Source organism: Wolbachia endosymbiont (group B) of Melanostoma mellinum, from assembly GCF_947251465.1.
Taxonomy (GTDB): Bacteria; Pseudomonadota; Alphaproteobacteria; order Rickettsiales; family Anaplasmataceae; genus Wolbachia.
Window position 1 is genome coordinate 403,700 of record NZ_OX366366.1, and the last position, 115,343, is coordinate 519,042.

The 115,343-nt window shown below is 33.8% G+C and carries 88 protein-coding genes and 8 pseudogenes (2 of these 96 running past the window's edge); 51 read left to right on the top strand and 45 right to left on the bottom strand.

Annotated features, from left to right (window positions below; translation table 11 throughout):
- The 8 genes and pseudogenes from OPR42_RS01755 to mgtE all read right to left on the bottom strand — a co-directional run.
- A protein-coding gene (locus tag OPR42_RS01755; RefSeq protein WP_265041633.1) for an ankyrin repeat domain-containing protein crosses the window boundary here: on the bottom strand, positions 1-164 show its beginning. Its footprint begins 778 nt before the window's first position; only the first 164 of its 942 coding nucleotides appear in the window; it begins with the start codon at positions 162-164; the stop codon falls past the left edge of the window.
- Positions 165-640: 476 nt separating this feature from the next.
- Positions 641-1,723 carry an ankyrin repeat domain-containing protein gene (locus tag OPR42_RS01760; RefSeq protein WP_406848674.1) on the bottom strand — a complete coding sequence of 361 codons (1,083 nt, stop codon included), beginning with the start codon at positions 1,721-1,723 and terminating at the stop codon, positions 641-643.
- A pseudogene (locus OPR42_RS08795) lies at positions 1,724-1,789 on the bottom strand (hypothetical protein); the annotation flags it as partial.
- Between the two features lie 9 nt (positions 1,790-1,798).
- Positions 1,799-3,151, bottom strand: coding sequence for an IS66 family transposase (gene tnpC / locus OPR42_RS01765; RefSeq protein WP_265042338.1), 1,353 nt, complete (start codon positions 3,149-3,151; stop codon positions 1,799-1,801).
- Positions 3,152-3,217: 66 nt separating this feature from the next.
- Complete coding sequence (locus OPR42_RS01770) at positions 3,218-3,739, bottom strand: ankyrin repeat domain-containing protein (protein WP_265041634.1); 522 nt, start codon at positions 3,737-3,739, stop codon at positions 3,218-3,220.
- A 297-nt stretch (positions 3,740-4,036) separates the two neighbouring features.
- Positions 4,037-6,040 (bottom strand): ankyrin repeat domain-containing protein, encoded by a 2,004-nt coding sequence (locus tag OPR42_RS01775; protein ID WP_265041635.1) that lies wholly within the window; start codon positions 6,038-6,040, stop codon positions 4,037-4,039.
- 11 nt (positions 6,041-6,051) lie between these two features.
- Positions 6,052-7,230 (bottom strand): hypothetical protein, encoded by a 1,179-nt coding sequence (locus OPR42_RS01780; protein ID WP_265041637.1) that lies wholly within the window; start codon positions 7,228-7,230, stop codon positions 6,052-6,054.
- Between the two features lie 488 nt (positions 7,231-7,718).
- Positions 7,719-9,089, bottom strand: a complete 1,371-nt coding sequence (gene mgtE, locus OPR42_RS01785; protein WP_064085731.1) for a magnesium transporter — start codon at positions 9,087-9,089, stop codon at positions 7,719-7,721.
- A 155-nt stretch (positions 9,090-9,244) separates the two neighbouring features.
- On the opposite strand from mgtE, the gene prfB reads away from it, so the two are divergent.
- Positions 9,245-10,346 (top strand): peptide chain release factor 2 gene (gene prfB, locus OPR42_RS01790; protein ID WP_264729892.1). Its coding sequence is split into 2 segments (ribosomal slippage): positions 9,245-9,310 and positions 9,312-10,346, totalling 1,101 coding nucleotides; the frame shifts between segments, so codons are not numbered across the junction.
- Between the two features lie 174 nt (positions 10,347-10,520).
- Here prfB and OPR42_RS01795 read toward each other — a convergent pair.
- Positions 10,521-11,807: a Na+/H+ antiporter NhaC family protein gene (locus OPR42_RS01795; protein WP_265041638.1), complete on the bottom strand. Its 1,287-nt coding sequence runs from the start codon at positions 11,805-11,807 to the stop codon at positions 10,521-10,523.
- Positions 11,808-11,980: 173 nt separating this feature from the next.
- On the opposite strand from OPR42_RS01795, the gene OPR42_RS01800 reads away from it, so the two are divergent.
- Positions 11,981-12,430 carry a hypothetical protein gene (locus tag OPR42_RS01800; RefSeq protein ID WP_265041639.1) on the top strand — a complete coding sequence of 150 codons (450 nt, stop codon included), beginning with the start codon at positions 11,981-11,983 and terminating at the stop codon, positions 12,428-12,430.
- The gene (locus tag OPR42_RS01805; protein ID WP_265041640.1) at positions 12,393-13,676 is read left to right on the top strand and encodes an ankyrin repeat domain-containing protein; all 1,284 of its coding nucleotides are present in this window, start codon (positions 12,393-12,395) and stop codon (positions 13,674-13,676) included. Before OPR42_RS01800 ends, OPR42_RS01805 begins: the two co-directional genes overlap by 38 nt.
- On the opposite strand, the gene tnpC (OPR42_RS01810) is transcribed toward OPR42_RS01805, so the two are convergent.
- Positions 13,673-15,025, bottom strand: coding sequence for an IS66 family transposase (gene tnpC / locus OPR42_RS01810; protein WP_264330462.1), 1,353 nt, complete (start codon positions 15,023-15,025; stop codon positions 13,673-13,675). The two genes, OPR42_RS01805 and tnpC (OPR42_RS01810), sit on opposite strands and share 4 nt — an antisense overlap.
- A 70-nt stretch (positions 15,026-15,095) precedes the next feature.
- On the opposite strand from tnpC (OPR42_RS01810), the gene OPR42_RS01815 reads away from it, so the two are divergent.
- Both OPR42_RS01815 and OPR42_RS01820 read left to right on the top strand, forming a co-directional pair.
- Positions 15,096-15,818 (top strand): ankyrin repeat domain-containing protein, encoded by a 723-nt coding sequence (locus OPR42_RS01815; protein ID WP_265041642.1) that lies wholly within the window; start codon positions 15,096-15,098, stop codon positions 15,816-15,818.
- A gap of 108 nt (positions 15,819-15,926) precedes the next feature.
- Positions 15,927-16,850, top strand: coding sequence for an RluA family pseudouridine synthase (locus OPR42_RS01820; RefSeq protein WP_265042353.1), 924 nt, complete (start codon positions 15,927-15,929; stop codon positions 16,848-16,850).
- Between the two features lie 7 nt (positions 16,851-16,857).
- Here OPR42_RS01820 and OPR42_RS01825 read toward each other — a convergent pair whose 3' ends face one another.
- Positions 16,858-18,120, bottom strand: a complete 1,263-nt coding sequence (locus OPR42_RS01825; protein ID WP_265041643.1) for an MFS transporter — start codon at positions 18,118-18,120, stop codon at positions 16,858-16,860.
- Between the two features lie 35 nt (positions 18,121-18,155).
- Positions 18,156-19,958, bottom strand: coding sequence for an aspartate--tRNA ligase (gene aspS, locus OPR42_RS01830; RefSeq protein WP_265041644.1), 1,803 nt, complete (start codon positions 19,956-19,958; stop codon positions 18,156-18,158).
- Between the two features lie 133 nt (positions 19,959-20,091).
- Here aspS and OPR42_RS01835 point away from each other — a divergent pair, with 133 nt between their 5' ends.
- Entirely contained in the window at positions 20,092-21,468 is a 1,377-nt protein-coding gene (locus OPR42_RS01835; protein WP_265041645.1) for an ankyrin repeat domain-containing protein, read from the top strand.
- Between the two features lie 61 nt (positions 21,469-21,529).
- Here OPR42_RS01835 and mutS read toward each other — a convergent pair whose 3' ends face one another.
- Positions 21,530-24,040, bottom strand: a complete 2,511-nt coding sequence (gene mutS / locus OPR42_RS01840) for a DNA mismatch repair protein MutS (RefSeq protein ID WP_265041646.1) — start codon at positions 24,038-24,040, stop codon at positions 21,530-21,532.
- Between the two features lie 113 nt (positions 24,041-24,153).
- Between mutS and OPR42_RS01845 the strand changes: the two genes are divergently transcribed.
- Positions 24,154-26,703, top strand: coding sequence for an ankyrin repeat domain-containing protein (locus OPR42_RS01845; protein ID WP_265041647.1), 2,550 nt, complete (start codon positions 24,154-24,156; stop codon positions 26,701-26,703).
- A gap of 61 nt (positions 26,704-26,764) precedes the next feature.
- Positions 26,765-26,893 carry a hypothetical protein gene (locus tag OPR42_RS01850; RefSeq protein WP_264376120.1) on the top strand — a complete coding sequence of 43 codons (129 nt, stop codon included), beginning with the start codon at positions 26,765-26,767 and terminating at the stop codon, positions 26,891-26,893.
- A gap of 123 nt (positions 26,894-27,016) precedes the next feature.
- Here the strand turns inward: OPR42_RS01850 and OPR42_RS01855 are convergent.
- A pseudogene (locus OPR42_RS01855) lies at positions 27,017-27,970 on the bottom strand (IS110 family RNA-guided transposase); the annotation flags it as partial.
- A 105-nt stretch (positions 27,971-28,075) separates the two neighbouring features.
- On the opposite strand from OPR42_RS01855, the gene tnpC (OPR42_RS01860) reads away from it, so the two are divergent.
- Together tnpC (OPR42_RS01860) and OPR42_RS01865 are read left to right on the top strand one after the other, a co-directional pair.
- Positions 28,076-29,428, top strand: a complete 1,353-nt coding sequence (gene tnpC / locus OPR42_RS01860; protein ID WP_264330462.1) for an IS66 family transposase — start codon at positions 28,076-28,078, stop codon at positions 29,426-29,428.
- A gap of 318 nt (positions 29,429-29,746) precedes the next feature.
- Positions 29,747-30,742, top strand: a pseudogene (locus OPR42_RS01865) (IS256 family transposase); the annotation flags it as partial.
- A gap of 14 nt (positions 30,743-30,756) precedes the next feature.
- On the opposite strand, the pseudogene OPR42_RS01870 reads toward OPR42_RS01865, so the two are convergent.
- Positions 30,757-31,592: pseudogene (locus OPR42_RS01870) on the bottom strand (IS982 family transposase).
- 105 nt (positions 31,593-31,697) lie between these two features.
- Here OPR42_RS01870 and OPR42_RS01875 point away from each other — a divergent pair.
- A pseudogene (locus OPR42_RS01875) lies at positions 31,698-31,829 on the top strand (IS256 family transposase); the annotation flags it as partial.
- 61 nt (positions 31,830-31,890) lie between these two features.
- Here the strand turns inward: OPR42_RS01875 and OPR42_RS01880 are convergent.
- From OPR42_RS01880 to OPR42_RS01905, 6 genes are all read right to left on the bottom strand, one after another.
- Complete coding sequence (locus OPR42_RS01880; RefSeq protein WP_264375772.1) at positions 31,891-32,715, bottom strand: hypothetical protein; 825 nt, start codon at positions 32,713-32,715, stop codon at positions 31,891-31,893.
- 322 nt (positions 32,716-33,037) lie between these two features.
- Positions 33,038-34,996: an ankyrin repeat domain-containing protein gene (locus tag OPR42_RS01885; protein ID WP_265041547.1), complete on the bottom strand. Its 1,959-nt coding sequence runs from the start codon at positions 34,994-34,996 to the stop codon at positions 33,038-33,040.
- Positions 34,997-35,139: 143 nt separating this feature from the next.
- Positions 35,140-36,579 carry a hypothetical protein gene (locus OPR42_RS01890; RefSeq protein WP_264375774.1) on the bottom strand — a complete coding sequence of 480 codons (1,440 nt, stop codon included), beginning with the start codon at positions 36,577-36,579 and terminating at the stop codon, positions 35,140-35,142.
- A gap of 703 nt (positions 36,580-37,282) precedes the next feature.
- Complete coding sequence (locus OPR42_RS01895; protein ID WP_264375775.1) at positions 37,283-37,474, bottom strand: hypothetical protein; 192 nt, start codon at positions 37,472-37,474, stop codon at positions 37,283-37,285.
- Positions 37,475-37,746: 272 nt separating this feature from the next.
- Entirely contained in the window at positions 37,747-40,974 is a 3,228-nt protein-coding gene (locus OPR42_RS01900; protein ID WP_265041649.1) for an OTU domain-containing protein, read from the bottom strand.
- Positions 40,975-41,557: 583 nt separating this feature from the next.
- Positions 41,558-42,469 (bottom strand): Rpn family recombination-promoting nuclease/putative transposase, encoded by a 912-nt coding sequence (locus tag OPR42_RS01905; protein ID WP_265041651.1) that lies wholly within the window; start codon positions 42,467-42,469, stop codon positions 41,558-41,560.
- Between the two features lie 128 nt (positions 42,470-42,597).
- Here OPR42_RS01905 and wmk (OPR42_RS01910) point away from each other — a divergent pair, with 128 nt between their 5' ends.
- The 3 genes from wmk (OPR42_RS01910) (at position 42,598) to OPR42_RS01920 (ending at position 45,408) form a co-directional block, all read left to right on the top strand.
- Positions 42,598-43,506 (top strand): WO male-killing family protein Wmk, encoded by a 909-nt coding sequence (wmk, locus tag OPR42_RS01910; protein ID WP_265041412.1) that lies wholly within the window; start codon positions 42,598-42,600, stop codon positions 43,504-43,506.
- A gap of 190 nt (positions 43,507-43,696) precedes the next feature.
- Positions 43,697-44,365, top strand: a complete 669-nt coding sequence (locus OPR42_RS01915; protein ID WP_264704329.1) for a JAB domain-containing protein — start codon at positions 43,697-43,699, stop codon at positions 44,363-44,365.
- A gap of 287 nt (positions 44,366-44,652) precedes the next feature.
- The gene (locus tag OPR42_RS01920) at positions 44,653-45,408 is read left to right on the top strand and encodes a hypothetical protein (RefSeq protein ID WP_265041652.1); all 756 of its coding nucleotides are present in this window, start codon (positions 44,653-44,655) and stop codon (positions 45,406-45,408) included.
- A 211-nt stretch (positions 45,409-45,619) separates the two neighbouring features.
- Here the strand turns inward: OPR42_RS01920 and OPR42_RS01925 are convergent, their stop codons facing one another.
- On the bottom strand, positions 45,620-46,897 hold the full coding sequence (locus tag OPR42_RS01925) for an IS4 family transposase (RefSeq protein WP_265041416.1): 1,278 nt from the start codon (positions 46,895-46,897) through the stop codon (positions 45,620-45,622).
- Positions 46,898-47,415: 518 nt separating this feature from the next.
- Here OPR42_RS01925 and OPR42_RS01930 point away from each other — a divergent pair.
- The 6 genes and pseudogenes from OPR42_RS01930 (at position 47,416) to OPR42_RS01955 (ending at position 54,277) form a co-directional block, all read left to right on the top strand.
- Positions 47,416-49,170: a reverse transcriptase domain-containing protein gene (locus OPR42_RS01930; RefSeq protein WP_214303292.1), complete on the top strand. Its 1,755-nt coding sequence runs from the start codon at positions 47,416-47,418 to the stop codon at positions 49,168-49,170.
- A 92-nt stretch (positions 49,171-49,262) separates the two neighbouring features.
- A pseudogene (locus OPR42_RS01935) lies at positions 49,263-49,727 on the top strand (hypothetical protein); the annotation flags it as partial.
- 65 nt (positions 49,728-49,792) lie between these two features.
- Positions 49,793-50,701 carry a WO male-killing family protein Wmk gene (wmk, locus tag OPR42_RS01940; protein WP_265041654.1) on the top strand — a complete coding sequence of 303 codons (909 nt, stop codon included), beginning with the start codon at positions 49,793-49,795 and terminating at the stop codon, positions 50,699-50,701.
- 25 nt (positions 50,702-50,726) lie between these two features.
- Complete coding sequence (wmk, locus tag OPR42_RS01945; protein WP_265041655.1) at positions 50,727-51,632, top strand: WO male-killing family protein Wmk; 906 nt, start codon at positions 50,727-50,729, stop codon at positions 51,630-51,632.
- A 390-nt stretch (positions 51,633-52,022) separates the two neighbouring features.
- The gene (locus OPR42_RS01950) at positions 52,023-52,922 is read left to right on the top strand and encodes a DMT family transporter (protein WP_264375757.1); all 900 of its coding nucleotides are present in this window, start codon (positions 52,023-52,025) and stop codon (positions 52,920-52,922) included.
- A gap of 47 nt (positions 52,923-52,969) precedes the next feature.
- On the top strand, positions 52,970-54,277 hold the full coding sequence (locus OPR42_RS01955; protein WP_019236556.1) for a UDP-glucose dehydrogenase family protein: 1,308 nt from the start codon (positions 52,970-52,972) through the stop codon (positions 54,275-54,277).
- A gap of 17 nt (positions 54,278-54,294) precedes the next feature.
- Here the strand turns inward: OPR42_RS01955 and OPR42_RS01960 are convergent, their stop codons facing one another.
- The 10 genes from OPR42_RS01960 to OPR42_RS02005 all read right to left on the bottom strand — a co-directional run bounded on the left by OPR42_RS01960 (position 54,295) and on the right by OPR42_RS02005 (position 68,876).
- Complete coding sequence (locus tag OPR42_RS01960; protein ID WP_019236557.1) at positions 54,295-55,440, bottom strand: MFS transporter; 1,146 nt, start codon at positions 55,438-55,440, stop codon at positions 54,295-54,297.
- A 140-nt stretch (positions 55,441-55,580) separates the two neighbouring features.
- Positions 55,581-56,624 carry a threonine aldolase family protein gene (locus OPR42_RS01965; RefSeq protein WP_265041656.1) on the bottom strand — a complete coding sequence of 348 codons (1,044 nt, stop codon included), beginning with the start codon at positions 56,622-56,624 and terminating at the stop codon, positions 55,581-55,583.
- Entirely contained in the window at positions 56,621-57,670 is a 1,050-nt protein-coding gene (locus OPR42_RS01970; RefSeq protein WP_264375841.1) for a threonine aldolase family protein, read from the bottom strand. The genes OPR42_RS01965 and OPR42_RS01970 overlap by 4 nt, the downstream gene beginning before the upstream one ends.
- Entirely contained in the window at positions 57,654-59,447 is a 1,794-nt protein-coding gene (locus OPR42_RS01975) for an ABC transporter ATP-binding protein (protein ID WP_264375759.1), read from the bottom strand. Before OPR42_RS01975 ends, OPR42_RS01970 begins: the two co-directional genes overlap by 17 nt.
- A complete protein-coding gene (locus tag OPR42_RS01980; RefSeq protein WP_264375760.1) occupies positions 59,448-60,437 on the bottom strand; it encodes a phytanoyl-CoA dioxygenase family protein in 990 nt (329 codons plus the stop codon).
- A gap of 4 nt (positions 60,438-60,441) precedes the next feature.
- Positions 60,442-62,118, bottom strand: a complete 1,677-nt coding sequence (locus tag OPR42_RS01985; RefSeq protein ID WP_264375761.1) for a WG repeat-containing protein — start codon at positions 62,116-62,118, stop codon at positions 60,442-60,444.
- Complete coding sequence (locus OPR42_RS01990) at positions 62,079-64,406, bottom strand: glycosyltransferase (protein ID WP_264375762.1); 2,328 nt, start codon at positions 64,404-64,406, stop codon at positions 62,079-62,081. The genes OPR42_RS01985 and OPR42_RS01990 overlap by 40 nt, the downstream gene beginning before the upstream one ends.
- Positions 64,363-65,316 carry an NAD-dependent epimerase/dehydratase family protein gene (locus OPR42_RS01995; protein WP_264375763.1) on the bottom strand — a complete coding sequence of 318 codons (954 nt, stop codon included), beginning with the start codon at positions 65,314-65,316 and terminating at the stop codon, positions 64,363-64,365. The genes OPR42_RS01990 and OPR42_RS01995 overlap by 44 nt, the downstream gene beginning before the upstream one ends.
- Positions 65,317-65,441: 125 nt before the next feature.
- Positions 65,442-66,191, bottom strand: a complete 750-nt coding sequence (locus OPR42_RS02000) for an NTP transferase domain-containing protein (RefSeq protein WP_264375764.1) — start codon at positions 66,189-66,191, stop codon at positions 65,442-65,444.
- Between the two features lie 570 nt (positions 66,192-66,761).
- Positions 66,762-68,876, bottom strand: a complete 2,115-nt coding sequence (locus OPR42_RS02005) for an AAA family ATPase (RefSeq protein WP_264375765.1) — start codon at positions 68,874-68,876, stop codon at positions 66,762-66,764.
- A 2,536-nt stretch (positions 68,877-71,412) separates the two neighbouring features.
- Here OPR42_RS02005 and OPR42_RS02010 point away from each other — a divergent pair.
- The 24 genes and pseudogenes from OPR42_RS02010 (at position 71,413) to OPR42_RS02125 (ending at position 91,101) form a co-directional block, all read left to right on the top strand.
- Positions 71,413-71,850: a crossover junction endodeoxyribonuclease RuvC gene (locus tag OPR42_RS02010; protein WP_265041658.1), complete on the top strand. Its 438-nt coding sequence runs from the start codon at positions 71,413-71,415 to the stop codon at positions 71,848-71,850.
- 114 nt (positions 71,851-71,964) lie between these two features.
- Positions 71,965-73,185 carry a DNA modification methylase gene (locus tag OPR42_RS02015; RefSeq protein ID WP_265041659.1) on the top strand — a complete coding sequence of 407 codons (1,221 nt, stop codon included), beginning with the start codon at positions 71,965-71,967 and terminating at the stop codon, positions 73,183-73,185.
- Positions 73,186-73,200: 15 nt separating this feature from the next.
- Positions 73,201-73,677 carry a hypothetical protein gene (locus OPR42_RS02020; RefSeq protein WP_265041660.1) on the top strand — a complete coding sequence of 159 codons (477 nt, stop codon included), beginning with the start codon at positions 73,201-73,203 and terminating at the stop codon, positions 73,675-73,677.
- 7 nt (positions 73,678-73,684) lie between these two features.
- Complete coding sequence (locus OPR42_RS02025; RefSeq protein WP_265041661.1) at positions 73,685-75,178, top strand: ankyrin repeat domain-containing protein; 1,494 nt, start codon at positions 73,685-73,687, stop codon at positions 75,176-75,178.
- Positions 75,175-77,016 carry a phage terminase large subunit family protein gene (locus tag OPR42_RS02030; RefSeq protein ID WP_265041663.1) on the top strand — a complete coding sequence of 614 codons (1,842 nt, stop codon included), beginning with the start codon at positions 75,175-75,177 and terminating at the stop codon, positions 77,014-77,016. Before OPR42_RS02025 ends, OPR42_RS02030 begins: the two co-directional genes overlap by 4 nt.
- A 244-nt stretch (positions 77,017-77,260) precedes the next feature.
- Positions 77,261-78,604, top strand: a complete 1,344-nt coding sequence (locus tag OPR42_RS02035) for an IS110 family RNA-guided transposase (RefSeq protein ID WP_262986668.1) — start codon at positions 77,261-77,263, stop codon at positions 78,602-78,604.
- Positions 78,605-78,617: 13 nt separating this feature from the next.
- Entirely contained in the window at positions 78,618-78,842 is a 225-nt protein-coding gene (locus OPR42_RS02040; RefSeq protein ID WP_187297528.1) for a gpW family head-tail joining protein, read from the top strand.
- Positions 78,842-80,260: a phage portal protein gene (locus OPR42_RS02045; protein WP_265041665.1), complete on the top strand. Its 1,419-nt coding sequence runs from the start codon at positions 78,842-78,844 to the stop codon at positions 80,258-80,260. Before OPR42_RS02040 ends, OPR42_RS02045 begins: the two co-directional genes overlap by 1 nt.
- Positions 80,260-81,300 (top strand): S49 family peptidase, encoded by a 1,041-nt coding sequence (locus tag OPR42_RS02050; RefSeq protein WP_265041668.1) that lies wholly within the window; start codon positions 80,260-80,262, stop codon positions 81,298-81,300. Before OPR42_RS02045 ends, OPR42_RS02050 begins: the two co-directional genes overlap by 1 nt.
- 77 nt (positions 81,301-81,377) lie before the next feature.
- Positions 81,378-81,725, top strand: a pseudogene (locus OPR42_RS02055) (head decoration protein); the annotation flags it as partial.
- A gap of 56 nt (positions 81,726-81,781) precedes the next feature.
- Complete coding sequence (locus tag OPR42_RS02060; RefSeq protein ID WP_265041669.1) at positions 81,782-82,786, top strand: major capsid protein; 1,005 nt, start codon at positions 81,782-81,784, stop codon at positions 82,784-82,786.
- On the top strand, positions 82,786-83,097 hold the full coding sequence (locus tag OPR42_RS02065; protein WP_264375743.1) for a head-tail joining protein: 312 nt from the start codon (positions 82,786-82,788) through the stop codon (positions 83,095-83,097). The genes OPR42_RS02060 and OPR42_RS02065 overlap by 1 nt, the downstream gene beginning before the upstream one ends.
- Positions 83,094-83,591, top strand: coding sequence for a phage tail protein (locus tag OPR42_RS02070; RefSeq protein ID WP_406848675.1), 498 nt, complete (start codon positions 83,094-83,096; stop codon positions 83,589-83,591). The genes OPR42_RS02065 and OPR42_RS02070 overlap by 4 nt, the downstream gene beginning before the upstream one ends.
- Positions 83,588-84,064, top strand: a complete 477-nt coding sequence (locus tag OPR42_RS02075; protein ID WP_265041671.1) for a hypothetical protein — start codon at positions 83,588-83,590, stop codon at positions 84,062-84,064. The genes OPR42_RS02070 and OPR42_RS02075 overlap by 4 nt, the downstream gene beginning before the upstream one ends.
- Entirely contained in the window at positions 84,051-84,515 is a 465-nt protein-coding gene (locus OPR42_RS02080) for a phage baseplate assembly protein V (protein ID WP_264375430.1), read from the top strand. Before OPR42_RS02075 ends, OPR42_RS02080 begins: the two co-directional genes overlap by 14 nt.
- Positions 84,512-84,766 carry a PAAR domain-containing protein gene (locus OPR42_RS02085; RefSeq protein ID WP_264375431.1) on the top strand — a complete coding sequence of 85 codons (255 nt, stop codon included), beginning with the start codon at positions 84,512-84,514 and terminating at the stop codon, positions 84,764-84,766. The genes OPR42_RS02080 and OPR42_RS02085 overlap by 4 nt, the downstream gene beginning before the upstream one ends.
- Positions 84,767-84,768: 2 nt before the next feature.
- On the top strand, positions 84,769-85,104 hold the full coding sequence (locus OPR42_RS02090) for a GPW/gp25 family protein (RefSeq protein WP_264375260.1): 336 nt from the start codon (positions 84,769-84,771) through the stop codon (positions 85,102-85,104).
- A gap of 2 nt (positions 85,105-85,106) precedes the next feature.
- Positions 85,107-85,898: a baseplate assembly protein gene (locus OPR42_RS02095; protein WP_265041672.1), complete on the top strand. Its 792-nt coding sequence runs from the start codon at positions 85,107-85,109 to the stop codon at positions 85,896-85,898.
- On the top strand, positions 85,883-87,037 hold the full coding sequence (locus OPR42_RS02100; protein WP_265041673.1) for a phage tail protein: 1,155 nt from the start codon (positions 85,883-85,885) through the stop codon (positions 87,035-87,037). The genes OPR42_RS02095 and OPR42_RS02100 overlap by 16 nt, the downstream gene beginning before the upstream one ends.
- A gap of 167 nt (positions 87,038-87,204) precedes the next feature.
- Entirely contained in the window at positions 87,205-87,909 is a 705-nt protein-coding gene (locus tag OPR42_RS02105) for an ankyrin repeat domain-containing protein (protein ID WP_264375435.1), read from the top strand.
- A gap of 32 nt (positions 87,910-87,941) precedes the next feature.
- The gene (locus OPR42_RS02110) at positions 87,942-88,406 is read left to right on the top strand and encodes an ankyrin repeat domain-containing protein (RefSeq protein ID WP_264375436.1); all 465 of its coding nucleotides are present in this window, start codon (positions 87,942-87,944) and stop codon (positions 88,404-88,406) included.
- Positions 88,407-88,410: 4 nt separating this feature from the next.
- Complete coding sequence (locus tag OPR42_RS02115; RefSeq protein ID WP_264375437.1) at positions 88,411-88,845, top strand: DUF2924 domain-containing protein; 435 nt, start codon at positions 88,411-88,413, stop codon at positions 88,843-88,845.
- Positions 88,839-90,332: a recombinase family protein gene (locus OPR42_RS02120; protein ID WP_265041549.1), complete on the top strand. Its 1,494-nt coding sequence runs from the start codon at positions 88,839-88,841 to the stop codon at positions 90,330-90,332. Before OPR42_RS02115 ends, OPR42_RS02120 begins: the two co-directional genes overlap by 7 nt.
- A gap of 640 nt (positions 90,333-90,972) precedes the next feature.
- Positions 90,973-91,101, top strand: a complete 129-nt coding sequence (locus OPR42_RS02125; protein ID WP_265041548.1) for a hypothetical protein — start codon at positions 90,973-90,975, stop codon at positions 91,099-91,101.
- 123 nt (positions 91,102-91,224) lie between these two features.
- Here OPR42_RS02125 and OPR42_RS02130 read toward each other — a convergent pair whose 3' ends face one another.
- The gene (locus OPR42_RS02130; RefSeq protein WP_264375440.1) at positions 91,225-92,247 is read right to left on the bottom strand and encodes an IS110 family RNA-guided transposase; all 1,023 of its coding nucleotides are present in this window, start codon (positions 92,245-92,247) and stop codon (positions 91,225-91,227) included.
- A 198-nt stretch (positions 92,248-92,445) separates the two neighbouring features.
- Here OPR42_RS02130 and OPR42_RS02135 point away from each other — a divergent pair.
- Positions 92,446-93,588, top strand: a pseudogene (locus tag OPR42_RS02135) (IS256 family transposase).
- Positions 93,589-93,673: 85 nt separating this feature from the next.
- Here OPR42_RS02135 and OPR42_RS02140 read toward each other — a convergent pair.
- The gene (locus OPR42_RS02140) at positions 93,674-95,755 is read right to left on the bottom strand and encodes a cytochrome c-type biogenesis CcmF C-terminal domain-containing protein (RefSeq protein ID WP_458694729.1); all 2,082 of its coding nucleotides are present in this window, start codon (positions 95,753-95,755) and stop codon (positions 93,674-93,676) included.
- A gap of 203 nt (positions 95,756-95,958) precedes the next feature.
- Between OPR42_RS02140 and OPR42_RS02145 the strand changes: the two genes are divergently transcribed.
- From OPR42_RS02145 to OPR42_RS02155, 3 genes are all read left to right on the top strand, one after another.
- Positions 95,959-96,708, top strand: coding sequence for a hypothetical protein (locus tag OPR42_RS02145; protein WP_265041676.1), 750 nt, complete (start codon positions 95,959-95,961; stop codon positions 96,706-96,708).
- Positions 96,709-96,785: 77 nt separating this feature from the next.
- On the top strand, positions 96,786-98,138 hold the full coding sequence (gene tnpC, locus OPR42_RS02150) for an IS66 family transposase (RefSeq protein WP_265042338.1): 1,353 nt from the start codon (positions 96,786-96,788) through the stop codon (positions 98,136-98,138).
- A 193-nt stretch (positions 98,139-98,331) separates the two neighbouring features.
- Entirely contained in the window at positions 98,332-98,631 is a 300-nt protein-coding gene (locus OPR42_RS02155; protein ID WP_265041678.1) for a hypothetical protein, read from the top strand.
- 337 nt (positions 98,632-98,968) lie between these two features.
- Here OPR42_RS02155 and radC read toward each other — a convergent pair whose 3' ends face one another.
- The 3 genes from radC to tnpC (OPR42_RS02170) all read right to left on the bottom strand — a co-directional run bounded on the left by radC (position 98,969) and on the right by tnpC (OPR42_RS02170) (position 102,924).
- Positions 98,969-99,649, bottom strand: coding sequence for a RadC family protein (gene radC / locus OPR42_RS02160; protein ID WP_264375899.1), 681 nt, complete (start codon positions 99,647-99,649; stop codon positions 98,969-98,971).
- A 322-nt stretch (positions 99,650-99,971) separates the two neighbouring features.
- Positions 99,972-101,249: an IS4 family transposase gene (locus OPR42_RS02165; RefSeq protein ID WP_265041416.1), complete on the bottom strand. Its 1,278-nt coding sequence runs from the start codon at positions 101,247-101,249 to the stop codon at positions 99,972-99,974.
- A gap of 322 nt (positions 101,250-101,571) precedes the next feature.
- On the bottom strand, positions 101,572-102,924 hold the full coding sequence (gene tnpC / locus OPR42_RS02170) for an IS66 family transposase (RefSeq protein WP_265042338.1): 1,353 nt from the start codon (positions 102,922-102,924) through the stop codon (positions 101,572-101,574).
- A 447-nt stretch (positions 102,925-103,371) separates the two neighbouring features.
- On the opposite strand from tnpC (OPR42_RS02170), the gene OPR42_RS02175 reads away from it, so the two are divergent.
- Positions 103,372-104,478, top strand: coding sequence for a D-alanyl-D-alanine carboxypeptidase family protein (locus OPR42_RS02175; protein WP_010405178.1), 1,107 nt, complete (start codon positions 103,372-103,374; stop codon positions 104,476-104,478).
- 32 nt (positions 104,479-104,510) lie between these two features.
- Here the strand turns inward: OPR42_RS02175 and OPR42_RS02180 are convergent, their stop codons facing one another.
- The 4 genes from OPR42_RS02180 to OPR42_RS02195 all read right to left on the bottom strand — a co-directional run bounded on the left by OPR42_RS02180 (position 104,511) and on the right by OPR42_RS02195 (position 109,374).
- Positions 104,511-105,851 (bottom strand): DNA recombination protein RmuC, encoded by a 1,341-nt coding sequence (locus OPR42_RS02180; protein ID WP_064085792.1) that lies wholly within the window; start codon positions 105,849-105,851, stop codon positions 104,511-104,513.
- Between the two features lie 263 nt (positions 105,852-106,114).
- Positions 106,115-107,275, bottom strand: a complete 1,161-nt coding sequence (locus tag OPR42_RS02185) for a porin (RefSeq protein ID WP_265041679.1) — start codon at positions 107,273-107,275, stop codon at positions 106,115-106,117.
- A 100-nt stretch (positions 107,276-107,375) separates the two neighbouring features.
- Positions 107,376-108,179 (bottom strand): hypothetical protein, encoded by an 804-nt coding sequence (locus tag OPR42_RS02190; RefSeq protein WP_265041680.1) that lies wholly within the window; start codon positions 108,177-108,179, stop codon positions 107,376-107,378.
- A gap of 172 nt (positions 108,180-108,351) precedes the next feature.
- Complete coding sequence (locus tag OPR42_RS02195; RefSeq protein ID WP_264686554.1) at positions 108,352-109,374, bottom strand: hypothetical protein; 1,023 nt, start codon at positions 109,372-109,374, stop codon at positions 108,352-108,354.
- A gap of 225 nt (positions 109,375-109,599) precedes the next feature.
- On the opposite strand from OPR42_RS02195, the gene secA reads away from it, so the two are divergent.
- Entirely contained in the window at positions 109,600-112,251 is a 2,652-nt protein-coding gene (gene secA / locus OPR42_RS02200) for a preprotein translocase subunit SecA (protein ID WP_010405317.1), read from the top strand.
- Between the two features lie 130 nt (positions 112,252-112,381).
- Here the strand turns inward: secA and OPR42_RS02205 are convergent, their stop codons facing one another.
- The 3 genes from OPR42_RS02205 to dprA all read right to left on the bottom strand — a co-directional run bounded on the left by OPR42_RS02205 (position 112,382) and on the right by dprA (position 114,792).
- Positions 112,382-112,690, bottom strand: a complete 309-nt coding sequence (locus tag OPR42_RS02205) for a transposase (protein ID WP_265041681.1) — start codon at positions 112,688-112,690, stop codon at positions 112,382-112,384.
- A gap of 630 nt (positions 112,691-113,320) precedes the next feature.
- On the bottom strand, positions 113,321-113,461 hold the full coding sequence (locus OPR42_RS02210; protein ID WP_010405218.1) for a hypothetical protein: 141 nt from the start codon (positions 113,459-113,461) through the stop codon (positions 113,321-113,323).
- 254 nt (positions 113,462-113,715) lie between these two features.
- On the bottom strand, positions 113,716-114,792 hold the full coding sequence (gene dprA / locus OPR42_RS02215; protein ID WP_265041682.1) for a DNA-processing protein DprA: 1,077 nt from the start codon (positions 114,790-114,792) through the stop codon (positions 113,716-113,718).
- Between the two features lie 61 nt (positions 114,793-114,853).
- On the opposite strand from dprA, the gene OPR42_RS02220 reads away from it, so the two are divergent.
- Positions 114,854-115,228: a ferredoxin family protein gene (locus tag OPR42_RS02220; protein ID WP_010405211.1), complete on the top strand. Its 375-nt coding sequence runs from the start codon at positions 114,854-114,856 to the stop codon at positions 115,226-115,228.
- 32 nt (positions 115,229-115,260) lie between these two features.
- On the opposite strand, the gene OPR42_RS02225 is transcribed toward OPR42_RS02220, so the two are convergent.
- Positions 115,261-115,343, bottom strand: partial view of a hypothetical protein gene (locus tag OPR42_RS02225; protein ID WP_010405208.1) — the final stretch only. Its footprint extends 184 nt past the window's final position; only the last 83 of its 267 coding nucleotides appear in the window; its start codon lies off the right edge, out of view — the gene reads right to left on this strand; the stop codon is at positions 115,261-115,263.

The following is a 115,343-nucleotide window of genomic DNA, read 5'->3' on the forward strand; positions in this document are numbered from 1 at the left end:
TCTATAAGCTTTTCTACTACCTGTAATTTATCTGCAAGAACAGCTAAATGTAGAGGAGTATTGCCTCTATTGTCCCTGGCATTAACATCATCCCCTTTATTGATAAGATCCGCAACTTGATTAGCATCTCCACTACGTACAGCAGCAAATAATTCATTAATCATTTAACCCTCGATAAAAACCACTCAATTTCAAAGTAAGAAAAAAATCTTTTTCTGAATAAAACAGCTACCTCATAATATAAAGAAAAATATTTTCACTATCATGTTTATTATACATAAAAAATTAATAGCTCAATATACTTTTCATAAAATACTCCATCTCTAAAACTTGTCAATCCCTATTTAGAAGTTTTTTTGATAATCTTTAATGAAAGTTCTTAACGAATTAATACTGACTTAATAGTATATATTACTAAAAATTTAAATAAAACAACCATTCCCAACAACTAAAACCGGCTAGTGAGAGAAGAGTTCGTTTTGGGATGGATTGGTCTGTTGCTGGAACTCAAGAACTGCTGCAAAAGGAAAGCCCCAGTTTTCATAGTAATTATGATATTAAAAAATCACGTTTAAAAATACTTTATACAAGTGAGAAACACCTCTTTTTGTTTTTGCAGCAGGTTTCCATGTATCCCTCTTTAATTAAGAGACTGACTAGCTCCTTGAGTTTGTTCAGTTTTTGGGTGATGAAGATTGCTGTTTACACCCTCGTTTCCAATTGTCTCTACAAACGCCTGTAATTTTAGTTTAGGAGCGTACCTCTTTTCAACATTAAAGTCTACAAAGTAAAATAGTGTATTATTTCGGACTCCTACTCTTTCTTCTTTAAAGTCATTTTTGTGCACCTCAAAAAATCTCTCCATGCCAAAGAATTTCGCCTTTTGAAAATCATATCTATAATGTGTTGATAGAAAATCCACCAATGGTTTATTATTGTGCAGGAAAATTTCTTTTTTTACTTCATCAGCCTTATTAATTAAAATATGTGCATATTCTGGATATAGCTTTTTTAAATTCTCTTCATTATCAAATTCATTACGTACGTTTTCATTTTGCTCCCATATGCCAGCCATTTTATTAACGTCATTTTCCCTCAAAAAGTCATATAGTGACTTATTTCTTTCTTTAATCTTTTTAACTTCTTCTTCACAATTTTTAAGATGCTGTAAATAATTGTTATACCTCTCGGTTGAAGTGGTTATAAATTCATTTTTCTTTTGTAAATTTTCCTCACTTACATATAAGCCAGCAACTTCTAGTCTTGCTATGTGATTTAGTATAACCTCACAAATATCTGTAAAGCCTATTTCAGTAGCCCGATGCAAAGGAGTTTTTTTATTCTTATCTTTTGCATTAATATCTGCTCCTAAGTCTATTAGAACTTTTACTATCTCTGTATAACCCTTTACAGCAGCTATATGCAAAGGAGTTCGTTCATCCTCATCTTTTGCATTAATATCTGCTCCAGCTTCTATTAGAACTTTTACTGCCTTTGTAGAGGAATGTTCAGCAGCAGCATGCAAAGGAGTTCGTTCATTCTTATCTTTTGCATTAATATATGCTCCAGCTTCTATTAGAACTTTTGTTGTCTCACTTTCATCTCGAAATGCAGCTATATGCAAAGGAGTCCATCTCGTTTTGTCTACTGCATTCACATTAGCTTCAGCTTCTATTAGAACTTTTACTATCTCTGTATAACCCTTTACAGCAGCTATATGCAAAGGAGTTTGTTCATCCTTATCTTTTGCATTAATATCTGCTCCAGCTTCTATTAGGTATCCGTTCAGAGGTGTGGTTTAAGAAACAACAGCTAGCAGGTTTTGAAAAGGGTTTAATTCCTTTTGTTTCCAAGTCAGATACAACGAAATTATCCGCTCAAGAAATCTATTCCCTCGCTCTGACTGTGCAAAATATGAATTCTTACGATAGACAACATAATGCCGTATCTGTCGCTCAACATGGTTATTCGTTAATGGAATATTCTCTGGGTCATCCAAAAATGTCCACATCATTGACTCGGATTTTATAATACCCTTTACCGTTCGTGAAGCTCCTTTTGCTTCAAGTATATAAGATATTTTTATCATGCAGTACTGTATGTATCTTCGTAATTCTTTAGCTTGCTTAGTGAACTTTGAAATACTAATTTCATTTTCTGACAAAGCGTTTTTTAATACAAACAATCCATTAGCTGCGTCTTTTAAACAATGGCTAAGTCTCATTACTTCACTATTCCAACTATGAGATAACCTCTCGAAATTTCTCAATAAGTGAGCCCAACAAATTTGTCGTTTTTCATCACTGAAGTGGTTGTAAACTGCATATCTGTCAGTAATTACCAGGTTTTTGTAATCACAAAATGCACTATTCTTTAAAAATTTCATTCCTCTTGTATCTGCTAACTTCATAAGACTTGCTTTATTGTTGGCAAACATCCAGCACCATCCCAATTTGCCTTTGTTGTAGTGACTGGTTTCATCAATATGCAAAATTTCGCTTGCTTTTATTTCTTCCTCTATTTGTTCATAGGCTTCTTTACATTTTGACGAAACCCTTGCTTCACTATTGGACACACTACCAACACTTATACTCATGTTAAAGATGTCTTTCATAATATTCGCTATTTCTCGCTTTGAATTCTTATAAAACCCACTTAGTGATGCAACTACTGACTTAACTCTAGGACCAAAGGTATCCGGTGTAACTCCTTCTGGTAATTTGCTACTCCTTCTTTTTCCGCATTTACGACAGCGACCATGTTCTAATTGATACTCAACTACGTAAGGCTTAATTTCTGGTAAATCAACTTTTTGATAGACATATGGTTTTTCCGATATTGCGATTTCTTCACCACACTCGCATCTATTTGGTAACTCTACCTTCACCACCTCATCTGCTTCCATTTTAGCTCGGCAATTCCCCTTATGTCCAACTTGACCACCTATCTTCCTGCCGCCCTCTGACTTATCTTCTGGTGTGTCTTTTTTTATTTTGTACAGCTCTTTTGAACTTGGTAAAGATGAATTCCTTGAGTTTAAGCCGAGTCTCTCTCTTAGTTCAGCATTCTCTATTTCTAAGATTTTATTTTTTTCTTCAAGCTTTGCTACTTTCTGCTCTAAGTTTTTACATAACTCTACAATACTGATCAACAATTGAAGCATCTAGCCTTACTTTACTATCAACATTTTGTGTTATTACTACTTTAATATATTATGTCAATTGTTTTTTATCCTTGCCACACCTCTGAACGGATACTCTATTAGAACTTTTACTGCCTTTGTAGAGGAATGTTCAGCAGCAGCATGCAAAGGAGTTCGTTCATTCTTATCTTTTGCATTAATATCTGCTCCAGCTTCTATTAGAACTTTTTTTGTCTCACTTTCATCTCGAAATGCATCCATATGCAAAGGAGTTCGTTCATCCTCATCTTTTGCATTAATATATGCTCCAGCTTCTATTAGAACTTTTACTGCCTTTGTAGAGGAATATTCAGCAGCAGTATGCAAAGGAGTTCGTTTACTCTGATCTGTTACATTAATATATGCTCCAGCTTCTATTAGAACTTTTGTTCTCTCACTTTCATCTCGAAATGCAGCTATATGCAAAGGAGTTCGTTCATACTTATCTTTTGCATTAATATCTGCTCCAGCTTTTATCAATCTCACAATTTCCTTCATATTTAGTGTTCTAACAGCATCCAAAAGTTCTGTTGATTTCGTTTCTTCTAGTTGTGGCATAAATTACCTCTAAAATGATTAATATTTAGTATAAATATATTAATAATAAATGTCAATAAGTTTGCTTGACTTTTCTTTACTATTCCTAAATAAATTATTACTAATTTAGTATATCTTTTTGTTAAGAATTTAAACGATATATCTACTTTCAGCAGCCAAAATCAAGGGCTGTGAGAAGTGTTTTCTTTGGAATCGTATGGTCTACCACTTGTTCTACGCGAATTTATATCAATTTATTACTTTATTTCTCTGTTTTTTTGAAATTCCCCTCATAAAATTAAATAGCTTACTGTAAAATTATAGTCTTAAGTCCTTGTTTGCAGGTTGTACAGAGACGCTGTTAAATGAAGATATAGGTGACCTATGAGTTAAGTTAACCGTGCTTTTATCTTCAAATTGCAATGCTTCACTTATATTTTCTAATTTTCTTTTTTTAGGTAGTGTATGTTCATCAAATGTCTCTAGGTTTCTTTTATGTGATTGTGTTTTTAAGTCTGGAGCTAAGTGCATATCTTCAAGATAATAAATAATTTCTTCTGAGTTAGAATATACAATAACATAGTCCAAAAGACTCATATTTTTTTCATCTTGTCTATCTATACTAGCTCCTTTCTCTATAAGGTATTCAACAATATCTAACTGACCATGCATAACAGCAAAGTGCAAAGGACTCTCACCTTCTTTGCTACGTAGATTTATATTAGCTCTTTTCTCTACAAGATATTTCACAATATCCAATCTACCATATATAACAGCAAAGTGCAAAGGACGCATGTTATTTTTATCCTTTATATTTATACTAGCTCCTTCCTCTACAAGGTATTTAATAATATCTAAGTGACCATATATAGCAGCAAAGTGCAAAGGACACATACTATCTTTGTTTAATGATTTTATTATAGCCCCTTGCGCTACAAGGTATTTAGCAATATCTAAGTGACCATATACGGCAGCAAAGTGCAAAGGATTCATACCTTTTGTGTTATTTAGATTTACATCACTCCCTTTCCTTACAAGATGCTGAACAGTACCTAAGTGACCATGTATGATAGCATAATCTAAAGAAGTAAAATTCTTTTCATCAATAGCATTAATAACTTTACTTAATTTATCAGGATATATTTTCTCTAATATCAGCTTAATAACCTTTTCATTACCATCTTTGGCTAGCAAATGTAAGATAGTACCTCCATCATAAATAGAATCAATAAATTCATTAACTAATCTACTATATTTACTTGCATGACTCCAAACAGACTTAACGTGATTTGGATTCGTAAGGCAAAATGATGTCATAATTTCTCTTAAAGTTTCTTCTTCTATTCCTGTTCGTTCTTTCTCTACTCTTACTGTTTTTTGTATCCCTTTATGAACTCTTGCTATTGACTCCTCTAGCTCAATCACTGAAAACTTATTGAGTAGATTAAGAGCATCCAAAACTTGTTGCTTACCTTTTTCTGATTTCTTCTGGAGGAAAATTTCTTCTATATCAATTTGATTGGGATCCAAGTAAGCCATATATGATACAATATCATGCGATTGCTGCCCAACATTTTTTTCTCTTCTTATTTTATTAAGGTTAAGCTTCAAAGTTGTAAATAATTCTTTGGTGATACCTAATGCTTCCAAAAGATCAGGATTTGATTTTTGTATTGCTTCATTATAGCGTTTTAGATATTCGCTAATACTAATCTTTTCTTGTTTTATATATGCTGCTCCTTGCACCAAAGCTAATGGTAGATAATTCAACGCTTCTGCTAACTCTACTAGATAGCGATTCTCTAATTTATCTTTTATCCCTAAGGCCCTTTCAATAAATGTTATAGCTTCTCCTAGAGAAAATCCATCATTCAACTGTGTCTTTTCTATTTCTTTTTCCCAATTCTTGCTACGAGAAGTAATTAAAACGTAAGGCTTTTCTCCATGAAAAAACAAATTAGGAAAATAGGATGGTAAAAATTTTTCGATCTCCTTATACTTACTGGTGTTATCAAAGATGAAAAGACTTTTTACGTCTCGAAAATACTGGTATACATCCTGGACAATAGATTCTATTTCTCTATCTCGAACAACATTAAAATCCATATCATTATCATTTTCTGTACGAAATGATTGTGAAAGAGTACTATATGTTGTAGCATCTATCCATGCAATTTTCTTCCAGTCATTCTTCTTACTATATACGCAGTTCTTAGCCAATTCACTTTTTCCTGTTCCATGTTTCCCATTAATTAAGACCACTCGTGACATTTCCACTTCTTGATTTTTACTGTCTAACTTCTTTTTTAATTCATCTAACATCACTTCTCTTTTTATAAAGAATTTTGGTAAATAGCCCAAATTAAAGGAAAATGTATTTTTACCTTCTTTTTCATGAAGTATTCGTAAATTTCTGATTTCTTCACGCAGTTCTTGTATATCCTTTTTTTTGCTGAATCGTTTTCATTGATCTCTTTTAATATACTACTAGCCAATCCTTTCTTTTTTTCCTCATCTAAAATACGCACATACTCTCTTTTTTTAGATGTTTCACTAAGTACATATTTTTGTTCTAACTCTTCCCAATTTTCTAATTCCCACGTAAAGGGAAGCCGATAGCCGTATTTTTCAGCAAAGTCATGCTCCTTCAATTGATAATACTTAATAATCTCACCCTCTGCTTTCTCTATTCCCACCTTTTCATATAACTCTGAAGTCATCAACATTTCACCACTTTGTTTATCTTTTACTTGATGTCCAGTACGTGTAGTAAACGGGTACTTTCTTTTTGATTTACCTAAAATAACACCTTTAGTTATGTGAAGATTGGGAAATTCTCCTTTCTCGTTGCAAGATGTAGTGTAATTTATTACTCTGGATACAGTATCCATTGCTAACTTCTCAATCTCCCTATTACAAGACAACTGATTAGTATCCACAATTTTAGTGAATTGCTTCTCAAAACTTTGAAAAATTTCCAAGCCAGCTTCTATTAAAATCTTTCTTAAGTTACCTTCTGAAGGCGCAACTATTGTAGAAAATATTTTTGCTTTTTTCCTATGTTGGTTTGTAGAAACAAAACTCACACACTCCATAACTTGAGAAGTACCTACTTTCTCCACACTTGGTGGAATATAATTACCCACAGTTGATACAACCTTAGCTACTACTTTACCTGTTTTACGTACTTTTGAACCTGGTTTTGCCTCTTTAGAAAATTGAGATAATTTTTCCTCTAATTCTTCAACAAAAGTCTTAACAAAAAAAGTTGCTTTTTTCACTATTTCATCACTTGTAATGCTTATACAGCTAAACATTTCTTCATCATCAGTCGATGTACTACTGCTGCCTATAGATGAAGATCTTGTTACTCTAGGGCTCTCCTGACTTCGTCCACACTGAAGTTCTTCACTAGATAATATATTTTCATAATCAACTATTGCTGATCCAGCATCTACATAATCCATTTGATTATCTGCTACTTGTTCTCCTATATTTTCTTTACCTAACATAAAGCCGCCTATATTTTAATTTCATATTTTGATTGTTTTGTCGTAAACCTCTTTTCTGAAGATTGATTTCAACATTTGATTCTTATGCAGCTGTACCAAACCAATTTGCTGTAGAAACCTTACGGTAATCCTAAGTAACTTTAATTGCTGAGTAACAGTGTGCTTTTCTTTTGACTTCTGACTAAAATAGATATATTCTTAAAAAATCGAGAATTGCTTTCTGAGTGATATACATAATAGAATGCATCTAACTCACACCCCATGTTTTCATTACGTTAGACTGCATTGTAGCTAAAAAGATCTAGCAAAGCAAGAATTTTTTTGCATACTTTAGCATCTTATTTTAGTTTTTATTTTAAAACTAAAGCAGCTCAGTTTCATGTACTTTTATTTCTTTATCGACTGTTATTTTTCTTCTTCAATGCATCTATGAGTAATGATAACGTGGACGGTAAAGCTTGTAAAGCAATTTTTTTATATAGCAAGATTCAGCTATTTAATAAAAAGATCGTGGCTAGACCAAAAAATATAAGAGCTGAGAGAATATCAGTTGTTGCTGATGTTAAAATTGAAGACGAAACAGCAGGATCGGATCTTAAACGATGAAGCATTATAGGAATGAAAGTTCCGATGAACGTTGCAATAATTGACATCATAATCATGGAGACCACAAAAATCATCTCCACTTTGACATTGTGAAACCTTATTGCTAACACTACTAATGAAATAGTAGATAAGATCACCCCGTTTATAAGACCTATTAAAAATTCTTTCATCAGTATTCTTTTTGCATTTTGCTCAGTTAGATATTTTGTTGCGATTGCCCGGATAGTTAGTGTTACTGTTTGGGATCCTGCATTTCCGCTCATCGATGCAATGATTGGCATAATTATTGGCAGTACTATAAAACTTTGTATTACGTTATCGAAAAAGCCAACTACTATAGAACATATTGTTGCAGCTAAGAGGTTAAACAGTAACCAAGGTAGTCTTTTAATTATAGTTTTATGTATAGGGGCATTTATATCAGATTTAGAAGATACACCGCTTATTTTAAGCACATCCTCTTCTGCTTCTTGTTGAACAATTTTGATTACATCTTCAATAAGGATTACACCTATAATTTTACCATTCTTATTTACTACTGGAGCTGATAATAGAGCGTAATCTTTAAATATTCTTGCTACTTCTTCTTGGTCCATTCCAGTTTTAATTATTTTTATATCTTGACTCATTATCTCTTTTATTATTGTTTCTCCTGAGTGAGATATTACCTTATTTAAGTTGAAAATGCCTATGGGTTCTAATTTTGAGTTAATGATGAAAATTTGATAAAATGTTTCTGGTATTTTTTTATAGTTGCGCAAGAATTCCATTAGCTGATTTATCGTCCAATAATATGGAGCTATAACCATATTTTTATGTATCAACCTTCCTGCACTTTCTTCTGGGTATGATAACAATTCCTCTACTAATTTTTGAGTTGCATTGGGTAAGTAGTTAAGTATATTTTCTATAGACTTTCTATCTAAATCTTTCACTATAGCTACTATGTCTTCTATATCAAGAAGCATTAGTAACTTTGCTGTATTTTCTATTCCCAATATTTCTATGATCTCTACTTGTAAATCTGGTACTACATGTACTAAGGCATCACTTAACAAATGTTGATCGAGGATATTAACTAATTTCTCCCTGTGATCACTGATCGAAGTAGATAAAAAATAAGCTAACTGAACGCTATCTATCGTTTTTACAATATTACGAACATTCTCTAATTCTTGATTATCGAGAGACTCTATTAAATCATCAATAGCCTTTTTGTCTAAACCATAATGAGAACTTGTTTTAATATTCATTACTTTACCTTATTTTTTTAATAAATATACACACTTGATTTTATTGAACATTCAAGTATAATAAAATTATTTTGAATTAACTATTATATGGTTAAATTTCTATTTTGTTTGCTGTTATTGTTAGTGATAATAAATATATTAAAGTCTAAAGTATAATGAAAACCCATCCAGAAATCCTTGAATACTTTCAAGGCTTAAATAAAAGTATTTCTCTTATCAGGAGGTGTCTTTGACATAGAAAAATTGAAGTTGCGTCTTGAAGAGCTGGATTCTCAAGCGTTGAATGATAATCTGTGGCAAGACAATCAAAAAGCACAAGAGATTTTAAAAGAACGCTCTAAAATTAAGCATGAAATAGAATCGTTTTCAAAGCTAGAAAGCGATTACAACGATTCTATCAGCTTGATGAAATCTGCTATTGATGAGAATGATGAAGAATTTTTTTCTGAAGTTAAAGGTGAGTTAGTAAAGCTAGAGAAATTAATCAAACTTAAAGAGACAGAATCCTTATTTACTGGTGAAGCAGATAACAATAACTGCTTTTTAGAAATCCACTCAGGAGCTGGTGGAACAGAGAGCAATGATTGGACTGAGATGCTCATGCGCATGTATACAAGATGGGCAGAAATTTATCACAATTTTAAAGTTGAAGTTGTAGAAAAATTAGATGGTGATGCAGTTGGTATAAAATCTACAACAATAAAGATCATCGGAGAAAAAGCTTACGGGTGGGCAAAAAGCGAAAGTGGAGTTCATAGATTGGTTAGAATATCACCATTTGATGCAAATGGTAAACGTCATACCAGTTTTGCAAGTGTAGGAGTAACTCCAGTGATTGAAGATTCAATAGATATTGTTGTGGATGAAAAGGATTTAAAGATCGACACTTACCGTGCTTCTGGAGCAGGTGGTCAGCATGTAAATAAGACTGAAAGCGCGGTACGTATTACGCATATTCCAACAGGCGTTGTAGCTCAATGCCAAAATGGTCGTTCTCAACATAAAAATAAAGATGAAGCACTTAAACTACTTAAAGGACGTTTATATCAAATTGAATTGGAAAAAAAAGAACAGAAAATGGCCGAAGAATATGGCAAGAAATGCGATATAGGTTGGGGCAGTCAGATCAGATCGTATGTTATGCATCCATATCAAATGGTAAAGGATTTAAGGACTGGACATGAAGTTGGCAATATAAATTCCGTTTTTGATGGCAATATAGATTGTTTCATAGTTAGTGTATTGGAGTTAAAATGAGATTTATTAAAAAGCTAAGTTTTATGCTCTGCTAATAAGGGGAAAAGAAAACCAAAATCTATTGAGAAAAATGGAACAATTTTGTGAATATATCTATTATCCAAGTAGCTGATGAAAATGGCAACTCGTTTCTTATGGGCACAAAAATGTAATATGAAGAGAAATCTTCGTACATTAAGTTGTAGCCGCGCAACGTCTTCCATTGATGATTATTTCACCTACTGTAACTGCTGCTAAAATAAAGCAGTAATAAACTTGTGTTAACAAAGAAATAGGTGAGACAGAAGCAATGCTACCTGCTAGCAGCAGCTGGGAACCATAAGGCAAAATGCCTTTTGTAACGCAAGCAAAAATATCTAACAAGTATGCACTACGGTATGACGGAATATTATGCTTTTGCGCGAGCCTTTTTGCAATATCGCCACTTAATAAAATAGCAATGGTATTATTAGCAACTAAAACAGTAAACATAGATGCTATGCCCGCTATTACAAATTCAGCTTTAGTTTTTGTGATATTGCTTTCATCTATAAGTTTGTGTAATGCCTTTTGACCCTGCTTGTACATTATATGACTCAATCCGCCAATAAATAGAGCAAATATCACTATCTCGTTTACTTTTTTGAAACCGTCATATATGTCATGAGAGAGTTGAATGATAGTATAGTCAAAAAAAGTCATCCCTAATACACTAGCAACAATTATATTTATAGTTATTGTTACTAAAGTAGTAACTTCAAATAACCCCATGATTATTAAAGAAATATAAGGAATAATCTTTATTACTGATAAATAATCTAAATTTGATGTAGGAATAATTTTTGTACTATCTGCCATAATTGCCAGATAGACAAGCGTTATAATGCTGGCAACAAATGCTACTTTAGAATTCACTTTAAGTTTATCCTTTATCGTGGCCCCCTGTGAAGAAACAGATGCAATAGTAGTGTCAGATATCATTGAAAGATTATCACCAAATACGGCACCTCCAACTACAGTTGCAGTTCCTATTTCAAGACCAAAAGCCCCACTTTTTGATAAGTTAACAGCTATTGGTACCATTAATACAACAACTCCCATAGACGTACCAATTGCAGTTGATATAAAAGCGGAAGCCAAAAATACTCCAGGCAGTAGTAATCTTGCTGGAAGGAAATTGAGAATTAAATCAGCAACAGTATCTGCACTACCAATTGATTGAGTCACCACAGAAAATGCTCCAGAAAATAGAAAAGTTAAACACATAGTAAGGGTGTTTTTATCGCCCATACCCTCGATGACAGTATCGATGTTACGTTGAATTTTACCTGCACTGCATGCAACAGCAAAAAATAGCGCCGGTAGTAGGCAAATTACCGGTGAAACTTGGCGAAGCGGATTATCAATTCCAATAAAGGAAAAATAGACACCACTTCCAAGGTATAAGATTAAAAAAATAACCAAAGGAAAAAAAGCTGTCATTTTACTGCCTTAAAACCTATGATTATAATCAATTAAGTGGTTTCAGGCAAGCTTGGTTTTCTGTAAGTTAATAACAGTCCTTTTAGACTCTCAAGTTACGCTATGGAAAATGCGTTGACTATTCTACCATAATATATAGCATCAAAAAATACTCTATAGTATGAGGTAAAGCTATGGTAATGACATATGAACAGTGTAACATAATATTAGGTGTAATTGATCAAGAGGTAAATTTAAGTAAAGACAATGTAATTGAAAGAATAAAAGAGCTATTAAAGGAAGTAAAGATACTAGGGCAAGCAGAAACATCAAGAATGTTAGAAGAGATATCGCATGGATTAGAAGTATCAGGCGAGAGTACAAGAGACACAAGAGCCATTAAAAAAGAGACTAAAGGTGGTAAATGTACCGCAGACAAAAGAAGAAGTAAAAAAGATACTAAAGGAGTTAAGGGTATCAAATGCGCAACAGATGGTAAAAAGAATGCTAAAAAGGTTAGGTGTACAAGAGACATCAGAAGAATCAAAAGCAGTGGCGCTAGAGGATGTGCTAAATGCACGAGAGATCTCAGAAAAGGTACCAGTGATGCTAGATACACAAAAGATACTAGAAACACTAAATAGACTAAAGAAAGAAAGTGGAAATGTGTATAGAGAGTGGAAGGAAAATGAGTTTGATGTAAATCATTGGTTTGAAATAGATCGTTTGCATGAACGCTTTTCATACACGTTATTATATTTAGCTATTGATTTTAAGCTGAACAATTTAACCAATGCTATGCTTAAAGTAAAAGGAGTCAATATTAATTCAACAAGTCCGTTGTTCAAATGGACTGCTTTACATTGGGCTGTTGAAGATAGGAACATAGAAGTAGCACGCAAGCTAATAGAAGAAGGGGCAGATGTTAATCTGTTGGATTCATCTCAACGGACTACTTTATATCAGCCAGCTGTAAATGGCGATATAGAAATAATAAAAATCTTAGTAACGAAGAAGGTAAATCATAATGTGGAAGATCTGATGAACTTGACTGCTTTATATGAAGCTGCCAGGAATGGCCATAAAGAAGTAGTAAGGTTATTAATGAATAATGGAGCAGATGTTAAAAAGAATGGGGCGCTTAAACTTACTCCTTTACATATTGCTGTTGCAAATGTTGATAGAGCAATGGTGGATTGTATAATAAAAAACGACAAGAATATCGACAAAAATATTGAGATAGTAGATGTATTTGGATGGACTCCTCTATATTGGGCTGTTACAAAGAACGATATTTCAATATTAGAAGACCTATTAAAGTGCATATCAGAACATGGAGCAGATGTTAATCTAGAGGATAATTTAATTGGACGATCTCCCTTACATATTGCTGCTACGAATGGTAATGTGGGAGCAGTAGAGCTCTTAATAAAATATGGAGCAAATGTTAACCATAAGGATGCATGGGGATGGACTCCTTTTAATTGTGCTGCTACAAAAGGCAATAGAAAAGTAATGTATTATCTAATAGCCCATGGAGCAAGTATTGAGACGAATGATTCACAGAAAATATTACTTTCTATTTGTCCATATAATTATCTAGAAGCAGTAACTACTATGATACAACTTGGAATATGGAAGGATGTGATGAAATTGATGGGAGCTGAGTTTTTACGTTGTGCTGCCAGACATGGTGATACACTAATGGTACATGCTCTATTAGAAGCTGGAGTAAATGCTAATGCAGATGATGATTTAGGATCAACTGCTTTACATAAAGCTGCCAAGTATAACCATCCGGAAGTAGTAAGGATCTTAATTTTATATGGAGTAGATGTTAATGCACAGGATAGCTCTGGGCAATCGTATCCGTTCAGAGGTGTGGTTTAAGAAACAACAGCTAGCAGGTTTTGAAAAGGGTTTAATTCCTTTTGTTTCCAAGTCAGATACAACGAAATTATCCGCTCAAGAAATCTATTCCCTCGCTCTGACTGTGCAAAATATGAATTCTTACGATAGACAACATAATGCCGTATCTGTCGCTCAACATGGTTATTCGTTAATGGAATATTCTCTGGGTCATCCAAAAATGTCCACATCATTGACTCGGATTTTATAATACCCTTTACCGTTCGTGAAGCTCCTTTTGCTTCAAGTATATAAGATATTTTTATCATGCAGTACTGTATGTATCTTCGTAATTCTTTAGCTTGCTTAGTGAACTTTGAAATACTAATTTCATTTTCTGACAAAGCGTTTTTTAATACAAACAATCCATTAGCTGCGTCTTTTAAACAATGGCCAAGTCTCATTACTTCACTATTCCAACTATGAGATAACCTCTCGAAATTTCTCAATAAGTGAGCCCAACAAATTTGTCGTTTTTCATCACTGAAGTGGTTGTAAACTGCATATCTGTCAGTAATTACCAGGTTTTTGTAATCACAAAATGCACTATTCTTTAAAAATTTCATTCCTCTTGTATCTGCTAACTTCATAAGACTTGCTTTATTGTTGGCAAACATCCAGCACCATCCCAATTTGCCTTTGTTGTAGTGACTGGTTTCATCAATATGCAAAATTTCGCTTGCTTTTATTTCTTCCTCTATTTGTTCATAGGCTTCTTTACATTTTGACGAAACCCTTGCTTCACTATTGGACACACTACCAACACTTATACTCATGTTAAAGATGTCTTTCATAATATTCGCTATTTCTCGCTTTGAATTCTTATAAAACCCACTTAGTGATGCAACTACTGACTTAACTCTAGGACCAAAGGTATCCGGTGTAACTCCTTCTGGTAATTTGCTACTCCTTCTTTTTCCGCATTTACGACAGCGACCATGTTCTAATTGATACTCAACTACGTAAGGCTTAATTTCTGGTAAATCAACTTTTTGATAGACATATGGTTTTTCCGATATTGCGATTTCTTCACCACACTCGCATCTATTTGGTAACTCTACCTTCACCACCTCATCTGCTTCCATTTTAGCTCGGCAATTCCCCTTATGTCCAACTTGACCACCTATCTTCCTGCCGCCCTCTGACTTATCTTCTGGTGTGTCTTTTTTTATTTTGTACAGCTCTTTTGAACTTGGTAAAGATGAATTCCTTGAGTTTAAGCCGAGTCTCTCTCTTAGTTCAGCATTCTCTATTTCTAAGATTTTATTTTTTTCTTCAAGCTTTGCTACTTTCTGCTCTAAGTTTTTACATAACTCTACAATACTGATCAACAATTGAAGCATCTAGCCTTACTTTACTATCAACATTTTGTGTTATTACTACTTTAATATATTATGTCAATTGTTTTTTATCCTTGCCACACCTCTGAACGGATACGGGCAATCTCCTTTAGCTTATGCTGTCGAACGTAGACACTGGATAGTAGTAATGACCTTACTATGTTATCGCGCAAATACTTCATTGCCTGATCACTGTGGTGAAACTGTAAGAGATTTAGCTGAACGTCAAGGTATAAGTAATCTTCTAGTGGAAGCAGAACAAAGAGCAATAGCTATACTTACACAGCTTGACTTAGAATCAAGTATACTCAGAAACAAAAAATTAATGACAGTGCAACACACAGAATCACATATGTTGAGAGAAATAGAATCACATAATCTATCTATCAGCTTTGAACGTATGATAAGAGATCAAGCTAATCAAATTGAACAATTACAGTATAACGCTAAACTTAATGGAAAAGGAGTAGCACTTATAACTGACCGCATTAAATGTGTGCAGTTAGGGACTAACACTAAAGCGTGTCCAGATGAAATGGATGGAGTAAAAGAACAAATATTACATAGTCCTTACAGGTGGTCATATCGCACTAAAAATGTTAATGTAGGAAGAGTAACATCTTTAGCTAACGGCATTGAGTGTATGAAGTCAGGGCCTAACACTGAAGAGTGTCCAGGCCCTAGTACTAAAGAGCCTAATACTCACCTCTCTATGATCGAGAAACTATCATTGTTACCACTTTACTCAGCTGTAGGAAAATATGAAGCTGTTATAAAGAGTTAAATAATCCTCTAAATTCCAGCACGCAGCACTCGATGCAAGTAGCTGAAACTGAGGAGTACATTAGGTATGTTAGATTTTAGTTTACACAATAAAATTTTTATAAGTAAGATGTCAGAAGGTATCAAAACCATATTAGTAGAAGACAATAACGTTAGGCTCGATAGGTACATTAGAAGAATTTTTCCCAATTTGAAACAATCTGCAATTGAGAAGTCTTTAAGGAAAGGATTAATCAAGGTTGATAATTGCACGGCAAAATCCAGCGATAGAGTGAATTCTGGGCAAACTATAACGATAAGATACTTAGATTATATTGAAAACACTAATTCTGATCGTAAATATAATGAAAAATTAGTAAATTTACTGAGAGACAACATACTATATGAAGACGAGTATATATTAGCTATAAACAAGTCAGCAGGAATAATCGTTCAAGGCGGTATAAAGGTAAAAATTAGCATTAGTGACTTGCTTGACCAAATAAGAGAAGGGGAAGTATTTAAAATTGTCCATAGACTTGATAGAGATACAAGCGGAGTAATAATATTCGCGCGCAATGCCAGTGTTGCAAGATACCTTATGGAAGAATTTAAAGGACGGAGGATAAAAAAAACTTACCTAGCATTAACTTCTGGTATACCGAGCAAAGATAATGGAATAATAGACTACCCGTTGGTGAAAAAATATATTTCAGGGCAAGAAAAAGTAGTTATTGATGAAGACTCACCTCAAAATGCCACTACGCATTTTTCAATTATATCAAGATTAAAACATAATGTTGCTTATTTAAAATTACAACCAATTACCGGCAGGACACATCAGTTGCGTGCACATTTAGCTCATATAAATTGCCCTATTCTTGGTGACGGTAAATATGGTGGTAAAAAAGCTTTTATCGATGGGGCAGTAAATCAGATCCACCTTCATTCGCATTCTTTATCTTTAAAATTGCCAAATAATAAAGTAATCACTATTACTGCTCCTATCCCTAGGCACATCGAAAAATCTATTGAAGTGCTATCTTTCAACTGAAACGATTTCACCAATCAACTTTTCTATCTTTGGCTTTAATTTGAAGTACAGATATTAGGCTAATTAATGCACAGATAGTAAGATAAATGCCTGCTGCAAGTTTTGTTTCAGTTTTTTCTATAAGCCACATGCATATCGATGGAGAAAGGCCGCCAAAAATACCTGCAGATATGTTATGTGCGAGGCTAAAGCCAGTGCATCTAACTTTTGTTGGAAATAACTCGCAGGCGAGAGAATTATATATTCCAAAAGATGCGCCTATCGGCACACTTATTAATAGAAAAGTGAGCGTTACAATATAGTGGTTATCATTTGATAATAGCGAAAGTACCGGCAAACTGACACAAGCTAAAGCTAATAACGTAGGAATGATCACGTTTTTTCTTCCAACTTTATCAGACAGTATTGCAAACAGCACTGCAGACGTCCCAAATGTAATTTCAACCATAATCCTTACTACATTTTTAATATCAATATCTGAAAGAATAAGCTCTTTTACAGATATGTTGTAAAACATGATTACTGAATAAACAATTGCGTTTTGAGCAATGCCAAGTCCAATTGCTATCACAAATGCTCTTTTATAATTCTTGATTAATTCTAAAAAGGGAGAATTAGATAAGCTTTTATTTTGGTCATGAGTTTTATATGCTAGACTCTCTTCCATTATGTACCTTATTAAAAAGCCTATTACACCCATAACAGAGCAGAAATAGAAGAGCAACCTCCAGCCCCAAATTTCATAATTTTCACCTGTAAACTTTTTGCAAACAGCTATCATTACAAAGCATGTAATAGAACCAAGAGCACCACTAAAAGCTTTCATGCTACCTAAAAAGCCTAGATTTTTTTTATCGCTTGAATGCTCTATTAAAAAAGCTGAATTGATACTTGTTTCTCCACCTGCTGCCATTCCTTGTGTTATTCTACAAAGCAGAAGCAGCATAGGAGAAAATATTCCTATTTCTTTAAAGCTTGGTATAACCGCAATTGCGGTGGATGATATCGAAGCTAATATTACGGAAGTCAGCAAAATTTTCCTTCTGCCGTATTTATCTCCAATGTAACCAAAAATAAATGCACCAAGTGGTCTAAATCCAAATCCAATTGCAAAACTGCCAAGAAATTTGATTGTGCTTAAATAATCACTTTCTGAAGGAAAAAAAACGTTGCTTATTATATGCTTTAAAACTCCAAACAGAGTTACTTCATACCATATAATCATATTGCAGATTATGCTTGATAGTATTGCTTTTTGAATATTGTTCATAACTTCCAGTTTACCACACTCCGCTATAAAAATTTTTATTCAACAACCTTTAAAGACAACTCACGTAAATGCTTATCCTCTACTTTAGAAGGAGCACCCATTAGAACATCTTCACCTTGCTGATTCATAGGAAAACAGATTACTTCACGAATGTTCGGCTCATCAGCAAGCAGCATAACCATTCTATCAACCCCTGGTGCTATTCCACCATGAGGTGGCACTCCAAACCTAAATGCACGCACGAGCGCACCGAATTTTGTATCAACTTCCTCTTTACTGTAGCCTGCAATGGCAAAAGCTCTGTACATAATATCTAGTTTGTTATTACGAATTGCTCCACTTGACAGCTCTATTCCATTGCAAACAAGATCATATTGGTAAGCAAGGATATCCAGTGGATTCTTTTCTTCTAAATCTTTCAAGCCACCATGTGGCATAGAAAATGGATTATGAAAGAAATCAATTTTTTTACTTTTATCGTCATACGCAAAGTAAGGAAAATCAATCACCCAACAGAATTTGAAGATATTGTCATCTATAAGACCTAGTTCTGATCCCAAAAGAATACGCACTTTCCCTGCAATTATTGCTGCTTCATTTTCCTTATCAGAAGCAAAAAATACACTATCTCCAGGTTCTATATTTGTTATTTCTTTTATGGAATTTAACCTATTGTCATCAAGGAATTTAGCAATTGGTCCTTTTGCAATTCCATCTTTATCGAACGTTATATATCCAAGACCTTTAGCACCGAATTCTTTTTGTGCATGTTCTATTTTTTTATCAAAAAAGCTACGAGGTTCTTCTGCTGTTTTAGGAGCAGGAATGGCTCTCACTACCATACCACGCTCGATATTGTTTTTGAAAATATTGAACTCTGAATCATGGAAAATTTCTGTTACATCACTAATCAATAGTGGATTGCGCAGATCTGGTTTATCAGAACCGTATTTGAGCATTGCGTCTTTGTATGTAATGTGCGGAAAATCTTCATCAACTGATTTTCGAGAAAATTTGGCAAACACTTTATATAAAGTAGACTCAATAACCTGAAATATATCCTCTTGAGTTACAAAAGACATTTCAAGGTCTAGCTGATAAAACTCCCCAGGAGAACGGTCAGCCCTTGCGTCCTCATCACGAAAACAAGGTGCAATTTGAAAATATTTATCAAACCCCGAAACCATAAGCAACTGCTTAAAAATCTGCGGAGCTTGTGGTAATGCATAGAATTTACCAGGATTTAGTCTGCTTGGCACTAAGTAGTCACGTGCACCTTCAGGAGAAGAGGCAGTAAGTATTGGAGTTTGAATTTCCAAAAATCCTTGCTCTATCATGAGCCTCCTGAGCTCTGAAATGAGCTGTGAACGCAGAATAATGTTATTACGAACCTTTTCACGTCTTAAATCAAGAAAACGGTATTTAAATCTCATGTTTTCTGGGTATTCTTGCTCACCGGCGATACTTGCTAATATACTCCTTTCTTCTTTTGCTATTTCTTCATCACAGTGGAACTCAACTTCCGATTCAACTTGTAAATTACTAACTATAACTTCAATTTCTCCTGTGGAAATAGAGCTATTTACCGTGTCTTCAGTTCTAGCTTTGACTATTCCTGTGACAGTAATCACACTTTCTGATTTTAAATTTGAAATTTCATCAAAAAAGTCTTTGTCATTATTGAATACCAGTTGAGTAATTCCATAAAAATCTCTTAAATCAACAAAGATTAGGTTACCATGGTCACGTTTACGGTACAGCCACCCAGAGAGAGTAACTTCCTTTTCTACATCATTCTTCCTTAATTCATTACACGCGTGAGTTTTATAGCAGTTCATTTAATTGAAATTTCTAGAATACAGAAAGATTATAAAATAAATTAACCTTTGGGCAAGCTAATATCTAAAAATCCTTTACAAACAATTCTGATTTGGATATAATTTTTTTGATTGTGTGTGTTGAGGTATACTTATGAATTCTGAAGAATTAGAGGAAATGTTGGCTAAAAAAAAGAGGGTGGATGCTGTAATAAAAGATCTTGTTGATACTGTTACCAAAAATGATTCAGAAAAAGTAAAGTCAATTTTTGAGAAAAATAGTTCCATTATTCGAGATGTTGTTACTGACGTTAATTCCCAAAGCGGTACAAATTTATTAGGTGATGCTGTTGATGAAGAAATAGCTAAGTATTTAATAGAGCAAGGTGTAAGTTTCAGCGCTGCAGTCAAAAAGGCGATTATGAAAAGAAATTTAGGGTTAGTAAAATCAATCTGTGAGATAAATAAATCAATAGCTAAACATGAGTTACAGCAAAATCCTGAGCCACTACAATCTGCAACTTATGATCACAAATTTAATGATAAAATTGTAAGGTATTTGATTGAACAAGGTGCAAATCCTAATGCAACTGATCATCTTGGTCGTTACTTACTTCATCTGCAAATTGCAAAAAGCAATTTCAAAGGAGCTAAGGCTTTAATAGAAAACGGTGCGGATGTTAATTTAATAAATCAAGAGGTAAAAAGCTATCGGAGATTAATTATGGGTGGTAGTGAGTTGAAGGGTGAAACTGCGTTGAGTTTTGCAATTAGAAAATATTACGAATATAAAGGCATAGACGATCAAAAATCTGATAAAACCTTAAAATTTATAAGTTATTTAATAGAACAAAAAGCAAACTTAAATATCAAAAATTGTAATGAGATGGTCCCTTTAGATATTGCTATATTTCATAATTCTCCAAAGATAGTAGAATTATTGATAAAAGCTGGTGCTGATCTTAATGTTGGAAGGGAAAAAGCAGAAGGTGTTTTAAAGTATGCAATTACTGAAGGGCATATAGATATAGGGAAAGCTACAATTCGATATATTTTGGAACATGACTCACACTGGTTAACAACTTCAAATAAACCAGATCTTCTCAATGACCAACAAGAGTTATCAGTCTACTGGGACGAATATAAAGCTCAAGTTAAAGAACTTCATGATATAGTGGAAGATAGAATTGACTTGACTGGTGACGGCTCTACCCGTCCTATAATGAGAACAGTGAGTGGCTTTTTAGATCATGAAAGTAGAAAAAATCTAGTAAAATCATCATTCATATCTAGTGCTGAGGCACCAGAAAATTTTTGTCCGAGAAAGCTGGCTGTTATAAGTGTAGCTGCAATAACTTGCGCTTTAGCATTATATTTTCTTGCTCCATTAATCATTGGGTCTTCTGCTGGAATTGGTACTCAACTAGCATTAGGAGCTGTAGGTGCAGTTGTAGGTGGTGGAATTGGAATCTTGACCAATGTGGCAATAGATCAATGCTACGTTAATTCAGCTACTCAGAAAGCTGACTAAAATTAAAGCGCCATAGATTGCTAAAACTCCATAATTGTGGAGTAATATAATGTTACTTTCCTCAAGCCTTTAGCTCCTCAAATACTTCTCTTGCTCTGTTTAAAACAGAATCAGGAAAACCAGCAAGTTTTGCTACATGTATTCCATATGACTCATCTGCAATGCCTTCAATTACTTCATGTAAAAAGATGACTTCTCCTTTCCATTCTTTTATTTTCATACAAAAACATTTCACATTTTCTAAGTATTCACCTACTTTAGTCAATTCATGATAATGAGTTGCAAAAATGGCGCGGCACTTATTTACATTGTGAATATGTTCAATCACCGCCTGTGCAATAGATAATCCATCATACACTCCTGTGCCCCTACCAATTTCATCAAGTATCACCAAGGAACGGTCCGTTGCCTGATTTACTATCGTTGCTGTTTCGATCATCTCTACCATGAAGGTAGAATAACCAGCTGTTATATTATCCGTTGCGCCAACCCTGCTGAATATCTTGTCAATCACTCCAATATGCGCACTCTCTGCTGGCACAAATGACCCCATGTGAGCTAAAACTGCAATGAGAGCGTTTTGCCTCAAGAAAGTGCTTTTTCCAGCCATATTAGGACCAGTAATTAGATGTATACCAGCTAAATTGATGCTATTTGCAATGAATTTATCGTTAACTTCAACCACTGGATGTCTTCCGCTACAGATATTGAACTCTTTGCTGTCATCAATGATGGGTTTTACGTAATTATTTTGCACTGCAAGCTCTGCAAACGCGGTTCTAATATCAAGTTTTGCCAAAGCATTTGCAGCAAGAGCAATTTTTTCAGATTCTTTAGCGACTTCACTACACAGTTCACTAAAAATTTTCATTTCTAAGCCGATTGCAGCATCACGTGCCGTAAGAATTTTATTTTCTAGTTCTTTCAACTCATTAGTAGTGTAGCGCATGCTATTTGCTAAGCTTTGTCTATGAATAAATATATCCGAAGTTATTTTGTGATTTGCCGACACTTCAACGTAATAACCGAGTATGTTGTTATGTAATATTTTAAGTGCGGCAATACCAGTTAGGTCGCGATAAGATTCACGGAGTTTGGTTATTAGTTTATTACTATTATTTAATATGTAGGATAACTCAGATAATTCTGAGTTGTATTTTGAGTGAATAAATCCTCCTTCTTTCACGGAACTGAGGTTATTATCGAGTATAGCACTATTTAACAGTTCAAATAGGTCTTTATGATTGCCAAGGCTTTTATGTATTGTGCTTAGTTCACTTTCGTCACTACTTATCACCTGAGTAGTAGACACTGGTTCCTTTTCTCTGGTCAAGCACTGGAATGACATCTGAGAGTTAATTTCTGATTTTTCACTTAAACAATAATTATGCAAGGTAGACAGAAACTCAGACAACTCTAAAGTTTTTCCTAGGCCTATTTTTAATAGGTTCATATCCTTTGGTGAACCACGCCCTAGTATTAAGCGCGATAAAGACCTCTCAATATCTGGAATGTTAGATAATATCTCTCGTATTTTTCTGCGTGGCTCATGATTATTTACAAAAAATTGAGCGGTGCTGAGCCTCAAATTAATTGCCTTAGAGCAAGCAAGGGGTGAAGCGAGCATTTGTTTGAGCAGGCGTCCACCAGAGGCTGTTACTGTGTGATCAATAACTGAAATTAGTGAACCTTTCTTTTCACCAAATTGAGTTGAAAACAACTCAAGGTTTCTCCTTGCTGAAGCATCAATAAGCATGAAATTTTGTTGCTTATAGGTTTTTGGGAATTCAAGCCTTGGAATGGAGCCCCTTTGTGTTACTCTGACATATTCAAGCAGTGCACCACACGCCATGATTTCTACTTTGCTGAAATTTCCTATACTCCCAAGTTCCCTGATTTTATAAAACTCGCATAACGTTCTGTGAGATTTACTATACTCAAAAAAGCTCTGTGCGTGTTGCGTAATTGATATTTTATAATTTTTTAAAATCGATCTAATTTTTTCGTCCTCAGTGAATTTTTCAGAAATTAATAATTCTCTTGGTGATATACGCAATAAATCACTATCTAGAGCCTTCAAACTCGTTAAAGTGTGAAAAAATTTTCCCGTCGATAATTCAAGCCAACTAATAGCATATTCGTCATTTTGTTCAACTATGGACGCGAGATAATTATTGCTTTTATCCTCCAGTAGCGAATCTTCTATAATTGTACCTGGAGTTACAACTCGTACTACATCACGTTTTACTATGGATTTATAGCCCCTCTTTTTTGCTTCATCAGCAGTTTCTAATTGGTCACAGATTGCTACTTTGAATCCTAAATCTATTAACTTGTGTAGGTAAGATTCGCTACTGTGTGCTGGCACTCCACACATTGGTATTTCTTGCCCATTTGAATTGCCTTTCTTGGTTAGCACTATATTCAGCAATTTCGCAGCTTTAATAGCATCATCGAAAAATAATTCATAAAAATCGCCCAGTCTATAAAACAATAGATGATCCGTGTATTGAGCTTTCAAATTTAAATATTGCTCCATTACAGGGGTATTTTTTTCTCTTATTAAGTTCATAACATTTTTAAATATGTTAGCAGCAAACCACTTACTCTGGTGTTGGTTATTTTATTATGGATCAATAATTTTTTTTAGCTATAGTACAAAAACAAATAGTTTGAGGTAGAATTATGGAATATGAACGGTTGTTAAAAATATTAAGGACAATAAGTGACTTAAATGAGAACAATATAATCGAAAGGGTAAAAGAGGAATTGGAAAAAGAAGATCCAGACACGTATAAAAAGTGGCAAGATAATGGATTTAACATAAATTATACATTCGATGATCAAAGTACATTGTTACATATAGCTGCTAGAAATGATCTTGTAAAGATAGCAGAGCTTTTAATAAAAAAAGGGGGTAATGTTAATACAGCAGATCAAGATGGATGGAATCCTTTACACTTTGCTGCTGCAAGTGGTAGTATAGGAGTGGTAGAGATTCTCATAGCAAACGGGGCTAATGTTAATGCAGCAGATCAAGATGGGTGTACTCCTTTGCATTGTGCTGCTCACAATGGACATAAAGAGATAGTAGAACTCCTATTAGACACGGGGGCTAATGTTGATGCAGTAGATAAAGTTAAGATAACTCCTTTACACGCTGCTGTTCGCTTTGGTTATACAGAGATAATAAAAGTTCTCATAGCAAACGGGGCTAATGTTAATACAGCAGATCAAAATGGGTGTACTCCTTTGCATTGTGCTGCTCACAATGCAAATAAAGAGATAGTAGAACTCCTATTAGACACGGGAGCTAATGTTGATGCAGTAAGTCAGGCTGAGAGTACTGCATTACATCATGCTGTTTCTGCTGAAAATTGCCAAGTGGAAATAGTAAAAGCTATCATAGAAAAGGAAGCTGCTGTTGACATAGCGGATAAATACGGGCGTACTCCGTTATGCTGGGCTATTAGAAATGGCTATTCAGAAATAGCAAGAATTCTACTTGAAAACAAAGCAGATCCTTTATTGGGACATAAAAGTTTTAACACATTAAAGCTCTTGATTGAATTAATAAAAAATGATTTTAAGCACTCTAAGAAAGCAGAAGAAACACAGCAACAAGAGGATGATGAATATGAATTGATTAAATACTCACTGGTACTTCGCAATGACTGTTCTTTAACTGATATTGCTGAAAGAGGTGCATTTGGTAAGTTGATATCTACGTGGCTTGTTGACATGTCCAACTTAACAGAGAGTCAGAAGGAGTTGAATAAAAAATTCTTAAGTACTTTTAAAGACTTTCCACATGTTACTTATAAGGATTATAAGAACGATGTTGAAAAAATTAAAAAATTTTTACTGGATCATAAAAGTAATCAAGATCTAAAAACCATCCTCAACCTTAAAAGAGGAGAATCTAAACTGACAATACTGCATATTCTATCAAGTATGGAATGTAGCAATGCGGGAGAATTCATAGATTTACTGTTGAATTCAGGTGCTGATCCTAATGAAAAGGACGACACAGGAAGAACACCTTTACATTATGCTACTCGTTCTGGTCATTGTGATACAATTATCAAATTGCTTCTAAGGAAAGGAGCTAATCTTGATATAAAGGATAAAAAAGGTAAAACCCCAATAGAATTTGCAGTTAACAATCCCAACCTTAATATTAAAGAGTACTTTTTAACTGATGATGTTATTTATGAAACTTTTCGTAAAAAAACACAAGTTGACTATAATGGAAAAAAGCCTTTGTGCAAAAGTGTAAATCTATGGGGAGAGGATTTTCTACTAGATGAGCAAGATCCAGATAAATATTTTTGTAAATTAGATGAAGTTCAAGACATAAATCAGCTAGAACAGGTTGTAAATGAAGCTATAAAATTTAGGGTAAGGTTCAATCTTACTTGTGAGGGAAATATATATGAAAATACTTATGAGAGTAAGTATAATTTTACAGATTATGTAATAAGAAGAATTAGTGAATTAAAGATTTTTCAAGTTGAAAGGGACATAGAAGTTGCTAGTCGCATAGTATGTAATTTGGTAAAAAGAGGTGCAGTATTTGAAACTTTAAGTAGTATAATTGTAATTGATAAACTAGAGAAGTTTAAAGACCACAAAGCTAATCTTAAAGAAGCACGTAAAAGCTATATACATTACTCTCTAAGGTTTTTGGAAGCTGCAAAAAACGCAACTACTGGTAAGGTAAAAGAGGCAAAAATGGACAACTTCACTTTCTACTTGAAATACTCAAAGAATAGTATAGTCGAGGTTGCAAAAATCATAAATGGAACAGATGAAAGCACAGAATTTCGAAGAGACGTGATAGCAATCGGTGAAAGCGAGACAGAAATTTTAACGGAAGGTGGGGTAAGAAATTATACTGACCTTATAGGTAATATAGTACTGACTTTTCATACTGATTTGGGAAAAGTAGATGCTAGATTGTATTCTGATGTGCAAGATGAAGGAAAAATTATAGTAGAAGTGAGTAACAAGGAGGAAATATTGGAAAAGTTTAAAAATTATAAAGAAGAGTTAGGTGAGAACTGCTTGCTTGGTGGTTCTTCTGTCTACGACGCTATTAAGCAGGGATATTTTAAAAGGCCTGAGGAAGTAGATTCCATATATCATGTAAGTTCTTCATTAGAAAATATATCTTTATTTCCTATTGTACAACAGAACATAGAGAAAATTCGCCAGAAAGGTTGGGAGTGTTAAATAAAGTGTGTCAAACCGAAAAGTAAAATATTACAATTAATATAAAACGGAGGTTTTACACATGAGTGAAAAAATGGCAAATAAATATGTTGGATTAGTAGACTATCAAGAACTAGAGTCAAATATTCTGTCATCTATACGAGAAGGTAGATACCGTCTTGTCAGTCAACAAGAAAATTATAGAAATTGAATCTTAAGCTGTATTACGAAATCAAAAAATACTTTCTATCAACATATACACTAACCAACTACATTAAATAAATTTGTGTAAAATGCTATTTTACATAAGATAGAAAGTACGCATTTTTTGATTTTAAAGTACTAAATTCTCCTCCAACCGCTTTGCCCTGTAATTCTTGATATGGTCAGGATTAAAAGCACTTTTGGATTTTAGAACACCGAAAATGATATGGAGTAGCTTACGCATTGCAGCACCAACGATAGCCATATTATGCTTACCCTTTTCCTTTAATCTCTGGCAAAAACTAATAATGATAGGATTGTGATTCTTAGCTACTATAGCAGGAAAGAAAAGTGCTTTACGTAATGTTTGTGAACCGGATTTACTTAATCTGGGTTTGGCATATACAGAGGAACCTGACGTCATATTTCGTGGTATAACTCCTGTATATGCTGCCAATTGCCTGGCATCTCTAAAAACCTCTATGTCAGGAACTTCAGCTAAAATAGCTATTGCTGATTCTTCTCCTATTCCTGGAATAGTCAATAGAAGTTGAAAATTTTCCAACAATTCTTTATGTTGATTTAATAGTTCACGTACGGAGTTTTTTATTGTTTCTATTTTTTGAGCTATATTCATTGCAAGGTCTTCCCAAGCACTTGCAACTTCTTTAAGCAGTCTCTCTTTTTTTTCTAAGTGGTTATTTACTAATGTTAACTCATCTTTTAACGCAACTGAGCAACGATAAAGATGTTTTAATTTTTTCATTTCAGGAGAAGGTGGTGTCCAACTAGAAGGTTCCTGTCTTTGGCAATAATCAGCAATAACTTCTGCATCGGTCTGATCATTCTTTTGTCGTATCAGCTTACTCCTTGCATAAGATTTTATGCAATAAGGATTTACAACACTAACAGAATGTCCAGCGTTGTGCAGAAACTCAGCCAAAGCTTCGCTATAACAACCAGTAGCCTCCATGCAGGCTTTTACTTCTTCTACATTATGTTTTTGTAGAAAGCTAAGTAAACCTTGAAACCCAGAATCCTCGTTTTTAAAACTCCTTTTTCTAGTTTCACATCTTCCTTTTTGTATCCGTTCAGAGGTGTGGCAAGGATAAAAAACAATTGACATAATATATTAAAGTAGTAATAACACAAAATGTTGATAGTAAAGTAAGGCTAGATGCTTCAATTGTTGATCAGTATTGTAGAGTTATGTAAAAACTTAGAGCAGAAAGTAGCAAAGCTTGAAGAAAAAAATAAAATCTTAGAAATAGAGAATGCTGAACTAAGAGAGAGACTCGGCTTAAACTCAAGGAATTCATCTTTACCAAGTTCAAAAGAGCTGTACAAAATAAAAAAAGACACACCAGAAGATAAGTCAGAGGGCGGCAGGAAGATAGGTGGTCAAGTTGGACATAAGGGGAATTGCCGAGCTAAAATGGAAGCAGATGAGGTGGTGAAGGTAGAGTTACCAAATAGATGCGAGTGTGGTGAAGAAATCGCAATATCGGAAAAACCATATGTCTATCAAAAAGTTGATTTACCAGAAATTAAGCCTTACGTAGTTGAGTATCAATTAGAACATGGTCGCTGTCGTAAATGCGGAAAAAGAAGGAGTAGCAAATTACCAGAAGGAGTTACACCGGATACCTTTGGTCCTAGAGTTAAGTCAGTAGTTGCATCACTAAGTGGGTTTTATAAGAATTCAAAGCGAGAAATAGCGAATATTATGAAAGACATCTTTAACATGAGTATAAGTGTTGGTAGTGTGTCCAATAGTGAAGCAAGGGTTTCGTCAAAATGTAAAGAAGCCTATGAACAAATAGAGGAAGAAATAAAAGCAAGCGAAATTTTGCATATTGATGAAACCAGTCACTACAACAAAGGCAAATTGGGATGGTGCTGGATGTTTGCCAACAATAAAGCAAGTCTTATGAAGTTAGCAGATACAAGAGGAATGAAATTTTTAAAGAATAGTGCATTTTGTGATTACAAAAACCTGGTAATTACTGACAGATATGCAGTTTACAACCACTTCAGTGATGAAAAACGACAAATTTGTTGGGCTCACTTATTGAGAAATTTCGAGAGGTTATCTCATAGTTGGAATAGTGAAGTAATGAGACTTGGCCATTGTTTAAAAGACGCAGCTAATGGATTGTTTGTATTAAAAAACGCTTTGTCAGAAAATGAAATTAGTATTTCAAAGTTCACTAAGCAAGCTAAAGAATTACGAAGATACATACAGTACTGCATGATAAAAATATCTTATATACTTGAAGCAAAAGGAGCTTCACGAACGGTAAAGGGTATTATAAAATCCGAGTCAATGATGTGGACATTTTTGGATGACCCAGAGAATATTCCATTAACGAATAACCATGTTGAGCGACAGATACGGCATTATGTTGTCTATCGTAAGAATTCATATTTTGCACAGTCAGAGCGAGGGAATAGATTTCTTGAGCGGATAATTTCGTTGTATCTGACTTGGAAACAAAAGGAATTAAACCCTTTTCAAAACCTGCTAGCTGTTGTTTCTTAAACCACACCTCTGAACGGATACTCCTTTTTTGCTTATGAACGAGAGAAAAACATCAAAGCGATCTTTCGATACATCTATACCTAAAAAGTTGTTGATCATATATAACCCCATGCGTTACCATTAAAAATGAAAAGTAAGGCTAGTCTTGTGAATACAGAATTAGAACCATTTAGGTTTTTCTACGATACCGTCCAGCCTGTACTCTTGAGAAGAGAACTCTTATCTACCTTACAGATTTTATATCTAAGACCACTGACAGAGTTCTTCTCTTCTCCATCTAATGCTTAAGCTTAAAACATTAGATGCTTTTTACAAGATACAAGACCATTAATGGGAAAAGATGGTGCATTAACGCCATTTGTAAAAAGGCTACTTGAAGCAAGCTTGGAGGGTGAAATAGAACATCATTTATCTACTGAAAGCGAAGAAAACAATCGTAGAAACGGAAGGAATGGAAAAACTTTGAAAACAAGTGCAGGTTCATTTGAACTATTGACACCAAGAGACAGAGAGGGAAGTTTTGAACCACAGATAGTGAAAAAAAGGCAAACAACAGAACTTGAAACAAAGATTTTGAGCATGTTTGCCAGCGGTATGAGATATAGAGACATAATGTCACACGTCGAAGAAATTTATGACAACAAGATATCGGTTGCTGAAATATCCAGTATTACTGATAAATTATTGCCAGTGATTAACGAATGGCGCAGTCGTCCTTTACAGGCAGTTTATCCGATAGTTTTTATGGATGGAATGTTCTTTAAAGTAAAAAAGGACGGACGCTGTGTAAGCAAGTGCATGTATAATATATTAGCAAAATGGCAGAAAAGAAGTACTGGGTTTTTACTTAGCAGAAAGCGAGGGAGCTAGCTTCTGGTTAGGCGTATTAAATGACTTGAAAGAGAGAGGAATAGAAGACATTTTGATAGCTTGTGTTAAAAAGCTTTCCTGCAGCTATAAATAGCGTATTTCCTAATGTGGAAGTACAGCTATGTGTAGTGCATCAAATACGGAACTCTCTGAAATACGTATCAAGCAAAAGTTTTCATGAATGATTTGAAAAAAATATACCGCGCTACAAGTAAAGAAATTGCAGAAAATTATTTGCTTGAGCTGGAGGAAAAATGGGGCGAAAAGTATCCATTAGTTGTGAAATCTTGGCAGAATAATTGGGAAAATTTGTCTAGTTATTTCAAGTATTCTGATCCAATGAGGAGAGTAATTTACACCACTAATCCGATAGAGGGACTACACAGGCAAATTAGAAAATTCACCAAGACCAAAGGCTCATTTACCAGCATAAATGCCTTGTACACCCCAACTATGGATTAGCCAGCAAAGAAAGGCATAGAAATAGAGGGCTTTTTCGACTGCATGGAATAGGAAATCAGAACAGAAAAAACATGAATTAGGAAATTTGTTGGCGATCTGTGTCTTGTGTGCTCAATCTCAAATTTGTTTTTCAAGGAGTCGAAAACAGTCTCAATAATCGATCTTTTCCTTAGTAAAATCTTCTCTTTAAGTGAAATGAGTACGTTTTTCATGCCTTTTTTTACTTTAGTGACGAGTTTTAGGCCTCTATCGAAGAGTTTCTCAAAGAGCTCTTTCTTTATATAGCCCTTATCTCCGAACAAAAGTCCGGTCAGTCTTTTAGTAAGAATTGGCAAAGGTTTTCTGTCATCAACGTTACCTTTAGTTAGAGTAAGTGATTCCAATTTCGTTAATCACCAAGTGCAATTTAAAGCCAAAAAACCAACCATACGTGCTCTTACCAATTTCTGCCAAACCATCAAAAACTTTGTTCTTGGAGATCCTTTTTTTGTGGCAAACAGCGATTGTAGAAGTGTCTATGTAGGAAATACCGGTCATTTTTGCTTGTTTACAGAACCATTGCAAAAGTAATGCTAAATACCATAAAACTCGTGATTTAAGAGCGATAAATCGGTCATATGTTGGCAACTTAGAAAATTCAGATTTATAAAGCGGCAGATAAAGTAGGTAAAAAGCTTTGAAATTTTTGCAAGGGGATTGATGATATAATAGAATTATGGTGAGAATTTCCGAAGTCTGGTATTCTAGTGGGTTTTCTGCCTTTTGATAGGAGCATATTAGCAAAATTATCATCGACTGTGCGACAAAAATCCTCGACGCAACAGTAAAATATCTTTCTTCATGGGTAACCTCTTAATTATTGCTAAAATACTCGAGCTTACCCTGTTTTCCTCTTCTTAGCTGCACTTTTATCTCTTTATTTAATCCATAGTTGGGGTTGTACAAGCTGGTATATTGTGCTATAAGAAAGGTGGAGGAGAAATGGACGATGCCTGTACATGATTGGGCATTATCTATATCTCAACTCGATATTTTTTTCCCTAGTAGATTAAAGATTGAGTTGAATTAAAAATTCGGTTTGACACACTTTTTTGAACATCCCCCTCATTGAGCTTATAGAGCATACTTTTTTAACCATGAGCATGATTATTGCTCCGGACAGGAGGTTCCACATTTTCCAGATAGCCATGACTGTCTACTTTCAATTCATTTCCTAAGTTGTGCTCTATTTTTGTTGCAAACGTAAATCCTAATATTTTGCAAAATTTTTCGAAATATTCTCTTATAATATCAAATAAACTCTTATCGCCATCTTGATAGTTTTTTAACTCCTCAGGAACATCAAGTAATAACTTACCGTCTCTATATATTAGACCCTCTTTACCATTCTGAGATTCAAGTGTAAATTCCATTGAAAATAATATATCACATATTTTTTTCTCAGGAAAATCTAGAAGCTTTACAGGTGCTTTGGGGATTTTACACTCAACTTTTACAGAATTTGGATTTTTGCAGTCAATGTACACTTTTCTATCAACACCACTATTGACATTCATAAATAATTTATGTTTCTCGTAAAGTTCCATCATAAATGGTCCATATATATGTTCATATCCTGCTTGATTGCAATTAGTAGCTAACTCTTCTAGAATATGATCATTTGGAGCTTCTGCTCTAGAATGTTGAAACATCTCCTTAAAAACCTCTTTTGCAAATGAACGATAATTCTTTTCTCCATCTTTATTATTTTTAACCAAGCTAATATGTTTTTTATATAATCGGTCAACAAAATCCCTATCTATATTCTCTCCGTTAATGATGAAATCCATTCTATTAATGTCTTTATATGCTTGCTCACCAGAATTTGCGCTTTTATTATCTTTAGCTCTTAATTTATTAAAACCAAATTCTTTAATTTTAGCCTTTAATGTAACTATTGGATTTGCTTCTGTCATACTTCCCCCTTACTAAAGCCTTCAAAATTAATTATACTATAGGAATTGTTAATAGATTATTGACGATATATAAGTGTAACGATGGCTTTGTACTACCTGTATAATAAATACGCTAAGGCAAAAATTTAGCTGTAGAAAGAATAATGCAACTTTATCGCATTTCATTTTACTATAACTTGACTATAAGAAAAAATCTTATTTTGATTACTACGAGTAGTTCTATAAACCAAATTAATTGTAAAAAAGAGCGAGTGATTTGTGTAGAGCTTAAGATAATTCGTTTCTTAGATTGCTAATTATCTTAGTTAATATTTAATACCTTCTACCTAGCAATTTCTTCCCTCGAATTAGAAACCCTTCTTAATTCTTCACGTTCTGCCCATGAAACCTTTTTGTTGTTAGACTCGCTTATTACTTCAGGACGCATTAATCCACCAGATCTTTCAAAATATCCCTGTTCAATAGCATCGTAGACCCAGTAATTACCAAGCTCGCAATCATTGCCTAACTCTTCTTCGCGACCTTTGAATTTTTCTAATATTTCTTCTCTATTACTCACTTCTACTATAATTTTGCTTTTATTCTGTACGTCAGGATACAGCCTAACGTCTACATTTCCCAAACTGGTATAGAAAGTTAATACTATATCGCTGCCTTCTGTAAGATCTGTGTAATTCCTTATGCCATCTTCAATTTTAATTTCTACTTCACTATTACCGATCTTTACTATATTTCTTCCACACTTTACATCTCCATCTGTTAGACCTAAATCCCTTGCCCCATCTGTTATCTTTATAATGTCTATTTTACTATCTTTAGAATATTCTAAGTAAAAAACGGAGTTGTCTACTCTTGCATCTTTTAGCTCGCTATTGGTTGCACTTTTTGCGATTTCAATAAACTTATGAGAATTGCTAATATAATCTCTATAAGCTTTTTTTAGGTTAGTTTTATGCTCTTTAAATTCTGATGTCAGTGTGTTAGCATCAACTGTATTACCAAACACTGCCCCTTTTGATACTAATTGACATATTATATTACTAGCAACTTTAGGATTCTTTTCTAATTCACTGATTTTTTTCATCACATAATCGGTAAAAGTGTACTCATTACCTGAAAAGAAATCTTGTGAAAGAGAATAGTTTAATCGTACACCAGACTTTATAGCATCGCTTACAATCTCTTCAAGTTCAGCCATATTTTGAGCTTGAAACACCTTATCAGAAAACTTATTTAACTTCTCCTTTTGATTTGAGGTTAAATTAACGAGTAATTTGCTGACCTGTCCTTTCTTTTGCTGACGATAAATAATATTTTTATCATAATCTAATGCTCCTGCTTCTAGAAATATTTTTCTTAACTCTTGAGCAAGATCTTCATTGTCCCAAGCAAAACGTTCAACATATGAGAACACTTTTGACTCACCCATTCCGTGCCGAATATTTAGCACCACTTTTAGGTCTGAGTCTCTTTTATGCTTACTTAAAAACTCCTTTAAATTTTTAGTGCAGTCTGAATCTAGTGCAAGTAAGTCATACAATTCCTTATTCATCTTTTTCTGTTTATCAGTTAAAAATAATTCTTCTATATTATAGCAGAGTTTATTAGTTGCTATTTGTTGTGGAGTTTTACCCTTTCTACTTGTGATATTAGGGTTAGCTCCTTTTGAGAGGAGAGAGTTTGTATTATCGTAATGACCTTTGGCAGCAGCAAGGCATAATGGTGTTTTTCCTTTATTATCTTGTATGTTAGGATCTGCGCCTGCTTCTAAGAGTAAATCTATAGCCTGATTTCCTATGCGACGAAATCCACCAATCTTTGCTCCTGCAATTGCATGCAATACTGTTGATTGAGATTCTCCTCTTCTGAGGTTAAGAATTACTTTTAAATCTTTATTGTTTTTATTATCATGTAAGAATTCTTCAAGGGGCTCAGTATTATCAAATGAACCACAGTTAGAAGCTAAACATTTTAGAGCACTAAGTAACTTCTTGTTTAAATTTTTTTGACTTGGCGTAAGATCGTGGTCCAGAGCAAACCAAACACAAATTTGTTCATTTAGTCCAAGTTTGCTATCTATTAAAGAAGGTAGTTCATTATGATTTCTAACTGATGGTAAATCTCCTGAGTACCACATATCATTCATCAGCTCATTTAATAAATGCTCTTTAGATGATAGATGTTCTATAATTGATTCATATTCAAAATCAGATGGCTCTGGTTTGGATTTTGGTTTTAGTAGATTGATGATAGATTTTACTATCCCAGTAGACTCACCCATACTTACCCCTCTAAGATACATAATACATTATATGCGATATGTAACATTAAGTCAATAACCATAATCTTTTTACTACTTATGTCGTTTGTTAAGTTTTTATGGTGAGTAATATAAGATCTTTAGACAATCAAGCAGTTTAGCATTTACCCTACAGTACGGCTTGTTGTCTGTTTTGAATTTGTTACTATCTCACACCAACTATTTTTTTTCTTTTCATTAGATAAGGTAATTTTTTCAGAAGATTGACGTAGTGTTTCATGTTTTTCAAAATATCCTCGTTTAATCGCATCATGTACTGAATATCCACCAAGTAAGCAATTTTCTCCTATTTCTTCCTTATCTTTTAATTGATCAAGTTTCTTCTTGTCATCGTCACTTATCTTTACTTCAATTTTATTGTTGTCTTTATCACTAGAACGTAGATGAATACTAATCTTTCCTACTTCAGTAGTAAAAGACATTTCAATGCCACCTTCTAAAACGTCTGTATAATTTCTTTTTCCTCCTACATTTTCAACTCTTACTATACTCTTTCCAACATGAAATATATGATGTCTAAAACTTAAATCTTTCACTTTTGGATTATTTATAACTTTTGCAACCTCAACAGTGCTATCTTGCGAATATTTTACATAAAAATATCCATTATCCATTTCTACGTGTAAAGCTTTGCCTTGGGCACTACTGTTTATAATACCTTCATCTGCTACACTTTTTAGCTTGTTATCGATTTCTTCACGTTCTGCAAAAATCTCATAACTGAACCCATAAGTTGCATACAATAACTTATCATCATAAAAGGAACTGCATTTTACTCTTCCACCTTTTAATAGTAAATTACTCATGATATTGCGTATAATACCTATATTTTTATCATCTGATACACCCTCGTAGGCAGGAATATCTCTTATTCCCTTAGAAACTAAACTTGTTATAGTCTCACTATCGTCTGATAAACTCTCATAAGGTGGTAATCCCTTATGCTGTCGTATTCTATCAGGGATATTTCTTATTTCCTTAAAAATTAAACTTGTTATAGTATACTTATCATCGTTATATTTTGAATTGAGTCTTATCCCTTTTTGCAAATATTTATTTGTTATGCACTCTATACGCTCTAAAGCAGTGTTTGTAAAATTTTCATGCTTATCCCTATAACCTTGATCATTTTTTGCTACTACATCTTTTAACTCTTTACGAAATTCATCAATTAGACTTCTCTCACTTTCAGTCAGTGGTAGATCTAGCTTAATTAAAGCAGAGTCTCTTGGACTAATAGGGTAATTTTTCCAATATAAATCAATATCATCAGTTTTACTCTGATACGACAATGTATGTTTTACACATGTGTCAACAGCCTCCCTAGTTTCATGTCTCTGATCAAGGTCATAACATTCCGAACGATTACTTATTCCTTGGAAAAACAAACTATAATCACCTAAATCTGCTACGTCATTTTCAGGAGTTGGTCCCTCATTGCTATTACGCTCAATTTTTGAATGCCATGGCTCAGTATTTAATTCCTCTCCTAGCTTTTGTTCACTGATAGATTCTACAACATATTTTACTGACTCTGTAACCATACTACCTCCTAGCCTAGATATAGAATATATTATGTACAATATATAATATTGGTCAAGCTAATTTCAACACAATCTTTTTACTACTCATATTTTTGTTAAGTTTTTATGGTGAGTAACAATGGAGTATGTAGATAGGTTAAAAGTTGCTTATGACTGCAAATTTGAGCTAATTTTACTATAGATTAAAATAGTTAAGACCTATACTTGATATCACTACTATAAGAGCATGATGAATTATACTTTAAAGGAGTACGGAAACTGCTGAAGCTTATACAGTAACCTGCGGAGCCACTTCAGCAGAATAAACAAATACATGCCAATATTAGTAGAGAACTATTTACAGGTCAACTAACTTTTTCAAAACATATTTTAGTGAAAGTACCATGCTAGTTAGTGTTATAAAAAATTCAATTGTTTACTCCTTCAAAAAAGGGCGTATCTTTGTGAGAACAAGCAGCTTAAAAATAAGGTTATAAAAATAGAAGTTTGAAATCTTTGCAATAAAGTTAGGCAAAATAGTTCGTATGTAGATGTGGGTGAAATGCGCTAATATGGATAGTTTTAGCGTATAATAAAATTACCGTATAAAAAAGTTCGTACGGTACACATGGTAGTCCAACTCATCCCAAAACAAACTCTTCTCACCGCCCTTGGTTTTGGTTGCTGGAAATGGTTATTTTATTTAAGTTCTTAGTAAAACACATTAATAAATCAACATTACTCCACTTGCAAATGTATAGAATGCAATTCTTTTTATTAACACTTGTATAGAAATATTCCAAACTTCCCTATAACTTTTTCTGGCTAAGGTAACTACGTTCTGCAGTAAATATTGGACATATACAGCGCATCTTACGTTTAAATTATCTGACACCCCAAAAGTTAAGAAAGACATTTTGAATGGAACACAATCATACCATCTTAAACTAGCCGACTTAAAGAAGATACATCTGTCATAGAGCAAGCAATTTGAGATTTTTTATAGTCAAGGGATCGTTATTTGTTGGAGCAACATCAACTATGGTACTATATGACCACTCAACATAAAACCGCTGCAAAACTATATAGAATTTACAAACCCATTACTAGTGATATGGTAGGAAAATGAAATTAGTATAGTACTCCCTACCACACACTTATAAGGCCTTAACAAAACATTGAATTTTACTACTTACCCTTAGAACTACCTGCAGAATTAACCCGAACTATATCAAGGGCTTCTGTTATTTTAGTAGATACTCCATCTTTTTCAAGATCTATATCTTCCATTTTTTTTAATTTCTCTTGTTTATCTTTTAACAAATCATTCAGATTCTTGTGCATAGTGTCATCTCTTTCCAAAGACCCTCGTGCCATTACTATTGCACCTGTCAGTACTTCACATTCTTTTATTTTTAATTCTTTATAGCTATCCCTACTTTTGAACTTTTCATTATGAATTGCATCAAGAAGAGTGACAATATTATCAAATTTACCTTCAAGAATATACTCTCTCATTAATGATTTTTCTGCCTCATAAAAAGCAGTTCTTGATGTTTTACCACCTCTTATTTGGTCGTCACCTTTCATTAGGTTATTTTCCACCCATTGTGTAATCAAGTCAGGGTTATTATTATTCACTGCATCACATAAGAAATCTGAGTGTGCTTCTTCAAATGCCATCTGTAAATTACTTTTACGTTTTTTCATATAACCTCCTATATGTATATGTTCCTTAACGCCTTCTCCTTTTAAGAGTTGCTCAATATTAGTGACAACTCCTTCTTTTGGTAGTTCTGTAATATCACTTCCATCGATACCACCTTCTCCTGGCAGTTTTTTAGTGTGACTTTCATCTACAATGATACTGCTTGCTTCAGAAAAAGACTGATTTTGTTCTTGATATTTTTCAAGTGTTCGATTTACCCAATCATCATTTAGTACTTCTCCAATTCTTTCGTGAAATGGCGCATTAATATAGTCTTGCTGTACTAAATTTATAAAAGAATTTAGTACCTCTTGCATTCCATTTCCTAATCCTTCTTCCACTGCACTTTCCATAAAACCATCCTTCAAGTACCTGTATGGCACTAGATGAATAATAACATGAGAAACAATTTTACTAGATAGTATTTTTCCTATTAATTTATTAGCCATTCCTGAACGAAATATTGCTTTATCATTATAACCTTTTGCTTCATTTATTTTTAACCTTCTATATTCATCTCCTTCTTGTAGTAAATATTCTGCTTCTCTTATACCACCAGCAGAAGGATATACTTTGATAGCATCCCCTGCCTCTCTTCTTGGCGCTAATACTCTTTTTTCCAACGGTTTAAAATCAAATACTTCATACAAATGTTTTGCTACATGATTATAAAGAACATCATTTAGATTATTTTTATTAATCTTCCCATTATAATTACCTAAATCTTGACTATGTGTTCTAATAGTAGAATTACACTTTTCATTATAATCATCCAAATATTTCTTACTTTCTTTTTCATTGATATTATATGAAGTAGTTTTTAGTAAAGAATTTAAAACACTCAACACACATGCTGTTCTCTTTACTATATATCCTTCATTATTCACAATTCTAATACGAAGATTATAATCTTCGACTATCTCTTGAGTGATTTCGTCATGTAGCAATACACTAAACACCTTTGCTTTAGGTTCTTTTGCATCGTTTTGGCTCTCATATAAACGAATTTCTTCTGATAGAGTATTACCTTCTTCAGGAAAAGCAGCATGTATGTCTTGATTAAACATAGTTAATATTATTCTGGCAACTCCCTCACACATTATTGTAACAGTGTTTATATCTTCTGCAGCTAATCCATCAGTTAGATAATCAATTCCATGACTTATGTATTGTCTAAGTCTTGCATTAAAACCAGTGCGAGCTTCTTTTATTTCTTCTTCTGTAAAAATTTTTTCTTTGTTAATGGTTTCGATAATCTCTTTATCGTATATTAAGTGATATCTATTGCGTTGTCCTTTTTTAGTTTTAGTCGTGAGTTTAAATTTATTATGTTCATCAGAAGAAATAATATTATTTTGTCGAAGTTGATCATACTGTCCTTCTGTCAAACACAAACCTTCTCTGCTTATTATTAGTGGAGTCATAACTTGTTCTACCATGTTTTTCACATGTAATATGTAGCCACCTTTTTCTTTTACTTTCACCGCACTTTCAATAGCACTCTTTATCGAAGAATATGGTATAACATGACGCATTTGTTTTGTAGAACTTCCCAATACCTTTGGACGTCCTACTACAGCGATTTTAGTATCATCTTTACTATCAACTATAATATCTACTAGCACATCAGGGCTCATCTCTATTTTAAGCAGATCTTCTAAAAACTTATACGCGTAAGCCTTATCATGTCCTCTAGGTATATTTCTTCGGGTAATTGGTGTAGAAGTATGTGGAGGAGAAAAAGGAACATTTAATGCCTCAAATCTATTACATGGACCTTTCACATTTTTAGGAAATTCTTGTTTTTTAGAAAACGGTTTACAGACTAATCCTCCATCTTTTCTTATGAACATTTTATGCTCTTTAAATGCGAATGATTGGCCGCTGGGTAGTGCGTTTTTCATCAATACCCTCTCCCCTTCACTGAATCTTGAGCCAGAAATGTTTTCCGTACGAGAAATAGTGTAGCATCTTACAATCTGTTGATCCTGTGAATCTTTTTCATTAGTGAGAACAGCAAACTTTAAACGTTCTTCTTTAGTGCCATTTTGATTATTAGAATAACCCAAATAAATTCCTTTACTGTCTGCAAAGATATTGGCAAAATGGAAAGACTCGCCAAGGTAACCTTCAATATCTTTTTTAAGATCATTAAGAGGCTCATCACTTCCTCTGGAATTTTGTTTTCTCAATACTGGCTCAAAGTGACCAGTGCCTTGATTGACTAAACGTATAGTATCACTAGCATCGTAACCATAAGGATCCAAACCACGATCATGAACTCCTTCACTATCTACTAGAACATAATTATATTTGTCTGCACCTTTCTGCATTTCTGCAACATATAATTTTACACTATAATGTCCACAAAGTATCCTACCTTCAATGTCAGAATCACCCCATACTTTACTCTCACAAATCTCTCTTACATATTGATCTATATCTTCAAAACTTCCTCTATCAGGATCATTATGCTCTACAAGTTTTCCTTTAATAGCATTGCGAAACCAATTGTAACTTTCATCTGATGGATTACCTAATGCTTTTGATGCAAAATCTTTACACATTCCACGCAATGCTTTGACAGTTACATCTATACTCTTTGTTTCTTCTAGTCCTTGCCTGAATGAATCAAAGAAACAATCCCCTCCAGCAGCTGCTTTTCCTGCACGAAAGCCTGAAGGCAAACTTGACTCATTTTCTTGCATAAACACCCTCACAAATAAACATATAAAAACTTACTTCAACCAATACAACAGCGAAACCACTATCATACAGTCAACACCACGATTAATTAATTGCTTCTAATACTGTAAGCCACTTACTTATAAAAGCATGATATCAACTATGCTTTTATTGTCAAAAATTATTTGACTCAAACAAGGATAAAAATTTTATTTAGGTTTATATCTTTTATAAAAGTGTAACTGTGGATAAGTTCTCTAATTGCATGAAAATCAATAATATTTTTTTGTATCATGAAAAATATTTTTTGATGTAAAATTCAGCTCTAATACAACCTTTTATTTACTAAAGCATCGTATTATCTTATTCAATCAAAAGGTATCCGTTCAAGCAATTGCGTTAAGTTAAGGAAAGATTGTCTAATATAGCAAAATTTAAAATGGGTGTTTTATTTGTTACATTTATTTTTTAGAGCATTTTTATCTAGAGTAATCTATATAACCACTAACCTTATTAATTACTATCTAACGTAGTTTTTCCATCCCATTTTTTCTTTATGCTACTTTCCCTTAACTTGATATATATGCTTTTTTGAACATTTCCGTATTAATCCTTTAATTTTCGGATCTCATCTAAAGAGAGGCCAGTGATTTCAGCGATAACATCTATAGAGACACCGGCCTTGAGTGAGTTTTTGGCTACTTCGATTTTACCTTCAATTTTACCTTTTTGATGGCCGATTTGGATGCCTTCTTGTCTACCTTCTTGTCTACCTTTTTGAGTGGCATCATCGAGTTTTTGAGCAAGGACAGCCTGTTCATCACGAATACGCTTGATCTCTTGTTCATAGGCAATAAATTCTTTTTCTGACCAGTTGAACCTATTTAGTTCTTCATATGCTCTTTTAATTATTAAATCACTTCCTATTATTCTCTCTAGCTCTTCTTCACTAGTTTCGTCTGCATATCTAAAGAAGTAGACCCATTTTTCAACTATACTTGAAAGCTGATCTTCTTTAGTTTTTGGAAATTTAGGCAACTCAATAAATATGAAGTAAAAATCTTTTAAATCATGTTCATTAGTATTTTCATCGCGAATAGTATGCTTTGATTTGTACTCAGACTTATCAGGAAATAAAATACAATCTGCTATAGCAATAAAGATAATTTCCTTAAGGTCATGGTATTGATCACCCTTACTAGCTTGTCTTGAATAAGCTTTAGCTGCGTAATATTGGGCACGTTTTTCAAAGCCTTTGGTTTTAGCGACCTGCATTTCGACTATCACTTGCAGCCCATTTTCATCTCTACAGAGAACATCAACAATGCTTTGTTTTTTAGAAGCAATATCAGGGTCTTGAATAGTACTTAAAAACTCTATATCCTTTATTGTACTTTTGCCAGTGAAGCCAAGAATATCATTAAGAAAGTGAATAAGGATATCTTTATTTTTTTCAGTACCAAAGATACGCTTAAACGATATATCATTCTTGGGATCGAGAAACTTAGAAAGAGCCATGATAAATTAACCTAGAAAGCATTAATAATTATACACAATTCTGAAGAAATATTCAACTAAAATTCAAACATAAAAGTTTTTGTATATCTTTATTTGGTAGTATTAACCTATATAATATCTATTTCTGTATGGCAAAGTATACTACTGTTTCCATAAGGTACCAAATAGCACAAAGAGCAAGAAGCTGGAGATTAAAGAGAAAATATACCCTGAAGGATTTAGTAGGCAAAACAGGCATAAACTATCATACGCTGCTAAGATATGAGCAAGGAACATGTGGCATTCCAATTGAAAGGCTAAAAGTGATAGCAGAAGCGTTATCAATTCCTATTAGAAATCTATTTCCTGGGCGAAAAGTACTAAAAGAAAGTAGTTGTTTCGAGAAAGCTAAGACCGAGGAAATGTATAATTTTATAGAAAAAACAGGAGGACACAAAGCAATTTATGCATTAACCAAATCTATCCGAGCTGAGGAAGAAAGTAATATAAAAGCAGCAAGAATAAGAATTGCAAGGAATCTAGTTAAGGCAGGGTTTGATAATGACATTATCTATCGAGCAACAGGCTTATCAACGGAAGAATATGCTGATAAAGAGAGATACGAGCAAAACGGAGGACAAGAGATAAAAAAGTGGAGAATAATAAAAGGATATACACAAGAAGAATTAGCGAAAAAGCTTAATATAGGGCCCTCACAGATACATCACTATGAACAAGGTAGTGTTACCATTTTAAGTGAAAGATTATGGGAAATAGCAAAAGAATTATCAGTGGATGTTGAAGATTTGATAAAGGAATATAAAGAAAATGATTGCAAAGATGGTGAAGGAGAAAATGAATTATTAAGTTTGGCAAGAGAATATAGAAAAATTGACAATCAGGAATCACGAGATGAGCTGGATACATGGGTAGAATTTTTCTTGCAAAGAAAGCAAATTTACAAAGAGAAGATTGATAAAGTAGAGGAAATGAAAGTTACAAATAATTTACTTCAGTTAGGTTTTTCTACTGATGTTATTTCTAGAATAATTGATTAACAACAACCTTTTTACATAACTTGAAAATAAATATATATATTAATATCTTTTCCTATTCATGAAAAAATAAGTAAAAAAGATTTAAAAATTGATTTGACTTCACTCGGAAGCTATGGCTCTATGCCAATGCTGATAAAAAAACAGCAGTAAATAATTAAAAACAATTTGTTATTAACGAGGAGTATATTTTATGAATAATAGTGAAAAACTTACAGAAGAAATAGAGAGAGTATTACAGAGTGGAGGAGGAAGTGCTCTATTTGATCGTGAGATAGTGTCAGTGCTTCTAGGAGCAGTTCACGACAGAAAGCAAGCACAAGATGTTACTAAAACTCTAATGGATAACTGCCCAGGAATAGGAGAAATTTTGGGACGAGAAATCGATGATCTGAAAATGATAGAAGGAATGACCGAACATGCAGCCGCAGCAATTGAATGTGTTAAAGAAGCTTATAAAAGAGCACTCAGAGAAGGGTTAAAGAGAGGCCCTGTAATGGATAGCCAAGAAAAGCTGATAGAGTATGTAAGGGTAAACATAGGCTTTTCAGCAAAAGAAGCTGTCCTGATAATATATTTGGATAAGCAGAACCGTTTGATAAGAGATGAAGTGTATTTTGGTACAATAGATGAAGTACACTTATCTGAAAGGAAAGTGGTAAAAAAGGCGTTATCAATGGAAGCAGCATCGATAATATTATCTCACAATCATCCAGGGGGGAGTTTAGAACCATCAGAAGATGATAAAGTAATGACTAGAGAATTAGTATCAGCATGTCAAGGAGTGGGAATTGAGTTAGAGGATCACATTATTATGACAGACAAAGGATATTGCAGTTTTAAGGAAAGAGAGCTGTTATAAACCAAATTTCAATTGCTTGAGAAGTTTGGCTACACAATGAAATATAAAATCAAGTAGCAAAAAGACTTAGTCAAGAATCTGTATTGGAGAATTACAAAATATAAAAGATCTTTGTATAGTTTGTATATTAAGTTGTAGTTAAAGAATAAAAGTCCTGATAAAGCTATTCTTTTATTATAAATAGTTGCAGAATATACAAGATCTTTTTATAATTTGCGTATTAAGTTAATTATAAAGCAATAAATTGCTCTATAGACTTGAATAATATGCTTAATATGAGAGGTTATATGACTACTAAAAAAGCAGTATCATTTGATGATATGGATGGAAATACTTATGAGTTAATCATTGATTCTAAAAAGTTACCAAAAGGACTATATAGTGCTATTAGGCGTACTAGCAAAAAAAATCAGCAGCTTATACTTTTAGACGAGACTGATCCGAAAATATTTGATGATAAAAGCAGGTTTGAGAAGCCTGAAGGTGTGCCTTCCCCTAGCGATGTTTCTGAAAAATCAATCAATCTTGGAGAAGGACGTGAGGTTTATAACAAAAAATCTTCAAATCGTCAAAATCCGTTTATTCCATCTTTAAGCAAGATAGAGCCAAGTGCAAGTGAAAATGCAGAATTGAGGTGGTTTAAAAGTAGAGTGGTAAAGGCAAAAAGCGTAGAAGAACTGAACAAGACTATAGACCAAGCACTAAGTGCTGGAATCAGGATAAATGCGTATAGCGAAGGGCAGAAGAGTTTTGCTGATACAGTAATATCGAAAATGCCTTTGATCAAATGCAAAGAAAATGAGAAGGAAGATATAATATGTGAATTGATGCTAAATGGAGCAATATTCAGTTACGATCTATTGCAGGATAAGGGAATAAGTGAAATGCATAACAAACTCTATCAAGAGATTCGTCCACAGATAGATGAGTGGCTTAAAGAACTGAGAGAAATCGGTGAAAGTGCTATTGAAAATGAAGGAATCATAGAAGACGTGGAAATAGATAATAGGATGTTTGTGCGACCCGAAGTTGCGATTTTGTGATGGTTAGATTCCATCCACTGCCATTAAGTTAAGGGAAAGAGAAGTTAAGATTGGACAAAAAATTTGAAGTGATTGATAATTATGGTAAATACTAGGGTGAATTTTTAAGAAAAGGGAGTCTGAAAAGTGCAAGTTATTTAAAAAAGTAATAATTGCAGGTTATTTTGCAAAGAATGTACTAATGCAATGATACTGAAAAGATATCTTGAATTTAAAACACATGTTTTCTAGCTCTTTTCTGGTAGTTGAGTGAACGAATATCAGATATCTTATGACGATCAACTCTTCTCCCTTTTCTCACCACTAAAGTGTTCATCAAAAATAACTGTGATAGTCGATACATAATGCAGTCTATGTCTGACTCTGTAGAAAAAATATCAAAGGCTAAGTTTTTAATCGCATTAAATGAGACAGATTTATTGATGCTTTTTTTTAGTTTACTATTCTGTGAGCTCAATGTCTCTTCATCATCTTCTATCATGATACTTTCTAGATTACTGATGAAGATAGTTGACCAAAAATCCTGCTTGATAGTTTCAATACTTTTTCCTGTGAAATTCTCTAAATTTAATCTTCCCTTCAGCCTAGAAAAAAATGTTTCTACTCCCCAGCGCAAGTAATATAATCTCTCAAACTCTTCAACTGTAAAACGTTTCTCATCTAACAGAGATGTTACTAACACTTCAACTTCGCCAGAAGAAAGTATTATTTTGACTAACCTGAATTTCATCTCATCAGGTAATCCTAGCTTTCGTAGCTGTCTTGCTACTTTAATAGGTGCGGTAGACACTACCACCGTACTAGATGGGCTTTCCGGCTTAAACATAGTGTTTATTTCATTGAAAGACGAACTTGAACAGCGAATTATATAATTGATTTTCCTTCCTGTAAGCTCAGCAAGAAATCGATAAGATACGTATCCTCTATCACAGATTAACAAATCGTCTGATTTTATGGATTCAAGCATACCGATTGCTAAATCAACCTCATAGCTGTCACCTCTACTTAGCACAGATTTTATTGCAATATTATTTAGCACATCGTAGCAAACTTCAAAGGTTGCACTTGTATAGTCTTCAAATCTCTGGATTCCATTCCATACTGCTCTTGAGCCAAACTCACCTATTATTTTGTCGCTCTTTGGCAGAATCAGTATTGAAGCATCAAATGCAAGTACTCTGAAGCCATGGTGGGTTTTAAATTCCTGATCTTGGTAGTATAGGGAAACTATATCATCATTTAACTCTGAAAACGCAGTATGTTTTAGCTTCTTTCTTGCTTGAGTAAATGCACTTGCCGTAATTGTATAATCTTTTCTTGTATGCAGAACAAACTCATTAAGCATCACTTGTAATGACTTTACACTCTTTCTAAAAATCAGGAGAAATACATTAACGAAGGGCAGCTTTCTTTTTCGTGAGAAGTCTTTTGAGGATGCTCTGTGTGCGTTTATAAAGTTTAAACTCATCAATTTATTTTTTATAAACATGATTATTCTTTTTTTTACTCATGTCATTACTTCTTTTAATTTGTGAATCTTACCTGATTTTATAATACAGTTCATCACTTTTCCTTAACTTAATGGCAGTGAGATTCCATCTTCCCTAGACATCAGGGATAATGTATGTCTCACATTTTAAAGAATGGCAACCTTTAGGATGCAAGCATGAGATAAAAGCAGGTAATGCTAAACCTTATAGCAAACTCCTGCAAACAGAGTTAGATATGGTTACGAGAGAAACTTATGATTGAATTGTCGTTATATTGAATATGCGAAATTAAGGTTGTTTTACGCATAGACCAAAATGGTATGAAGCATACGAGGAATTAAAGTTAGATGTCTTTGATTATAGATGTTCTCAGCTTCCGGTAAAAAGTAAGAACCTAAGTCTAACACGAAACAAAATCGTGAAACGGGATAACCATATAGGTGCTCTTATATTCATTTGAATGTAAGTAGGCAGCCAGCCATAAGCACTTACATTGGAGGGATTGTCCAAGAAGCTAATGCCCAAAGTAATATTTGGGATATGCAGACGTGGACACTATAATTTGGAAGGTAAAGTGGTGAATAGTAGTAAATATGTTATAGACCAACAATTTGTTAGGTATGAATGGAATACAATTCCTTGGCGTAAAGTTGAGAAATTTGTATTTAAGCTACAAAAGCGAATTTACCAAGCTGCAATATGTAATGATAAGAAGAAGGTACATAAACTTCAAAGATTATTACTCAATTCAATAAGTGCAAAACTACTTGCTGTCAGAAAAGTAACTCAAGATAACAGAGGGAAGAAAACTGCAGGTATTGATGGAAAAGCAAATCTTAATCATAAAGAAAGATTGCAATTAGCATATTCTTTAAATGTTAGAGAAAAAGCGAAACCATCAAAACGTGTTTGGATTCCAAAACCTGGAAAACCAATAGAATATCGCCCTCTTGGTATACTTACTATCTCAGATAGGGCAAAAGAAACACTTATGAAAATGGCACTAGAGCCAGAGTGGGAGGTAGGATTTGAACCGAACATGTATGGTTTTAGACCTGGTAGGTCATGTCATGATGCTATTGAAGCCATATTTAATTCACTGAATTGGAAAACAGCGTACTGTTTAGATGCTGATATTTCTGGATGTTTTGATAATATTAATCAAAATGCTCTGTTGGAAAAACTTAACACTACACCAACCTTTAGAAGAATTATAAAAGGATGGTTAAGAGCTGGAGTAATGGAAAACAGAAAATTTGAATCCACAAAACGTGGTACAATTCAAGGAGGGACGATCTCACCGTTACTTGCTTGTGTTGCATTAAATGGATTAGAACAATATATCAAAGAAACGTTATGGAGTGAACTTCTTCAATATAGGAAGATGAAATGTGGTGTTGCAAGCAGTAGAGAAGCAAAAAGCTCATTAAGTGTAATTTTCTACGCAGATGACTTTATCATCATACATGAGAGTAAGGAAATCATTCTGAAGGCAAAAATGATAGTTGAAGAATGGCTCAAAACCATTGGACTAGAATTGAAACCTTCAAAAACAAAGATTTCTCATACTCAAAATGGAGAAAAGCCAGGATTTAATTTTCTTGGTTTCTCAATAAGGCATTACTCTACGAAAAATAATAAGAGGGGTTATAAATTATTAGTCAAACCAAGTCGTGAATCCAGAAAACAGCATACACTCACTATAAAACATAAGATTAGAGGATTAAGAGGATCAACACAAGAAACAGTAATAAGACAGCTTAACCCAATTACTAGAGGGTGGAGCAAATATTATTCTTCGGTTGTGTCAAACAAGACCTTTAGGTTTATTGACAGTGTAATGTTTAGAAACATCTGGAAGTGGGCAGTCTACAGGCACCCAACCAAAGGAAAATACTGGATTAAAAATAAATACTTTAAAAAGTATAAAAACGATAATTGGCGATTTATGACAAATAACAAAGTTCTTCTTATTAAGCACGGAGATCATGCTATTAAAAGGCATGTCAAAGTGAAAGGAACCAAGTCTCCATATGATGGCGATTGGGTTTATTGGGGTAATCGTTTAAGGAAGATACCAGATAAACTACCAAGAGTAATAAAATTGTTGAAGTTACAACAAGGTAAATGTGGTCATTGTCAACTTTGGTTTAAAAATGATGATATCTTAGAAACACATCATATTGACCGAAACAGACGTAATAATATGAAAAAGAATTTATCCTTGTTACATGGACATTGTCACGATGAATTACATAGAAAGTGTGCATGACAAGCACCAAATTATAGAGGAGCCGTATGAGGCGAAAGTCTCACGTACGGTTCTGAAGTCGAGTGGGGAGAGGCGACTTTTCCCACTTAGATAACTATATAGAATTTTCTGATAATAGCAAGGTAGAGGTAGCAAAAATACTGAGAGAGTTAGGAAGTAATATTTTAAAAATTGGTAATAATGCAGTTGAGGTTAAAAGTGAGAAGGGAGGTATAAGAAACTATACCGATATGTCAGATGGAAGCTCTATTGTATTAGAATTTCCTACAAGCGCTGGCAAGCTAAATATCATATTGTACCAAGATGCAAATCAGGTGCAAGTGAGAGTAGAAAACAAGGAAATGTGGGCTGAGTTACAAAAAAGAGGCGAAGAAATAGGAAAAAATTGCCTTTTTGGAGGAGTGAAACTTCAAGAAGCAGTAGAGAAAGGTAATTTCACTAGATGTGGCATATGGAGTGAAAAGTATGCTATAAAAGAGATTGGCAATGATGAAGTATTGTCTTCATGGGTAGATAGGGTATGTGGAGGTAGTAAAGAAACCTTTAGGGAACTTTAATTCATTTATTTTAAGGTTCCAGAGTTTACTGGAGCCTTTGAGCTATAGTAGAAAATATTATATATATGGTTTTTTGCGTGGAAAAAAGTCTAGATTATGAAGTAGGACAAAAAGTAAAAAGTTGGAGGTTAGAGAGAGGGTATACTCAGAAGGATTTAGCAGAGAAGGTTGGTGTAAAGTACTGGGCAATACTGCAATATGAGAAAGGGAATCGTAGAGTTCCAATTGAAAGGTTATATGCTATAGCTGAGGCACTATCAATCAGTATTACGGATCTTATTCCTGTATCAAAAATCTGTCTTGAAGATGAGGGAGAAGAAATATTAGATCTAGTAAGAGAATATAAAAAGATTAATGATCAGGAGTTACGTAAGATGTTTTGTTTGCTAACCAAATTTGTCCAAGTTAGTGAGAAAAGTAGTAGAAAATCGGAAAAAATAAAAATTGCAAAGAGTCTGGTTAAAGCAGGAGTTTCTGTTGATATTGTTGCAAAAACAATTGGTCTGTCTGCTGATGAATGTGTTGAAGAAAAAGTTGGTTCTATCTACTACCAAATAGGAAAAAAGATAAAAGAATGGAGGCTAGTGAGAGAGTATACTCAAAAAGATTTAGGAGAGAAAATGAATACAACACGTCACGAAATAAGCAACTATGAACAAGGAAGGACTGCTGTTCCACTTGATAAATTATATGAAATGGCAGAAGCATTATCGATTAGCATTACAGATCTGCTCATAGAAGAAGATGAGATAGTAGAAAATGAGCTACCTGATTTAATAAAAGAATACAAAGAAATTGAGAGCCAAGAACTACGTAATGCATTAAGAGAATCTCTGTTTGAAGGTATAAGGATTTGTGAAGAAAAAGTGAGAAAAGCGGAAAGGATCAAAGTTGCAAGAGATCTAGTAAAAGGGGGAATTTCTATTGATATCATTTTGCAAATAATCGGCTTATCCGCTGATCAAATTGCATGAAAATTTGTTTTTAAGTAAGGTATATATGTTTGTTTCTGTAAGAGATATTAGTTCTATAAGTTATAAAATAGGACAAAAAATAGAAAATAGCAGGTTAATGCGAGGGCATACTCAAATAGAATTAGCAAGTGAAATAGGTTTAACATACCAAGAAGTAAACAGTTATGAAAATGGATATAGCCCTATTCCAATTGAAGTACTATATGTAATAGCAAGAGTATTGTCAGTTAATGCTGTAGATCTGTTACCTAAACCAATAACAGTAAGAGAGTATGAAGATGAAGACGAAGAAATACTCTATCTAACAAAAATATACGAGAATCAAAAGTTAGGCAAAATAGTACCTTCATTAGTCAGGTTTGTTCATATTAGCGAAAAAATTAATCAAGAAGAGGCTAGATTAGAGATAGCAAAAAATCTAGTGAAAGAAGGAGTTTCAGTTGACATAATCTCGCAGGCAACGGGCTTATCTATTTACGAGTATAATGATACAGAACAAGAAATTTACACTGATTCTATATATTACAGAATAGGGCAAAGAATAAGAGAATGGAGGTTGATAAGAAGATATACTCAAAAAGATTTGGCGGATAAAGTTGATTTAACGCTCAAGGAAATACACGAATATGAAAAAGGATATACTGCCATCTCATTTGATAAATTATATGAAATAGCAAGAGCATTATCAGTGAATATTAAAGTTCTGCTACCTAAAACAAGAGAAAGCAAAAAGCTATTGAGTTTAATGGATGAGTACAGAGAACAAGAATCACTAGTCAAATCCCTATCTGAAAGTATGAAAAATGGCAAGAAAAAAGTTAAAAAAATAGAAAAGATCAAAGTTGCGAAAAATCTAGCAAAGGCAGGTGTTGCTCTTGATATTATTGTGCGAGCAAGTGGCCTAACTGCTGATGAGTTGGAAATGTGTTAAAAACAGCTGAGAAATAATATATAAGTGAAAGTAGTTATATACTTATCTCTAAAAATTTACTTATTGTTTGGCTGATTCAACTGAAGCATTTTCATAATTGAGGTAAAGTTTTGCTGCTAATTTGCATTGGATGTTTTCAGTTATGGTATTATCCACATAGGTGAAGGTGATAGTTGTGATTGTATTTGCAAATATTATTATATATTAAAACAAATCTGTCAGTATCTCTACCTTCAAGTCTATTAAAACTATACAATTAAGCCAAATTTTATATAATATTTTTTTTACTAAATATTCATGAATATGGTTAAACAGTAGGTAGAAGAAAGCCTTTGTATTGTTAATCTTTTTAAAGTCAAGTTATGTTGTGGAAATTTTTGTAAGAACTTTATGAATCACAAATTAAGGTTTTACTTACTTGGAGTTGGATGGTTTATACTTAGCTTACTTAGTAGTGTAGCTAATGATACTATATCAAAATATCTTGGTTTACATCTTCAGAGTTTTGAAATAATTTTTTTCCGCTTTCTGTTTACCACTATTACCCTTGTACCTTTTATGTTTTACTATGGAATAGAAACTTTTAAAACAAGTCAAATATCTACTCAAATAACCAGGGGTGGGTTGTTGTTTTGTGGAATGACCTTATGGACTTACGGGTTGACTGTTTTCCCCATAGTAACTGCAACGATTATAAGTTTTTCTATACCATTATTTGTTATACTTCTTGCAATCCCTTTGCTAAACGAAAATATAATTTGGCAAAGATGGATAGTAACTGTTATTGGCTTTGTTGGTATTGCTATTACTACCAAAGCTCATAGTGAAGATTTTAATCCTAAAATTCTTATTTTTATTGTATCTGCGTTAATCTTTGCTATATTAGACATACTTAATAAGAAACTTGTGATAAAAGAGTCAGTAATAAGTATGTTATTTTATTCAGCTCTAACGACAACTATTTTTTCTACTCCACCTTTGTTATTTTATTGGCATATGCCTTCCTTGTTGGAGTTAGTATTACTGCTGATTTTAGGAATAAGTTCAAACCTAATTCTGTTCTTCATGTTAAAAGCTTTTGCTCTTACTGATGCTACTGCACTTGCACCGTATAGATACATAGAGCTAATAATTTCTGCAATAGTAACATACGTTATATTTAATGAATTACCTGATAAAAGTGCTTTATATGGTACTTTGATATTAATACCATCAACCTTATTTATAGCTTATTCGGAAGGTAAGGCAATTAAGAAAAATAATGTAACAACAAAAGTTTATAATTGTTAATGGTATTTATTTTAGATGCTAAGCTACATTTTTAAGGTGATAGTAAAATGCACATAACTATTATAGGAGTAGGGTATGTAGGCTTAGTATCTGGTACAATGTTATCGGAGCAGGGCCATAAAGTTGATTGCATTGACATAAATACTGAGAAGATTGAACTTTTGAAATCAGGGAAAATTCCTCTATATGAACCTGGATTAGCAGATTATTTAGAGAATAATATAAAGTCACAAAGGATAAGATTTTTTGATTCGTATTCTCAAATAAATCCCAATACAGAAGTAGTATTTGTAACTGTAGATACTCCATCAGACTCCCTAGGAAATGCAAATTTAAAGAATGTATATAATGCAGTAAGTGAAGTTTCTGAGAGGGTTAATCAAGATTGCTTAATAGTGATAAAGTCAACTATTCCTCCTGGTACTGCAGAAAATATACATAATTATTTATCTAATAAGGGCTATAACTTTGATTTGGGAGTTAATCCAGAGTTTCTCAAGCAAGGCTCTGCAGTATCAGATTTTTTATACCCAGATAGGATAATAATAGGAGTAAAAACTAAGCTAGCTAGGGCAAAACTAGAAGTTATATATAGATCATTTATAGATAAGAATATTCCGTTAATAGTCACTGATACAGTTACTGCTGAAATGATTAAATATGCTTCTAATGCTTTTCTAGCAACAAAGGTTGCTTTTATCAATGAGATGGCAGGTTTATGTGAGCTATTAGGAGCAGACATTGACCTTTTAGCTAACAGTATGGGAATGGACCATAGAATAGGTAAGGAATTTCTCAAAGCTGGTCCAGGATTTGGAGGATCATGTTTTCCTAAAGATTTGTCAGCTTTAATAAGGCTTGCTGAAGATCACAATGTCAAGCTACAAATTTTAAATTCAGTTAAGGAATCTAACTATAATCATATAACAAACATTGCTAAAAAGGTAGAATATGTATTAAATGGAGTCCAAAATAAAAAAATAGCGATATGGGGGCTAACTTTTAAGTCTGGTACTGATGATGTAAGAAATAGCCCAGCTATAGACGTTGCAAAATTGCTAGTGAATAACAAGGCTAAAATTACTGCATATGATCCAATGGGGATGGATAATGCTAGGCAAGTTCTAAAGGATATAGAGTACGCGGACAGCGCTATAGGAGCTGCAAGAGACGCGGAAGCCTTATTATTATTAACGGAGTGGAAAGAATTTAAAAATCAAGATTTTGCAAGTTTAAAGAGTATTATGGCTGCACCTAATATTTTTGATTTCCGTAATTTATTAGATAGCGAGCTATTACTAAGATATGGTTACCATATTTATTCCTTGGGTAAAAAATCTATCTACAAAGTTTAACGGTTGAGAAATTTTTTTTACACCGCTTTACTTAGTTTTTTAAGATCTTTGCTTGATAGTATGGAAAAGCAAACGAGTGCAACAACAGAGCAAATGGAAAAAAATGAAAACATAATACTGTTACCACAGTGCTTAACAAGTACTCCTAAGAGCAGACATGAAAATATTGAACTTGCAATATACCCAAATAATCCTGTTAAGCTTACAATTGCACATACATTATTTTGTGGAGCAATTTCTACAGCTATAACACCTGTCAGTACTTGAACTCCAAATATAAAGAATCCTGATAAGATTGCACCAAGGTTCATAAGAATTATGTTTTGGCCAAAGTTCATTGCAATAAAAGTGAGTGCTATACCCAACATGTAAAGTAATGCCAGCAAGCTTCTATTTTGAAAAAAGTACATATCACTAATTCTTCCTGTGATTAAAGTTCCAAGGATTCCACCTAAATCATATACGCCTGTTATTAGTGAGGATTGTACAAGAGAAATTTGTAATTTATCCCTTAAAATTATAGGAAACCAAAAGAAGATTCCCATTTTTATAATATAAGCACAAAAAGTAGCACAACATAGAAACCATATGGAACTTTTCACTTTGACACCTATCTGAGATTTCTGCACCTTATAATAGGTAGTAAAGTTGGCACTTTCTTTGTAATATGCTTTTAATATTATATAAATTCCAAAAAGTAAGCATAAGAGACCAGAGTACAAAAATGCACTTTTTGCATCATATATTTTAATTATACTTGGTAATACAATTAAAGTAATACAAGAACCAAGTTGCTGAGATGCGCTCATAACTCCCCATGATGATGCAATTGAAGAGATGCTAGAGTTTGTAACCATAAACTTGGTAATAGCTGGCCAACCTAACCCTTGTGTCCAAGCTAATAATATTAATGTTAACAGTAATAAAGTTAGATTATTATATGATAAAGTTATACCAATGGTTAATAATCCAGTTGCAATATTGCATAGCCCAAACATAAATAATGGATTATTTTTGGAGTCCATGATTATTCCATTAACGAATTTTGATACTCCATAAAAAAAAGAAAAGCAGGCAAAAAAATAGCTTAATTTTACATGGTCAGTATCTATTAACAGTGGTAGAGCAATTGGTATACTTTGTCTTGATAAATAAAGCAGCATATATCCACAGAAGAATAGCAAATATTGAAAGAAGACAAAGTTCACACCTATTCCCAAATAGCTCTATGCAGATGCTAGCATAATACTATATTGGTATAATATTGTTTGACAAGAAGTTTGCAAACAATTAGTGCAGAAAATTACTTACTTAGTATCTTTCTTATAGCAGATACAGTAGTATTAATATCTTCATAGCTTATATCTCTATGTGTTATAGCTCTGATTTTACCTCTTATGTTAGCCATTCTAATTCCATAATTTGTAACTAGTACGTTTATTAATTCTTGAGTAGATATACAATTAGTACGTAATGAAAAATACGCTATATTAGTTTTGTATAGGTCGATATCAATTATAACTTGATCTATGGAGTCTAGGCCTTCTATAAGGTGCTGCATCTTTTTATGATCTTCCTCTAAACAATTTATATTATTATGTAAAGCATATAAACATGCAGCTGAAATAATGCCAGCTTGGTGCATACCTCCGCCAATTTGAAACTTATAGTACCAAGCTTTTTCAATAAACTCTTCACTTCCAAGCAATATTGCGCCCATTGGAGCACCTAATCCTTTACTAAAATCAATGAATACCGAATCAAAATAACTTGCATACTCTTTTGGAGATATTTTAGTATGAGCACAAGCGTTGAACAGTCTTGCTCCATCTAAATGAGTGAATACGTCATTCTCTTTGCAGAGACTTGAGATCTCTTGAATATATTCTAAAGGCCACACAGCTCCACCACCAAAATTTGTCGTTTGTTCGATAGAAACAAGCCCAACTCTCGGAATATTTCTTAAACTAGGACGAGTAATAAACTCAACAATTTGTTTTCCAGTAAATATTCCTCTCGTACCTTTGATGGGCAAAGGAGTGGCATGTGCCTGGGCTGCGATCAAGCCAGATTGTACTATGAGCGGATGTGAAGTTTCATCAAGCAGCAAGTAATCACCAGGTCTTTGAATGTGTACTTTATAAGCAATTACATTGGACATCGTTCCTGAAATCAAAAAGATTCCTGAAGGTTTACCTAATATTTTACATGCGGTTGCCACTAATTCGTTCACAGTTGGATCTTCACATGCAGCTTCGTTTCCAACTTTTGCTTTAGCCATCGCTTCCCTCATTTTAGCTGAAGGGTCAGTGTTTGAATCGCTAAAGAAATCTATTTTTATTCTCATATTAAATTTAACACAACTTCCTTTATAATTTCAGCAGCTTTCATGATGTCTGTTTCCTTTGTGCCAAGATGGGTAACTGCTCTTATATGAGACTCGAGCCAAGGAAAAAGCAATAAACCATAAGCTTGGCACTTACTCAAGAAAACCTCATTAGTTACATTTAGTGCTTTTATACTAAAGCTTACTATATTAGTTTCTGGATAAGGTAGTACCAGTTTTATGTGTGGAATTTCTTTAATCTTATCTGCAAACAATTTAGCGAGCTTATTATCTTCTTTAAGCCTAGAGATATTATTCTGTAGTACGTATTTTGCTGCATTAGCACAATACCCTATCTGATGATAACCACTACCTAGCCAAACCTGTAGCTTTTTAGCCCTTTCAATTATCTCTCTTTTACCCATAAGCATTGAACCAAAAGGAGCGCCAAGTCCTTTAGTAAAAGAAAAGCTCATTGTATCCACATATTTAGCATAATCTGCTAAAGCAATATTTGTTTCGATATGAGCATTAAATATTCTTGCACCGTCTAAATGAAGATTTACATTGTGAGCTTTTAAAAAGTGATATAACTCGACTTGTTTTTCAAAAGGATAAATTTTACCATTAAACCCATTTATACTATTTTCTATAGAAACAAGACTCACCTGAGCAAAAATTTTATACCTCGGCTTAGAATTAATAGCATATTCTACTTCATCAACATCTAAGATTCCGCTATTATTTCTAATACAATTAAATACGATATTATTTACTTTTGCATTGCCTGCGCTATCGAAAAAATTAACGTGATAATTATAATGAGTTATTAGTTCATCACCAGGACTTGTTTGACTGGCAATGGCTAATCTATTTGCAAGCATACCGCTGGTTACAAATAATGCTTCTTCTACTTTGAATAATTGTTTGCAATATTCTGATAAGTCATTACAGCTTTTGTCTTCACCATAAGCAAAATCTCCAACAGTTGCATCACTTATTGCATGTATAACGTTGGAGCTCTGCAGAGTTGTAGTGTCGCTTCTCAGATCAATAATTTTTTCCATCTTCTTTTTTGCCATTCAAACAACCAATTTGAGCATTCCAAAGTTCTTTATAAAGACCGTGTTTAGAAACTAGTTCAGCGTGTTTACCATCTTGGACAATTTTTCCTTTGTTAAATACTATAATTCGGTCCATGTGTAAAAGTGTAGAAATACGGTGTGCTATAGTAATTGTAGTTTTATTTTTCATCAATTTGAATAAACTCATTTGAATTGTTTTTTCTGTTATAGAATCTAACTGACTAGTTGGTTCATCGAGAAATAATATTGGAGCGTTTTTTAAAAATGCCCTTGCTATTATTATTCTTTGTCTTTCTCCTCCAGATAGCTTGATGCCTTTTTCTCCAACTGTAGTTCCATATTGATCTGGTAGAGTCATAATGAAATCGTGAATACCAGCCAGCTTTGCAGCTCTCATTATTTCTTCGATAGTAGATTGAAGTTTACCATATATGATGTTTGCTAAAATAGTATCATGAAATAACAATGGGTCTTGAGGTATTACAGATATTTGTTGCCTCAAAGAACTCTGTGTAACTTCTGATACTATTTGATTATCAATCTGTATATTACCTTTTTTAACATCAAATAGCCTTAGAATTAAGTTTATAAAAGTAGATTTACCACCTCCAGAATAACCAACTAGACCTACCTTTTCGCAAGGATTAATGGTAACTGAGAAATCTTGAAATAATGGCTCCTGACCTTCATAAGAAAAAGAAACATTGTTAAACGTTATTCTTCCACTTAATAAATTTAATTCTTTAGCATTTTCCTTATCTTGAATTTCTGGTACGGTAGTCAAGATTGGCAATGCATCTGAAACTTTGCCGAAATGAGTAGAAAATTGGGTAAGATTCCTAGTTAGATGGTTAAGAAACTCTATAATCGATATATTAATTCCAAGTACAAGAACAATATCTCCTATTGCGATTTTGTTCAATTGATAATCATGAATTAAAAAATACAAGTTTACTGCTTGGAGTATATCAAATGAATAGCCGTATATAAACCAAAGCCAAAAGTATGCCCATTGTAATTTTCTCTCTGCAATAGTTCTTTTCTTGCATATTTGAAAAAATTTGTCTCTCTCATGTGCTTGCTGAGAAAATAACCTTACTGATATAACATTTAAAATACTATCTGCTATACTAGCTATTACCTGTGAATTTTGTTTAGAGTAATTATCAGCTAATTCAGTAAGCACACGAAAGCTGAAAATCGAGACTAAAATAAAAATGCTTACCCAAGTGAATGTAGCGATTGCAAACTTTATGTTTACTAATGATAAGGTATAAATAGCTAAGACTAATGCTATACTGTAACCGAAAAAACAATCTATAAGCAATCTTATTAACTCTATCACACTATCCATTAAGCTACTGACCTTATGTACTAAGCTTCCAGATAAATTGTTCTGATAATAGGAATGGTCTTGTTGGAGTAGCCTACAAAAAGATATATCAGCTACCTTTTGACGCATTAAGGTAAACATTTGAATGTCAACAAAATAGCCATAGAATCTAAAAGCAGTAGTGATAAGTAATGCCATACCAAGATAAGCGCTTACAGGTAATAAAAGATTTTCAATTACGTTACCTTCATGATATTTTACAGCTGTATCTAGAATATTTTTTACTAAATACTTTCTAAAAGACAAATCAACAGCTACCACCATGGCAACTAAAGACATTATAAGTACATTAAGTTTGAATTTAGATGCTATATTCAAGATGAACATCAATACACATTTGAAGCTATCAACTCTACTTCTGTTCATTTATAATGCTAGCTCCACTACGTTGACTTTTTTATTGAGAAATACAAGTAGTGAAAACCATAAATTTTTGTATATTTTCCCTGAGATGTCTCCAGCATCATGTAGTGCTGATGCTTTATTTAGAATAAGCAGCTTATATAAATCTCGCTTAGCCTCAGTAGTGTCGATCTCAGAAATATTTGTAGTTGTGTCTGTAATAAAGGCTAACCAGCTCTTGATAAGTTCTTCCATGTTTTTTGCTTTTATACTTTCCTGGTAGCCAAACAATGACAAGCATTCTCTCAGTATAGATTTTGTTAACTCACCACAATTGAGTATACCAAAAACTGAAGGCTGAGGTTTTGGAACATAGGGAAGATCTTGATCTTTTACAATCCACCTTGTTACATAAGCAAATCTATCTTTAGCATCTGTATTCTTATCACTACCATGCCATAACCGTGAATCAAAAACTATCGCATCTCCTGCTGAAATAGGTAGTGACTTAATTTTGTAATTTTCCCGGTTATTTGAGTACTGATCAAAAAAATATGGGTACCAAAAATCAACTAAAGGCTGTATTTCCCATTTATGACTGTTTTCTATAATTTGCAGTGCACCTGAAGTTTCACTTACATTATTCAAAGCTAACCAAACAGAAAAGTGGTAAGGATCATCGAAACTATAGGAGATATCTTGATGAAAGGGAACTGCATCTATTAAATCAGCAGTTTTACATATAACATTTGATTTTTTCTGCAGTATCTGACACTGAAGTGACTTTTCAAGGTAATTTTTAATAATTTTATTCAATGCTTGAGAGATAATTCTAGTTACTTGAGATGACGTGCCCCATCTGCCGGTACAGTTTAAGTAGTCAGAAGTTGAAACACTTAGTTCTTGGGATAGCTTTGATATTTTATTTGTTATATCACTTAAAGACTGAGTTATTAGTTCTAAAGGAACCAGATTTTTGATAATAAAAAAACCATTTTTTTGTAGTATTTCCATATGATTAACACCTGACATCAATGACTGATAAGTAATCTGTTAAAGGCACAACAGCAAAAATTTTGAATCCTTTTACTTGTTTTAATATTTTGTCCCAATCGCTTAATGTTCTTAGTTTACCTCCTGTTTCAACCATTACATTAATATCTACAGAGCCTCCAGCTGGAGAGCGGTAATCTAAAATAGTTTCTATCAATAAAATACGAGATATTCCTTTGACCAATTTTAAATAAGATAATACTTTATCATCATCATAATGCTGTAGAAAGCGGCAAAAGACACCTAATTCATAATTTGTAGCTGATAGTTCTTCCTGAGTTATAAGTTTGACTTTTAAATTTTCTACTAACTGTCTTGGTACTTTATGTTCGTTATATAGGCCTATAGAACCTTTATTGTGTATATCAGAATAAGCAAGAAATAAGGAGTGTACACCAAATAGCAATATATTCTTAGCACCATCTATATTGATCCTAGAATTAAACTCTTTAGTATCAAACCTAGAATATCCTAGCAATGCTTGGTAAAACGCTATTTTCTTATCTTCTGATGATTCTCTTTCCTTAAAAGATTCAAATGAAGAGATTGACTTCTGTTTTAGTATATCGGCAATATTTAACCAATTCTTTTCAGCGGCAACTCTTGCCCACATTGTTGCTGCTTTTGGCAAAAATGGTATTTCCTTAAAACACTTACCTTTTGATGATAGTTTCCATAAGTCCTCGTCCTTATCATAATCAATAAACCCTATTTCCCACAACGCCCTTAACAGCCTTTCTAGATTTGGTACGATAATGTTTAACTTTTTAGATAAAAACGGCACAGTTGCAGGTAAAATATTTAACAAATCAAGTTCAATAGCAACGCTTGTTAGGTAAGTTTTCCAAAAGGCTGAAAGTTCTGCAGAAATCCTATGCACTTGAGATTCTTTACCTAAATCAAAAATACTAAACTTTACATTTCCGGTAATATCGATTTGTCCTAACACACCTTCAAAAGTTTCAACTTTTGCCATCCCATTATAGAATGCTTCTACCATTTTAAATCTCTGCTGGTAAACAGGATCACCATTAATATCTATATGAAACCAACCATGTTGATCTTCTGCAATAGAATACCCTTTATGAAAAACATTAAGTTTTTTATACCATTTATTATGTACTAACTTTCCATGATGATTAATATGTGTAGCTTTACCATCCTTATAGACTACAGCGATACCATCCTTAAAATCTCCAACATAATCATATTCCTCCTGATAAATCCTGTTGCCATTTAAATTAATATGAAAACATTTATCATGTCTTCTAACTACACAAGCATCTTCCTGATAATTTCCAATCCATTGATAAGACTGTTTGTATACTCTACATCCAGATGAATCAATATGGTAACACCCTGTATCATCCTCTACAGCTGCTCTATTAAAGTAGAATCCAAAAGTTTTTAGAAATCTATTATGATAAACTGCTTCTCCTCTTACATTGATATGATAAGCACCTGTCTGATCATAAACCGGTGCAAGACCGGGCTCATGAAATTTACCAACCTTTATAAACCTATTTTCATACAAAGGATTTCCTAGTAATTCGTGAAAGCTCTCACACGGTGAAATTTTAATAGATCTAAGATTATCTTTGATTAATTGATCAAAGGTTTTCTCATGTTGCATGTTTTGCATAATTTGTAATTTAAATAATTCTTTTGTAAGCTTAGGTACTCACTACTCTGCCATATTTCCTCGAGTTTAACCTCATTAACATTACCAAAATTTCCTAATGTCTTACGGAGTTCATCTGGAGCACAGCAAGGACTAAACTTTCCTTCATTGTTTATCCATGCTTCTTTACCTAAAAATGGGCATTGACCACCTGGAGCCAAATCCTTAATACCTTCTTGAGAAAGAATTGTAAAATTTTCTAATTTTATCTTTTTACCATTTGGTAATAGCATATTATCTCTAAGCTCATATAACCTTCTCACCTCTGTATTCCATCTACTAATTGCTAACTCATCTCTTCTCATAGATAGATCCTTAATTTCCTCAAAATGTGCCCAAAGATGATGTCCTTTAACTCTATCTATGCCATTTTTTATGGCCATCTTAACTATGTCATAGAGTTCATGTAAATTACTTTCCAAAAATGTTAATTGTAAAGTAACGGTACACCTTTCACCTGTATCGCTAAAGTATTTATCTCTAACTTCAAGGAAAGTTTTTAAATTTTCTGTCACTACTTCCCATTTTGAACCTTTCATGATTCTTTCATGAGTTTCTTTAGTTGCCCCATTCCAGGAAATCTTAACATCAGATAAAATTGGTACCAGTAGTTCAGCCCATTTTCTAGCTCCTTTAATAGGAAAAGAACCATTGGTCGTGAGGTTAAGCTTCAGGTCGAACTCATGGCACAAATTGATTATTTCATCAAAGCTTTTATACATTAAAGGCTCACCCATAGTAGAAGGAATGATTTCCCTTAAAGGTGTGCCAGCTGCTTCCTTAATTACTTTTCTGATAGTTTCTATCGACAGTATCTTAGGTTTTATTCCTTTAGCTTTCTTTTCTTCTTTAACTTTGCTGTATGGTGAAAAACATTCGCACATTATACAAGCAAAATTACAGTAATCTGGATTAGTATCAAAAGTAATTCTCCAAGGACCGGGTTTCATAGCTACTGATTTGCCTTTCTTTTCAATAGCATTACGGTAAACCTTGTTAAGTTTCTCAGTATGCTCACTTATAGAAGGTATATTTCCATTTTTAGTGTAAGGATAGCCTTTTTGGGTAAGTTTACTATATAACTCCTGATCTGTAGATAGGATTTGCATTTTTTCTGATAAACTACTTGCATCTCTGTGCTTAAACAACAGTCCATCTCTTACATATTCTGCCATGCCACCATAATCGGCTGTTATAACTGGTATTCTAAGTTGCTGTGCTTCATGTATTACTAACGGTGAATTTTCACCCCAAATTGAAGGAACGACTATTGCATCAACTTTATTAAATACGTCAGTAACTATATTCTTGTTATCATAACTTCCCATCCATTCTATTCTTTCTTTAACAATAGGTAAAAATTGATCGGTAATCGCTTTTAAAGCGTTAGTTTCTTCTCTTTCTGCTCCCCAAATTCTAAGTTTTGCTTTAGATGATAAGTGAGAAAAAGCTTTCAATAATAGATCAACACCTTTCTCGGAAGTATGAGTACCAATATAACCGAAAATAAACTCTTTTTCTTGTGCTCTATTTCTATTCTTAAGACGATTGAGATCAAAACCATAATCAAGATAAGAAATTTTGTTTATCGGAACATTAAAATCCTGAGTAAATTTATCCATCAAGAATTTCGATGGGGAAATAAAGTAATCTATATAGTCTATTATTTTCCTTGTGTGCTTCATTCTAGTTGCAACCCATTGTTCCCAATAATTTATGTCTGAATTCAGGAATTCTTCATCTCCTGTAAAATATCCCTTGTAACATTGGGTTGCACATTTTTGATCCTTTTGTCCATCACAAAGCTGTAATAAATCTTCAGAATTACGTTGAATAAACCTTCCTCTTGGACACATTAACCAAAAGTCATGTAGCGTAAAAATTGTAGGTATATTTTCTTTAAAAGCAATTTCTGGTAAAGTAATTGATAGATGATTAAGATGACCAAAATGTATAAGATCTGGCTGAAAGTTATCTATTATTCTTTTAAATTTTATATTTACTTCTTCATTGATAAATTTATAACGATATTTAGCTGTAGGTATATTAATTAAATGCAGTAAAATCCGGGAATCACTACGATCTAGGACTGTAGTGTAATAAAAATCAGGTAAAAAGCTATTTTCATACCTGGTAAATACTTGTACCTCATTGTTATTTGCTAGTTCATGAGCAAGAGTTTGGCTATAAACCTCTGAACCAGCACTATAATAAGGAGGGTAACCATGAATAACTTTTAATATTTTCATATATTACCATATCTATATTGTTAGGATATTCTTTTGTATTGTTTTGCAGACTTTTTATAAATTTACTTAATCCTATTTCTAATGAATACTTTGGAGACCAACCAAGTAGCTCTTTAGCTCTAGTAAAATCACCATGGAACTTAGTTACGTCAAAATTTCTTGGAGGATAAAAATCAATTCTAGAATCACTTTTCGTGACTTTTAATATTGTTTTTGCTAAGTTTTCTAAAGTACATGGGCTATTAGTAGTAAGATGAATAGCAGGAAGAGAAGATTTTTCACTTTGTAAATATTTAACAGTTAAGCATATACCCTCTATAACATCATCTAAGTAGGTAAAATCAAAAACACATTCTTTACCTTCTATTTTAATTGGATCACCTCTTAATGCATTAATACAGAGTGCAGGAATTACTCTACTGTTATGATCTAGTAAACCACCGTATACATTTGAAAAGCGTAATATTGCTACATTAAAATCTTTTGAACTTGTTATTTGTTCCTCAATAAATGCTTTACCTTTGGCATAATTATTTATTGGATCGATACTAGCAGATTCTGTAACTGGCAGTTCCTTCTGCTCTCCATAAACTTCCCTACTACTTGCATATATAAACCACGGTTTATTTGGAAGTGACTTACATAACCCTAAAAACCGCATTGTACCATCAACATTAATTTTTTGACACAGTGTAGGATAAAGTTCACCATGTATAACTCTAGAAATTGCAGCCAGATGAATGATTCCTGTACACTGAGCAAGTAGTGGTACTATATCTTCTGAAAAAAAACTGAGTCGATTATCGCGAAACCTAATATCGCAGCTTATTACTTCATGGCCTTGGTTTTCTAACTTTTTCACCAAGGTTGACCCTATCAAACCTGCAGCACCTGTTATTAATATCCCCATGTATACCCTCTCACTACAACTAGGAAAATTTGTCGTACCAATTATCTTACAAGTAAGAATTAAAAGGTATTATAAAACAAGTATAAAATAAATGTCAACTTAAATTAATGAATAAAAAAATGTAGTTATGAAAGAAAAGTTGGCTGCCTTTTTTTTTGAAAATAGTGTTCGGCTTTAATCAAATCCTCTTTATTATTTACTCCCATTGCTTCTCTTTCATCAGAAACTACATAACCTACACTCAAGTTATTGTTTGCTGCAATGGGTACTATATCATTAAGACAATATTCATTGGTCGAATTATTAAATTTTATTTCTTTTACTAAGGTAAAAAGATCTTTAGCATATGAAACTATTATTCCAGAGTTTGCAAGAAGCATTTTATCTCCATTTTTTAGGATTTTTTGAACATTTCCGTAATTATCAATTACTAATCTTCCATATTGTTCATCTTGACTATTGAATCCAAGAAGAACTAAATTATTATACTTTAAACAATCAGTCATTTTCATAACTGTATCACTAGATATAAAGGGAGTGTCTCCATACTGTATTAAAACTATGTCTTGATCAGATAACTCCTCCAGATTTTCTAGAGCAATTTTAACTGCAGTGCCAGTACCTGTAATATCTTCTTGAAGTATTAGTTTTATATTGTATTGATCGATTATACTTTTTAGGGTATCAAAGTTTTCTAAATCTTTTAGAAGGGAGTTGTTAACAACAATTGATAAGCTTTTTAGACTCAGCGATTTTGCATTAGAAATTATATGTTCTAAAAGAGTAAGATTTCCCACTTGGTGCAATGCTTTTGAATATTCAGAATTCATTCTACTGCTCTTTCCTGCTGCTAATATTATCAAAATGTTACTCATACATGACCCAGGAATTGATTAGGTAGTAAGTTAATTTATAATTAGTAAGATGTAAAGTCCACTGTAATTTTCTAGAAGATAACTACCATCGAACAGACAAAACTCGTTAAATTAGCATCTGTAGTAATTCTTAAGTAAAATTTTAGAAAGAGACGCCCCATAGTTATAATTGAGTGTGTGCTACTTTCAAGTATGGTTTTTATTGATGAAACCTCTTAGACCACTCTGTTTGAAATAAGGTAACTACTGCTTAATTCACCAAAAAGCCTGTAATTAAGTTTTAAAGCTAGTTTGCCCAAAACACACACGATTGTACCTCTTTAGCGTCTGTAATGCCCTTTAAAATTTGAATAAAAGGTACTTTTGTTAATTCTATTAGTATAAAATAAACCTGTGCATGATTTTATCGTCATTTTTATTCATTGTAAAGAAAATTTTGTATGAAAGTTTTTTAGAAAACTCACTTACCCCTCTTAAATGTTCTGAACATTCTGAAAATTTGAATAAGTGAAAACATAGGCTGTTTGTAAACAAAAAAGTAATTGCTATTTTCAGAAACTTTTTGAAAAATTACCACAAAACATCTAAATCTTTAATAGGCAAGACCGCACCATTTGCTTGTAGATAGTAATGTGTTGGCTTTATTAACTTGTGCTCTACTTTATCTCCTACTGAAACTTTAAATTCCATATCCTGCACACAAAGAAATCCATATTTAGAATTGGTTCCATATCCTGCAGCATTACGAAAGAATTTAATCTGTCCAAGAGTTGCAAGATTATTTATTCTTTCTCTAATATTACGCTCACTGCCAAGCCCTTCTTCTCCTTCAAAACGCTTTGCAAATTGTCCAGCAGTATAAATATTACCTTGATATGCGCTACTGCGAATTAAACTCAAGATAACCTCATGTTTTCTCATCCGTTCTAAATCCAACTTTTTGCTATATTGATCTCTGATTATTGGTTCTGAATTTAAAACTGAATTGTCATGTACAAATGCCCCATTTTTCCAGTAAAGTGTCATTTGCCCGTTATTGCACTGCGAATAGTTAGATTTTTTGCGCGATAAAATTCTCTCATCAGGAGAAGCATTGGCTTTATCTGGTCTAGTCAAATACCAACGAGACCTTACTGTATTATTCCATGCTGTTGAACCACCTGTACCAGTTTTACGTATTATTCCCGCATCAGAAGGATGGGCAAGTAATAAAACAGCTCCTTTTATTTCTTGAGCTATTCGACCACAACAACCTTGAATAAATTGTCTCACATGAGAACGGTCGTTTTCATTTCCTCCAAATAGGTCTGCTGCTGTATCTAATACCACAAGCTTCGGCTGAAACGATTTAATATCCTCAAGTAACTCTTGAAAGTAAGTAGTTAATTGACCAGTATCTTTGTTATTAAAAACCATAAGTTGATTATTGTGCCCTGCTCGTGACCATAAGCCAACATTATCCTGAAAATCAGAAGATTCCATACCTGATTGATAAAATTCATTTATTGCGCATTGCCGACGCCAAAGTTCTTCTTCATCATCTTCACAGAACACACCGTATGTCTTTATTTTTTCCAGATCTATTCCAAGCCAAGGTTTACCAAAAGCAGCGGCTGTCATTAATTGTTGAGCAAGGAGAGATTTTCCAACACCACCATCACCATAAAGAGCTGTAACACTTCCTAAAGGGAGCCAATCCTTAATAACCCACTTTCTTTCTGGAGGGATATTGGTCCAAACTGTAGTATCAATTCTTTTTGACTTTCTTGAAGAATAAGGGCTTTTGTTGTTAAGGATAAATTCTTCAACGTTCATTCCTTCTAGCACACTATCTGCAGCATCCCAAGATTTTGGCTTATCTTGAGGAATCTTGAGAATAGAAAGTGATGCAACTCCAAAACCAGAAAGCTTTTTTGCGGCTTCTTGAGCATAATCTTTTCCAGGATCATCGTTATCTGGCCATATAATAATGTGTTTACCTTTAAGTGGAGTCCAATCAGTTTTCTCAATAGGTGCTTTTGCTCCAAACATTGCTGTTGTTGCAGTGATCCCTTGTTCTATGAGTAGCTCAGCACATTTTTCCCCTTCTACCAATATCACTCTATCAGATTTAGTGATGCCTGGAATGTTATACAGAGGCCTGATCTCAGGTGCAGTAAAGGTAGATTTTTTAGCATCAAATGGTTGATAACTTTTTCCTGAAGCAGTATCATAACGATATTTGCTGGCAATCAACTGATTATCCTGATCGAGATAGTCCCATTGAGTTATTCTCTTTTGCTCTTTAGTAGGTCGCTTGTTACATCCTATCCATTCACTTATCGAAGAAATTACTTCAACAAATTCTATTTTAGCGTTTTTCCCATGTGCAGCTGCCCAAAGATCAATAATGTCACCACCGTCCCCAGTTGCAAAATCAATCCATAATCCGACCTTTCCATACGCTAATTCAACTTTGAGGCTTTTGCCTTTATTACCTTGTACATCACCTATCTGAAATTTGTCACCATGAAAAGTTCCTCTTGGAAATAAATAAGAAAGGCATGATCTTATGTTTAATAATAGTTGTCTTTTTATTTCTTCTACATCAAATTGCTCTAATGGTTCTAAATGTGAGACAGTATTGTTAAAATCATAATTTAAAGTATTTTTTTCTTTGACGTCAGTTAAAAAATCTTGTATCATAAGTTAAATCTCATTTTAAAGTTAAGTGTTTGAAAGGTTTTTGAGTAAGGCTGTTTTGATGGGGGTCTTACTCGTTGTTGTTGAGGAAAAGCTATGGTGGGGGTTCTCTTAGCATATGTTTTACGCCTAAGTGAAAAGCGTATTAAGAAAGTTTTTCATTAATTGGCTAATAAAACTATTCAATAGGTTTATGAAATGTGAGGGTATTGAAGCTCTTTTTAATTAAGAGATAAACCTCTACGCCTATTCTACAGCATTCTTCTTACTATGTCAACTTCTTATAAAATAATCATAAAGTCATAATGCTTCTATTTTGTCACATTGATATATTACATACTACTAATATGTAATATATATTATATATAAGGAAATTTACCATTTAACATTTTGGCTAAACCTCCCCATATACGCAGCTTTGAGCCAATTGGTAATTTTGCCAAATGAAATCTTATTTGCCATTTGAAATTCTTTTAAAGTATTGATTTTCGTGCATTTCTCTTTGTAGGTTCATTTGGTTATTTGGTAGATTTGCCAAATGATTTGCATTTTGAAGCTTAAGTAAATATACCTATATGGTAGAAATTTGATAACAGTTGCTTACTGCATAAACTAAGTTTACTTATTAGTATAACCCAATAGATGCTTATATTTCTGTACCATTTACTATAGTATACCGGATCTCTTATCGATCTTTCCGTAAGTGAGGAAAACTTTTCCAAAACACGGTTACTCCTTATTATAAAAATATCTAACTTTAAACTTACACTATTTCCTTACTATATATGTTCACTAAAATTACAAAAACTGTTCACTTTTTAAAAAAATTTTGCACAACTCCGCTTTCATACTCCACTAAATGACTTCTTTTCTAAACGATATATACTAGAAATGCAGTCCGAAATATGAATTGCTCTAAAATTTTTTTCATTACGATTTTTCTATTAAACTTTAATAGAGCTTAACGTGTTTACAATATACTCAGGGGAGAGACTTTCCGTCTATAAGAAGTAGCCACAAAAACGCTGTATTAGTAAAGTTATTCATAATAATTATTTGTGAATTAAGCGCTTTAGATTCGAGATTACATAGATTTTTGGCAGTTTTAGCCATTTTAGATTGGGAAATGAAATCTCCTAAAAGGAAAAAACCCGGCTATATTAAAGGATTAAGAGTAATTTAAGTTTGAAATTCAAAAAAACTTCTTAATTGCTTTAAAAGCTAGGATTATAGCGGATTTTTGAGTGTATCACAGTTTCAGGTAAAACCTTATATATAATATATATAATATATAATAATAGAACATATAGGATATGTACCTTTCATAATACCTACCTAAATATTATTAACGTGCTTAAATGTTTACTTTTTTAACTTTCAAATAACAAGTTAAGCAAAAAAACATGAACTGTAATAAGTTTTAACCTGGTGCTCAACTGAAATGGTTTTCAAAAAGGCTAATATACCGTCCATTTTAATTTTTAACCGAAATATAAAAGTCGTTTTAACCGCGTTTTTAAAGCTACTCATGACTTAGATGAAGGAGAATATTACCCTTTAGTCAAAGAACGCTTGTAACATAGCTTAGAATTGAAATAAATGGTATTACTAAGTATCTCCTACCACAATAAATCTCTTCTTAGCAAAAATACACGTTTAATTCTATCATATCTTTTATTTATTGCAAAGATTTTTTTCACGTGGTAGGAGTGCTGTTGGTGTTCATAGAAATTAAGAGCTACTTAAAAAGATAGAAAAAAAGGGAGGGGACAAAAAAGCACTACCCTTTAAATGAGTTTAAATGCTATTTATAGAGTTGTTTGTAGTTAAAGCAATAGGAAGCTACCTGTCCTTGTAAAGATATTCTAGCAGGTTTCTTCTCCTTCCTTTCTCAATTCTTTTGCTTATCTCTATTTAAAGTTAAAATATAAAGAACTCTTATTATTATAACAACTATTTTAATGAATTTAATTAGCTAATTTTGACAATTTTGAAATTTATTTAAACTTTTTTGAAAAATTTCCGGAAAAAGTAGTAAGAAATCCGGTATATATATAATAGAAGGGCATTGTTTGAACGAGGTAGATGCGCTTTAAGTACAAAGAAAATGTCAATCCTACCACTAACAAACATTTAGTAGAAAGGAAATTTGGTAAGCTTGAGAATTTATATTTTTTTAGATGAGATAAAAACTTCGTTTTAAAGCTAGATGTGATTCTATGGGTATACATACACAGCACTTCACCAAAGAACGCATATAACACCCTTTAAAACTTAATTAAATGGCATTGTCAATAACCTTACTACTATAGAACAAACCTGTATATAAGTCTAATACGATTTTTGTACTTTGCAAATAAAAAAAAATTGAACAGTTTTCGTAATTTTGGTGAATATATATAATAAGAAAACAACTTTCTGCAGTAGCACATAATTCTCGTTGTTGGCCTACAAAAACCTATGAATTTCTAGTGTATTTTGCAGAAACCAGACGATATTTTGGAGTAAGTGCTACTTGTAATTTTTTAAATAATAGCAAATGTCAATCCTAACACTAGATCTCGGCAAACAAACAGGATGGTCTATTCTTCACAACGGAGTAATTGAAAGTGGAAGCAAAAGTTTTCATGGTAGCCGTTTTAGCGGAGGTGGCATGTGCTTCTTGAATTTTCGTAATTGGCTCAATTCTTTGAAAGACATTTCTGCAGTGTATTTTGAGGAAGTAAGAAGACATTTAGGAACTGATGCAGCCCATTGCTATGGCGGTTTTCTTGCAGTGTTGTCTGCTTGGTGTGAAGAACATCATGTGCCATACAAAGGTGTTAATGTTAAAACTATAAAACGCTTTGTAACAGGCAAAGGCAATGCAAGTAAGAGTGAAGTTATTGAAGCGATACGTGAAAAAGGTTTTTCACCTAGAGATGATAATCAAGCAGATGCTTTAGCTTTGATGTTCTATGTTATGGAAAGATATTAATAAGCTCATAAAAAGTGGGTCCTTTCGGCCATATTGGAGGGTTTGGTGGGTCAGACCCCAGGCCTTCTTTAGCGTCAGAGATATTTTGAATATTAACTTTTTAATTATTAAGATATGAATTTAGCAATCCACTACTATCCTACTCGAAACCTAGTTGAATATGAGCGTAATCCTCGTAAAAATGATGACGTAGTAAATAGAATGTGTGCTTCAATCAGGGAATTTGGCTTTCGTATACCAATAGTTGCAAAAAGCGATGGTACTGTGGTTGATGGTCATTTAAGACTTAAAGCAGCAAGAAAACTTGGTATAGAAAGTATTCCTGTGGTTTTAAGTGATAATTTAAATGAACCACAAACCAAAGCTTTTCGATTACTGGCAAATCAATCAGCTAATTGGGCAAAGTGGGACGATGATCTTTTGAAGGTGGAAATTCAAGAATTAGAAGATTTGCAGTTTGACCTTAAAATGACAGGATTTGAATTAGAAAAAGTTCAACATTTCCTTGATGATTTAGATAGTGAAAAAGAAGATTTTTCTGACTTGGTTGGTGATGAAAAAAGGGTAGAAATAACAAAACCAGGTGATCTATGGATTTTAGGTGATCATCGAATCTATTGTGGTGATAGCTCTGTAGTGGAATCATATAAAGCGCTGTTAGATGATAAAATGGCAGACATTACTGTTTGTGATCCTCCATATAACGTTGATTATGGTAGCAGTCAAGAAAGAGAGGATAAAAAGATACTAAACGATAATCAAGGTGAAAAGTATGAGCTTTTTCTCTATGATATTTGTACTCATATTTTAGCATATACTAAAGGTGCAATTTACATCTGTGCATCATCATCAGAGTTTTCAACGTTGCAAAAAGCATTTGAGGAAGCGGGAGGAAAATGGTCAACTTTTATCATTTGGGCGAAGAATCACTTTACGCTAGGAAGATCAGATTATCAAAGACAATACGAAGCAATGCTTTATGGATGGAAAAGCGGCAATAAACGTGAGTGGCATGGCGGTAGAAATCAAAGTGATCTGTGGTTTTATGATAAGCCAATACATAACTCACTGCACCCAACAATGAAGCCAGTAGAGCTAATGGAAAAAGCAATAGTAAACAGCAGCAGATCAGGAGACATAGTACTTGATCCATTTAGTGGTTCTGGCAGCACACTAATTGCATGTGAGAGAACAGGAAGAATTTGCAGAACAATAGAGCTAGATTCAAAATTTGTAGATGTAACCATAAAACGTTGGCAAATATACACAGGTAGGGAGGCAATTCTTTCTGGTACTGGCAAAACTTTTGCAGAAATTCAAGAAGAAAATTCGTAAAAAGGAGCAAAAAGAGTGGAAAAGATAACGCAAACAGAATGGGCAAGAGAGATAGGAGTATCAAAGCAATATGTCTGTTATTTAGTAAAAAAAGGAATAGTTGAGTTGGAGGATGGACTCATTGACCGAGAACAAGCAAACAGGGCTATAGAAACAATCAGAGATCCAAGTCAACCACTGAGAAGAAAAAACTATTCAGAAAGCGGAGAAAAACTTTCCACGATGTTGCTTAAAACGCGAATAAAAAATGAAACGGAGCGTGGTAAACTTTTGGAAGCTAAAGTGAAAGCTGAAGTAGGCAAATTTGTGTCAATTGAAGAGGTAAAAACTGAAGCATTTAATGTAGCAAGAGTTGTACGTAATAATCTGCTTAATATTCCAAATAGAGTTTCAGCACTACTTGCATCACTGAGTGACACTGAAAAGATTCATATGGCGCTAACTGAAGAGATTACAAACTCACTTGAAGAATTATCTAACACTAAATTTTAAATATAAAATGTCTGCTCACTTAAGTTTAGAATTAATAAAGTGTCTCATTAATCAACCTGGATTAGATGTTAATGTTAGAGGATTAAATGGAAAGACACCACTACATTGCGCTATAGAATTTGACGAATTAAGCATGGTGGATCTGCTGCTTACGAAAAAGAATATTAATCCTTTTGTGGAAGATAATGATGGTAAAACATCTCTTGATTACGCCAAAGAAGGGAAAAAAGCAGAAATATTAAAAGCGCTAATTAATAATAAATACGGATCAGAACAAGATAGCTTACTTCATTTAGCTGCAATGGTGGGTGAGGTAAATGCTGTAAGGTACCTAATAAATAGAGGCATTGATATTAATTCGCGCAATGCAATATTTCATACACCATTACATTTGGCAGCTGGTATTGGACATGTAGAAGTTGTAAAGATTTTAGTAAGAGAAGGAAATGCTGAAATCGAGGTTTTTGATGCACGAAATCAGACACCGATGCACTATGCAGTTAACAACAAAAAATTAGAGATAGTAAAGTTATTACTGGAGCTAGGAGCAGATGTAAATAGCGCACGTGTAGGACAAAACTCGATGAAATTATCACCTATTCATATAGCTGTAAGTAATACTAATTACGATGAAAGGGATTTGTGTTTGGATATCCTCAAATGCTTAATAAAGGAGCCTAATGCTCAAGTGAATCTACAAGACTACGAAAATAAAACACCTCTACATTACGCTGAAAGACTTAAAACAATAGAGGTCTTACTAACGCGAGAAGATATAGACCCTCTGGTAAAAGACGATAGGGGCAAGACACCATTTGATTACGCTAAACCTGAGATAAAGAAGGCTTTGATGAGTAATAAGTACGGTTCTGAAAAGAATAGTCTACTCCATTTAGCTGTACAAACGGGAGAAATTGAGCTTGTAGATGCAATTTTAAAGGAAGAAATCGATATTGATATTGTAAATAATAAAGGTTTATCACCGATTTACCTTGCTGCGGAAAAAGAGCATTTACATGTAGTAAAGTTATTGCTGAAAAAAGGAGCAAATTATAAACCTGTTTTGCATTTAGCAATCAAGTCAAATAATTTAGAATTACTTAAAGTTTTATTTAATGAAAAAAATGGAGCGTTACTCTGCAGAGATACCGTTGTTAATTTTCCAACCCTTCATAATAAATATATAGCACAGAGAGAAATAGCAGATAAAAGGATGAAAAAACATAATAATATTATCTGCATCTGTATTACAGTTAGCGCAGTAGCAATGGCAGCATATATAGGTTTAACAGCAGCAACAATAAGCAGTGCAATCATTTTTGCAACAATAACAGGGGTATTTGCGCTTGTTATAGCAATAATGGTAAGTGAGATGAGCAAAAGATATATAGAAAACGAATTTCAGAAAAAGATGTTTATGGAATTGGAGGAGTGTGGAGGAATAAACTCTACTGTTAACAATATTGAGATAGAACCAATTATGAGTAGATGCAGACAATGATATACGCCACATCTTTTTCTGAAGGTTTAAAACCAGATCCAGAGCTTAAAGTATCAGAGTGGGCGAATGAGTATCGAGTTTTAGCAGCAACTGCAGCATCAGAGCCAGGAAAATGGAGAACGGAAAGAACTCCTTATTTAAAAGAAATCATGGATTCACTATCTCCTTCTTCACAGGCTGAAAAAGTAGTATTCATGAAGGGAGCGCAGATTGGGGGAACAGAAGCTGGTAACAATTGGATAGGCTATATCATCGATCAAACACCAGGTCCAATGCTGGTAGTACAGCCAACAGTTGAAATGGGAAAACGTTGGTCAAAAGGAAGATTTGCGCCGTTAATAGAGAGTACACCATGTTTAAAAAGTAAAGTAAAAGACCCAAGGTCAAGAGATTCAGGAAATACTGTACAAAGTAAGGAATTTCCAGGTGGAATAGTAGTAATAACCGGAGCAAACAGTAGTGTGGGTCTCAGGTCTATGCCAGTAAAATACCTCTTTCTTGATGAAATAGATGCTTATCCAGGAGATTCAGGAGGTGAAGGAGATCCAGTTTTACTCAGCATAGCCCGTACTAATACATTTGCACGGCGAAAGATTTTTTTAGTATCAACACCAACGATTCATGGAATAAGCAGAATTGAGAAAGAATTTGAAGCAACAGATAAGCAGTACTTTTTTGTTCCCTGTCCGTATTGTAATTATTACCAAATATTAAAATGGTCACAAATAAAATGGGAAGATAAAAATCCAAATACAGCACACTATATATGTATAGAATGTGGTGAAAAGATAGAAAATCATCAAAAGACAGAGATGCTAGACCGTGGAGAATGGAGACCTACTAATAGAGTAAAAGGTGAGAAAAAAGGATTTCATCTTTCAAGTCTTTATAGTCCAGTTGGCTGGTATAGTTGGCAACAAGCAGTAGAGGACTTTCTCCATGCAAAAGAAAGTGAACAATTACTAAAAGTTTGGATAAATACCACTTTAGGAGAAACTTGGGTAGATAAAGGAGAAGTACCAGACTGGAAGCAATTATTTAACAGAAGAGAATTTTTTCCCATAGGCACAGTACCAAAAGGAGAAGTGGTACTTACTGCAGGTGTTGATGTCCAAAAAGACCGCTTAGAAGTAGAAGTTGTAGCCTGGGGAAAAAGCCGTGAAAGTTGGTCAATAGACTACCGAGTATTTGAAGGAGATACTGGGGGTGGAGAAGTATGGGGAAAACTCTCTGAGCTCTTAAATCATCATTTTATTGGTGAAAATGGGCTTGAGTACATGATAAGCATGATGGCAGTTGATGCAGGATATGCAACACAAGAAGTATACAACTGGGTAAGAGGTCATCAAGGATCTGGAAGAGTAATGGCAGTGAAAGGTGTAAATAAAGCCCTAGTACCACTTAGCAGCCCAAGTAGAGTAGATATAACAGTTGGTGGTCAAAAGCTAAAAAGAGGAATAAAGCTATGGCCAGTAGGAGTATCGATATTAAAGTCAGAGCTTTTTCAATTACTTAATATTTTGAAAGAAGAAGAGAAAGTGCCAGCAGGATATTGTCATTTTCCGGAGTATGCACCTGAATATTTTAAGCAGCTAACGGCAGAGCAATTAGTCAGCAAAGTAGTAAAAGGATACACCAAACAAGAGTGGCAAAAGGTAAGAGAAAGAAATGAAGTATTAGATTGCCGAATTTACGCAAGAGCAGCATCAATAGCACTGGGAGTAGACAGATGGCCAGAGAGTAAATGGAATAGTTTAAGTGAAAAACCAGAAAGTAAAAAATCAAAGAAAATAGTGAAAAGTAAGTGGATCAGCACCGGAACAGACAAAATCTGTTAAACCAGAAAGAAACGTCCTAATGCACATTGCAGTAATTTTTGGATATAATTTTATGAAGAAGTGCTTCTGCAGTTATAATCGAGTTCGCAATGGTGCAATAAATGCCCGTGGATCAGTATGATTTTGGAAGGGACGGTCAAACCATTGATGGAGCTTCTTAGCTACCTCGTTTAGAAGATTGTGTAATATAACCTCCCCAAGCTAAAGCACTTCTTCATTATAAGGTATATATAAGGGATTTTATATGGCAAAAGCAAAAAGTAAATTAGAAGTAGTGAATCCTAATGCAGCAGGGATTGATATTGGTTCATCTGTACATTATGCATGCGTACCAGAAGGGAGAGATAAACAACGCGTTCAAAAATTTGGGTGCTTTACAGTAGATCTTCATAACCTAGCAAAGTGGTTGAAAAAGTGTGAAGTTAGAACGATAGCCATGGAATCAACAGGAGTATATTGGATTCCTTTGTTTCAAATACTTGAATCATATGGATTCGAAGTTAAACTGGTAAATGCACGACATGTAAAAAATGTACCTGGAAGAAAATCAGACGTTCAAGATTGCCAGTGGTTACAGCAATTACATAGCTATGGGTTACTTCAAGGATCATTTAGGCCTGATAACCAAATTTGTGTACTACGTGGTTATAATAGACAACATGACAACCTGATAAAAAGTGCAGCTGTACACACTCAACGTATGCAAAAAGCATTAATTCAAATGAACATTCAATTACACAAGGTTATTAGTGATATTACAGGTGTAACTGGTATGCGAATCATTAAAGCAATAATTGCGGGTGAAAGAAACTCTAATAGATTGGCTGAATTGAGTGATAGACGAATAAAAAATGACAGATCAACCATAGCAAAAGCACTAACAGGTGACTATAGAGAAGAGCATTTGTTTACATTAAAGCAAGAATACGAAGCATATACTTTTTTTCAAGAGCAAATAAAAGAATGTGATAAAAGTATGGAAAACTATTATAAAACACTTGAAACAAGATCAAATGAAAATAAGCAATGCAGTAAAGTAAAGAGGTCTGCAGGAAACAAACCAAACTTTGCTGCACACGAAGAATTGTATCGAATAACTGGCATGGATTTCACCAAAGTTCCAGGGCTTAATACATCAAATATACAGACCATCCTCTCAGAAGTTGGTCTTAATGCTAATAAATGGCCATCAGAAAAACATTTTACTTCTTGGTTGGGATTATGTCCATTTAATAGGATTACAGGAGAAAGAGTGATTAGAAGTGGAACTCGTAAAGTAATTAACCGTGCTGCAAATGCTTTTCGACTTGCTGGTTATTCTATGTTGCACAGTAAAAGTGCATTAGGTGCGTACTGTAGAAGATTGAAAAATCGATTGGGAGCACCAAAAGCAATAACTGCTACAGCAAGAAAATTAGCATGTATTTTTTATCAAATGCTGAAATGTGGACAAGAATATGTAGAAAAAGGAATGGATTATTATGAAAAGTTATATAAGGAAAGAGTAGTAAAGAATCTGGGTAAAAAAGCCAATGAATTTGGTTATATCCTGATAAAAAAAGATGAGCTGATAGGGGAAGTTTCTTAGAAGCAAGTAGTAAATGTATAACGAAGAGTATTTAGTTCAAATTGAAGAAGCGATAAAGAAGCTGCAAAACGGAGAGCGAGTGGTATCAATTGCATATGGTGACCATGTGGTGAGATATGCAGAAGTAGATATAAATGATTTACTAAGCTTAAGACAACGTATTAAGGCTGAACTAAAGATTGTTGGAATGAAGCCGAAGAGGAAAATTATTTTTGCTACTAACAAGGGAGTTTTGTAATGTTACTAAAATCATTCAAACAACTATTTAGCAAGCCAAAAATCAAAAGCTCAGCCTGGGATGCAGCAGGATCAGGAAGAAGGGTAATGTATTGGCAAGGAGAAACGGGAAGCATAAATAATTTACTCTCTCAAAGCCTTGAGCACTTGCGTAGCCGCTCTCGTGATATGGTAAGAAAAAATCCATATGCAGCCAATATCATTGATACAATAGTAAGTAACTCTATTGGAACAGGAATAAAACCGCAATCAAAAGCAAGAGATGGAGAATTTCGAAAGAAGGTGCAAGAATTATGGCTAAAATGGACAGATGAAGCAGATAGCTGTGGAATAAGTGATTTTTATGGATTACAAGCTCTAGTATGCAGAAGTATGATAGAGGGAGGAGAATGTTTTGTACGTTTAAGAACGAGAAAGCTGGAAGATAGATTTTCTGTACCACTACAACTGCAAGTACTTGAGTCTGAACATTTAGACAATAAAACAAATCAAACTTTAGCAAATGGTAATGTAATAAGAAACGGGATTGAGTTTAACAAGCTTGGGCAAAGAGAAGCATATTACTTATTTAGAGAACATCCAGGCGAAGGCTCATTTGGAGAATCAGTAAGAGTACCAGCAAATGATGTTTTACATATTTATAGACCACTAAGACCTGGGCAAATCAGAGGTGAGCCTTGGCTTTCGAGTATACTGCTAAAGCTTTATGAGCTTGATCAATATGATGATGCAGAGCTGGTGAGAAAGAAAACTGCAGCGATGTTTGCAGGGTTTATTACAAGGCTCGATCCTGAAGCAAATATCATGGGAGAAGGTGAAGCAAGTGAGCAAGGAGTAGCACTATCTGGCCTAGAACCTGGAACAATGCAACTTTTAGATCCAGGAGAAGATATAAAATTTTCAGAGCCGTCTGATGTTGGAGGAAGTTATGAAGCATTTATGAGACAGCAACTGAGGGCAATAGCAATAGGCACAGGGATAACATATGAGCAGCTAACAGGAGATTTAACAGGCGTTAATTATTCATCCATTCGAGCGGGATTAATAGAGTTTCGTCGTCGATGCGCTATGCTGCAACACAACATTATAGTATTTCAATTTTGCAGACCAGTATGGAGTAGATGGCTAGAGTTAGCAGTACTTTGTGGAGAACTCTGTATAGATGAAAAAGTAGTAAAAGCAGCGAAAGAAGAAGTAAAATGGATACCACAGGGATTTGATTGGGTGGATCCACTAAAAGATCAGCAAGCACAGCAAATGGCAGTAAGAAATGGATTTAAGAGTCGATCAGAAGTAGTATCAGAAATGGGTTACGATGTAGAAGAAATTGACCAAGAAATAGCAGAAGATCAAAAGCGTGCTAATTCTTTTGGACTTTGTTTCGATTGTGACATTAACCATAAAAGGGAAGGAAGGTGATGTGGATAAATAAGCCAATAATGGTAGAGAGAAGAAGCTTTGAACTACTATCATTATATAACAGCAAACAACCTATCTTTAAGAATTTAAAGCATTTTCATATAAACCCAAAAGGAATAGCAATAATACGTATTTATGGAGTTTTGACTAAAAAAACAGAAGCTTTTGATCATATTTTAGACATGACTTCGTATGAAAATATTCATGAAGAGATAGAGAGTGCTTTAGAAGATAAAAGCATAGAGACGATTCTACTTGACATAGACAGTCCAGGAGGGGAAGTAAACGGTGTCTTTGACCTAGCTGATTTTATTTATGAATCAAGAGCAAAAAAGAGAATTATTGCAATAGCAAATGATGATGCATATTCTGCTGCGTACGCTATAGCCTCTAGCGCTGAAAAGGTATTTGTGAGTAGAACTTCAGGAGTAGGAAGTATTGGAGTAATAGCAAGTCACATAGATCAAAGTAGGTTTGATGAAAAGCAAGGTATTAAGTACACCACAATCTTTGCTGGTAGTCGAAAGAATGATTTAAACCCACATGAGCCAATGACGTCTGAAAGTCTGGAAAGCTTACAAAAAGAAGTAGACCGACTATATGAAATGTTTTTGCAGCTAATAGCACGGAATAGAAATCTTTCTATAGAAGCAATCAAATCAACGGAAGCAGGGCTATATTTTGGGGAGAAAGCAGTAGAAATAGGTGTTGCAGATGGAGTTACAACATTTTTTGAATTTATCAATAATCATAAAAGTAGGAGTGTTAGTATGACAACTAATGAGTTAACTGAGGAAGGCTACGAGAACTGTCGTAGAGAAATTTTAGAGATAATAAGATTATGTAATATATCAAAGATGCCAGAAAAGATAGGAGAATTTATAGAGCAAAGCGTAAGTGTTGAGCAAGCCAGGGAAGTGTTAATGGAACTACTAGCAGAGCGAACAATAAAAGATAAAATTTTCAGCACTTTACCACAAAATTCATCAGAAGATTTGATGATACAAGTAGCTAAAGCTAGAGCACAATCAAGTATTTAAAGTATTTTTATAACCGCCGGGTACAACAACTACAAACATGGCAGTAAACTAAAGGGAAAAAAAGGAGAAAAGAAAATATGACATGTATAACTGAACAAAATAATCTAGGTGACTTATTAAAGTATGAGGTATCAAGTCTATATTCAAGAGACCAAATAACTGTAGCGAAAGGTCAAAATATTAAACTTGGTACAGTAGTTGCCAAGAAGACAGATGATGGTTTTATTAGAGTGCTGAACCCCACTGGAACAGACGGTACGCAAACAGCAGTAGGAGTAATTACAACCGATATACATAGCAAAGATTCTGATATGAAAGGAGTAATTATCACTCGCAGTGCAATGCTAGCAGATCATGCAGTTGTGTGGCCAGCAAATATCACTGAAGAACAGAAAGCTGAAGCAATAAAGCAACTTGAAGCACGAGATCCGCAAGGGAGCTTAAAAAAACTATTAAAAATACAAAAGGGGGAAAAGAAAAAATGCAAAATCCATTTACAAATACGGCATTTAGCATGACGGCACTAACAAATGCGATGAATATATTGCCGATAAATTATGGACGTGTTGAAAATTTAAACTTGTTTCCAAATAGGTCAGTAAGATTTAGACATATCACCATAGAAGAACATAATGGAGTTTTAAGTTTATTACCAACACAAATACCAGGAGCACCAGCAACAGTAGGAAAAAGAGGAAAAAGAAAGGTAAGAACATTTACGATTCCGCACATTCCGCATGATGATGTAGTGCTGCCAGAGGAAGTACAAGGAATAAGGGCATTTGGATCAGAGAGTGAACTTAAAGCGCTGGCAGATGTAATAACTGATCATTTGCAGCTAATGAGAAACAAACATGCAATAACATTAGAGCATTTGCGAATGGGAGCGCTAAAAGGAATAATTTTAGATGCTGATGGGTCAGAATTATTAAATCTGTACAACGAATTTGAAATAACACCAAAAGTAGTAAATTTTGCACTAGGAACTGCAACAACTGATGTAAAGCGTAAGTGTATGGAAGTACTCCGGCATATAGAAGATAATCTAAGTGGTGAATATATGACAGGAATTCATGCTTTAGTAAGCCCTGAGTTTTTTGATGCACTTACTTCTCATACTAAAGTAAAAGAAGCATACGAGAGATGGCAAGAAGGAGCAGCATTAAGGAACGATATGAGATCAGGATTTACGTTCTGTGGAATAACGTTTGAGGAATATAGAGGGCAAGCAACTGATCCTGAAGGAACCGTAAGAAGATTTATAGAAAGAGATACAGGACATTGTTTTCCACTAGGAACAGCAAGTACGTTTACGACATATTTTGCACCAGCAGACTTTAATGAGACGGTGAATACGCTTGGTCAGCCATTATATGCAAAACAAGAGCCAAGAAGATTTGATAGAGGAACAGATTTACATACGCAGTCAAATCCATTGCCAATGTGCCATCGTCCGGCAGTTTTGGTAAAAATTAGTTCTAGTTGATGAATATAGGAAAATTATTGGAAGATTGTTTTGAGCATCTAGGAGTGGAAGCCATATATTGTAATAAAAATAAGGAGAGTATTCGTAAAATGAAAGTGCTAATTAAACGTCCCGATACTACGTATTCTTTAGGTGCAGATGGAGCATTAACTCAGCAAATTGCTTCTATAGAAATACGTGATCAGGACGTTACTTCCTTTAGCATAGGTAATTATATCAAGATTGAAAAAAGGTTCTACAAGATTTTTGAACCACCGTTAAAAGATTCTTCGAGTGAAATATGGAAAATTGAGGCAATAGAAAGTGTTTGATTAGTAACAATATTAATGAAATAATCTGCAATATTGAAAGAAAAGAGCAGAAAATAAAACTTGCAGCTATAAAAGCGCTGAACAAAACAGCAATATGGCTAAAATCAAAAGCAGCTAAGGAAATCAGTGAGGAAAAGAAAAGTTTGATAAGAAAGAGATTAAGAATTTTTAAGGCGAAAACTAGCAGATTAGAAGTGTTAATTAGAGCAAATCTCTATGACATTAGAGCATCGGCAATTGGCAAAATACAAAAAACAAGAAGAGGATCGAAAGTAGGAAAGTATGAGTTTATAGGAGGATTTGCAGCAGTTATGCCAAAAGGAAATAGCGGTATGTTTAAACGTGAAGGAAGAGCAGCATTGCCAATAAAGGAAGTAAAACTACCGCTGGAACCAGAAGGCTCAAGAATAATAAAAGACCTTGTTAATTATGAGAGTGAGAGAGTGTTTGAGAAATACTTTAAGCATGAGCTAAACTATATTTTAAAGATATGACAAAGTTCTGGACAGATTTACATCAAACAATTTGCAGCACACTGAAGGAAGAAATACCGTCTATACAGACATGTGAAATTTATCCAGCAATAAGAAAAGAATTGATAGCGCCAGCGTTATTTGTAGAGCTTGTGAGTTTAGAATCGGGAAAAGATCCTGGAACAGAAGAATTAGCGCTAAAAGCAAGATTTGAAGCAAGGGTTGTAGTTGATGGAACAGTCGAGGATTCCTCGTTAGTTGTAAGGTCATTAGCAGCAGAAGTAGTAAGAGTAGTGAACAAGAATACCTGGAAAAAGAATGTATCTCCGGCTGAATTTCTTTCTGCAGAGCCTGATGGATTTAGACCCGAATTAGATGCATATTTGGTGTGGATGGTTGATTGGAATCATCAGCTTCATTTAGGTAAATCGATATGGACAGAAAATAAGATTAAGCCACATACGATTACAATAGGAGAAAATGTTAGAGAGTAATTTTGCTATTTCAGAGCTGCAAAGAAAATTAGCAAACATTGTACGAATAGGGCTTGTAAAAGAAGTAGATTATGAAAAAGCAAAAGTAAGAATTAAAATAGGAGAATTTTTAACAGATTGGTTGCCATGGATAACAAGCAAAGCAGGAAAAGATAGAAATTGGTCTCCGCCAGATATTGATGAGCAAGTAGTTATACTTTCCCCGCTGGGAGAATTATCTTTAGGAGTAGTACTTCCTGGAATATATCAACAAAAGTACTCTGCACCAGAAAATAAAAAAGAGGTGAGTAGCTTAACATTTCAAGATGGAACAAAGTTGTCATACGATAAAGATAAACATCATTTAGAGATTGAAGTAGTAGACAAAATAACACTGAAAGCTGGGGAATCGAGCATAGAAATGACAAAAAGTGGAATAAAACTGAAAGCAGAAAGGATCGACTTAAATTGAACAAAGGAATAGTAAGGTTAGGAGACTATTGTGGAAAAGCTATACCACATTTCTGCATTAGCGGAAGTAATAATGTTTTTGTAAACGGCAAGTCAATATGTAGGCAAGGAGACAGTTTTAGTGAAGGAAAAGTAATGATTCAAGGATCAAAAATAGTGTTTGCAAATGGTCTTAGTGTAGGAAGAGTAGGAGATATAGTTTCATGTGGGTTTAAAGTAATAAAAGGCAGTGAAAGCGTCTTTGCAAAATAGAAATGAAGGGTATGGATGCTAAAACAGGAAAGACGTTAGAAGGAATAGAGCACTTAAAGCAGTCGATAATTGATATACTGACCACTCCAGTAAACAGTAGAATCATGAGGAGAGATTATGGGTCTAGGCTATTTGAATTAGTGGATAAACCAATCAGTAGAGATTTAACTATGGAAATCTATGCAGCAACAGCAGAAGCTTTGGAAAAATGGGAAAAGAGATTTAAGTTAGAAAAAGTAAAAGTTGAAGGAGTAAAAGAAGGGAGAGTAACATTGAATTTAGAAGGTGTCTATCTTTCAGAAGGTAAGTTCATAAATATTAATGGAGTAGTTGTTTAAAAATGCAGCAGCCAAATATTATCGAACCACTGAACTTTGAAGAGATTTTTGCTCGGATGAAAGAAGAATTAATAAGTCGAGATAAAAGTTTTACAGCACTAATTGAAAGTGACCCAGCGATAAAGGTATTAGAAGTAGCAGCATGGAGAGAGTTGTTACTCAGAGAAAGAATAAATGAAGCTGTAAAAAGTAATTTACTAAAATTTGCAACAGGAGAAGATCTTGGTAATTTAGCTGAATTTTATGGAGTAGAGAGGCAGAAAGAAGAAGATGACGAACGATTTAGAAAGAGGGTAAAAGCAAAAATAGCAGGTTGGTCAACAGGAGGAAGTAAGGAATATTATAAATATCATGCACTGTCAGCAGATAGTAGAGTAAAAGACGCACTAGTGGAATCACCTATACCAGGAAAAGTACAAATTTCAATCTTATCAACACAAACTGGCATAGCGTTAGAAGAGTTACTAGAAATTGTAAAAAAGCAGGTTACTAGAGATGATATAAGGGTTTTAACCGATACAGTAACAGTAATTGGCTGCAATATTATGGAAATAGATATCCACAGCAGAATGAGCATAAGTCCTGTAATATCAGAGGAGGAAATCAAGAAGCAGTTTATTGAGAAGTTTGAATTAGCAAAAAGATTAGGGTGGAGTGTAACAAGATCGTGGATAATAGCGAATCTATTTGTAGATGGTGTAGAAAATGTGGAATTAATAGAGCCAAAAGAGGATGTTGTGGTACTGGGGAATGAGTGTGCAAATTTGCGAAATTTAAAATGCTATTGCCACTAAACGCAACAAAACAAGAAAAAGCATTGGTAGATGCGATAGATTATAAAGTAGATCCAAACTGTATCAGAGGATTTAAGTTTAGTCTTAAAGAAGAAACATTGCCGTGGATAATAGAAGAATATGGTTTAGAAGAGATACTGCGTTGGGTAAAAGATAGAAGAAAAGCCGTAGTAGAAGGAGTAAAATTTCAAAGACTACGTGGAACCCCAGCATCACTCAAAATAGCACTAAAGTGGGCAAATATAGAAGATATTACAATTATTGAAGAGCCACCCGGTAAACACTTTTTTGAGTTGCAAGTAGGGATAAAAGAGGTACCAAATGACTTCTTCGTAGATGCAGTAGTAGAGCTGGCAAAACTATCACTGCCTGTAAGATCCAGACTAATGAGGATTTTTAACGATTATTATAATGTGCAGAGATTTATATTGGATGAGAGTTTATTTGGAGATCTTCTTTCTGATTATTCAGGGGTAAAAATAGAAAAAGATGGACCAGTGTTATCGTTTGGAAGAGTAAATTTTTTCAGGTCTAGTGGTCCAGTTATTAGGATTATAGAAAACTATCTACGCGATCATTATGAACGAGCTTTAAGCAATGATATATATCGCCTAGATGTAGCAATCCTTGGAGAAACCGAGCCTCACACAAGGGATTATAAAGGCATCTATGAAAGAGATCATTTGTGGTACAACTTAAAAGCACTATATCCATTACCACAGAGTTTATTACCATCGATTAAATTTGCAAAAGCGCAGATTGTACTGTCAGATAGCTGGAAATTAGGAGAAATAAATAGCTGTTTTCCGGTTGGTAGAATAGAAGAAGAAGGAAATAAATTTGTATTGGGAAACGATAAACTTTCAGGGCAACATTGGAGTTTAAAACACAAGCCAATTTTAGAAAGGTTTAGCGTTACTCACCACTACAAAATAGAAAACTATACAGATCAGAAGATTACAAAATATGGTTTAGCAGAACACAACGTTTACTATAAAAATGATTTAGAGCAAAAAGACTCAATACACGAGTTAGAAAAGCACATTTTAGTATTTTACCCAGGAGTACTGAAGTGGCACGAACATCGACATTTGCACAGAAGTTGGAAAAATAGTCAAGTGATATCTGTAATAAGTTAAGTACTTATATTTAGATCCTCATATATTATATTAATAATAGGTTAAAATGTATGAAATAAAAAGAAAAGGACTTGCTTTCTCATGCCAAAAAGGACATGACTTGAATAGCGGCAGGTAAATATAAGAAATTTGTCTGGCGCTAGAAAAGCTAGTTTTGTGAGGTAAGTATGAAGTTTAGCAAAGAATCTTTTAGTAAGTTTTTTAAAGAAGTATCAAGTAACGATATTAATAAAAGAAATGAAGAAGGAGAGACGATCTTGCATCAAGCAGTAGAAATCTCTGATTACAAAACGGTGAGATTATTAATAAAAAAAGGAGCAGAGGTAAATGCAAGAGATAAAAATGGTTATACACCTCTACACTGTGCAGTATTTGCAAAAAGCTTAGAAAATGTAAAAGTGTTGCTAAGGTCGGGAGCAGAAGTAAATGCCACTCAATATGTCACTGGATGTACGCCACTCCACTCTGCATGCAAAATAGGAGGAGTTGAAATAATAAAAGAGCTAGTAAAAGCAGGAGCTGAGGTTAATCAACTGAATAAATATGGTGCAACACCAATGTATTACATTTGGGAAAGTGAAAAGTATTGCCTATGTGATAGCAAAGAAAGTGAAAAGGCGAGCAAATTTCTGAGAGAAAAAGGTGGAGTAACAAAAAGTAGAGAACTGACGTGCTATGGAATAGAGAGGCTAGTGGGAGAAATAGCAGACATGTTGAATGGGAGTTATTTACCAGAGTTAAAAATAATAGAGATAGAAGAAATAAGGAAGAGAGACAAATCACTAATAAAGGAAGAATGTCAAAATTTAGCAAGCAAGATAATAAGCAAAGTGAATGAAATGATAGATGAGGTGGTGAGAAGGAAAGCTTAAAAAAAAAGGTCAAAGAAAAGGTGAGGTGGATTATGTTAAAGTTTGGCAAATTTAATAAGTCAGCAGAAGAATTATTAGAGAACTCACATGAAAATATTTATGCAAGAGACGAGAAGGAACTGCATTATGCAGTAGAAGCAAAAACAGTGAGTTTATTAGTTGAAAAAGGAGCGAATGTAAATGCAGTAGATGTAGAAGGATATACAGCACTGCATCTAGCGGTAACGGAGAAACGTCTAGAAATCGTGAGGGAATTGATAAAATCAGGAGGGAATGTAAATGCGGAAGAATATGGAAATAAATGCACACCGCTGCACCTTGCATGCATGATAGGCGAAAAAGAGATAGTGAAAGAATTAGTGAAGGCTGGAGGAGAAATAGAACAAGCGGATAAATTTGGAATGACAGCAATGGATTATGCGAAAAACAGTAAGGAGATCACTGAAATATTGAAGAAAGAAATAGACAGAATTGAGAAGCTATTTATGAAGGGCTAAAAATATGGAGAAGGAAATGGAAAAGAAAGTAATGAATTTAGAGAGAAAACCTTTGAGTGAGCTGAGAAAAACGTGGAAGAAGGTATTTGGGGAAGAGGCACCTAAACATTCAAAGAAATATCTGATACCTAGATTAGCATATAGAATGCAGGAGGAAGCGTATGGAAAAATGTCAAGAAAAGGAGCAAAAAGACTAGAATATCTGGCAGATCGGCTAGAAAAGGGAAAAAGAATAAGTAGCGATAAATTACCAGTAGAAGGGACAGAATTAATACTAGAGAGAGGAGAAGAGACGCATGCAGTAATGGTAACAGATCAGGGTTTAATCTACAGAGAAGAGTTTTACACGTCATTGTCAGCAGTAGCCGGAAAAATAATGGGAATGAGCTACAATGGGCCGCTTCTATTTGGAATGAGAGATAAGGAGAAAGAATGCTGAAAGAGGTAAGATGTGCGATATATACGAGAAAATCAAATGAAGATGGTCTGGAACAAAAGTTTAATAGTCTTGATGCACAACGGGTAGCATGTGAAAAGTACATAAAGAGCAGAGAAGGCTGGGTAATATTGGCCAAAAGGTACGATGATGGAGGCTTCTCAGGAAAGAATTTAGAAAGGCCAGCAATAAAGGAATTATTTGAAGATGTAAAGGCAGGAGAAGTAGATTGTGTAGTAGTGTACACACTAGACAGACTATCAAGAGAAACAAAAGACAGCATCGAAGTAACATCATTTTTTAGAAGACACCGAGTAAATTTTATAGCAGTAACGCAGATATTTGACAATAATACGCCAATGGGAAAGTTTGTACAAACGGTATTGTCAGGAGCAGCACAACTAGAAAGAGAGATGATAGTGGAAAGAGTAAAAAATAAAATAGCAACATCAAAAGAACACGGACTATGGATGGGAGGAACTTTGCCGCTTGGATATGATGTAAAGGATAAAGAATTAATAATAAATGAGAAAGAAGCAAAAGTGGTAAGGTATATATTTGAGAGGTATATGGAGCTGAGATCAATGGCAGAATTGGCAAGGGAGCTAAATAGTCAAGGTTACAGAACAAAATCAGATATCTTTAAAAAAGCGACGGTAAGGAGAATAATAACAAATCCAATATATATGGGAAAAATACGGCATTATGAGAAAGAGTATGAAGGAAAACATGAAGCGATAATAGAAGAAGAAAAATGGCAAAAAGCACAGGAATTGATAAAGAATCAACCATATAGAAAGGCGAAATACGAGGAAGCGCTACTAAAGGGAATAATTAAGTGCAAGAGCTGTGATGTAAATATGACGCTGACATACTCAAAAAAAGAAAATAAAAGGTACCGATATTATGTGTGCAATAACCATTTAAGGGGGAAGGATTGTGGATCAGTGAACCGAACAATAGTTGCTGGAGAAGTGGAAAAAGAAGTGATGAAGAAAGCTGAACAGCTATATGAAAATTGGAAAGAAAAGACCGAAGAAAAATGGAAAAATTTAAGTTTTGGAAAGCAGAAAGAAGTAGTGAAAAAGTTAATAAAGGGAGTAATGGTTAAGGAAGATGGAATAGAAGTGAGTTCTGAATCAGAGGAAAAGTTTATACCAATAAAGAAGAAAGGAAATAAATGCACGGTAGTAGAACCAGAAGGTAAAACAAACAATGCATTACTGAAAGCAGTGGTAAGAGCCCATTCCTGGAAACGGCAACTAGAAGAGGGAAAATACTCAAGTGTGAAAGAGCTGAGTGCCAAAATTAATATAGGTACAAGACGTATACAGCAAATTTTGAGGTTGAACTATTTAGCACCAAAGATTAAAGAAGACATAGTAAATGGGAGACAGCCAAGAGATTTGAAATTAGTTGATTTGAGAGAAATACCGATGCTGTGGAGTGAGCAATTAGAGAAGTTTTATGGTCTTGATTGCATTGTTTAACAAGAGTAGATGAAAACATCGAAGAGAATAGGAAAAGCTGTTGCAAAAAAACTCAAGGATTTATAAGGAAACCACTATTGCAAAATATGAAGGACTTCTAATGCACCAACAGATGTTGAAGAGGTTAAAAATAGTCTTGACGTAAACCAGTGTGACAAAAACTGACATTAAATTATATGAGTATATTAATATAAATAGTAAAGATTTTCAATTTACATATGAAACCAGAGCAAACTATTGAGCAAGAGTCAAACTCACAGAACAACCCTTTATCTGCTGAAATAGAACCATGTTTTTATAGTGAAGGAAATCCCTATATACGAAAAATCATCAAACCAACCAATTGCGGCTGGTGTTGTTGGTGCGTTATTATTGGTGAGCTGTGTTGCGTTTTATGTTTTATTTCGCAGTGGCAGTAGATGTGGTGTATGGGTTTTGCGTTGTATAATGCTACAAAGCCGAATACTAAACTTGAGTAGGTCTATTATCCAGCCTTCTTTGAATCCTGCGCAGTTGAGAAAATCCATAATTATCAAGTAAAACTTTTAAATTAGGTAATTTCTTCTCATTTGGGGGATGTTCAAAAAAGTGTGTCAAACCGAGAAGTAAAATATAATTGAGATAAAAATGGAGGTTTGATATGAGTCAAAGAATAGCAGATAGAACTACTGGTTTGGTAGATTATAAAGAATTAGAAACAAATATCTTGTCGTCTATACGAGAAGGTAGATACCGTCTTGTCAGTCAACAAGAAAATTATAGAAATTGAATCTTAAGCTGTATTACGAAATCAAAAAATACTTTCTATCAACATATACACTAACCAACTACATTAAATAAATTTGTGTAAAATGCTATTTTACATAAGATAGAAAGTACGCATTTTTTGATTTTAAAGTACTAAATTCTCCTCCAACCGCTTTGCCCTGTAATTCTTGATATGGTCAGGATTAAAAGCACTTTTGGATTTTAGAACACCGAAAATGATATGGAGTAGCTTACGCATTGCAGCACCAACGATAGCCATATTATGCTTACCCTTTTCCTTTAATCTCTGGCAAAAACTAATAATGATAGGATTGTGATTCTTAGCTACTATAGCAGGAAAGAAAAGTGCTTTACGTAATGTTTGTGAACCGGATTTACTTAATCTGGGTTTGGCATATACAGAGGAACCTGACGTCATATTTCGTGGTATAACTCCTGTATATGCTGCCAATTGCCTGGCATCTCTAAAAACCTCTATGTCAGGAACTTCAGCTAAAATAGCTATTGCTGATTCTTCTCCTATTCCTGGAATAGTCAATAGAAGTTGAAAATTTTCCAACAATTCTTTATGTTGATTTAATAGTTCACGTACGGAGTTTTTTATTGTTTCTATTTTTTGAGCTATATTCATTGCAAGGTCTTCCCAAGCACTTGCAACTTCTTTAAGCAGTCTCTCTTTTTTTTCTAAGTGGTTATTTACTAATGTTAACTCATCTTTTAACGCAACTGAGCAACGATAAAGATGTTTTAATTTTTTCATTTCAGGAGAAGGTGGTGTCCAACTAGAAGGTTCCTGTCTTTGGCAATAATCAGCAATAACTTCTGCATCGGTCTGATCATTCTTTTGTCGTATCAGCTTACTCCTTGCATAAGATTTTATGCAATAAGGATTTACAACACTAACAGAATGTCCAGCGTTGTGCAGAAACTCAGCCAAAGCTTCGCTATAACAACCAGTAGCCTCCATGCAGGCTTTTACTTCTTCTACATTATGTTTTTGTAGAAAGCTAAGTAAACCTTGAAACCCAGAATCCTCGTTTTTAAAACTCCTTTTTCTAGTTTCACATCTTCCTTTTTTGCTTATGAACGAGAGAAAAACATCAAAGCGATCTTTCGATACATCTATACCTAAAAAGTTGTTGATCATATATAACCCCATGCGTTACCATTAAAAATGAAAAGTAAGGCTAGTCTTGTGAATACAGAATTAGAACCATTTAGGTTTTTCTACGATACCGTCCAGCCTGTACTCTTGAGAAGAGAACTCTTATCTACCTTACAGATTTTATATCTAAGACCACTGACAGAGTTCTTCTCTTCTCCATCTAATGCTTAAGCTTAAAACATTAGATGCTTTTTACAAGATACAAGACCATTAATGGGAAAAGATGGTGCATTAACGCCATTTGTAAAAAGGCTACTTGAAGCAAGCTTGGAGGGTGAAATAGAACATCATTTATCTACTGAAAGCGAAGAAAACAATCGTAGAAACGGAAGGAATGGAAAAACTTTGAAAACAAGTGCAGGTTCATTTGAACTATTGACACCAAGAGACAGAGAGGGAAGTTTTGAACCACAGATAGTGAAAAAAAGGCAAACAACAGAACTTGAAACAAAGATTTTGAGCATGTTTGCCAGCGGTATGAGATATAGAGACATAATGTCACACGTCGAAGAAATTTATGACAACAAGATATCGGTTGCTGAAATATCCAGTATTACTGATAAATTATTGCCAGTGATTAACGAATGGCGCAGTCGTCCTTTACAGGCAGTTTATCCGATAGTTTTTATGGATGGAATGTTCTTTAAAGTAAAAAAGGACGGACGCTGTGTAAGCAAGTGCATGTATAATATATTAGCAAAATGGCAGAAAAGAAGTACTGGGTTTTTACTTAGCAGAAAGCGAGGGAGCTAGCTTCTGGTTAGGCGTATTAAATGACTTGAAAGAGAGAGGAATAGAAGACATTTTGATAGCTTGTGTTAAAAAGCTTTCCTGCAGCTATAAATAGCGTATTTCCTAATGTGGAAGTACAGCTATGTGTAGTGCATCAAATACGGAACTCTCTGAAATACGTATCAAGCAAAAGTTTTCATGAATGATTTGAAAAAAATATACCGCGCTACAAGTAAAGAAATTGCAGAAAATTATTTGCTTGAGCTGGAGGAAAAATGGGGCGAAAAGTATCCATTAGTTGTGAAATCTTGGCAGAATAATTGGGAAAATTTGTCTAGTTATTTCAAGTATTCTGATCCAATGAGGAGAGTAATTTACACCACTAATCCGATAGAGGGACTACATAGACAGATCAGAAAATTCACCAAGACCAAAGGCTCATTTACCAGCACAAATGCCTTGTATAAACAGGTATATTGTGCTATAAAAAAGGTGGAAGAAAAGTGGACGATGCCTGTACGTGATTGGGCATTAACTATGTCACAGCTTGATATTTTCTTTCCTGGTAGATTGAAAATTGAGTTGAGTTGAAAATGTGGTTTGACACACTTTATTTAACACTCCCGAAAGGTTAGTGTTGCTTAGCTTAAGTTTAAATTGCAAAAAAATGCAAACTTTATGATACTGAAGGAACTACTTTTTTGCTAGAAGGCAAAGCAGCAAGGAGCGAACCAAAAGCGATAAGAAAGGATCCAAGCCAGATTATAGACATTCCAGGTTTATAGTGCACTTTAGCTGCAATTTTGCTCTTACTCTTATCAATCTCTCCAATTACAACATAAATATCAGAAAATAAATTGTGGTAGATACTGCTTTCAACATTTTTCTGACCTTCCGCAAGGTAAAATCTATATTCAGGAGTTACTTCACCTAATATCTTATTATTCAGCAAATTCCTGATATCCATTGTACCCCTCACTGCATGGAAATTTTTTTCTTTTATTAGCTCAATATTTCGTAAAGTAACTTTAAATTTATTGACTGTTATGCTGTCTCCTATTCCCAAGTAGTTTTCTTTTTTCTCCTGCCAACCAACTGAATAAGATATACCAAGCACTAGAATTGCCACTCCAGCATGAGCAAGCATCATTGCATAGTAGGACTTAGAAACTCTTCTTGCTAATAAAATTGATTCACCAAATGCTACCTTAAATAAACAAATTCTTTTACTATATGCTTCTAAAACAAAGATTAATAATGCTATGGAGATGGTAATTGATAGCACAATCATTAGCTCCATGTGAAAGATAAACGGCAAAATAGCTGCAGCACTACAAAATGAAAATCTATATTCACGGAATATTGGCAATAGACTATTTCCCTGCCAACTGCAGTATTGCCCTATCATGGTGAGCACTAGAATAGCTAGTGCAATAGAGTTAAATAAAGAATTGTAATATGGTGCTCCAACTGAAATTAATTCACCGGTTAAATACTCAAGCACTGTAGGGTATAAAGTGCCAACGAACACGATGAAAAAGGCAGTGATGAATAATAAATTGTTCATCAGCATCATCGTAAGGCGTGAAAAGAATCTTCTACCCTCTGTCACTTGAGTAGCAGATTTCTTTTCAGATTCCAATATCGAATACTGGAAAGATGTGTGATTCTTTCTCGTAAACACTACAAATATTACTAAGCTACTGACTGTAATTACACCAAGTAGAGCTAATATATACAATCCATATCTTGGGTCATCTGCAAACGTGTGCACTGAGGTAAGTATTCCTGAGCGGACTAGAAATGTTCCAGTCACACTCAATATAAAAGTTGTGAGCGTAAGTAAAATAGCAACATTCCTTAAAGTATTGAAATTTCGTACAACGAGCAACAAATGTGTCAGCGCCACTGCAATTAGCCACGGCATCAAAGAAACGTTTTCCACTGGATCCCAAAACCAAAATCCACCCCAACCGAGTTCACGATATGCCCACCAGCTACCCAAGCTGATGCCCAAAGTGAGCAGCGACCAAGAAATAAGTACCCAAGGCCTGACAATTTTAGCCCAAACATTTCCTTCAGTATTGAAAATTAATCCAGCTATAGAGAGCGAAAAAGGAACGCTAAATCCAAGGTACCCCAAATATAATACCGGTGGATGAATAGCAAGGCCTATATCCTGCAATATCGGATTAAAACCCAGTCCATCTGTTTCAATGCCTGGCATTTTAGTGAAGGGGCTGGATTCAAGTAAAGTGAACAGTAAAAAACAAAAGCAAATCAAGCCTTGGGTGATAAGAGATATTTTTTTTAATTTACTACCATTAGTTCGTTCTGGTGTCATTCCAGTGCTTGACACTGGAATCCAGTTTTTATTACACTGCCATTTGATGTACTCATTTGCAATTAAATTGTCTGGATCCAAGTGTATGGGCACTGGGATGACAGAAGGTATATAAATATCCATTAGTAATAAATACATGACAAGCACTAAGGTCCAAAGCAACATAGACCCTTCTTTATTTCCCCAAACACCACAAATCTTATAGATCAAAGGTTTTGTTGTGTGTGAGTGGTAATATACGTTTTCAAGTGAGAAATCATTTTTAATGTGGCAGTAGATCAAAATAGCCATTGATGCTGACACACAAAAAAATATGGCAGAGGAGACGAATCGGTAAGAACTAAACGGTAGAAACAAATACGTTAAAGATAACAAACAGGCTACCAATAACAACATATTCCCAAATTCAGGCATAAGATTCATATAATGATATTACTAATAATAAATTGGGAGTTAAAGTTTTAATATAGGAACAAAGTTAATCTTCAATTATATTAATAGTAAGTAAAAATTAAGCATTAAGCTTTTATACTTTATATTATATAACATTAATATTGTGAGGTAATATTATGGGCACAACTAAGATTAGTGAATTTCTATTCAATATAAAAGGTAAAGTGGCAAAACAACATGCTGAACCAATAATTGAAAAAAATCTCTATACTATTTTAGGATTCAAAGATGTAGAAGATTTAGAATATAAGACAAGTAAGTCCGTTAACAAAAAAATTTGGCAGCTATTTATTGATTGCTTTACAAAGGAAATAGATTATGTAGCAACTAAGCAAGTTGTAAAAAACGTTGTTTGTAATATTGCCAAAAGTGCCCAAGGCAATGCTTTTACTGAAGCTGAAAGCTTAATCTTAAACGAAAAACAAGATAATAAAAAGAGAGAAAGAGCGATTAAAAAAGCTACTAGTATTTTAAAAAAAATCAATCCAGAAAAAGCCTTCAATGAACTTTCAGTAATAAAAAAACAAGCCGAAGATTTTTTACAAACCGATTTTTATAAGGCGCAGAGCAAACCACTGCCAGGATTTGCTACATCTGGTGCGCAGCTTTTTGCGGAAACTTTGAAATATATAGAAACACTAGAAAAATTATCAGAAGTTAAAAAGGAAGATTTAACTAAGAGTTTCCTATTAAATTATATTAGTTCACTGAACAAAAAGTATCCTAAATCACAAGCTAAAAGGGAAGATGCTATACGAATACTATCAAGCGATGAGTTGAAGAATTTTTATAATAAAGGTGTAGAGGAAGGAATACTACAACCGCTGGTATCATATAAAGAATGCAGAAATCTGTATGATAAAATGAGCCAAACAAAGAATGAATGTATCCGTTCAGAGGTGTGGCAAGGATAAAAAACAATTGACATAATATATTAAAGTAGTAATAACACAAAATGTTGATAGTAAAGTAAGGCTAGATGCTTCAATTGTTGATCAGTATTGTAGAGTTATGTAAAAACTTAGAGCAGAAAGTAGCAAAGCTTGAAGAAAAAAATAAAATCTTAGAAATAGAGAATGCTGAACTAAGAGAGAGACTCGGCTTAAACTCAAGGAATTCATCTTTACCAAGTTCAAAAGAGCTGTACAAAATAAAAAAAGACACACCAGAAGATAAGTCAGAGGGCGGCAGGAAGATAGGTGGTCAAGTTGGACATAAGGGGAATTGCCGAGCTAAAATGGAAGCAGATGAGGTGGTGAAGGTAGAGTTACCAAATAGATGCGAGTGTGGTGAAGAAATCGCAATATCGGAAAAACCATATGTCTATCAAAAAGTTGATTTACCAGAAATTAAGCCTTACGTAGTTGAGTATCAATTAGAACATGGTCGCTGTCGTAAATGCGGAAAAAGAAGGAGTAGCAAATTACCAGAAGGAGTTACACCGGATACCTTTGGTCCTAGAGTTAAGTCAGTAGTTGCATCACTAAGTGGGTTTTATAAGAATTCAAAGCGAGAAATAGCGAATATTATGAAAGACATCTTTAACATGAGTATAAGTGTTGGTAGTGTGTCCAATAGTGAAGCAAGGGTTTCGTCAAAATGTAAAGAAGCCTATGAACAAATAGAGGAAGAAATAAAAGCAAGCGAAATTTTGCATATTGATGAAACCAGTCACTACAACAAAGGCAAATTGGGATGGTGCTGGATGTTTGCCAACAATAAAGCAAGTCTTATGAAGTTAGCAGATACAAGAGGAATGAAATTTTTAAAGAATAGTGCATTTTGTGATTACAAAAACCTGGTAATTACTGACAGATATGCAGTTTACAACCACTTCAGTGATGAAAAACGACAAATTTGTTGGGCTCACTTATTGAGAAATTTCGAGAGGTTATCTCATAGTTGGAATAGTGAAGTAATGAGACTTAGCCATTGTTTAAAAGACGCAGCTAATGGATTGTTTGTATTAAAAAACGCTTTGTCAGAAAATGAAATTAGTATTTCAAAGTTCACTAAGCAAGCTAAAGAATTACGAAGATACATACAGTACTGCATGATAAAAATATCTTATATACTTGAAGCAAAAGGAGCTTCACGAACGGTAAAGGGTATTATAAAATCCGAGTCAATGATGTGGACATTTTTGGATGACCCAGAGAATATTCCATTAACGAATAACCATGTTGAGCGACAGATACGGCATTATGTTGTCTATCGTAAGAATTCATATTTTGCACAGTCAGAGCGAGGGAATAGATTTCTTGAGCGGATAATTTCGTTGTATCTGACTTGGAAACAAAAGGAATTAAACCCTTTTCAAAACCTGCTAGCTGTTGTTTCTTAAACCACACCTCTGAACGGATACGAATGAATGTATAATCAAAAAAGAAGAGCATGAGAAAGCAAGTAAGTCAATAACCAGTATAATTAGTGACATAAAAAAATGTAGAGAAGCAGTCCTTAATTGCAAAAATTTTCAGAGCTCCTACATAAAGGAAAAAGCAGAACACCCATTTAGAGGCACCTCATGTCAAAAAATGATTGATATATATCAAGAGAGAATTGCTGGATATCAGGAAAAAATTCGTCAAAACCTAAACCAAATAAGAGCAATATTAAAAGATACGCCGCAAGATGTGGAGGAAATAATCAATTGTGTGCATGAAGCAGAGCAGTATGATGAAATTTTTGATTCGGCTTTAATTTGTTTACCGAACATACAGAATAAGCTAGATATTCAACCAGAAAATCCCCTAACAGAACTCAGAGCTTCACAAATTAACGTTGAAATTGAGCTAACTAGGCTCTGTGAACAAAATATTAGAGTAAGCATGTGAGTGCTTCAACAAAATTCAAAAAACCAATAAAGACCTCATAAGTCTTATCAAAACAGGAGATTTCTAATAGTGGCAAATACCATGTATTTCTTTCAATTTGCCACTATTACGCCATCTAAATCACACATTGTCTTCCAGAAGGAAAATTTTTGTTCCACTGGCAACCACCTCATGTATAGCTTTATAGCTCTTCTCACAATAATCCGAACAGGTCATAATAACATACTGCTGGCCTCTTGGCTTATAATAGCTATAAAGACGTTTTTACCTCCGTTCGGACTATTATAAGAAGAGCTATACTTCCATAATAAGAAAAATGGCAAAAGCAATTTTAGATCTACTCTAATAAAAGCCTATTTTCCTTGAAACTAAAATAGCTACTAAATGTGATAATAATATGATCTATTAATTCTATTCCTATGCTTTTGCAAGCTTCTGCAAGCTGTCTGGTGAGAAACATATCGCTACTTGAAGGCTGTATATCTCCACTTGGGTGATTGTGGGATATTACAATCGATGTTGAGCCAATCAAAAGAGCGCGTTTTATGATCTCTCTAACATAAAGAGGAGTTTGATCTATTGTACCAAAGTTTTGTAGATCTTCTGCTATTAGACGATATCTTTTATTCATATAGATAACGCGAAAATTTTCTTTATTAAGGCTTCCTATACTTGCTTTTAAATAATCAAGCAATTTTTCCCAATTATTGATTATAGGTAGGTCCTTTACTTCTTCTCGTGCAGAACGAACAAAAGCCTGTTTAACACAAAAGATAGCAGATATAGCTGCATTACTAACTCCTTCGATATTCTGCAGTGCTTCTAAATCGGCATTAAAAACCTTATTTAAACTACCAAAATTTTCTATCAAACTCTTTGCTACTGGCTTTACATCAATTCTACTATATGCTGAATATAAAATGTGTTCTAAAATCTCATAATCAAGTAATGATTGTCCGTTATCTGAAATAATTCTCTCTCTTAGGCGCTTTCTATGACCTTTTTTGTAATCTTTCATTATTCATGAATTGCTTATCTCTTATAATAAGAAATTGAATTTTTAAGTAAAATATTTAATAAAATATATGAAGCATAATTGTAAATTTTTGAAAACAGCAAATGAAAGTAGCCCCTCTCTTGTCATCACTGCCATTAAGTTAAGGGAAAGAGAAGTTAAGATTGGACAAAAAATTTGAAGTGATTGATAATTATGGTAAATACTAGGGTGAATTTTTAAGAAAAGGGAGTCTGAAAAGTGCAAGTTATTTAAAAAAGTAATAATTGCAGGTTATTTTGCAAAGAATGTACTAATGCAATGATACTGAAAAGATATCTTGAATTTAAAACACATGTTTTCTAGCTCTTTTCTGGTAGTTGAGTGAACGAATATCAGATATCTTATGACGATCAACTCTTCTCCCTTTTCTCACCACTAAAGTGTTCATCAAAAATAACTGTGATAGTCGATACATAATGCAGTCTATGTCTGACTCTGTAGAAAAAATATCAAAGGCTAAGTTTTTAATCGCATTAAATGAGACAGATTTATTGATGCTTTTTTTTAGTTTACTATTCTGTGAGCTCAATGTCTCTTCATCATCTTCTATCATGATACTTTCTAGATTACTGATGAAGATAGTTGACCAAAAATCCTGCTTGATAGTTTCAATACTTTTTCCTGTGAAATTCTCTAAATTTAATCTTCCCTTCAGCCTAGAAAAAAATGTTTCTACTCCCCAGCGCAAGTAATATAATCTCTCAAACTCTTCAACTGTAAAACGTTTCTCATCTAACAGAGATGTTACTAACACTTCAACTTCGCCAGAAGAAAGTATTATTTTGACTAACCTGAATTTCATCTCATCAGGTAATCCTAGCTTTCGTAGCTGTCTTGCTACTTTAATAGGTGCGGTAGACACTACCACCGTACTAGATGGGCTTTCCGGCTTAAACATAGTGTTTATTTCATTGAAAGACGAACTTGAACAGCGAATTATATAATTGATTTTCCTTCCTGTAAGCTCAGCAAGAAATCGATAAGATACGTATCCTCTATCACAGATTAACAAATCGTCTGATTTTATGGATTCAAGCATACCGATTGCTAAATCAACCTCATAGCTGTCACCTCTACTTAGCACAGATTTTATTGCAATATTATTTAGCACATCGTAGCAAACTTCAAAGGTTGCACTTGTATAGTCTTCAAATCTCTGGATTCCATTCCATACTGCTCTTGAGCCAAACTCACCTATTATTTTGTCGCTCTTTGGCAGAATCAGTATTGAAGCATCAAATGCAAGTACTCTGAAGCCATGGTGGGTTTTAAATTCCTGATCTTGGTAGTATAGGGAAACTATATCATCATTTAACTCTGAAAACGCAGTATGTTTTAGCTTCTTTCTTGCTTGAGTAAATGCACTTGCCGTAATTGTATAATCTTTTCTTGTATGCAGAACAAACTCATTAAGCATCACTTGTAATGACTTTACACTCTTTCTAAAAATCAGGAGAAATACATTAACGAAGGGCAGCTTTCTTTTTCGTGAGAAGTCTTTTGAGGATGCTCTGTGTGCGTTTATAAAGTTTAAACTCATCAATTTATTTTTTATAAACATGATTATTCTTTTTTTTACTCATGTCATTACTTCTTTTAATTTGTGAATCTTACCTGATTTTATAATACAGTTCATCACTTTTCCTTAACTTAATGGCAGTGCTCTTGTCATCTCCTGCTCCCTCCTTCTATGTCATCCCAGTGCTCCTTCTATGTCATCCCAGTGCTTGACACTGGTTTCTTACCAACAAAAACCTAGCATAACTTTTGTGCTCAAAAAATTTCCAGCATCAAGTGCTGGCCTGAAGCTTTAGCTGTAAATGTTAAGAAATTTACCAAGCGAAAAAAAAGGCAAAAAAATCGTATCCGTTCAGAGGTGTGGTTTAAGAAACAACAGCTAGCAGGTTTTGAAAAGGGTTTAATTCCTTTTGTTTCCAAGTCAGATACAACGAAATTATCCGCTCAAGAAATCTATTCCCTCGCTCTGACTGTGCAAAATATGAATTCTTACGATAGACAACATAATGCCGTATCTGTCGCTCAACATGGTTATTCGTTAATGGAATATTCTCTGGGTCATCCAAAAATGTCCACATCATTGACTCGGATTTTATAATACCCTTTACCGTTCGTGAAGCTCCTTTTGCTTCAAGTATATAAGATATTTTTATCATGCAGTACTGTATGTATCTTCGTAATTCTTTAGCTTGCTTAGTGAACTTTGAAATACTAATTTCATTTTCTGACAAAGCGTTTTTTAATACAAACAATCCATTAGCTGCGTCTTTTAAACAATGGCTAAGTCTCATTACTTCACTATTCCAACTATGAGATAACCTCTCGAAATTTCTCAATAAGTGAGCCCAACAAATTTGTCGTTTTTCATCACTGAAGTGGTTGTAAACTGCATATCTGTCAGTAATTACCAGGTTTTTGTAATCACAAAATGCACTATTCTTTAAAAATTTCATTCCTCTTGTATCTGCTAACTTCATAAGACTTGCTTTATTGTTGGCAAACATCCAGCACCATCCCAATTTGCCTTTGTTGTAGTGACTGGTTTCATCAATATGCAAAATTTCGCTTGCTTTTATTTCTTCCTCTATTTGTTCATAGGCTTCTTTACATTTTGACGAAACCCTTGCTTCACTATTGGACACACTACCAACACTTATACTCATGTTAAAGATGTCTTTCATAATATTCGCTATTTCTCGCTTTGAATTCTTATAAAACCCACTTAGTGATGCAACTACTGACTTAACTCTAGGACCAAAGGTATCCGGTGTAACTCCTTCTGGTAATTTGCTACTCCTTCTTTTTCCGCATTTACGACAGCGACCATGTTCTAATTGATACTCAACTACGTAAGGCTTAATTTCTGGTAAATCAACTTTTTGATAGACATATGGTTTTTCCGATATTGCGATTTCTTCACCACACTCGCATCTATTTGGTAACTCTACCTTCACCACCTCATCTGCTTCCATTTTAGCTCGGCAATTCCCCTTATGTCCAACTTGACCACCTATCTTCCTGCCGCCCTCTGACTTATCTTCTGGTGTGTCTTTTTTTATTTTGTACAGCTCTTTTGAACTTGGTAAAGATGAATTCCTTGAGTTTAAGCCGAGTCTCTCTCTTAGTTCAGCATTCTCTATTTCTAAGATTTTATTTTTTTCTTCAAGCTTTGCTACTTTCTGCTCTAAGTTTTTACATAACTCTACAATACTGATCAACAATTGAAGCATCTAGCCTTACTTTACTATCAACATTTTGTGTTATTACTACTTTAATATATTATGTCAATTGTTTTTTATCCTTGCCACACCTCTGAACGGATACAAAAAATCCCCGTGTAACGAGTTTTGACCCTATAATAATGTAAATTGGCGCTGTAATAATGTGCTAACGCTTAAAATAAGCGCGTTTTGGCTGAATGTAGAAAAAATAAAAAAGACATGCAGCCGCTATAATTTTTATGTAATTTGCCAATAAATATCTGAGTTTTTTACTGAATTTTTGTTGTTGAACCCGCGCGGATCGAAAACAAGGATAAATACTGTTATTGTCATAATAAGGGGGCTGGCGCAGTTTGTCAAGGAAGTTTTATGCGAGAGATCTATTGAAATGCTCGTGCAAAATCATACTATTAATTAGTACACTATAAATTTAAAATTATAAATATGTTAAGCAAATTAGTAACTTTGCTATTAATTTTTATATTTCCTTTTTACTCATACTCATATCAGTTTAGAACCAAAGCAAAGCAAGCAATTGTCTTAGATTTAGCTTCAGACTCGTTCATTTTTGAACACAATTCCAGGGAAAAAATGGCCCCATCTTCAATGAGCAAATTGATGACTTTATATGTAGCTTTTGATTATCTAAAAGCTGGAATAATAAAAATGGAAGATAAATTTCGAGTAAGTAGAAAAGCATGGGAAAGGAAAGGCTCTTCTATGTTTTTGAAAGAAGGTCAATTTGTTACGGTAAAAGAACTACTTGAAGGAGTTACAATTGCCTCAGGTAATGATGCATGCATAGCGCTAGCCGAGGGTATTGCAGGATCAGAGGAGAATTTTGTTGCTGAAATGAATGAAGTTGCACAAGATTTAAATCTTAATGATAGTCATTTTGTTAACTCAAGCGGGTGGCCAGATGAAAACCATTTTATGAGCGCAAAAGACTTGGTAACACTGGCAAAAAGGATTTTTACTGATTTTCCTGAATACTATGATCTATTCTCTGAACAATATTTGACATATAACGATATTGTACAAAAAAATAAAAATCTTTTACTTTTCCATGATATTGGAGTTGATGGTCTAAAGACAGGTCATACAAGTGCTGGTGGTTATGGCATTATAGCATCTGCAAAACGGAACGATAGAAGAATTTTTGCTGTCGTGAATGGTTTGGACACCGAGAAAGAGCGAATAGAGGAAGCAAAAAGACTAATACAATATTCCTTAAATCATTTTAATACCAAGAAAATATTTGCTAAGGATAGCGTAGTTGAAGAAATAAATATTGTTTATGGAAAAGATAAAAAAGTGCCCGTTACAGTTGCAAACGATGTTACCATAACTTATAACCGCAGATTACATGATAAAATTAAAGTGCGTATTGAGTATAAAGATATGGTACCCGCACCAATTAAAAAAGGTCAAGAAGTGGGCAAAATTTTTGTAGAAATACCTGGTACTGAGCAACAAACTATACCTGTTTATGCAGCAAATGATGTGCAGAAATTGAGCTATATAAAAAAAATTTTTAGAAAGTTGTTTTAATCAGCAAATGTAAGTTAAGGAGACCTGAAATACTAATCTACTTTCAACCTCTCAGCATGTAAACTGCGTGGTAAAGATTCCAACTCTTTTGCAGCAGTGAGTTCTTTATTTTTTGCATGTATACCAAGCTTATTGAATTCTCGGGCAGCAGGAAACACTCTTGCCTCAAGCGAACCAGCAGTTTTATTGTAATGATCAACAGCACTTTTTAAGCTTCTGCGTAAATTATCAAAATTTTCGCCCATTGTGCAGATTCGCTCATATAAAATATGGCCTAGTTCACTTATTTTCTTTGCATTTTCAGCTATCATCTCTTGCTTCCATCCATAGGCTACTGCCCTAAGTAGCGCGATTAAAGTGATTGGTGTTGCAATAATTACTTTTTTTTCTATTCCAATTTCTATCAAAGCTGGTTCACATTCTAGTGCTGCGCTGAAAACCCCTTCTCCTGTTAAAAAAAGCACCACAAACTCTGGCGTATTTTCAAATTGGTTCCAATATTCCTTTCTGCCTAGATCGTTTATATGTTTTTTTATCGCCAGAGAATGATTCTTCAACTTTTCCCTTTGTATCTGCAAATCATTTTGTGACATAGCATCCATATAAGAATCAAGTGGCACTTTAGCATCTATTATTATTTGCTTTCCTGATGGCATTTTTATTATTAAATCAGGACGTAACAAATTATCCTCATTTTTATCAACCACTGAAGCTTGAGTAAAAAAATCGCAATATTCAACCATTCCCGCCATTTCTACCACTCTTTTGAGCTGCATTTCACCCCACTTACCCCTAATGTGAGGTTTCCTCAGGGCGTTAGCAAGGTTAGAGGTTTGACTCATTAATGCTCCAATTTGCTCCCTTAAACCTTCATAGGCCCCTACCCTCTCTTTCTCTAGCTCACGTATTTCACTGTCGAATTTTTCTAATTTTTCTTTTATTGGAGTGATAACTTCGTTGATCGTTGCTTGCCTTTTTTTGAAGTCACTTTCTGTTTCTTTTAGCTTATTATCGATCACTTCTTTTGCTAAGTTCAGAAAATTATTATTGTTTACCTGAAGAGCATCAAGAGAAAGTGCTTTAAAAGTGTTCGTAAGCCTCTCCTCTGCTTTTGTTAGTAATTCTATTTCCTTTTTCTTTTCTTCACGCTCTTTTTGAAGAATTACTTCAAGTTCTGCGTTCCTCACTTTCAAATCAACTATTTCCTTATTTTTATCTACTAAAGACTGTTTTGCCTCTTGAAGTTCATGTTCTACTTTAAGTAAATTCTTCTCAAGATTCTCACTAAATTTTCTGTTCTTTCTTACAACAATATAGAGAAATAGTAGTAAAAAAAGGAAATTCAATACAAAAGCTATAGAATTGAAAAGCATCAGAACACAGAAAAAACCGCACTCACAATACTATCTAATTTTTTTATATATAAAAAAGAAAAAAAGAGCACCTGAAGAGATGCGCTTACTGCAGGGCTTGGCTTGCTAATTAATAACCGTTTTCTTCTACACTTGGATTAGTAACAGAATGTCTTTTTATTGAAAATCTTATGTAATAGTTATTTTTATAATATCAAATAGCACATATATTAACAACTCAATTTTACTCTCATTATTACAATACTTACATACCAGTTACTTCACTAAAAACTTAGCTTCAATCCGGCCAAAAGCACATATCCGGAGTTATTATCTTCCACTGCAAGCTCCTTAGTACTAAATCTTACAATATCAAAGTAATATGAAGTACCAACAGCTAATGGATATTCAAGACTGAAAGCCTGTGATGTTAATTCGTTTGTACCTTTGTCTGCAATATCCCTAACACTATTAAAATATGTTAAGCTCACTTTACGAGAATCAGAATGATAAGCAATACCTGCATTTACATAATGCATATTATTTGTTTCATGACTACGCTTCTCACCAGATTTACCACCATTCCCGTACGACAAAATGCAATCAAGTTCAAAAAGCTTTAGTTTCACACCAAAATTCCAGTGTAGTAATTGATTATGACACTGAAGATCGCTAGAATTTTTGTTTGTACAATCAGTTAAATTTTCCCTTGCAAATTCACCAGTCAAAGCAGTAGTAAAATTTATTTCATCTGATAGGGCATTTTTATAGGAAAGACCAGCGGCTATTAAATTATTATATTGTAAATTATTTTTACCTGGAACATAACTGAATCCAATTTGAAAGTTATGAATTTCAGGAGAAATATAGTTTATCATTGGTTGTTTTAACTTCAGCTCTAGTCCATTATAGTCGCTGTAAACATTGGGTTTTACCCAAAATACCTTGTCCTTATCATACCCAGGGTCATCATCTTTTTTTCCATTACCGCGCAGATTTGCATAGTTTGTCCAATGACCATTTATTCCCCCAGCAGCTGTATAAATTTTTGAAGTGTTAATTAACATACTCTGACTAACTAAACTTCCTTTACCATATTCAAATGATCCAAACTCCTGATTCTTTATGATAAAATACCACTTCTCCATTTCTAACTTTTCTATGTCTAGTGCCTTTAAGTTTGCAATACCAGAAACTCCTGCCTTAACATCAAAACCCATTTTAGTATTTGGATAAACTTGCTGTAAATAAAGCAAGCGCAGGTCTGAATAGCTTGAGGTCTTGTCTTTTGTAGAGCTAAAAGAATCTCTGTTGAAAGCGTAGCCAAATCTTAAATCTATTTTTCCATCTAGTTCTGCATAAAATATCTCCTTATCTAGAATTACCCTAGCATTGACACTCCCTACCACGAATAATAATGAAAATAGTTTGATCAGTAACCTCATAGTTAAGCTTAAATTTTTAATATAAGCTTAATAGAAATAAAAAACAATTCTTATATTGTGTAGAACTTAGATACTACAAACCAATTAATGACAAAAGCGTTTAAGCATTCTTCACACTATGTTTTTGAATTATATTTCCATAAATAATTGATATACTTGGTAACTTTCGCTTTAGTAACTGCTTATTAATGGTAGAATATATACGACTAATTATTTTAGATGTGTTCTTTGCATCACAGTTAATCAAAATAAAAAGCACCTTATTCTCATCAATAAATCCTAGAAAATCATCACTACGGCAATTTTTATAAAAATGCTCTGTGATCATACTCAATGCATCGTTTATCTCATTAAATTTATTATTGAAGCCTATTATTCCTATAACTGCATTAATTTGATATTCAAAGGCAAAATTCAATATGACATATAACTCCAAAATCGTTGAATTATTGTCTGGTATATCAAACAAGTTGTGTTTTTTATATTTCTTACCCATCAGATATTTATCCCTAAACATTGCTAGCTTATGAAACAGGCTAATGTCACGTATCAATAGCTCATAATTAATCTTGCTATTAGTAAATTGAGTTGTGCGAAAAACTTTTACCTTTGTTTTTATATCTTTTCCTTTAGCGTCGATTAAAGAAAAGCCTATCACTTTTGGCAATATATCGGGCAAATCGCGCCCATCTTCAGTATACTCCAAATAGCTTTTCATATCTTCAGCTGCTCTTTTACTTAAAATATTGATTAACGGCTTATTAAGTAAATTCTCTCCCTCACATTTTAATAAATTCCTTGCAGCTTGATTGAGTCCCAAGATTAATACGTTCTTTTTCTCATTATCCTGACAAACAGATATCACAGCATCATCTTTCCTTCTTTCAGTTATAAAATCTTCCATATCTTCTCACATATAACGTATTTATAAGTATAATAAGATTGTATTAAAATTCATTTACCCATTAATATACTTGATAAAGTATAGAAAAATCGTCATGTTGCTGCATGTTCTAAGTCATGATAAAGGAATCAAAATTACAAATATAATTTTGCTTATTCTCTTTATACCTTCACTACAACAACTTATTTTGCTGTATTGGATTAGATGGTTGAATATAACCTAAAATACTGTAACACGATTCTTCGTATGAAGGTAGTAGTTCCTCAAGCGGTGCTGAAGGTTGTACTTTTTCATAATTGTCAGAAGGAAAATTGTCTAATTCTTTATTATTAGTTGCCTTATCCATACATTTTATTGGTTGCTCTATATAGTCTTGTATTTCTTTTGTAAAACTATGATTTAGATAACAACTTGTTAAGTAAGCTACACCTGCTACTGTGAGTGCTAATGCTACAAAAACTAAAGGTGAAGCTCCTATACACCTAAAAACCTTTACTTTATACATACTCATATGAGCAGGTGGGTCAATGGTTGTTGCCAAAAAAATAAAAAAACCAAGTGAAAAAAATATTAACACGCAAATTCCACCCAATGAACAAGATCCTAACGCTACTTCTTTTAATGATTCTTCGTTTTTCTTTTTATTATTAAGGCTTCGATACATTTTATTAACGTTAGTATTGCTAATATAATCTTCTAGTTCTTTTAAAATTTGAGTCTTTAACTCTTCAATCTCATTATCTATTAACGAATAGTATTTTTTATACCGCTGCTTCAATTGAACGTCTAATACTGATTTACCACCATTGAGAAGATTTAAAATGTCTTTTTTGCATAACTCAATCTCCTGAGAAATTTTAGAATCGTTTTGTCCTTTTATATCTTGATCCACTTTATCCTGTAGTTTTTGACCAAAATCTTTAAATACAGTTCTGCAAGAAAGGTATTTTAATATAATAGGTAAAGCTAGCTCATTTCCCTTACTAAGCAAAGATAAAAGCTTCAAAGCGAAAGAATTAGGTACTGCCTCTCTTGGTAGAATTAAGGTGAAATCTTCCAATACTTGGCAAACTAATTTTATTGAAGAATCTTTAAACCCTTTTGTACCAAATTTTAATGAAGCAAAAAATTCTTCTAATTCTTCAAAAGGACAACTATTTTCCTCTAATTTTACTTTTATAATATTGCTTAACATTGTAACTCCACTAACCGTTTTATACATGTAGCTTAACACTATTTTAATAATTTATTAAGAAAGTTTAATTATTAATTATAATATTTAATAAAATAAATAGACTCTTTTACATTTCATCTGCAAGAATCTTTTGCTTAGTTTGTAAATAAAGATTTTCTGAATCTAATTGCCGCAGGTTACGTTTAGTAATATAATCTCATATTAAATAAAACTTTACCTAAGTTTATGCCAGACTCTACGTTAGTTTTAACAACTATTCTTATATTCTTCATTTTTACGTTGTCACTTTTTTTTATAAAAAGGATATTTGGATCAACGAACAAGAAGATAATAAAATCCTTCAGAAAAATTGCTCAGCAGATTAATGCGCTAGAGCAAGAAATGCAGAGCTTATCTGATGAGGATCTTGCTAGTAAAACTGCGGAATTAAAACAAGAACTGAAAAATGGAAAAACACTAAATGACCTTCTCGTACCTGCATTTGCGGTTGTACGAGAAGCATCACGAAGATTCCTTAACATGAGGCATTTCGACGTTCAGCTAATTGGTGGCATGGTTCTCCATAATGGCATGATATCAGAAATGAAAACAGGAGAAGGAAAGACACTCGTCGCAACTTTAGCCGCATATCTAAATTCTTTAGAAGGAAAAGGTGTGCACGTCGTAACTGTTAACGACTATCTTGCAAAACGAGATACAGAGTGGATGAGTAAATTATATAATTCTCTTGGAGTTTCTGTTGCATTTATTACAAATAATTTGACAGACGACGAGAGAAAAAAGGCTTATAGCGCAGATATCGTATACTCAACAAATAATGAACTTGCCTTTGATTATCTACGAGATAATATGAAATTTTCTCAAGAAGATATGGTTCAGAGAGGCTTCAATTATGCAATAGTAGACGAAGTAGACTCCATACTGATTGATGAAGCGCGTACTCCGCTCATTATTTCTGGCCCACTTGAGGAAAATAATCAGATATATAAGCATATCAATAAAATAGTAATCAAATTAGTTGATTCTGACTATGAAGTCGATGAAAAGAGTAGAGCAGTGTTCCTCACTGAAAATGGCATTTCACGAGTGGAGGAATTACTAAAATCGTATAACCTCATTCCTGAAAATTCCTCGCTCTATGATACTAGCAATATTATACTGACTCATTATATAGATCAAGCACTTCGTGCACATAAGCTGTTTACTGCTGATAAAGATTATATAGTGAAAAACGGTAAGGTGGTAATTATTGATGAGTTTACTGGGCGCATGATGGAAGGTAGGAGATATTCTGATGGTCTTCACCAGGCACTGGAGGCAAAGGAGAATCTTGAAATTCAGCATGAAAGTCAAACTTTAGCATCAGTCACATTTCAGAACTACTTTCGTATGTACAACAAACTTTCTGGTATGACAGGAACAGCAGCAACAGAGGCAGAAGAATTTCGTGATATATATAGATTAAATGTAGTAAAAATTCCAACTAATGTGCCTGTTAAAAGAATAGATGTTGATGATGAAATTTATGGCACAGAAAAAGAAAAATTTAGTGCTGTATTGAAGTTTATAGCGGAATGTCACAAACGCCTTCAACCAGTGCTTGTTGGCACTGTGAGTATTGAAAATTCTGAAAAACTTTCCGATCTTTTGAAAAGCCATTCTCTTAAGCATTCAGTATTGAATGCTCGTTATCATGAACAAGAAGCGTATATAATAGCGCAAGCTGGAATACCAGGCAGCATTACTATAGCAACAAACATGGCAGGACGTGGAACTGATATTCAGCTTGGTGGAAATGTTGAAATGATTGCAAAAATAGAGCTCGAGAAAATAAAAAATGCTGATGAAAGAGAAAAAAAATATCAAGAAATAGTCAAAAGAGTAAAAAAAGATAAGGAAATTGCTATAAAAGCTGGTGGCTTATGTGTTATTGGAACCGAAAGGCATGAAAGCAGGAGAATAGATGATCAATTACGTGGACGTTCTGGCCGCCAAGGTGACCCTGGACTTTCTAAGTTCTTTCTATCACTTGAAGATGATTTAATGAGGATATTTGGTTCTGATAGAATGAGGAATTTTTTGCAAAAAGTGGGACTAAAGAACAACGAGGCTATTCATCATCCATGGATTAATAAAGCACTTGAAAAAGCACAGAAGAAAGTTGAAGTTAGAAATTATGATGTGCGGAAGTCTTTGCTAAAGTTTGATGATGTAATCAACAATCAACGTAAAGTTATTTTTAAGCAGAGAAATCATATTTTAAACAATGAAATCAATGATTTAGTTGAAGTATATAGTGAAGTAAATGAGGATATAATAGAAGGTATAGTACAAAGTGGTTATTACGAAGATTATGTTGAAGATATTGCAAAAGAATTCCACATAAGATACGGGATAACGCTTAATCTAGAAGAGTTTTTGAATAAACAAGAAGCCTTGGATTATATAAATGACAAGATACAAGAATTTTTTACTGAGAAAGAAAAATATTTCAATAGTCAACAAACTACAGATTTGTGGAATACGATAGTGAAACAAGTGATGATCATGACACTTGATCATTTATGGAGGGAGCACCTTTCGGTCTTAGAGAGCCTAAGACAAAGCATAAATTTGCGTGCCATGGGGCAAAAAGACCCACTGAATGAATTTAAACGCGAAGCTTTCTTAATGTTTGAGTCGATGCTTGAAAAGTGGGGGGAGCTTACCATTCACCGCCTAGCGCACTTTAAGTTGCTAGACAATCAAGAAATAGGCAATAGGTCACGCTCTACTAAAAATAGCAGACTTCCAAAAGTTTCAAGAAATGACAAGTGCCCTTGTAACTCTGGAAAAAAATACAAACACTGTCACGGTGCAGTTGCCGTAGTGAATTAGTTGTTGCAAGAACATTATAGCTGCTATAGCTAACCGAAGTAAGATTTGCCCGAGCACTAAAAAACAAAATCAATAGCCGAATTAATATTGGGCCAAAAGGTTTGTAGAGCCTTTCTTATGGCGTGCTTGATCAGAACTTCTCAATCGGATTTAAATCTGGCGAGTATGGAGGCAAGAACAAAATTTTACACCCAATATTTTCTATCAAATTTTTCATCCTTGCAGATTTATAAAAGCTCGCATTGTCGAGAACAATAGTCTGTCCAGGTTTAAATACAGGAACAAGTACATTTTCTACATAAGCATCAAAAATCTCCCTGTTGCAGTAGCCATCAATTATCCATGATGCTTTAACTTTTCCTTCATTCAGTGCTCCAATTATGATTACCCTCTTTCTTTTAAACCCTGGGCAAATAACCTCTTGCCTCTTTGAGACCACCCATATTCATAAAATTCATTGTCCTCTATTCCAGACTCATCTATGTATATCAAGTTTCCTTTATTTATTTCTTCTACTTTTTTTATGAACTCTTTGCGTTTCTCTTTATCTCTTTCTCGATAAAGAAAAGTTTTTTTTATATGTATAGTTTACTTTGCTAAGGTAGTTATATACTGTGCTTCTACACATATTACCAAATTCTTCAATTATCTTTTCAATTCTAATATCTTAATTTCCATTCAGAAATTTGGCAAATCTATCTAAGTCTTTAATCTTATGACCATATCCTTTGTGATAGCCTGAAGATGGTTTCTGTTTCTTTTTTCCTTTTCCTCCACAAATATATTGGTTTTATGCTCACTTTGAATATTTGACTGATTTTTTTATCGTCATTGTTTTTTTATCGACTCCTTTGAGAACACGTTCTTTCAGATCCTCACTATATGGACTTGGCATCTTCTTCTTTCTCATTACTTATTATACCATTCTAACCAATTTTGCCATATAGCTAAACCTTTCTTGGGTTAGCTATAGATGATAAAATATTTGATTCTAGTTCTTTATAGTCTACTAATCCGGTAGTTCTATTTGCTTGACTCATTTCAAACCTCCATTTTTTATATCAATTTATTACTTTTCTTTTCGGCTTGACACACTTTTTTGAACGTTCCCCACTTTTTCTATCACCTTTTCAAATTCTTCTACAGTTAAGCCTGTTATATTACGAAAATTTCTTGGGTGTTTCTTTATATTGTAGTAACTAAAGCTCATTTTTTTACCTTACTCTATCTGCTTATTCCTCTTTCATCATTTTATCATTACCTTTTGCAGCAGGTCTATTGATGCATGAGTCTGGAATCTAGGAATTCTGATTATATATTAAGTTAGTAAGTATAAAAGTTATGTAAAAATACAACGTTTTTAGTGAGATTACGGAAAGCCAGCGTCACACGCTGGAATGACATCTTTCTTGGTGGACTCAAATCATAATGTTTGTACGGTTGTGGATTTATAACTAAAGCAATCTAGAAAATTAATGATATTTTATTCCCCGGCAAACGCTCTATTTTATTTTCCGTCTCTAGTTCCAAAAGAGCCATTAGAGATATGTTGGTAGAAAGTCCGCTTGCTAATATAAGTTCATCTATATCAACAGGTACAGAGTTAATATGATCAACTATAACAGATTTTGCCTGTTGTAATTTTTCTTGTTTTTGGTCAGCAACGGTATCAAATAGATTTTTTTGCTGAAGCGGTAAACTAAATCTCACGCTCTCTACTATATCATCAGCGGATTCAACAAGTTTAGCGCCGTTCTTAATTAAATAATTACTACCACTACAGCGTGAATCTAAAGGGAAACCAGAAACTGCAAACACCTCTCTTCCTTGATTCAAAGCAAAATCTGCTGTGATGAGAGAACCAGACTTTTTTGATGCTTCAATTACCACAACACCGAGTGAAAGGCCAGATATAATTCGGTTTCTTTGGGGAAAATACTGAGGCTTTGGTTTAGTAGCAAATGGAAGCTCAGTAATTACTAACCCGCCATTTTCAGTGATTATTTTGTATAGATCAAAATTTTCTCTTGGGTATACTACGTCAATTCCGTTTGCTGTGACAGCAATGGTTGGGTGATTTTTGTATATTACACTGTTTGCTGCAGTATCGATCCCTCTTGCAAGTCCAGAAATTACGATGAAACCAACTTCGCTTAAATCAAGTGCCAACTTATTGGCAAAATTTCTTCCATTGATTGAAGAATTACGTCCACCGATTATTGCAATTATCTCACGGCTTAACAATGATATATCACCAAGTGTAGTTATTACAGGAGGACAACTCGGTATATTCCTTAAAATGTCAGGGTAATCTGGATCACATGCTGGTATTATTTTGGCTCCAATTTTTTCTGCATTCTTAATTTCTTCTTGTACATTTTTAATTCCATAATCCTTGTTAGCCAATTCATTAAGATACTTAAGCACTTCATCTAGTGAGCCACATGCTCTTAGTATACTAAAAAACTTTACTGGTCCCACAGTTCTAGCCAAGCTTAGCCATATTTCTAATTCTTCGTTATTTAATTTATTTATCTTCATAAAAGGCTTGAATTTCTTATCAGTTTAGTGTACCCAAGATAATGCAAATATACAGTATTTTATGACGCATTTTGTTACAGATAAATGCATAAAATGTAAATATACGGACTGTGTAGAAGTATGTCCCGTTGACTGCTTTTATGAAGGTAAAAATATGCTCGTGATTAACCCAGATGAGTGTATTGATTGTGGAGTGTGTATACCTGAATGTCCAGTAGATGCAATTGTAACTGATGATTCCATAAAAGATATTCTAGAGCTAGATGAAGGCTTACTGAACAATGAACAAAAAATCTTTAAATCATTTTACAACATAAATGTAGAATATTCGCAAAAGTGGCCAAATGTCACAGCTAAAAAGCAACCCCTAGATACAGCAGAAGAGTATAAAGAAAAAAAGGATAAAACAGCTTATTTTGACGAAAATTTAGGGTAATAGAGTACGAAAGTGGACTCACACTTTTTTGATTAAATAGACATTGAATTGTAAGCATCTATTTCATCTGCCATAGACGATAATTGTGCACTCTCAAAACGGAGATTGTTTGCAA

Coding starts and splice junctions, on each gene's coding strand:
- OPR42_RS01770 (WP_265041634.1), bottom strand. CDS start 3,739: ATGCCACAACTAGAAGAAACGAAATCAACAGAACTTTTGGATGCTGTT.
- OPR42_RS01775 (WP_265041635.1), bottom strand. CDS start 6,040: ATGTTAGATGAATTAAAAAAGAAGTTAGACAGTAAAAATCAAGAAGTG.
- OPR42_RS01780 (WP_265041637.1), bottom strand. CDS start 7,230: ATGTTAGGTAAAGAAAATATAGGAGAACAAGTAGCAGATAATCAAATG.
- mgtE (WP_064085731.1), bottom strand. CDS start 9,089: ATGAATATTAAAACAAGTTCTCATTATGGTTTAGACAAAAAGGCTATT.
- OPR42_RS01795 (WP_265041638.1), bottom strand. CDS start 11,807: ATGACAGCTTTTTTTCCTTTGGTTATTTTTTTAATCTTATACCTTGGA.
- OPR42_RS01800 (WP_265041639.1), top strand. CDS start 11,981: ATGGTAATGACATATGAACAGTGTAACATAATATTAGGTGTAATTGAT.
- OPR42_RS01805 (WP_265041640.1), top strand. CDS start 12,393: ATGCTAGATACACAAAAGATACTAGAAACACTAAATAGACTAAAGAAA.
- OPR42_RS01820 (WP_265042353.1), top strand. CDS start 15,927: ATGTCAGAAGGTATCAAAACCATATTAGTAGAAGACAATAACGTTAGG.
- OPR42_RS01825 (WP_265041643.1), bottom strand. CDS start 18,120: ATGAACAATATTCAAAAAGCAATACTATCAAGCATAATCTGCAATATG.
- aspS (WP_265041644.1), bottom strand. CDS start 19,958: ATGAACTGCTATAAAACTCACGCGTGTAATGAATTAAGGAAGAATGAT.
- OPR42_RS01835 (WP_265041645.1), top strand. CDS start 20,092: ATGAATTCTGAAGAATTAGAGGAAATGTTGGCTAAAAAAAAGAGGGTG.
- mutS (WP_265041646.1), bottom strand. CDS start 24,040: ATGAACTTAATAAGAGAAAAAAATACCCCTGTAATGGAGCAATATTTA.
- OPR42_RS01845 (WP_265041647.1), top strand. CDS start 24,154: ATGGAATATGAACGGTTGTTAAAAATATTAAGGACAATAAGTGACTTA.
- OPR42_RS01850 (WP_264376120.1), top strand. CDS start 26,765: ATGAGTGAAAAAATGGCAAATAAATATGTTGGATTAGTAGACTATCAA.
- OPR42_RS01880 (WP_264375772.1), bottom strand. CDS start 32,715: ATGACAGAAGCAAATCCAATAGTTACATTAAAGGCTAAAATTAAAGAA.
- OPR42_RS01885 (WP_265041547.1), bottom strand. CDS start 34,996: ATGGGTGAGTCTACTGGGATAGTAAAATCTATCATCAATCTACTAAAA.
- OPR42_RS01890 (WP_264375774.1), bottom strand. CDS start 36,579: ATGGTTACAGAGTCAGTAAAATATGTTGTAGAATCTATCAGTGAACAA.
- OPR42_RS01895 (WP_264375775.1), bottom strand. CDS start 37,474: ATGTCTTTCTTAACTTTTGGGGTGTCAGATAATTTAAACGTAAGATGC.
- OPR42_RS01900 (WP_265041649.1), bottom strand. CDS start 40,974: ATGCAAGAAAATGAGTCAAGTTTGCCTTCAGGCTTTCGTGCAGGAAAA.
- OPR42_RS01905 (WP_265041651.1), bottom strand. CDS start 42,469: ATGGCTCTTTCTAAGTTTCTCGATCCCAAGAATGATATATCGTTTAAG.
- wmk (WP_265041412.1), top strand. CDS start 42,598: ATGGCAAAGTATACTACTGTTTCCATAAGGTACCAAATAGCACAAAGA.
- OPR42_RS01915 (WP_264704329.1), top strand. CDS start 43,697: ATGAATAATAGTGAAAAACTTACAGAAGAAATAGAGAGAGTATTACAG.
- OPR42_RS01920 (WP_265041652.1), top strand. CDS start 44,653: ATGACTACTAAAAAAGCAGTATCATTTGATGATATGGATGGAAATACT.
- OPR42_RS01925 (WP_265041416.1), bottom strand. CDS start 46,897: ATGTTTATAAAAAATAAATTGATGAGTTTAAACTTTATAAACGCACAC.
- OPR42_RS01930 (WP_214303292.1), top strand. CDS start 47,416: ATGCCCAAAGTAATATTTGGGATATGCAGACGTGGACACTATAATTTG.
- wmk (WP_265041654.1), top strand. CDS start 49,793: ATGGTTTTTTGCGTGGAAAAAAGTCTAGATTATGAAGTAGGACAAAAA.
- wmk (WP_265041655.1), top strand. CDS start 50,727: ATGTTTGTTTCTGTAAGAGATATTAGTTCTATAAGTTATAAAATAGGA.
- OPR42_RS01950 (WP_264375757.1), top strand. CDS start 52,023: ATGAATCACAAATTAAGGTTTTACTTACTTGGAGTTGGATGGTTTATA.
- OPR42_RS01955 (WP_019236556.1), top strand. CDS start 52,970: ATGCACATAACTATTATAGGAGTAGGGTATGTAGGCTTAGTATCTGGT.
- OPR42_RS01960 (WP_019236557.1), bottom strand. CDS start 55,440: ATGCTGCTTTATTTATCAAGACAAAGTATACCAATTGCTCTACCACTG.
- OPR42_RS01965 (WP_265041656.1), bottom strand. CDS start 56,624: ATGAGAATAAAAATAGATTTCTTTAGCGATTCAAACACTGACCCTTCA.
- OPR42_RS01970 (WP_264375841.1), bottom strand. CDS start 57,670: ATGGAAAAAATTATTGATCTGAGAAGCGACACTACAACTCTGCAGAGC.
- OPR42_RS01975 (WP_264375759.1), bottom strand. CDS start 59,447: ATGAACAGAAGTAGAGTTGATAGCTTCAAATGTGTATTGATGTTCATC.
- OPR42_RS01980 (WP_264375760.1), bottom strand. CDS start 60,437: ATGGAAATACTACAAAAAAATGGTTTTTTTATTATCAAAAATCTGGTT.
- OPR42_RS01985 (WP_264375761.1), bottom strand. CDS start 62,118: ATGCAAAACATGCAACATGAGAAAACCTTTGATCAATTAATCAAAGAT.
- OPR42_RS01990 (WP_264375762.1), bottom strand. CDS start 64,406: ATGAAAATATTAAAAGTTATTCATGGTTACCCTCCTTATTATAGTGCT.
- OPR42_RS01995 (WP_264375763.1), bottom strand. CDS start 65,316: ATGGGGATATTAATAACAGGTGCTGCAGGTTTGATAGGGTCAACCTTG.
- OPR42_RS02000 (WP_264375764.1), bottom strand. CDS start 66,191: ATGAGTAACATTTTGATAATATTAGCAGCAGGAAAGAGCAGTAGAATG.
- OPR42_RS02005 (WP_264375765.1), bottom strand. CDS start 68,876: ATGATACAAGATTTTTTAACTGACGTCAAAGAAAAAAATACTTTAAAT.
- OPR42_RS02010 (WP_265041658.1), top strand. CDS start 71,413: ATGTCAATCCTAACACTAGATCTCGGCAAACAAACAGGATGGTCTATT.
- OPR42_RS02015 (WP_265041659.1), top strand. CDS start 71,965: ATGAATTTAGCAATCCACTACTATCCTACTCGAAACCTAGTTGAATAT.
- OPR42_RS02025 (WP_265041661.1), top strand. CDS start 73,685: ATGTCTGCTCACTTAAGTTTAGAATTAATAAAGTGTCTCATTAATCAA.
- OPR42_RS02030 (WP_265041663.1), top strand. CDS start 75,175: ATGATATACGCCACATCTTTTTCTGAAGGTTTAAAACCAGATCCAGAG.
- OPR42_RS02035 (WP_262986668.1), top strand. CDS start 77,261: ATGGCAAAAGCAAAAAGTAAATTAGAAGTAGTGAATCCTAATGCAGCA.
- OPR42_RS02040 (WP_187297528.1), top strand. CDS start 78,618: ATGTATAACGAAGAGTATTTAGTTCAAATTGAAGAAGCGATAAAGAAG.
- OPR42_RS02045 (WP_265041665.1), top strand. CDS start 78,842: ATGTTACTAAAATCATTCAAACAACTATTTAGCAAGCCAAAAATCAAA.
- OPR42_RS02050 (WP_265041668.1), top strand. CDS start 80,260: ATGTGGATAAATAAGCCAATAATGGTAGAGAGAAGAAGCTTTGAACTA.
- OPR42_RS02060 (WP_265041669.1), top strand. CDS start 81,782: ATGCAAAATCCATTTACAAATACGGCATTTAGCATGACGGCACTAACA.
- OPR42_RS02065 (WP_264375743.1), top strand. CDS start 82,786: ATGAATATAGGAAAATTATTGGAAGATTGTTTTGAGCATCTAGGAGTG.
- OPR42_RS02075 (WP_265041671.1), top strand. CDS start 83,588: ATGACAAAGTTCTGGACAGATTTACATCAAACAATTTGCAGCACACTG.
- OPR42_RS02080 (WP_264375430.1), top strand. CDS start 84,051: ATGTTAGAGAGTAATTTTGCTATTTCAGAGCTGCAAAGAAAATTAGCA.
- OPR42_RS02090 (WP_264375260.1), top strand. CDS start 84,769: ATGAAGGGTATGGATGCTAAAACAGGAAAGACGTTAGAAGGAATAGAG.
- OPR42_RS02095 (WP_265041672.1), top strand. CDS start 85,107: ATGCAGCAGCCAAATATTATCGAACCACTGAACTTTGAAGAGATTTTT.
- OPR42_RS02100 (WP_265041673.1), top strand. CDS start 85,883: ATGCTATTGCCACTAAACGCAACAAAACAAGAAAAAGCATTGGTAGAT.
- OPR42_RS02105 (WP_264375435.1), top strand. CDS start 87,205: ATGAAGTTTAGCAAAGAATCTTTTAGTAAGTTTTTTAAAGAAGTATCA.
- OPR42_RS02110 (WP_264375436.1), top strand. CDS start 87,942: ATGTTAAAGTTTGGCAAATTTAATAAGTCAGCAGAAGAATTATTAGAG.
- OPR42_RS02115 (WP_264375437.1), top strand. CDS start 88,411: ATGGAGAAGGAAATGGAAAAGAAAGTAATGAATTTAGAGAGAAAACCT.
- OPR42_RS02120 (WP_265041549.1), top strand. CDS start 88,839: ATGCTGAAAGAGGTAAGATGTGCGATATATACGAGAAAATCAAATGAA.
- OPR42_RS02125 (WP_265041548.1), top strand. CDS start 90,973: ATGAGTCAAAGAATAGCAGATAGAACTACTGGTTTGGTAGATTATAAA.
- OPR42_RS02130 (WP_264375440.1), bottom strand. CDS start 92,247: ATGATCAACAACTTTTTAGGTATAGATGTATCGAAAGATCGCTTTGAT.
- OPR42_RS02140 (WP_458694729.1), bottom strand. CDS start 95,755: ATGCCTGAATTTGGGAATATGTTGTTATTGGTAGCCTGTTTGTTATCT.
- OPR42_RS02155 (WP_265041678.1), top strand. CDS start 98,332: ATGATTGATATATATCAAGAGAGAATTGCTGGATATCAGGAAAAAATT.
- radC (WP_264375899.1), bottom strand. CDS start 99,649: ATGAAAGATTACAAAAAAGGTCATAGAAAGCGCCTAAGAGAGAGAATT.
- OPR42_RS02165 (WP_265041416.1), bottom strand. CDS start 101,249: ATGTTTATAAAAAATAAATTGATGAGTTTAAACTTTATAAACGCACAC.
- OPR42_RS02175 (WP_010405178.1), top strand. CDS start 103,372: ATGTTAAGCAAATTAGTAACTTTGCTATTAATTTTTATATTTCCTTTT.
- OPR42_RS02180 (WP_064085792.1), bottom strand. CDS start 105,851: ATGCTTTTCAATTCTATAGCTTTTGTATTGAATTTCCTTTTTTTACTA.
- OPR42_RS02185 (WP_265041679.1), bottom strand. CDS start 107,275: ATGAGGTTACTGATCAAACTATTTTCATTATTATTCGTGGTAGGGAGT.
- OPR42_RS02190 (WP_265041680.1), bottom strand. CDS start 108,179: ATGGAAGATTTTATAACTGAAAGAAGGAAAGATGATGCTGTGATATCT.
- OPR42_RS02195 (WP_264686554.1), bottom strand. CDS start 109,374: ATGTTAAGCAATATTATAAAAGTAAAATTAGAGGAAAATAGTTGTCCT.
- secA (WP_010405317.1), top strand. CDS start 109,600: ATGCCAGACTCTACGTTAGTTTTAACAACTATTCTTATATTCTTCATT.
- OPR42_RS02210 (WP_010405218.1), bottom strand. CDS start 113,461: ATGAGCTTTAGTTACTACAATATAAAGAAACACCCAAGAAATTTTCGT.
- dprA (WP_265041682.1), bottom strand. CDS start 114,792: ATGAAGATAAATAAATTAAATAACGAAGAATTAGAAATATGGCTAAGC.
- OPR42_RS02220 (WP_010405211.1), top strand. CDS start 114,854: ATGACGCATTTTGTTACAGATAAATGCATAAAATGTAAATATACGGAC.